Here is a 111742-nt window from a genome sequence, read left to right as displayed (position 1 = left end):
GCGCCGACACCGGGGTGGGGCCCTCCATCGCGTCCGGCAGCCACGCCTGGAGCGGGAACTGGCCGGACTTGCCGGTCGCGCCGAGCAGCAGCAGCAGGCCGAGCACCAGCACGGTCGAACCGGCCAGCGCGCCGACGCCGTTGAACACCTCGTCGTACTGGGTGGTGCCCAGGGTGGCGAACATGATGAAGATGCCGATGGCCAGGCCGGCGTCGCCGACCCGGTTCATCAGGAAGGCCTTCTTGCCGGCGGTGGCGGCGCTCGGCCGCTCGTACCAGAAGGAGATCAGCAGGTACGACGCCAGACCGACGCCCTCCCAGCCGAAGTACAGCATCACGTAGTTGTTGCCGAGCACCAGCAGCAGCATGGCCGCGACGAACAGGTTGAAGTACGCGAAGAACCGGCGGCGGCCGGCGTCGTGCGCCATGTACTCCACGGCGTACAGGTGGATCAGGAAGCCCACGCCGGTGATCAGCAGCACGAAGACGGCGGCCAGCGGGTCGAACAGCAGGCCGAAGTCGACCCGCAGATCACCGACGGCGATGAAGTCCCAGAGGCTCAGCTCGACCGACTTGTTCTCCAGGCCACGCAGCTGGAAGAAGGAGGCCAGGCCGAGCACGAACGCGGCACCGATGGCGGCGACGCCCAACCAGTGCCCCCAGCGGTCGGCCCGCCGGCCGAGCAGCAGCAGGATGGCCGCGCTGACCAGCGGGATCGCCACGAGCAGCCAGACGCTGCTGAGCAAGCCCGTGGCACCGGCGTACTGCACAGTCTCTTCCACTTGCTTGCCCCTTAGTACTTGAGCAGGTTGGCGTCGTCGACGCTCGCGGAGCGTCGAGTCCGGAAGATCGACATGATGATCGCGAGACCGACCACGACCTCAGCCGCCGCCACCACCATCACGAAGAACGCCATGATCTGACCGTTGAGGTCACCGTTGATCCGGCTGAAGGTGACCAGCGTCAGGTTGGCCGCGTTGAGCATCAGCTCCACGCACATGAACAGCACGAGCGCGTTGCGCCGTACGAGCACCCCGGCGGCGCCGATGGTGAACAGCACCGCGGCGAGTACGAGGTAGTAGTTCGGCTCGACCGAGAAGAACCCGTCCATTACTTGTCCGTCCCCTTCAGCGTGGTCTCCTCGGCGGTCAGCTCACGCTGCGGAAGGATCGCCGGGGTGCTGCGGTCGGTCAGGCGGCCGTCGGGCAGCCGGGCCGGGGTGGCCACCGAGGAGGAGGTCGCGAAGACTCCGGGGCCCGGCTTGGGACCGGGATAGCTGCCCGGAGCGAAGCGCGCCCGCATGGTGGCCGGCTGGTCCATCTTGTCCTGCTTACGCCGCTCGACGTGCGCCAGCACCATGGCACCGACCGCTGCGGTGATCAGCAGCGCCGAGGTCAGCTCGAACGCGAAGACGTACTTGGTGAACAGCAGCCGGGCGATGCCTTGCACGTTCCCCTCCGCGTTGGCCTGCTCCAGGCCGACCGCGGTGGTCTTGTCCAGCGCCTGGTAGAGGCCGCTGCCGATCAGGCCGGCGAAGCCCAGCCCGAGCACGATCGCAGCGACCCGCTGGCCGCGCAGCGTCTCGATCAGTGAGTCCGAGGAGTCCCGCCCGACCAGCATCAGCACGAACAGGAAGAGCATCATGATCGCGCCGGTGTAGACGATGATCTGCACCATGCCGATGAACGGACCGGCCTGGAGCACGTAGAACACGCCCAGACAGAGCATGGTCAGCACCAGCCAGAGCGCCGAGTGCACGGCGTTGCGCGCCGCCACCATGCCGATCGCCCCGATCAGCGCCAGCGGGGCGAGGATCCAGAAGGTGACCGCCTCGCCGCCGGGCACCGAACCCGCCGCGGCGAGCACCGTCTCCGTTGTCATGCTCCGTCTCCCTTGCCCGCGCCGGCTCGCTGGGCCGCCTGCTCGGCGCCCGGGAACGTGACGCCGGGGTGCTCCTCGACCTGGTAGCGGCCGGGGCCCATCGGGGACGTCTCGGCCCCGGCGGAGGTGCCCGGGTTGTCCAACGCGCCCACGTAGTAGTCCTTCTCGCTGTCGCCCAGACGCATCGGGTGCGGCGGCTGCTCCATGCCTTCGAGCAGCGGTGCGAGCAGCTGCTCCTTGGTGAAGATCAGATCCTGCCGGTTGTCCCGGGCCAGCTCGTACTCGTTGCTCATGGTGAGCGAACGGGTCGGGCAGGCCTCGATGCACAACCCGCAGAAGATGCACCGGGCGTAGTTGATCTGGTAGACGCTGGCGTACCGCTCGCCCGGCGAGAAACGCTGCTCGTCGGTGTTGTCGCCACCCTCGACGAAGATCGCGTCCGCCGGGCAGGCCCAGGCGCACAGCTCACAGCCGATGCACTTCTCCAGCCCGTCCGGGTGCCGGTTGAGGATGTGCCGCCCGTGGTAGCGCGGCGCCGACACCGGCGGCTTGAACGGGTAGTCGGTGGTGACGACCTTCCTGAACATGTGCGAGAAGGTGACCCCGAAGCCCTTGAACGTTCCGGTGATCGTGCCCACGTCACACCTCCCTGGAGTCCGAGCCGGTGGCGATGTTGGCCGGCTCCCGCTCGGCGACCACGCGCGTGATACGCGGGCTCGGTGGTACCTGAAGATCCATCGGTGGCAGCGGGAAGCTCCCGTACGGGCGGCTGTCCACCTGTTCCTGCGTCGTCGGCTTCGGCTGCGGTCGGCGGCTGGGCCAGAACAGCGTGGCGATCAGCAGGATGCCGGCCGGGATGCCGACCGCGATCATCTTGCCGCGCGCGTCCCAGTCCTCGATGGAACGCAGGCCCGACAGGACCAGGATCCAGACCAGGTTGATCGGCAGCAGCACCTTCCAGCCGAAGCGCATGAACTGGTCGTACCGCAGCCGAGGCAGCGTGCCGCGCAGCCACACGAAGACGAAGACCAGCGCGATCACCTTGCCGAAGAACCAGAGCATCGGCCACCAACCGGAGTTGGCGCCCTCCCAGATGGTGATCGGCCACGGCGCACGCCAACCGCCGAGGAACAGCGTGGTGGTGACCGCGGACATGGTCACCATCGCGACGTACTCGCTGAGCATGAAGAGCGCGAACTTCAGCGAGCTGTATTCCGTCATGAAGCCGGCGACCAGCTCCGACTCGGCCTCGGGCAGGTCGAACGGCGCCCGGTTGGTCTCACCCACGGTGGCGATGAAGAAGATGATGAAGCTGGGCAGCAGCAGGATCGCGTACCAGCCCGGCGCCGGGATCTGCTGGCCGAAGATGGACAGCTGGGTGCCGTGGCCCTGGGCGGCGACGATCCCACTGGTGCTCATCGTGCCGGCGGTCATGAACACCGCCACGATGGAGAGCCCCATGGCGACCTCGTAGGAGATCATCTGGGCGCTCGACCGCAGGCCGCCGAGGAGCGGGTACGTCGAGCCGGAGGCCCACCCGCCCAGCACGATGCCGTAGACGCCCATCGAGGAGCAGGCCAGCAGCAACAGCACCGCCACCGGCACGTCGGTGACCTGCAGCGGCGTGTGGTGGCCGAAGATGCTCACCATCGGGCCGAACGGCACCACCGCCAGCGCGGTGACCGCGCAGATCACCGAGATGGTCGGGGCGAAGAAGTAGACGACCTTGTCGGCCGCCTTCGGCAGGATGTCCTCCTTGAAGGCCATCTTCAAACCGTCGGCGAGGGTCTGCAGCAGGCCGAACGGGCCGACCTGGTTGGGGCCGGGCCGCACCTGCATGTAGCCCACCACGCGCCGCTCGAACCAGACGCCGAGCAGGGTGGCCACCAGACCGAAGGCGAACGCAAAGACGATCTTGATGAGAACCAGCCACCACGGATCCCGACCGAAGTCGGCCAGCGTCGGGTCCTGGGCCAGGTAAGACGGGCTCACTGGTTACCCCCAGCGTTGAGGAGCGGACCCGGGAGACCGGCCTCGTCCGCCGCCACCCGCCCGGCCGGGACGGCCGCGCTCGGTGCGGGGACGGAGATCCGGACGACCGCGCCGGACGTCGCCCCAAGGCTGCGTCGAACGGTCGAACCCGGTGAGTTGGTCGGCAGCCAGACCACGTCGTCCGGCATCTCGGTGAGCTCCGCCGGCAGGGTCAGCGCCCCCCGGTCCGTGCCCACCGTGACCGGGTCGCCATCGGCGACCCCGAGCGCCTCGGCGGTGCCCTTGCCCAGCCGGACCACCGGCGGGCGGGCGGTGCCGGCGAGGTGCTCGTCGCCGTCGATCAGGGTGCCCAGGTCGACAAGCTGGTGCCAGGTGGCCAGCACGGCCTCCCCGGCGCCCGGGCGCGGCGCCGTACCCGGCGCCACCGACGGCGGCGCCGGCCGCTGGGTGCGGGTCGCCGGCAGCGTGCCCAGCTCGCGGCGCACGCTCGGCACGTCCGCGGTGCCGAGCCGCACGTCGAGCAGCGCGGCCAGCGCGTCGAGCACCCGACCGTCGGTCATCGCCGCGGTCTGCAGCACCGCCTCGAACGGACGAAGCCGACCCTCCCAGTCCAGGAAGCTGCCGGCCTTCTCGACCACCGGGGCGATCGGGAGCACCACGTTGGCCCGCCGGGTCACCGCGCTGCCGCGCAGTTCCAGGCTGACCAGGAACGGCACCGCGTCCAGGGCGGTCTCGGCGAGCCGCGGGTCGGCCAGGTCGGCCGGGTCGACCCCGCCGACCACCAGCGCGCCGAGCTGCCCGTTCGCCGCAGCCGCCAGGATCTGATCGGTGTCCCGACCGGCCTGGCTCGGGATCACCCCGGCCGGGATGTCCCACGCCTCGCCCAGCTCGGCGCGGGCGGCCGGCTCGGTGACCAGCCGTCCACCGGGGAGCAGGTTGGGCAGGCAGCCCGCGTCGACCGCGCCGCGGTCACCCGCGCGCCGCGGCACCCAGACCAGCTTCGCGCCGGTACGCCGAGCCACGTCCGCCGCGGCGGAGAGCCCGCCCGGCACAGTGGCCAGCCGCTCGCCGACGATCAGGATCGCGCCCGGCGCGCTCAGCGCCTCGGCGACCGTGGCGTGCTCGGCGAGCACGCTCGCCTCCTCGCCCGGCACCACCCGGGCCAGCTTGGCACCGAGCTTCTCCAGGCCGCGGGTGGCGAACGGCGCCAGCGCGTACACCGTCAGGGTCTTCTTCAGGTACGCCTTGCGCAGCCGCAGGAAGAGGATCGGGCACTCCTCCTCCGGTTCCAGGCCGACCAGCACCACCGCCGGCGCGTTCTCCACGTCGGTGTAGGTGACGTCGGTGACCCCGGCGACCGAGCTGGCCAGGAAGTCGGACTCCTCGCGGGAGACCGGTCGGGCCCGGAAGTCGATGTCGTTGGTGTTCAGCGCGACCCGGGCGAACTTCGCGTACGCGTAGGCGTCCTCGACGGTCAGCCGACCACCGGTGAGCACCGCCGTGCCCTGCCCGCTCTCGCGGGCCGCGTGCAGCCCCTCGGCGGCCACGGTGAGCGCCTCACTCCAGGAGGCCTCGCGCAGCTCGCCGGTGCGCTCGTCGCGGACCAGCGGGGTGGTCAGCCGGTCGGTGGCCCGGGCGTACTGGAAGCCCCACCGGCCCTTGTCGCAGTTCCACTCCTCGTTCACCGCCGGCTCGTCGCCCGCCAGCCGGCGCAGCACCTTGCCGCGCCGCCAGTCGGTGCGCTGCCCGCAGCCCGCCGAGCAGTGCTCGCAGACGCTCGGGCTGGAGACCAGGTCGAACGGCCGGGCACGGAACCGGTACTGGGCACCGGTCAGCGCGCCCACCGGGCAGATCTGCACGGTGTTGCCGGAGAAGTAGGAGTTGAACGGCACGTCACCCGCGTCGCCCTCCGCGCCGTACGCGTCGTCCCGGTAGATGTTGATCTCCTCGGTGGACGACCGGCCCATCAGGTCGATGAACTTGTCGCCGGCGATCTCCTCGGAGAACCGGGTGCAGCGCTGGCAGAGCACGCAACGCTCGCGGTCCAGCAGCACCTGGCTGCTGATCGCCATCGGCTTCTCGTACTCCCGCTTGTGCTCGTGGAAGCGCGAGTCGGTGCGGCCGGTGGACATCGCCTGGTTCTGCAGGGGGCACTCGCCGCCCTTGTCACACATCGGGCAGTCCAGGGGGTGGTTGAGGAGCAGCAGCTCCATCACCCCCTCCTGCGCCTTCTTGGCCACCGGGGAGGTGAGCTGGGTGCGGACCACCATGCCGTCGGCGACGGCCTGTGTGCAGGAGGCGACCGGCTTGCGCTGCCCCTCCACCTCGACCAGGCACTGCCGACACGCGCCGGCCGGTGCCAGCAGCGGGTGGTCGCAGAACCGGGGGATCTCGGTGCCCATCTGCTCGGCAACCCGGATCAGCAGTGTCCCCTTGGGGGCGGTGACCTCGACGCCGTCGATGGTGAGGGTGACCGTGTCGGTCTGCTTGGCTACGTCCGTCATCAGTGAGCTCCAACCAGCTGCTTGTCGGAGAGCTTCGGCGCGGTACGTCCCTCGATGTAGTCGAGGTAGTCCTGCTTGAAGTACTTCAGTGACGAGGTCACCGGGCTGGTCGCGCCGTCACCCAGGCCGCAGAACGAGCGGCCGAGGATGTTGTCGCAGGTGTCCAGCAGGGTGTCCAGGTCCTCGTGGGTGCCCTGGCCGGCGAGGATCCGCCGGTAGACCCGGACCATCCAGTAGTTGCCCTCCCGGCACGGGGTGCACTTGCCGCACGACTCGTGGTGGTAGAACTCCAGCCACCGGTAGGTCGCGTAGACCGGGCAGTCCTGGTCGGAGAAGATCTGGGTGGCCGTGGTGCCGAGGATCGACCCGGCTGCCGCCACCCCCTCGAAGTCCAGCGGCACGTCCAGATGCTCGGCGGCGAGCAGCGGGGTGGACGAACCGCCCGGGGTCCAGAACCTCAGGTTGTGCCCGGGCTGCATCCCGCCGGCCAGCTCCAGCAGCTCGCGCAGCGTGACGCCCATCGAGCACTCGTACTGGCCGGGGTTGGCGATCCGGCCGGAGAGCGAGTAGATCATCGGCCCGGACGACTTCTCGGTGCCCATGGTCTTCCACCAGTCGGCCCCGCCGAGCACGATCGGCGGCACGCTGGCGATGGTGCCGACGTTGTTCACCACCGTCGGGCTGGCGTACAGGCCGTGGGTGGCCGGGAACGGCGGGCGCAGCCGGGGCTGGCCCCGGAACCCCTCCAGCGAGTCCAGCAGCGCCGTCTCCTCGCCGCAGATGTACGCCCCGGCGCCCGAGTGCACCACCAGCTCCAGGTCGTAGCCGCTGCCCAGGATGTTGCGGCCGAGGTAGCCCTTGTCGTACGCCTCCTGGACCGCGTTGCGCAGCCGGCGCGCGGCGTGCACCGCCTCGCCCCGGATGTAGATGTAGGCGCGGTTGGCCCGGATCGCGTACGAAGCGATGATCACGCCCTCGACCAGGGAGTGCGGGTCGTGGGTCATCAGCGGCAGGTCCTTGCAGGTGCCCGGCTCGCCCTCGTCGGCGTTGACCACCAGGTAGTGCGGCTTGCCGTCGCCCTGCGGGATGAAGCCCCACTTGAGACCGGTGGGGAAGCCCGCGCCGCCCCGGCCACGCAGCCCGGAGTCCTTGATGAGCTGGATCAGGTCGTCCGGGTGGGCCTTGAGCGCCTTGCGCAGCGCAGCGTAGCCGTCCAGCTGCTCGTACGTGCCGATCCGCCAGGCGTCCGGCGACAGCCAGCGCTTGGTCAGCACCGGCGTCAGCTTGGCCAGCGTCTCCGGGCGGGGAGTGGTCACTTCTGGGCCCCCGTTTCGCTCGCGACGGTGGAGGTCGCGCCATCGGCGCTCGCCGACGCTTCGTTGAGGTTGCGCTCCTGCGCGCCGGTGGAGTCACCGGCGGGCTTGCCGTCACCGGCCGGCGCGTTGGTCGCCACACCGGCGGCCTCCGCCTCCTGCGCGTCGCGCGGGGTCGGCGGGGAGATCTCCGCCGGCTGGCCGGCGCCGGCGTTGCCGGGCGTACCCGTCGGAGCGGACGCCCCGTCGCCACCCTTCACCGGGCTGACCTGCGGGGCGGGCGCCTCAACGGGCGTCGCGGCGGCCTCGGCGGCCTTCGCCTTGGCGGCCGCCTTGTCCGCCTCCGCCTTGCTGCGGATCGGGGTGTTCGGGTCGAAGCCCGGCACCGAGACGCCGTGCTGCTGCGCCAGCCGCAACCCGCGCAGGGTGGGCTCGCCCGGCCCGCCGTCGGCGACCGCGCCGTCCCGCTCGTCGGCGAAACCGGCGAGCTGGACCGCCATCTCCTTGAGCGTGCAGAGCCGGGCGCCGCGGGTCGGCATCGGCCGGCCGCCGGCGCGCAGCTCATCGACCACGCCGACCGCGGTGGACGAGTCCACGCCGTCGAAGAAGTCGTAGTTGACGGTCATCACCGGGCCGTAGTCGCAGGCCGCCAGGCACTCGGCGTGCTCCAGGGTGATCTTCCCGTCGGCGGTGGTCTCGTCGTGCCCGACACCGAGGTGCTCGGCGAGGGTGTCGTAGACCTCCTGGCCGCCGAGCACGTTGCACATCGTGTTGGTGCAGACGCTGACCAGGAAGTCGCCGGTCGGCTTGCGCTTGTACATGGTGTAGAAGGTGGCTACCGCGCCGACCTGGGCCTTGTTCAGCCCGAGCACCTCGGCGCAGAACGCGACACCGGCCGGAGAGACGTACCCCTCCTCCGACTGGACCAGGTGCAGCAGCGGCAGCAGCGCCGAGCGGGACCGGTCCGCCGGGTAGCGGGCGATGATCTCGCGCGCCCGCTCGCGCGTCGTGTCAGTGAAAGTCATCGGTCACAACCACCCATCACGGGGTCCAGCGAGGCGCCGCCGGCGATCACGTCGGCGATCAGGCCGCCCTCGGCCATCGCCGGGAGAGCCTGGAGGTTGACGAAGCTCGGTTCCCGGTAGTGCACCCGGTACGGCCGGGTGCCACCGTCGGAGACCGCGTGCACGCCCAACTCGCCGCGGGGCGACTCGATGCCGACGTACACCTGGCCCGGCGGGACCCGGAAGCCCTCGGTGACCAGCTTGAAGTGGTGGATCAGCGACTCCATCGACTGACCCATGATCTTCGCGACGTGCTCCAGCGAGTTGCCCATGCCGTCGACGCCGATGGCCAACTGCGCCGGCCAGGCGATCTTGCGGTCGGCGACCATCACCGGGCCCGGCCGGAGCCGGTCCAGCGCCTGCTCGACCAGCTTCATCGACTCCCGGATCTCGGCGAGCCGGACCAGGTAGCGGCCCCACACGTCGCCGTCGGGGTGGGTCGGCACGTCGAACTCGTACGTCTCGTAACCGCAGTACGGCATGGTCTTACGCAGGTCCCAGGCCAACCCGGCGGAACGCAGCACAGGCCCGGTGATGCCGAGCGCCACGCAGCCGGTCACGTCCAGCACCGCGACGTTCTGCGTCCGCTCGGTCCAGATCGGCTGGCCGGAGAGGAGGTCCTCGTACTCCTTGAGCTTCTTCGGCATCATCTTCAGGAACTCGCGGATCTTGACGATCGCCTCGTCCGGCACGTCCTGCGCCACGCCGCCCGGACGGACGTACGCGTGGTTCATCCGCAGGCCGGTGATGGTCTCGAAGATGTCGAGGATGTACTCCCGCTCGCGGAAGCCGTAGAGCATGATCGAGATCGCGCCCAGCTCCATGCCGGTCGTCGCCAGCCAGACCAGGTGCGACGAGATCCGGTTGAGCTCCATCATCAGCACGCGGATGGTGGTGGCGCGCTCGGTGATGTCGTCGGTGATGCCGAGCAGCTTCTCGACCGCCAGCGCGTAACCCGTCTCGTTGAAGATCGGCGCGAGGTAGTCCATCCGGGTCACGAACGTCGAGCCCTGGACCCAGTTGCGGTATTCGAGGTTCTTCTCGATGCCGGTGTGCAGGTAGCCGACGACCGAGCGGGCCTCGCGGACCGTCTCGCCCTCCAGCTCCAGGATCAGCCGCAGCACCCCGTGCGTGGACGGGTGCTGCGGACCCATGTTGACGATGATCCGCTCGTCGTTGATCGGGTCGGTGCTCGAGACGACCGAGTCCCAGTCCCCACCGGTGACGGTGAAGACCCTGCCCTCGGTGGTCTCGCGTTCGGTCGCGTAGTTCGACGTGGTCACTGGTAGGACCTCCTCCGGTCCGGCGGCGGGATCTCAGCGCCCTTGTACTCGACCGCCACGCCACCGAGCGGGTAGTCCTTGCGCTGCGGGTGGCCCTCCCAGTCGTCCGGCATGAGGATGCGGGTCAGGTTGGGGTGGCCGTCGAAGACGATGCCGAACATGTCGTACGCCTCCCGCTCCTGCCAGTCGGCGGTCGGGTAGATCGCCGTCACGCTGGGCAGGTGCGGGCTCTCCACGGAGACGGCGGCCTCCAGGCGGACCCGACGCCGGTAGGTCATCGAGGTGAGCAGGTAGACCACGTGCAGCCGGCGCTCGTCGGCGCCGAGGTAGTCCACGCCGGACACCGAGGAGCACAGCTCGAAGCGCAGCGCCAGATCGTCCCGCATCACCTGGCAGACCTCGGCGATGCGCTCCGGGCGTACGTGCAGGGTCAGCTCACCCCGGTCGACCACGACCTTCTCGATCGCGTCGCCGAAGGCCGGGTAGGCCTCCTCCAGCGCGTCGCGGACCTCGTCGAAATAGCCACCGTACGGCCGGGCGGCCTCCTCGATCGGCTCGCGCTGGCGGACCAGGCCGCCGTAGCCGGACACGTCGCCGGTGCCCTGGTTGCCGAACATCCCGCGGCCCGCCGGGCTGGCTGGCGGGTATTCGGCGGGGGCGGTGCTGCTGGCACCGGCCGGGGTGACCGGTACCGGCACGCCGCCGTCGTTGGGCTTGTCGGTGGGTGACGTCATTTGGGGCCTACCTGCGGGTGGAGGTGGTTCTGCGCGTTCATCCAGTTCTCGATTCGCAGCTGCTCCTCGCGCCCCTCGCGGACCGCCCGGGTCCACTCGGCACGCCGGGCCTTGTCGTTGCGGTACGAGGACGGCATGGAGCCGTAGGGCACGACCGGGACGTCGCCACGCTCCTGGCGGGCCGCCAGCATCTTGCGGCCGTTCGGGCCCAGCGGCTCGTACATGATCTTCTCGCGGAGCTTGAGGATCGCGTCGATCAGCATCTCCGGCCGGGGCGGGCAGCCGGGCAGGTACATGTCGACCGGTACGACGTGGTCGACGCCCTGCACGATCGCGTAGTTGTTGAACATGCCGCCGCTGCTGGCGCAGACGCCCATGGAGAGCACCCAGCGGGGCTCGGCCATCTGGTCGTAGATCTGGCGCAGCACCGGCGCCATCTTCTGACTCACCCGGCCGGCCACGATCATCAGGTCGGCCTGCCGGGGCGAGGCCCGGAAGACCTCCATACCCCAGCGGCCCATGTCGTAGTGCGGACCACCGGCGGCCATCATCTCGATGGCGCAGCAGGCCAGGCCGAAGGTGGCGCCCCACACGGACGACTTCCGGGACCAGTTGACCAGCTTCTCCACCGAGGTGAGCAGGACGCCGGCGGGAAGCTTCTCCTCGATGCCCATCTGACGTTCCTTCCTCAGTCCCAGTCCAGGCCGCCGCGCCGCCACACATAGGCGTACGCGACGAAGACCGCGACGATGAACAGGACCATCTCCACGAAGCCGAAGATCGGCAGAGCGTCGAACGAGACCGCCCAGGGGTAGAGGAAGATGATCTCGATGTCGAAGACGATGAAGAGCATCGCCGTCAGGTAGAACTTGATCGGGAACCGCCCGCCGCCGACCGGCTGGGGGCTGGGCTCGATGCCGCACTCGTAAGCCTCGAGTTTGGCCTTGTTGTAACGACGGGGACCGGCAAAGCGGGCGGCGCCAACGGAGAACAGCGAAAACGCCGCGGCGAGGGCAAACAGCCCGATGATCGGTGCGTAAGGCGAGAGCGTCATCGTTTTCTCCTGCTCGTCCTTCCCTGCCCTCGGTGCTTGACGAAAATCACACTATTCACGTCCCTCGCGGTGGCTGCCGGCGGGGGTCGATCTCTGTCCGGTCCGGGGCTGTGACCAGCACCGACACGGTCCATCTAGGCCGCTGGCGCTACCTTCGTCATCGCGTTGATGACCCGGTCCATCGCGTCCCCGCCACGCGGGTCGGTCAGGTTGGCCAGCAGCTTGAGTACGAAGCGCATCAGCGTCGGATGCGGCATTCCGTGCTTGGTGGCGATCCGCATGATTTCCGGACGACCGATCAGCTTCACGAAGATGCCGCCCAGCCGGTAGTAGCCACCGAGCCGCGCCTTCAGCTCGTTCGGGTACGCCATCAGCGCCCGCTCCCGCTCCGGGCCGGCGGGCCGCGCGAGGGCCTGCAACGCGACCTCCGCGGCCAGCTCGCCGGACTCCATGGCGTAGGCGATGCCCTCCCCGTTGAACGGGTTGACCATGCCGCCGGAGTCGCCGACCAGCAGCACGCCACGGGTGTAGTGCGGCACCCGGTTGAAGCCCATCGGCAGCGCGGCGCCGAGGATCGGGCCGTCGGCGTTGGCCTCGTCGGTCATTCCCCAGTCGACGGGCGTGTTCGCCAGCCAGTCGGTGAGCAGCCGGCGGTAGTTGGTCTTGCCGAACGCGGAGGACGAGTTGAGCACGCCGAGGCCGACGTTGACCCGCCCGTCACCGAGCCCGAAGATCCAGCCGTACCCGGGCAGCAGGTTGTCGCCGCTGTCCTTGCTGCGCAGCTCCAGCCAGGACTCCAGGTAGTTGTCGTCGTGCTTGACCGGGGAGCGGTAGTAGCGCCGGACGGCCACGCCGATCGGCCGGTCCTCCCGCTTGGCCAGCCCGAGAGCGAGCGGGAACCGGCCGGAGACCCCGTCCGCCGCCACGACCAGCGGCGCGTGGAAGGTGGCGGGCTCCTTGCCCGGGCCCACCTCGGCCTCGACGCCGGTCACCCGGCCGTCGCCGTCGAGCACCGGGCCGAGCACGTTGACGTTGGTCCGCAGCTTGGCGCCGGCGGCCACCGCCCGCTGGGCGAGCAGGTCGTCGAAGTCGAGTCTGGTGCGTACCAGCCCGTAGTTGGGGAAGCTGGCCAGCTCCGGCCAGTCCAGTTCCAGGCGCACCCCGCCGCCGATCACCCGCAAGCCCCGGTTGTGCAGCCAGCCGGCCTCGGGCGAGGTGTCCACGCCCATCCGGACGAGCTGGCGCACCGCGCGCGGGGTCAGCCCATCGCCGCAGACCTTCTCCCGGGGGAACTCGGTCTTCTCCAGCAGCAGCACCCGTACGCCGTGCCGCGCCAAGTGGTAAGCCGTCGCCGATCCACCGGGACCGGCGCCCACGACGATGACGTCGGCATCGTGTTCCACCGCGGTCATCCGCGCCTCCTCCCGCACGCTCGTGAAATGCTTCACAAGCCAGACGGGACGAGTGTATGACCGGCGTCATACCTGCCCAGGATCAGGGGTACCTAACTCGCAGATGTGACAGTCAACGACCGTCCACAGCAGGCAGGTGTCAGGCCGGACTGGGCGCGTCCAGGCCCGCGTCGACCCGGATGGTCTCCGGCAGGTGCTCGCGTAGCGCGCCGCCGGCCGCCCGGTCCAGCGCGGCCAACACCTCGGCGACGACCTGCCGGACGTCCGCCGGATCAGCGCCAGCCAGCGCGCGCAACTGCGCGATGAGTTCGGCCGCGTCGTCGTCGGTGGCGGCCACCGGGTCCGCCGGCTCTGCTCGGGTCATGCGGACGAGCGTACGACGCAAAGTGGACTAAAGACTGATATTCACGAAACCGGAATATCGTCGGTGTCGGTGTCGGTCGACGGCGCGGGCCGGACTACTCGCGGATGCCCCGGTGCAGGGCGACCACGCCGCCGGTCAGGTTGCGCCACGCCACCCGTCCCCAGCCCGCCGCCGCGACCCGCCCGGCCAGCGCGGCCTGGTCCGGCCAGGCCCGGATCGACTCGGCGAGGTAGACGTACGCCTCGGGGTTGCTGGACACCGTGCGGGCCACCACCGGCAGCGACCGCATCAGGTACGACAGGTAGACCGTCCGGAAGGCGGGGTTGACCGGGGTGCTGAACTCGCAGACCACCAGCCGCCCACCGGGCCGGGTCACCCGGGCCAACTCACGCAGGGCCGCGTCGGTGTCGTTGACGTTGCGCAGCGCGAAGGAGATGGTCACCGCGTCGAAGCTGGCGTCGGCGAACGGCAGCCGCAGCGCGTCTCCCGCCAGCAACGGCACCTCGGGCCGGGCCCGCTTGCCGGCATGCAGCATGCCGAGGGACAGGTCCGCACCGACCGCGTACGCCCCGGACTGCGCCAACTCCCGGGTCGAGACACCGGTGCCGGCGCCCACGTCCAGCACCCGCTCGCCCGGTCGCAGCCCGAGCGCCGCCCGGGTGGACCGACGCCAGGAGCGGTCCTGGCCGAAGGAGAGCACCGTGTTGGTCAGGTCGTATCGCTCGGCTACGCCGTCGAACATCGCGGCGACCTCGTGCGGCTGCTTGTCCAGGCTGGCGCGCTGGCCCTGCGGGGTACGGCTCACCCCTCCACTCTGCCAGCCGTCCGCCGCCCGACGGTCGCTGGGTGGCGCGGCAGGGATCCCGGCACACGAAAAGGGCGGGGTGGTCACCCACCCCGCCCGCACGTCGTGCCAGCGTCAGTCGGTCGACTTCTCGTCACCCGGGGCGACCAGGACGACCTTGCGCCGGCGGGAGAGCACCAGCAGCGCCCCGCCCGCGAGCAGGATCATGCCGCCGATGCCGCCGATCAGGCCGACCTGCACACCGGTCACCGGCAGCCCGCCGTCGTCGTCGCCACCACCGCCACCGCCACCCGCGCCCGGCGACGTGGTCGCGCCCGGGGTCGTCGTGCCGCCCGGGGTCGGCGTCGCCGTCACCGTGGGCGTGGAGGTCGCGGTGAGAGTCGGTGTCGGGGTCGGGGTAGGCTGCGCGGTCAGGTCGACGAACACGTCGAACTGCGCGATGTTGTCCCCGTGGTCAGTTTCGGTGAACGCCCGGCGCTGCGCGCTGGTCGCCACCTGCGGCTGCTCCTCAGGGCTGCCCTGAGCGGCGTCCAGGCCGGCGGCGAAGAGGAACCCGGGCCGGAGCACCGGCTCGGTCACGTCCGCGCCGATCCGCACCCGCACCCGCACATCGGCGGTGTAGAACTGACCCGGCTTCAGCACCACGCCGGAGTCCTCGCAGTACGCGTTCGCCAGACCGTTCAGCGGCTGCTCCACGCAACCCTCCGGCAGCTCAGCGAAGGTGACGCCCGCCGGCAGCGTGAAGCCGTACGCCAGGCCGGTGGCCTTGCGGCTCCCGTCGTTGTAGACCGCCCAGTCCAGCGGGGCGGTCTCGCCAGGCCGGACCGACGTGCGACCGGCCTCGCCCGTCTCGTCACCGTCCACCACCACGTCGGCGTAGACGTCCTGCACCCAGGTGGTCAGGTCGTAGCCGGGCTTGGCCACGGTGATCTCATGCTCGACGGTGTTGTCGTCGGTGAAGGGATCGGCGGTGGCCGAGCTGACGGTGACCACCAGCGTGCCGGCCGCGCCGCGACCACCCGTCGAGAACAGCGGGATGCCGAAGTCCTCGGTGGTGCCGGCAGCCAGGTCGCCGAGGAGGCAGCTGAAGGTGGTGCCGGCGACCTCGCAGCCGTCCCAGGCGAGCACACCGACCTTGCGGTCCTTCAGGCCCTTGGTCTCAACGGTGACCCGGACGTCCTTGGCGTCGACCGTGCTCCTGGTGTTGTCCACCTGAAACTTGAACGGCTTGGCCTTGGCTTCCTTGACGCCCTTCGCCAACTCGTAGCTGAGCGGCACCAGGGCCAGGTCGGCCTGGTCGGCGGCCTGGGCCGGGGCGGCCACGGTGGCCAGGCCACCGGCCGCGAGCAGGGCCACGACGCCCGCGCGGGCCAGGGCCGAGCGGTGGAACGGTGTCATCGGTCCCCCGGGGATAGGGAAGAAAGAATGGTTGCGGAACGAGCGGACGTTATCGAAGGTCGATCTTCCGCGCCAGCCGGCGGGGCCGCTTTCATCCGTCCGGTCGGGAGGGAGCAGACGGTACGGGCGGAATGGTCACCCATCCCGCCCGTACCGCTGTGCGTTATGTGAACGGCCCGCACGGGCCGATGGAGGACTGTCTCGCGCCGTCGCTCGACCCGCACCATCAGACCACCCGCCACCAGCACGGTCGTGCCGATTCCACTGATCCGCCCATCGACGGTGCCGGCGGTCGCCGGTGTGGATCGTGCACGGTGACGAAGGGTATGAGGCGGCACGCTAGCCGCGCACGATCAACTCCACCACCCCTGACCGGCAGCTTGGCCGCCGCAGCGACCGGGACCACCCGGACCGCCGAGGCGGCCGGGCGGGAGCATGAGCCACGCTCAGCCGAACGGCCGGGCCTCGACCAGGATCAGTTGACCTCGACCAGCGGCAGGGAACGGCCGGCGCCGCCGCCGGGCAGCGCGATCGAGGAGAAGTGCGAGACCACCCGGTCGTCGGTCGGGTCGTCGGCCGGCGTGTGGTGCACGGCGAGCCGGTTGTAGAGGGTGTCCCGCTGCGCGGGAATCCGGTCCGCCGAGCGGATCATCCCGATCAGCTCGTGCAGGTTGGAGCGGTGCCGCGCTCCGGCCGAGGAGATGACGTTCTCCTCCAGCATGATCGAGCCGAGGTCGTCGACGCCCATGTGCAGCGCGAGCTGCCCGACGTCCTTGCCGGTGGTCAGCCAGGACGCCTGCAGGTGCGGCACGGTCTCGAAGAAGAGCCGGGCCACCGCGACCAACCGCAGGTATTCCAGCGTGGTCGCCTGGGTGCGGCCCTTGAGGTGGTTGTTCTCCGGCTGGTACGTCCATGGAATGAAGGACCGGAACCCGCGGGTGCGGTCCTGCACGTCGCGGATCATGCGCAGGTGCTCGATCCGCTCCGCGTGCGTCTCGCCGGTGCCCATCATCATCGTGGCGGTCGACTCGATGCCCTGCCGGTGGGCCAGCTCCATGACCTCCAGCCAGCGCTCACCCGACTCCTTGAGCGGCGCGATGGCCTTGCGGGGCCGCTCGGGCAGCATCTCCGCGCCGGCGCCGGCGATCGAGTCGAGGCCGGCGGCCTTGATCCGGGCGATGGCCTCGTCCAGGCTCACCCCGGAGACCTTGGCCATGTGCAGGATCTCGCTCGGCCCGATGGAGTGGATGACCAGCTGCGGGTACGCCTGCTTGACCGAGGCGAACAGCTCCTCGTAGTACTCGACGCCGTAGTCCGGGTGGTGCCCGCCCTGGAGCATCACCTGGGTCGCGCCCAGCTCGACCGCCTCACCGCAGCGGCGCAGGATCTCCTCGGTCGGGTGCGTCCACCCCTCAGCGTGCTTCGGCGCACGGTAGAACGCGCAGAACTTGCACGCCGTCACGCAGACGTTCGTGTAGTTGATGTTGCGGTCGATCAGGTACGTGACGACGTTGTCCGGGTAGCGCCGCCGGCGCACCGCGTCCGCCGCCTCGCCCAGCGGGTGGAAGGGCGCCTCGGTGTAGAGCAGCAGCGCCTCCTCGGGCGTGATCCGCCCGCCGTCCGCGCCACGCTGCAAGATGTCGTCGATCTCCCGGCTCACCGTCACACCCCGAGCCTACGTCGCCCGTTCACGGGCCGACACGCCCCTCCAGCTCCGGTGACGAGCGCCCCAGCGCCGGCCTGCGCAGCAGCGGGTCGTTGAATGCCCCGGCCGCGGCCCGGACGTTGGGGTCGATCTCCACGCGGAACAGGCGGGACAGCATCCTCACGCGTCGTAGTCGACCGTGAGCCTGTCGGTGGTCGGGCTGGACTGGCAGGTCAGGACGTAGCCGGCGGCCAGCTCGTCGGGCTCCAGGGCGTAGTTGCGGGCCATCGTGACCGCGCCGTCGACGACCTTCGCCTTGCAGGTCGAGCAGACACCGCCCTTGCAGGCGTACGGCAGCTCGCCGCGCACCTTCAGCGCGGCGTCCAGCACCCGCTCCTCGCGGCCCATCGTGAAACTCGACGACCGGCCGTCCAGCACGATCGTGACCTCGGCCCCGGCGCCCGCCTGGTCCGTGGGGCGGCGCACCGGCTCCGGTGGCGCGTCGACGTGGAACAGCTCGGTGTGCACCGACGACTCCGGCAGCCCGAGCTCGGCCAGCACGGCCCGGACGTCGACCACCATGCCGTACGGCCCGCAGAGGAACCACTCCTCGATGGCGTAGCCCGGCACGATCGTGCCCAGCAACCGGCCCAACCGCTCGGTGTCGATCCGCCCGGAGAGCAGCGGTGACTCGCCCTGCTCCCGGGAGAGCACGTGCACCAGGTGCAGCCGGGTGGGATACCGGTCCTTCAGGTCCGCCAACTCCTCGGCGAACATCACCGTGTTCGCCGTGCGGTTGCCGTACACCAGGGTGAAGGTGCTGGCCGGCTCGACGGCCAGGGCGGTCGCGACCAGCGCGAGCACCGGGGTGATGCCGGAGCCGGCGACGACCGCGCCGTAGTGCCGCACACGGTCCGGTGCGAAGGCCGTGGTGAAGGTGCCCAGCGGCGGCAGCACCTCGACGGTGTCGCCATGGCGCAGCGCGCCGCAGGCGAACGCCGAGAAGGCGCCTCCGGGGACCTCCCGCACCCCGATCCGCAGCCGGCCGTGCCGGGCCAGGTCGTCCGGTGTGGAGCAGATGGAGTACGAGCGGCGCACGTCCGTGCCGTCCTCGGTCACCCGTCGCACGGTGAGGTGCTGACCCGCGCGGAACGCGAAGGTCTCCCGCAACTCCTCTGGTACGGCGAAGGTGACCGCCACGGCGTCGTCGGTGAGCCGGTCGACGGCGGCGACGGGCAGCGGGTGGAAGACCGGCCGGCGGCGGACCGGCCGGGTGATGGTGACTGTCACAGCGCCTTCAGGTGGTCGAAGGGTTCGGAGCAGGAGCGGCAGCGCCACAGCGCCTTGCACGCGGTGGAGCCGAACCGGCTGACCTGCTCGGTCTCTGGTGAGCCGCAGTGCGGGCAGCGGACCGCGAGGGTCAGCGGCACCACGCCGGCGGCGGGCACCGGGGCCGGCGGGGCGATCCCGGCGGCGGCGAGCTTCGCCCGCCCGCTGTCGGAGATCCAGTCGGTGCTCCACGATGGGCTGTAGACCGTGCGGACCTCGGCGTCCGGGTGACCGGCGAGCGCCAACGCGCGGCGGATGTCGGCCCGGATCACGTCCATCGCCGGACAGCCGGTGTACGTCGGGGTGATGGTGACGACGACCCGCCCGCTGCCCGGATCCTTCTCGACCGCGCGCAGGATGCCCAGCTCGTCGATGGTGATCACCCGAATCTCCGGGTCCACCACGCTCGCCGCGGCCGACCTCGCGTCGCTCACCACTTAGCTCCGGGGTGTGCCCGGTGCAGCACCTGCATCTCGGCGAGCAGGTACGACAGGTGCTCGGTGTGCACGCCCGTCCGCCCGCCGGCCGGCGCCCAGCGGCCCTCGGGCCGGGTGAGCGTCGCCTCGGCCAGCACCGGGCCGACGGTGTCGTCGAACGCCGACCGCAAGGTGGCCGGGTCGACCGGCGTCTCCGGATCAGCGGCGAACAGCTCGTGGGTGTACGGCCAGACCTGGTCGACGGCCGCCTGCATCCGACGGTGCGACTCCTCGGTGCCGTCGCCGAGCCGCTTCACCCACAACGCGCCGTGGTCCAGGTGGTACGCCGACTCCTTGCGCGCCTTGGCGCCGATCGCGGCCAGCCGCTCGTCCCGGCACCCGGCCAGCGCGGTGTACAGCGGTAGCTGGTACGCCGCCAGGAAGAACAGCTTCGCCATGGTCACCGCGAAGTCGCCGTTCGGTAGCTCGACCAGGAGCGCGTTGCGGAACTCGCGGTCGTCGCGCGGGTACGCCAGCGCGTCCTCGTCCCGGCCGGCGCCCTCCAGCTCGCCCGCGTACGACAGCAGCAGGCGGGCTGCGCCGAGCTGGTCGAGGGCGATGTTCGCCAGCGCGATGTCCTCTTCCATCTCCGGCGCGCGAGTGGTCCATTCGGCCAGCCGTTGCGCGGCGATCAACGCGTCGTCGCCGAGGGCGAGGGTGAAGTCGACGGGGCCGTTCACGCCGCCACCTCGCTTCGCTCGGCGGCGCAACGCGCCGCGCCGCTGAGCTGACTGGTTCGCTCGCTCCGCCCGCTCACAGGTGGGCCACCCCGTCCGGCACCTCGTAGAAGGTGGGGTGGCGGTAGACCTTGTCGGCGGCGGGGTCGAAGAAGGCGTCCTTCTCGTCCGGGCTGGACGCGGTGATGGCGCTGGCCGGCACCACCCAGATCGACACGCCCTCCTGCCGCCGGGTGTAGAGATCCCGGGCGTTGCGCAGGGCCAGCTCGGCGTCGGGGGCGTGCAGGCTGCCGACGTGGGTGTGCGACAGCCCGCGCCGGGCCCGCACGAAGACCTCCCACAACGGGGTGTTCTCGGTACTCACGCCGCCACCTTCTCCCTCTGTCCAGCCCGCTTGGCGGCGTACGCCGCGGCGGCCTCGCGCACCCAGGCGCCCTCGGCGTGCGCGGCCCGCCGGCGCGTCATCCGCTCCCGGTTGCACGGCCCGTCGCCGGAGATCACCCGCATCAACTCGTCGTAGTCCGGCTGCGTGTAGTCGTACGCCTGCCGCTCCTCGTTCCAGCGCAGGTCCGCGTCGGGGATGCGGAGCCGCAGGACCTCCGCCTGCTGGACGCACATGTCCACGAAGCGCTGGCGCAGATCGTCGTTGGAGAAGCGCTTGATCTTCCAGGCCATCGACTGCGTGGAGTGCGTGGAGTTGCCGTCCGGCGGACCGAACATGGCCAGCGACGGGTACCACCAGCGGTCCACCGCGTCCTGGGCCATCGCCTGCTGGGCCGGGGTGCCGTGCGACAGGGTGTGCAGGATCTCGTAGCCCTGGCGCTGGTGGAACGACTCCTCCTTGCAGACCCGGATCATCGCCCGCGCGTACGGGCCGTAGGAGCAGCGGCACAGGGGCACCTGGTTGACGATCGCCGCGCCGTCCACGAGCCAGCCGATCGCGCCCATGTCAGCCCAGGTCAGCGTGGGGTAATTGAAGATCGAGCTGTACTTCTGCCGCCCGTCGAGCAGCAGCCGGACCAGCTCGTCCCGGCTGATGCCGAGGGTCTCGGCGGCGGCGTAGAGGTAGAGGCCGTGGCCCGCCTCGTCCTGCACCTTGGCCAGCAGGATCGCCTTGCGCTTGAGCGAGGGCGCCCGGCTGATCCAGTTCCCCTCCGGCTGCATGCCGATGATCTCGGAGTGGCCGTGCTGGGCGATCTGCCGGATCAACGTCTTGCGGTACGCGTCCGGCATCCAGTCCCGCGGCTCGATCTTCTGCTCCGCGTCGACCACCGCGGTGAAGTACGCCGCCAGGTCCTCGTCCGGCGCGGGGCCGCCGCGCCGCTGCCGCGCGGCTGCGGCGCGTAGCTCCGCCTCGGCCGCCTCGACCTCGCCGAGCAGGCCGCCGCCGGTTGCGTCGTCCGGGGCGGAGAAGTCATTGCCATACATGAGGACAAGTGTTACAGCTTGCGCCCCGATGCACCAGGGGGTGTAACAGGAAACCCGAGTCACGTTCGGTCACTCCTGGGCGCTTCCTTCTTTACCCAGGGCGACCGCGTCGGCTATGACTTGGCTCACTCGGCAAAGGTGAATCCGCCTAGAAGCCTCATACCGGCGCGACATCCCACCTTTATCGCGCTTTGCCAGGTGTCGGGCTCTGGCGGTCGGCCGGTCCGGACGTAGACTTCTGCCGGTCACACGATCGGCTGCCCAGAATCGCCGTCTCCACAGAGGCCACCTCCCCCGGCCTCGGCGATCGCACCGGTCGCCCCGGACAACAAGCCGGTCTCCCCCGGCCCTGACATCTGGAGCTCACCCAACTCATGCGATCCCGCGTGATCATGGTGTTCGCCGTCGTGGCGGTCCTGCTCGGTGGCGTCCTGCTGGTCCCCGCCGCGTACGCCCGGCTCGCCGGCGACGGCAGCGGTGGAGGCGGAGGCGGCGCCGGGAGCGTCGCCGCGCCCGCACCGACCCCACCGCCACCACCCACACTCGCCGCTGGCCCGGTGTCGGTGGCCTTCAAGGGCGAGTTCTTCTCGTGGGCGTTGCTGGACCGGCAGACCGGCAAGATCTCCGGATCGTCGAACATGACCGCGACCAGCTCCACCGAATCGATGATCAAGGCCTGGATCGTCTCCGACTATCTGCGGCAGCTCAAGGACAAGGAGCCGACCGCGTCGCTGAAGGAGGCGGCCCGGCTCGCGATCATCGACAGCAACGACACCGCGGCCAACAAGGTCCATGCCGCTGCGGGCGGCTCGTACAAGGCGTCGAAGAGCAGCAAACCCGACGCGGTGATCCAGCGTGCGATCACGATCTGCGGGCTGACCGACACCAAGCGCGGCAACGTCGAGCCCTACACCGGCTACTGGAGCTTCACCCGGATGTCCCCGCGCGACGCGGTCCGGCTCGGCGACTGCATCGCCGACGGCAAGGCCGCCGGCCCGAAGTGGACCAAGTGGGTGCTGGATCAGATGAGCAAGGTCCGGGGCACCACCGCGAAAAAGGACCAGAAGAGCGAGTACGGCGGTGGCCGCTGGGGCATCATCAACGGCCTGCCAAAGTCGATCACCGCCCAGGGTCCGGTCAGCATCAAGAACGGCTGGACGCCGATCAACTACGACGGCAACTGGCACGTCAACTGCCTCGCGGTCAACGGCAAGTGGAGCCTCGCGGTGATGCTGCGCTACCCGATCAAGAGCGGGCTGGACTACGGCGCGCAGGTCTGCGCCAGCGTGGCCACCCAGCTCGTCACCCCGCAGCCCGGCGCCGCGCTCAAGGTGCCGCAGCAGCCGGTCGGGAAGCTCTGATGGCCGGCAACCGTCGGGCCGAGCGTCGCGGCGGTCGCGAGGCGTCCCCGCTGCGGATGATCGCGATCGCGGTCGTCCTGATCGGGCTGGTCCTGGTGTCGCTGCGGCTGCTGCCCGGGTCGCCCTTCGAGTCGGCTGCCGCCGTCCGGTGGGGCGACGCCGGAACGACCAGCGACCGGTCCACCGGCGGGGCCACCAACCGCAGCGCCCGTCAGCCGGCCATGCCGCCGAGCGCCAGTCCCAGCCCGTCCCTGGAGCCGCTGCCGTTCCAGGCCAAGGACCTCAAGCTCGACATCGAGGGCTGGTACTCCTGGAGCGTGCTCGACCGTCGGACCGGAAAGATCATCGGCTCCAAGAACATGGACGAGACCAGCACCACCGCTTCGATGATCAAGTCGTGGATCGTCGCCGACTACCTGCGCCGCACGGCCGACGCCGGCGACACCCCGAGCGACGCGAAGCTCGCCGACGCGACACGGATCATCCGGGACAGCGACAACACCCGCGCCGAGCAGTTCTACAACTCGGTCGGCCGCGCCGCCTCGATCCGGCGGCTGCTCACCATGTGCAAGCTAACCGACAGCAGCGTCGCCCCCGATGGCGGCTGGAGCCGCACGGCGCTCTCCCCTCGGGACACCGCCCGGCTGGGCAACTGCATCGCCGACGGCACCGCCGCCGGACCGAAGTGGACCAAGTGGCTGCTCAACGAGATGCGGCTGGTGCGCGGCGCCGGTGACTTCGGCATCCGCAAGGCGTTCCCAGCGGCGGAGCGGAAGCAGATCGCCATCAAGAACGGGTGGATCGACCGGACCAGGGAGCAGGAGATGCACATCAACTGCCTGGCCATCGGCGACACCTGGACGATGGGCGTGATGGTCAAGTACCCGATCGGCATGGGCTACGACTACGGCATGAAGAACTGCGAGAAGATCACCGAGGCCCTGCTCCGCCCCGGCGTCTGACCCACGCTCCACGGCCGCGCCTGGCGGGCCAGGCCGCTCGGCGCGAAACCGGGGGCTCAGCCCGCTCGGCGCGGATCCGGCGGCTCAGCCCGCGAAGAACTCCGGGCCGCCTTCCGGCAGCGCCGGGACCTCGCCGAGCGCGGCAGCCCGCCGGGCGAACTCCCGCAGACCGGCGACCTGCCGGTCACCCAGCGAGAAGTCCAGGGTCCGGAAGTACGTGGCCAGCGTCGCGGCGTCGAACGTCTCCCAGCGGGCCGCCGCTTCCGCAACCTGGTCCAGCTCGGCCAGGCAGAGGTCACGCGAGCGCAGGAACGCCTCGTGCACCTCCTTGACCAGCCCCGGGTGAGCGGCGGCGAAGTCGCGTCGGACCGCCCAGACCGCGAAGACCATCGGCAGGCCGCTCCACTCCCGCCAAGCCTGCCCGAGGTCGGTCACCGTGAGCCCCCGGCTCGGCGCCTCGTAGAGCGCCCGCAGCGCCACGTCACCGATCAGCACCCCGGCATCGGCCTCCAGCAGCATCTGGGTCAGGTCCGGCGGGCAGCGGAAGTAGTCGGGCCGGACGTTGTACCGCTCGGCGAGCAGCAGCTGGGCCAGCAGCACCCCGGTCCGTGAGGTGGAGCCGAGCGCCACCCGGGCGCCGTCCAGCTCACCGAGGGGGCGGGTGGAGACCATGTTGACCGAGAGCACCGGCCCGTCGCTGCCCACCGCCAGGCCCGGCAGGAGCAGCAGCTCGTCCGCGTGCCGCAGGTACTCCACCAGCGAGATCGGGCCGATGTCCAGGTCACCGGCGACCAGGGCGGCGTTCAACTGGTCCGGCGTTTCCTTGTGCAGATCCACGTCGAGCAGGGCACCGGAGCGCATCAGACCCCAGTAGATCGGAAGGCAGTTCAGGAACTGGATGTGCCCGACCCGGGGACGTGCGATGCGCTCAGCCATGATCCGACCGTATCCCTGGTCGGCGGCTCCGGCTCGGCGGGTCCGCCCGGAGTGGCCAACCCCGCATCCGGCCCGGTCCACCGCTGGTGCCGCGGTCCGCCCGGGTCGTTCGGCGACGGCCGGCGTACCACCCGCGCGACGACCGGCACGAAGGCCAGCACCACCAGCAGTCCGGCCCCGCCGGCCGCGGCGATCAGTGGCCGGGGCGGGACGACCGTGAGCAGCGCGCCGCCGACCAGAAAGCCGGTCATCGAGCCTCCCTGCACCGCCGCGCCGTAACTGGCGTACGCCCGGGCCCGCATCGCCTCCGGCACCCGCCGAGCGGTGAGCAGGTTGGCGAAGACGTTCTCGCCCCCGTTGGCCGCGCCCCCCACCAGCCAGAGCGGCACCAGCAGGCTCGCCGCCGGCACCACTGCGGCGAGCAGCACCATCAGGCTGCACCCGGCCAGCGTGAGCAGCACCCCACGGACCAGGGCGCCGTCGTCGTCCAGCCGGCGGGCGAGCCGGGCGGCGAGCCAGCCACCGGGCAGCATCCCCGCCATCCAGGCGGCGCTGACCAGGCCGTACGTGGTCGGCGACCCGTTCAGGGTCTCCCGGATGAAGAAAACCTCGATCACGTTGATGCCGCCGATCGCCGCGATCACCACTGCGGTGCTCACCACCATGACGAGCATCAGCGGGTCCCGGCGCAGCCGCCAGGCGGGGGCCGTACCGCGTGGGTTGGCCGGGGTGACCACCGCGGTGGTCCGCCGACCACCGCGCCGCGTCCGCAGCAGCAGACCGGCGACCACCAGTGCCAGGTAGGTCGCGGCGTCGAGCAGCAGCGGTACGCGGGTGCCGAACTGCCCCACCAGCAGCCCGGCCAGCACCGGGCCGCCGAGCGCACCGAGGGAGACGGCGGTCTGACTGATCGCGCCCGCCCGTGGCAGGTCACCCGGGCGGACCATCGCCGGCAGCAGCGCCGCCAGGCACGGCTGGGTCACCGCCAGCCCGCAGGCGAGCAGTGCGACGAGCCCCACCACCAGAACCGGTTGGTCGACGAGGGCGAGCAGTGCACAGATCGCGGCCTGGGCCAGCCCGACGGTCACCAGCAGGGTGCGGCTGTCCACCCGGTCGGCGAGCCGGCCGGCGAGTGGGGCGAGCACCACCAGGGGCAGGGTGGCGGCGAGCAGCAGCCCTGACACGGCGAGCCCGCCGGCGCCGGCGCCCTGCAGCGCCAGCGCGAGCGCGGTGGCGGCGAGGAAGTCACCGCAGATCGTGGTGCCGCGCGCGGTGGCGGCGAGCCACACGTCCGACCAGCGCGACTCGTCAGATGTGAAGGACATACTTCGAAAATAATCCTTCACATCTGGTCGACGCAACCCCGCTACGCCAGCGGCACCACCCGGTACTGCACGGAGACGGCGCGGGCCCCCGGCGGCGGGTCGGCCCGGCCCCGTCGAAGGCGGTACGGCCTGAACAGCGCCACGACCGCCTCGTTCAGCTCGGCCAACTCCTCGGCGGTGAGCAGCAGGAGCGTGTCGTTGAACAGCGCCGTGTCGTACCACTCGGCGGGCTCGTCCCCGGCGCGCCGCAGCCAGTCCCGGGTCCGCTCCATGGCCCGGACCGCGTGCGCCTCCACCAGCGCCTGTTCGGCGGCGCGCGCCTCGGGCCCGGCCTCGCGGCCCGCGTCGACCATCCAACTCGGACTGGGCGTGCGCCACACCCGCTCCCGGGCGTCCCCCCGGCTCGGCGCCTGCTCCACCAGGCCGAACTTCGCCAGCGCCCGCAGGTGGTAACTGGTCGCGCTCGGTGACAGCCCGGCGATCTCGGCGCACTCGGTGGCGGTCCCACCACCCTCACGGCTGCTCAGATACTCCATGATCGCGATCCGGGCCGGGTGGGCCAGCGCCCGCATCACCTGCGGGTCACTGATCATCATCCAACGCGGCTCGGGGCGGGCCTCGGTCATACCCCCATGATCCCGGCCGCAGGCGCCAGCCGCCATCACCCCCGCAGGCCGCGCAGAGCGCGCCCGCGTCGTCGGCGTTCTGCCGCCTCCAGAGCGCGGGTCAGAGCGGCGCAGCGGCATTGCGCCAGATCAGGGAAAGTGTCGTACACCTGTTCCATTTTCGCTTCATGTTGAGGGCGTTGGCGCAGGCGGGCGGAGCCGTCGACGACTGCGCCGAGGCCGCCCCGTGGACGCTCTCCGACGCCGAGTTGCTCGCGTCGCTCGACGCGACGCACACGGTCGCGCAGCGGCTGGCCACCGTCCAGCTCGGGCTGGTGCGCGAGCTGGACGCCCGCGGCCTTGCGGTCGCCCAGGGCGCCTCGTCCACCGCAGTCTGGCTTCGGGAGCGGCTCCGACTCTCCGGTCGATCCGCCCGCCAGCTGGTCCAGCTCGCCGCCACCGTCGACGCCGCGCCGTCCGCGGTGCGCGACGCCCTGCTCACCGGTGCCATCACCGTCGAGCAGGGCCGGGTGGTGGCGGAGACGATCGGGGACCTTCCGGTCGAGGCGGGGCCGGAGGTAACCGACAAGGCCACCCAGCTGCTCATCGCGTGGGCCGACCGGTTCGACCCGGCCATCCTGAGCCGTCTCGGGGCCCGTGTCCTCAGCCACGTCGCGCCGGACCTGGCCGACCAGGCAGAGCTGGCAGCGCTCGAGAGGGCCGCCGAGCGGGCCGAGGCCGGCCGGCACGTCACCCTCTCCGAGCAACAGGACGGGCAGGTACGCCTGAGCGGCAGCCTCGACACCGAGACCGCGAGCCTGCTGCGCGAGGCGATCGATCCGCTGTGCGCCCCGGCAGGCGCGCACGACGACCGCAGCCCCGGTCAACGCCGGGCGGACGCGCTCGGCGAGATCTGCCGGTTGGCGCTGCGCACCTGGAGACCGGGGCGTGCCTCACGCCAGCGTCGGTCCGTCGCCTCGCCTGCGACGCCTCCGTGCTGCCCGCCGTGTTGGGCGGCAACAGCCAGGTCCTGGACGTCGGGCGTCAGCGGCGGCTCTTCACCGGGCCCCTGCGCCGCGCACTGATACTGCGGGATGGCGGCTGCGCCTTTCCCGGCTGCGACCGACCACCCCGATGGTGCGACGGCCACCACGTCCAACACTGGGCCGACGGCGGCGCGACGGCGCTGGGCAACGCCGTCCTGCTCTGCGGCTACCATCACCGCCTCCTCCATCAGGGCGACTGGACGGTCCGCATCGCGGCGGACGGCCAGCCGGACTTCCTCCCGCCCCGCTGGCTCGACCCGCTCCGCACCCCGCGCCGCAACCTCTACCACCGGCGCTGCTGACACGAAAGGCAATGCCTTCGCGCCAGAGGGCTCCGGCAGTACGCCGCGCCGGGCCACATCGCCGCGCCTCCGCATCGCTGCGCCCCCAAGCGGCGCGCCCGCAGCGGCGCGCCCGCAGCGCCGCACTTCCCCCACGCCGCGTCGCGGCGCCCCGACCGGCGCGCCCCAGCGCCGCGCCTCCCCCAACGCCGCATCGCCGCGCCCCAGCGGCGCGCTCCCAGCGCCGTACCTCCCCAACGCCGCGTCGCCGCGCCCCCAACACCGCGTCGCCGCGACCTCAGCGACGCCGCCGCGGCGCCACGCCGTCTCTATCGGGTGGTCGCGTCGGTAATTCGGTAGAAGCGTCGGGCGCGGAAGCGTAGGGTTGCAGGCCGCTTGACGGCCGAGGTGAGCTGCACCGGAACGGACGTCCCCGCGCCGGGCGGCCGGCCATCCGCCCCCGGACACGCGAGCGCGCAGCAGATGTGAACGATGGGACATCAGCATGCCCGCACTCGACCTCGACACCCACCTCGACACGGATCTCGCCGCCGAGCGCGCGCACCTCGCCACCTCGCGGGAGGCGCTACGGCGGATGCGGGAGCGGGCCGAGGCCCTCTTCGCCACCGGGGACCAGGTGGCCGGCGACGCCTACGCGGCAGAGACGCTCGGCCGCACGTTGTCCCGTCGGGTGGCCGAACTGGCCGACGATCCGACAACGCCGCTCTTCTTCGGCCGCCTCGACTTCTCCGGAACCACGGACAGCGGGACCGGCGACGACGCCTCGGGCACGGGCACCAGCGCCGGGTCGGGCACGACCAGGGCCACCGGCACAACCGGTGCGGACACCACCGGCGCGGCAGGCACGAGCCGCGCGGACACCGCCGGCCGCACAGGCACAACCGGCGCCGACACCACCGCCGGGGAGGCCAGCAGCGGCAGCGGCGATCATGACGGGCGGCGGTACCACGTGGGGCGGCGGCATGTCAGCGACGAGCTGGGCCAGCCGTTGGTGCTGGACTGGCGGGCGCCGGTCTCCCGGTCGTTCTACCGGGCCAGCGCGCGGGATCCGCAGGGGGTGGCGGTCCGGCGCCGGTTCGGGTTCAGCAACGGAGTGCTGACCAGCTTCGAGGACGAGCGACTGGACCGGGGCGAGGAGCTGGGCACGACCAGCCGGATCCTCACCGCCGAGATCGAGCGGCCGCGCGTCGGGCCGATGCGGGACATTGTCGCCACCATCCAGCCGGAGCAGGACGAGCTGGTCCGGGCCGATCTGGCCGACTCGATCTGCGTGCAGGGCGCGCCGGGCACCGGGAAGACGGCGGTTGGCCTGCACCGGGCCGCGTACCTGCTCTACGTGCACCGGGAGCGGTTGCGACGCGCGGGTGTGCTGATCGTCGGACCGAACCGGGCGTTCCTGTCGTACATCGCGGCGGTGCTGCCGGCACTCGGCGAGGTTGAGGTCGAGCAGGCCACCATGGAGGAGTTGATCTCGCGGGTGCCGGTCCGGGCGGTCGAGTCGCCGGCGGTCGCCGCGCTCAAGCACGACGTTCGGATGGCCAGCGTGCTGCATCGCGCGGTGCAGGCACAGATCGGCACGCCGACCGACTCGATCACCGTGTCGGACGGCTCGTTCCGGTGGCGGATCGGGCTGGAGCCGCTGCACCGGATCGTCGAGGAGACCCGCCGGGAGGGGCTGCCGTACGGCACCGGCCGGGAGCGGGTCCGGGCGCGGGTGGTGAGCCTGCTGCAACGGCAGGCCGAGGCGCGGCGGGCGGAGTCGCCCAGCGACGCCTGGCTGCGCCGGATGGGTCGATGCCGACCGGTGACCGATCTCCTGGACGCGGTCTGGCCGGCGCTCACCCCCGAGGGCCTCGTACACGGCCTGCTGGCCGACCCGGCGCGGCTCGCCACCGCGGCGGACGGGCTGCTCAGCGACACCGAGCAGGCGCTGCTGACCTGGGCGAAGCCGGCCCGTACGGCGAAGGCGACCCGCTGGACCGCGGCCGACGCGGTGCTGATCGATGAGGCGACCGGGTTGCTGGAACGGCCCTCCGGGTTCGGGCACGTGGTGGTGGACGAGGCGCAGGACCTCTCGCCGATGCAGTGCCGGGCCATCGCCCGGCGCAGCGAGCACGGCTCGGTCACGCTGCTCGGCGACCTCGCGCAGGGCACCTCGCCGTGGTCGGCGACGAACTGGCGGGAGTCGCTGGCCCACCTGGGCAAGCCGGACGCGGTGGTGGTCCCGCTGACGGTCGGCTTCCGGGTGCCCGCCGCGGTGGTCGCGTTCGCCAACCGGCTGCTGCCGGCGCTCGCGGTGGACGTACCCCCGGCCGAGTCGCTGCGCCGCGACGGCGGCCTGGACGTGCGTACGGTGACCGACCTGACCGCCGCGACGGTGGCCGAGGTGCGCGCGGCGCTCGCGCACGACGGCTCGGTCGGTGTGATCGCCGCGGACGACGCGGTCGACGGGCTGCGCGCGGCGCTGGCCGCCGCCGGCGTCCCGACCGCCACAGCCGACGACGTGGCCGACGCGGAGCGGGTCACCGTGGTGCCCGCGACGCTGGTCAAGGGCCTGGAGTACGACCACGTGGTGGTGGTCGAGCCGGCCGCGATCGTCGCGGCCGAGGCGCGCGGGCTGCACCGGCTGTACGTGGTGCTGACCCGGGCGGTGTCCCGGCTCGCGGTGTTGCACCGCGAGCCGCTGCCCGCGCCGCTGCTGACCTGGTCAGCGACCGGAGAGGGCTGAGGCGATCTCGCGCAGCGGCTTGCCGGGCTCGGCGATCGGCACCGTGAAGGCCAACCACGAGCCGTCGGTGAACTCCACCCGGAGCCGCTTCGGGTTGAGCCGGTGCCAACCCACCCGGGCGTCGACCACCGCGGCCCGGGGCGCCGACCAGACGACCCGGGTGTCGGCCACCGCCTGCTCGTCGTCGGCCCGGCTCGACCAGAGCTTCACCGGCCCGGACGCGCACACGAGCAACCGCCGGTCGGTGACGGCGAGGACCGTGTCGTGGAGCATGACCGCCGGGGGCACCGGTCGCCGCGAGTGTTGCAGCGTCGAGGCGAACGAGCCGGGGACGCCCCGGCCGGCCACCCCGTGGGTGATGCGGTCGACGATCCGGTCCCCCGCCGGGAAGGACACCAGCGGCGAGATCAGGTTGAGCAGCACCGAGGAGACCCCGCCGCCGGCGCGGGAGGGCTCCGGCTGCTCCGTGGTCGGCGGGTCGGCCGGCAGGACACCGTGGGCGACCTCCGTCTTCGCGACGGCGAGCACCTGTTCGCCCGGCTCGACCAGCTGGGTCAGCCGTTCCTGGTAGCTGATGTCCGCCATCGGCTCAGTATCGGTCCGGGCGGTCGCCGGCCGGCCGTCCGGCGCCGGGCGCGTCGCCGATCACCTCGCCCACCAGGTCGCGGACCCGGGCGGCGGCCGCCTGCTGGGCCCGGCTGGCGGCGGCGGTGAACTCCTCGGCGAGGGTGTACGAGTCGAGGCGCATCGCCCGCGCGTCGATCTCCGACGAGACGATCGTGCCGTCCGCGGCGGCGGTGACCCGGACCAGACCGGAGTCGCTCACCCCCTCGGCGTTGCTCTGCTCGATCTCGGTCATCTTGCTGGCCAACTCGCGCTGCCAGCCGTCCAGGTTGCGGGCCAGCGCCTCGATGCGGTCCAAACCGGGAAAGGTCATGTCGGTCCCTCTCAGGTCAGGATGGAGTCGAAGATATTTTGCACGCCCTTGGTGTACGGGCCCAGATCCTCGCGGTACGTGCCGTCCACCAGGTAGTTGCGGTCCTTGGTGCCGTCCGAGATGTCGTGCAGCCCGACTCCGGTGTCCAGCAGGGCGCCGCCGATGCCGGGGATGTTCACCGGGGACGTGTGGTTGATCAGGAACTTGCCCGGGAAGAGCGTCTTGAACTTCTCGATCTGGAACGCCCTGGCCTCGGCCGACCAGCCGGACTTGTTCCACGCCCGGTACGCCTTTTTCGCCTTGCGGATCTCCAGCACCGCCCGGCGGTACTTCATCAGCAGCTCGGCGACCTTCTGCATCTTGGTGGCCAACTTCGTCAGGATCTCGGCGAACCGCGCCACGATCTTGACCATCCGGCCGACGGTGGTGGCGAGCCGGGCCAGCACCCGGACGACCGTCGCCGCGAGCGAGATGCCGGCGCTGAGCGCCGCCGCCACCGCCGCGATGATCACCTCGGTGAGGAACCAGAGCAGGAACTCCAGGATCAGCTCGACCAGCAGGTTGAACGCGTCGACCGCCGCGTTGGCCGCGTCGACCAGCACCTCCTTGGTGCCGTCCAGCCCTTGGGCCAGTTCCTCGATCGCCTCCTCCACCGAGGCCATCGAGGCGTGGAAACTCTCGGCTGCGTCGCCCGTCCAGGCACCGCGGAGCCGGGCCCGGTCCTGGACCTGCTCGCCGGCGATCTCGCGGACCGCCGCACCGGTGGTCAGGCAGAGTTGGGCGGCGTTCATCAGGTCGTCCGGCTCGCCGGCAACGAGTTCGAGGAGTTGCTCGAAGGGCCAGAGCACCGCGTTGGACAGTGGCTTGAACGGGTCGGGGGTGCCCGACACGATCTGCTCGAAGTAGGTCTTGTTGCGCTGCAACGCCTCGGTGCTCACGCGGACACCTGCCCGGTCGGGCCGCCGGCGCCAGCGCCGGGGGACAACGGGCCGGGCGCGATGACGTCGGGAGCGGCCGGCCGGCCGGGCACGAACATGTCGGTGCCGGTGTAGGCGTCGGCGGTGTCGCGGAGACCTTCGGCGATGTCCGCCATCACCTCGGCGCCGTCGGCCAGCCCCTGAAGGCACGCCTCGAACTGCTCGGCGTACGTCGCCGCGAGACCGAACGACGCCGGCATCACCCCGAAGGCGTGCCGCGGGACGTGCCCGTCGCCGAATGAGCGGTGCAGCTCGCGAAAGCGGGCCGCCCGGTCGGTGGAGGACGCGGCGAACGCGGTCAAGGCCTCCGGCTGGACCTCCAGCTCGCTACTCGGGCTCGACACGGACCCTCCCCTGTGTCCTGTGCGACGGGTCAGCCGCACAGTTCTCCACCATAGGCACTCCGCGCGGGCGCCGGTGCCCCGGGCGACAGCAGCGAGAACCGGCCCATTGACTTTGCAGCGTAAAGTACTTTGCGTGGAACCCGACGACGACCTGCCACCCCCCGCCGCCGCGGCGGCGCTCCAACTGATCCGCGAGCAGCGGGGGGCGACCGCACGCCGACTCGAACCGGACGCCCGGCTCCTCTACTGGCCGTGGGGCGTCGCCTGGCTGGTCGGCTTCGGGCTGCTCTTCCTGCGCTTCTCCCCCGACGGTCGGATGCTGGTCCGGATGCCCGACTGGCTGCCCGTGACCGTGCTCTTCCTCCTGTTGGTGGTCGCCGCGCTGATCCAGGCGGTGGTTGGCGCACGGGCGTACGGGCAGGTGACCGGGGACTCGTCCCGGCGCGGGCTCTGGTACGGCTGCTCCTGGGCCCTGGGTTCGTTGAGCGTGTACGCGGCGGTCGGCCGGGTCGTCGACCACCTGCCGCACGACCTGGGGGCCCTGCTCTGGTCGGCGACCGCCGTCGCGCTGACCGGTGCGCTGCACATGGCCGGCGGGGCCATCTGGCTGGACCGGAACCTGTTCCGGCTGGGTGTCTGGATCAGCCTGATCAACGTCATCGGCACGTTCGCGGGCCCGGGCTGGCACGCGCTGGTGATCGCGGTGGCCGGCGGTGGCGGAATCCTGGTCGCCGGGACGGTCGGGCGGCTGCGACAGCGGCACCGCCAGTGACCGAGCTGGATCCGGTGATCCACGCGCAGGCCCGGCTGCGTGTGGTCGCGAGCCTCTCCGCACTCGGTGACGGCGACCGGATCGCCTTCCCCCGGTTGCAGGAGCTGCTCGCGATGACCGCCGGCAACCTCTCCGTGCACCTGCGCAAGCTCGAGGACGCCGGCTACGTCGAGATCAGCAAGACCCATCGCGGACGCACCCCGGCCACCCTGATCCGGCTCAGCCGGCGGGGCCGGCTGGCGTTCGAGGAGTACACCGAGACCATCCGCACCCTGCTCGACCCCACCTTGTCGAAGGAGCAGTCATGATCCTCGCCCGCGCCGACCAGGCCAGCCGCCGGTACGGCGACGTCCTCGCCCTCGACCGCGTCGACCTCGACGTCCGGGCCGGTGAGCTGGTCGGCCTGCTCGGCCCGAACGGCGCCGGCAAGAGCACCCTGATGAACCTGCTGGTCGGTCTGCGCCGACCCAGCTCCGGGCGGGTCGAGCTGTTCGGCGGCGACCCCCGCGACCCGGCGTCCCGGCGACAGATCGGGGTCACCCCGCAGGAGACCGGCCTACCCGGGACGCTGCGCGTCGGTGAGGTCGTCGACTTCGTCTCCGCGCACTACCCGGACCCGGTGCCCCGGGGAGAACTGCTCGACCGCTTCGGCCTGGGTGACCTCGCCCGACGACAGACCGGTGGCCTCTCCGGTGGGCAGCGCCGCCGGCTCGCGGTGGCGCTGGCGTTCGTCGGCCGGCCCCGACTGGTGCTGCTCGACGAGCCGACCACCGGCCTGGACGTGGCCGCCCGGCACACCCTGTGGGACGCGATCCGGGCGTTCCACACCGACGGCGGGACCGTCCTGTTGAGCAGCCACTACCTGGAGGAGGTGGAGGCGCTGGCCCGCCGGGTCGTGGTGATCGGGCAGGGCCGGGTGCTCGCCGACGACACCGTGGACGCGGTGCGCGGCATCGTCGGCGTACGCCGGGTCAGCCTGGTCGCCGACGACCTGCCCGAGCTGCCCGGCGTGGTCCGCACCGAACGGATCGACGGCCGGCTGCACCTGCTCACCACCGACGCCGACCAGTTGGTCCGGGCGCTGGTCACCGCTGGGACCGCCTTCGCCGACCTGGAGGTCCGGCCCACCTCGCTGGAGGAGGCGTTCCTGGCCATCACCAACGGGAGCGAGCCCGCCACCGGGACAGAGCCCACCGGCGGCAAGCCCGCGCAGCCCGCCACCGCCGCCGCCGGCAGCCGACCGACCACCGCCTGAGGAGGCGAATCACCGTGCAGCTCGCCCTGGTTCACGCCCGCTACCAGCTCCTGGAGATCATCCGAATCCCGGTGGCGGTCTTCGGCAGCGCCTTCTTCCCGGCCGCCGCGATGATCTTCTTCGTGGTGCCGTTCGCCGGCGACGACCCGGTCGGTGCCACCTTCGCCACCGCGTCGATGGTCACCTTCTCGGTGATGAGCGCCAACATCTTCCAGTACGGCGTCGGTGTCGCCGAGGACCGCGACCAGCCGTGGAATCCGTACACCCGGACCCTGCCGGCCGGGCCGGCACCCCGGTTCGCCGGCCGGGTGCTGGCCGGCCTGGCGCTGACGTACCTCTCGCTGATCCCGGTCGCGGTGATCGGCGCGACGCTAACCGCGGCCCAGATCACCCCGGCGGCGTTCCTGCTGGCCGTCGTCACCGTGGCCGTCATCTCGGTCCCGTTCACGCTGATGGGGCTCGCCATCGGCTACTCGCTGCCGAGCAAGGCGGCGATCGTGGTGGCGCAGGTCGTCTTCCTGCCGCTCGCGTTCGGCGGCGGACTGCTCTCCGCACCGGGGGAAGCACCCGGGTTCATCGAGACGATCGCGCCGTTCCTGCCCACCCGGGGGGCCGCCGAGCTGATGTGGGCCGCGGTGGGCGACTACCAGATCGAGCCGCTGTCAGTGATCATGCTCGGCGTCTGGGTGGTGCTGCTCGCCACGCTCGCGGGCTGGGCGTACCGGCGGGACGAGGGTCGCCGGTTCAGCTGACGATTCGTCCGTTTCCGCCCCGGGCCGCGGCCGGACGGTGCCAGGATTCCGGCAGGGGGCCGTCGTGGCCGCCGGGCCGAGAGGGGTCTTGACGTGAGCACCGTCCCGCCGGGTACGCCCTGCTGGGCCGACCTGGCCACCCCGGACCTGACCGACGCGCGGCGCTTCTATCCCGAGCTGTTCGGGTGGACCGGCCGGGTGACACCGGAGCCGGAGGCGGGCGGGTACACCATCTTCCAGCTCGACGGGCGGTCGGTGGCCGGAGCCGGGCCGCCGGCGATCCCGGACCAGGTGCCGATCTGGTCGACGTACCTCGCCACGGACGACGCGGAACTGGTCGCCGGTCGGGTCGAACGCGCGGGTGGACAGGTCGTGGTGCCGCCGTTCGAGGTCTTCGACCGGGGCCGGATGGCGGTCTTCGCCGACCCGGCGGGCGCCACGTTCAGCGTCTGGCAACCGCTGGCGATGCCCGGCGCCGAGGTGTTCAACGTGCCGGGCGCGATGAGCTGGACGGAGCTGGTCACCCCGGACCCGGAGGGCGCGAAGGTCTTCTACGAGCTGGTGTTCGGCTGGCAGCCGGACGACCAACCCGTCGGCGGGATGACGTACACCGGGTGGCGGCTCGGTACGCAGATCGTCGCCGGGATGATGCCGCCGTTCGCCGACGACTTCCCGGCCGACCTGCCGGCGTACTGGACGGTGTACTTCGCGGTGGCCGACGCGGACGCCGCCGCGGCCCGCGCCGCCGAGCTCGGTGGGACCATCCTGGTGCCGCCCCGGGACAACCCGGCGGGCCGGTTCGCCGCCCTGCGCGACCCCCAGGGGGCCCTCTTCTCCGTCATCGACCTCGGCCCGGACGGGGACTGACCGTCCGGGCTCAGCGGGGGCGGACGGGGACGACGAGCGGCCCGTGCGCGCCGGGCACGACCCGGACGCTGGCCCGGTAGTGGGTGGCGAGCAGGTGTTCGGTCAGCACCTCGTGCGGGCTCCCGACGGCCACCACCCGCCCGTCGGCGATCAGCACCATCCGGTCGGCGTACTCGCCGGCCAGGGAGAGGTCGTGCATGGTGGCGAGCACGGTCAGGCCGTGCTCGCGGCGCAACTGGTCGACCAGCTCCAGCACCTCCTGCTGGTGGCCGATGTCCAGCGCGCTGGTCGGCTCGTCGAGCAGCAGCAGCGTCGCGCCCTGGGCCAGCGCCCGGGCGAGGAAGACCCGCTGCCGTTCACCACCGGAGAGGGTGGCCAGCTCCCGGCGTTGGAAGCCGGTGAGGTCCAACCGGTCGAGCACGTCGTGCACGGCGGCCACGTCCGCGGCGGACTCCCGGCCCAGTGGCGGGATGTAGGGGGTACGCCCGAGCAGCACGTAGTCCAGCACCGACATCCCGGGCGGCACCACCGGGGACTGGGCCACCGTGGCCACCACCCGGGCCCGGTCGCGGCGGCGCAGCGCGGCGCTCGGCGTACCGAACAGGGAGATCGCCCCCGGCGCGGGCAGCAACCCGCCGACGGCGCGCAGCAAGGTCGACTTGCCGGCGCCGTTCGGGCCGATCACGGTGACCCACTCGCCGGCGGCGACGGTGAGGTCGACGCCGGTGAGGATCGGTGTGCCGCCCAGGCTGACGTGCAGCCCCCGCACCTCGACCGCCGGCGCGCGGGCCGCGTCGTCCGGGCCGGCGGCGGGTTCGGGGATCACGTGAGCACCCGGCGGGCGGTACGCAGCACGAGCACGAAGAACGGGCCGCCGAGCAGGGCGGTGACCACCCCGATCGGAATCTCGGCCGGAGCGGCGGCGGTGCGGGCCACCACGTCCGTCAGCGCCAGGAACGCGGCGCCGAACAGCAACGACAGCGGCAGGATCACGCGGTAGCTCGCCCCGGCGAGCAACCGGACGGTGTGCGGCACGATGATGCCGACGAAGCCGATCAGGCCGGTCGCGGAGACCGCCGCGGCGGTGCCCAGCGAGGCGGCCGCGATCAGCAGGTAGCGGGAACGCTGCGGGTGCAGACCGAGGCTCCTCGCCTCGTCGTCGCCGACCGCGAGGACGTCCAGCTCGCGGCGGTGCAGCAGCACCACCACGGTGGTCAGCACGGCGTACGGCAACACCAGCAGCACATCGTGCCAGCCGGCGGTGGCCAGCCGGCCGAGCAGCCAGGAGTAGACCGGCTGGATGCTGTCGGAGTGCCGTTGCAGCAGGTACGTCTGCCCGGCGGAGAGGAACGCGGAGACCGCCACCCCGGCCAGGATCAGCATCGCCGGTGACCGGCTCCGCCCACCGGCGCCGCCGAGAAGGTAGGTCATCGTCACGGCGAGCAGCGAGCCGGCGAACGCGGCCAGCGGGATGGTCAGCGGCAGGCCGGTGATCGCGCCCTGCCGGCCGACGCCGCCGAGGGCGATCACCGCGGTGACCGCGAGCCCCGAGCCGGCTGCCACGCCGAGCAGGTACGGGTCGGCCAGCGGGTTGCGGAACACCCCCTGGTAGCAGCCGCCGGCCAGGGCGAGCAGGCCGCCGACGAGCAGGCCCAGCACCACCCGGGGAAGCCGCAGCTCGGTGACGATGGCGATCTCCCGCTCGGTCAGCCCGCTCTCCAGGTGCACCCCGGGTATCAGGTTGAGCAGCTCGGCGGCGACGCTGCCCGGCGGCAGGCTGATCGGGCCGAGCGACACCCCGGCGACCAGCGCGAGGAGCACCGCGACCACGCCGGCGGCCAGCCAGCGCTTGCGCAGCCCGGCGGGCCGCGACGCGGGTGGCGTCGCGGCCGGCCGGGTGGGTGGCGCCGGGGTGGCCACCAGCGGCTCCCCGGTCACCGAGCCTTCTTCCGTTCGTGACCGCGAGGCTCGCAACCCCGGTTCACTCCTCGCGCTCACCGACGGACGACGGTCACGCGGGCACCTTGGCGACCGCGTCGATGATGACCCGGAGCAGGTCCACGACCCGCGGGCCCCAGCGCGAGGCGATGTCGTCATCCAGCGCGACCACCTGGTTGTTCTTCACCGCGCTCAGCCCGGCCCAGCCGCTGCGCGCCCGGACCGAGTCGGCGTTCTGCTGGCAGCACTTGGAGTCGGCCAGGAAGACGAAGTCCGGGTTGGCCTTGACGATGAACTCCTGGGACAGCTGCGGGTAACCGCCGCTCTTGCCGTCCGCGTCGGCCGGATCCGCGATGTTGGCCAGACCGACCTGGCTGTAGAGCGAGCCCATGAAGGTCTTGCTGGTCACGCTGTACAGCTCCGGGCCCAGCTCGTGGTAGTAGGTGAGCTTCTCGGCGCGCTGCGGCAGGTCCTTGACCAGCTTGGCGATGTCGTCCTTCATCCGGCCGGCGACGTCGGTCGCCTGGTCGGCGTGGCCGGTCAGCGTGCCCAGCTCGGCGATCTGCCGGTACGAGTCGTCCAGGGTGACCGCCGCGGGGGTGAGGTAGACCGGGATCTTCAGCTTGCCGAGCTGGTCGACGATCTTGTTGGTGTCGTTCGCGAGCACCACCAGGTCGGGGCCCTTACCGGCGATCGCCTCGGCGTTGGGCTGGAAGCCGGACAGGTCGCTCTTGGGCGCGTCGGCCGGATAGTTGGACTGGTCGTCGACCGCGCTCACCTGCGGGCCGGCGCCGATGGCGAAGAGCATCTCGGTGGCGGTGGGCGAGAGCGAGAGGATCTTCTCGGGGCGCTTGTCGAGCGTGAGCGAGCCGACCGTCACCGGGTAGCTGGCGGCCGCGGAGCTGCCGCTCGCGGTCGGCTCGTCGGCGGTCTTCTCCGCGCACGCGCCCAGGGCGAGTGCGGCGACCGCGAGGGTCGCGGCGAAGAGCCGGGGGGTACGTCTGAACATGGGACCTCCTGTCGGTCGAGGAGTGTGGTGCTTCGCCGACAGGGACTTTCGTACGCCCGCCCACGAGGCGCCCTTCCTCGAGAGCGCGTGTCGCGACCGATCCGCAGGCGACCTGGCTCGTCCCCGCCGTCAGGACGGGGCATCACAGTTGCGGGACAGCGCCGGTTTCGCACCGGCTTCGCTGCGGAGTGGTCGCTAAGACGGTAGCGCACCGCCTGGACGTGCCGGATCGATCAAGGGCCAATCGCCGCGTGTCGATCACCTTGGCCCCGGGAAGGTGGGGCGAGATGACCGACCGACGGCGATATGTCGCGCATCGCGGGGGTCAGAAACGGGTGGTGGGGCCCCGCAGGGGCGGAACGGGGCCCCATCCGATCAGGAGGCGCTGATGGTGACGTTGTCCACAGCCGCCTCCACGAGGCTGGCGCCGGAGGCGTCCGCCACCTCGATGAGGATGCGCACCGACTGGCCGGCGTACGGGGTGAGGTTGAGGTTCGCCACCGCCCAGCTGCCGTTGCGGTTGCTCGCCGCGCCGGCCTGGGTGAGCAGCGCCGTGGTGCCACCGTTGTGCACCACGCTCACCCGCAGGTAGTCCGCCGACGAGGCGTTCGAGCCGTGCGCCAGGTACCAGGCCAGCGAGAGGGTCAGCGTGCCGGTCGACGGCAGCGTCACCGCCGGGGACCGGGCGCTGGTCACCCCGCCGTCGACGTCGTGGTCACCCGCCGCCGAACCGGCGAGCCGACCGGTGACCAGGTCGTTGGCGCCGGCGTACGGGGTGAGCTGCTTGGCCCCGGAGGAGGTGGTCGCCTGGGCGGCACCCCGTTCCCAGGCCCCGAGGGTCGCGGTGTCGGTGCCGGACGGGTTGATGGTCCAGCCGGTCGCGGTCTCGAAGGTGTCCGACCAGACCGTGGTGCCGCCACCACCGCCGCAGTACTGCGCCTGCTTGCCGATCGCCCGGTACGGGCAGTCGGCGTACTCGCTGAGCATCAGCACCGCCTCCCGGTTGCGGGAGGTCTGTGCGGGGATCACCTCGTCGGGCGGGTAGAAACCACCGCCGCCGGACGATCCTGGATACATCTCGAAGGTGTACGCCCAGATGCCGTGGGTGGCCCACATCCAGTCGATGCTGTCCCCGTCGGTGATGTAGAGGTCGCTGGACTGCTCCGGGGTGTAGTTGTTGGTGGCCGCCATCTGCTGGCCGATGGTGGCGAAGGTGTTGTACTGGTCGGCGCTCATCCCCGGCCCGGTGTTCGCGGTCGTGTAGCCGTACGGCCAGAGCACCAGCTGCGAGTAGGTGTGGAAGTCGATGTTGGCCTTGATCTGCTGCGTTCCGCCGACGACCCGGCTGTTGACGAAGTTGCGCAGTGCCTGCGTCTCGGGCGCGGAGAACGCCGACGGTCCACGGTAGGTCTCGGACGAGGTGGAGCCGGACGAGCCGCCGCAGCAACCCCAGTTGTAGGACCAGTTGCGGTTCAGGTCGGTGCCGACGTTGGAGGAGCCGCTGTTGGGCTGCCGGTTCTTGCGCCAGGACCGGTACGACCCGGTGGCGATGTCGTACTCGCTACCGTCCGGGTTGACCGTCGGCACGATCCAGATCTCCCGGCCGTTGACGATGTTGGTGATCCGGGAGTCGGAGCCGTAGCTGTCGGTGAAGAGGTTGAGCAGGTAGATCGCCATCTCGACGGTCAGGTGCTCGCGGGCGTGCTGCTGGGCGTTGAAGAGGAGTTCCGGCTCGCTCTCGTCGGTGCCCACGTTGTCGGAGATCTTCACGGCCATCAGGTCGCGGCCCTCGTACGACGAACCAATGCTGATCTTGCGGGCGATCGCCGGATGGTCGGCGACGACCTGGTTCACGACGGCGGTCAGTTCCGCGTAGTCGTGGTAGTTGGAGTCGGCGGGCGGGAAGGCCAGTGTGCCCATCTCTCCGGCGCCGCGCTCGGCGTTCGGCGGCGGGGCGAGCGGTTCGAGTCGGAAGCCGAGCTTGCCGATCTCGGCGGCCTCACCCGCGGTGGCCGAGACGTGCAGCACGCCGTGTTCGGAGTAGTCGATGGCGGCCCCGGTGCGGGCCACCGCATTGCGGTCGGCGACGGTCCGGGGGCCGAGCACCCGGTAGCCGGCGGCGGCCGGCTCGGCGGTCCGGTCCGGCGCCGGCCGCGCGAAGACCGGCCCGGTGGCGACGGTGACGATTCCCAGCCCGGTGACGACGGCGAGCACCAGGACGCGGCGGAGAGGGATGGGCGTGCGGAGGGCCATGGACTACCTCCTCGAAGGGCGGGAGAACCCGCTCGGTGGAGGACACTTCACCACCTGTCACATGGTCATATCAATATCCGTCGCTGCCTCTTGCATCCCAGGCGGATCATCGCGGCGGCAATGATTTTCCATCCGTCGACATCTGGCGAAACTTCCTTCCGGCGGCGACACTGACCAGCAACGATGTCCCTCTCGACACCGCGGAGCCCCCATGGCCAGATCCCGTTTACGCACGGCCGCCCTCGCCGGCGTCACCGCGCTCGCCCTGCTCACCACCGTCGCACCCGCGGCAGCCGCCGCACCACTCACCGGCGGCCGACCGCCCGCAACCGCCCACGACGAGCAGATCACCTTCCAGGACTGGTCCGGGCCCGCCGACTGGCACCGGGGCAGCCGGGCCGGCACCCGCGTGGTGCCCGGCGCCCGATCGGGCGTCACGCTGGCCCGCCCGGCCGGCACCACCGAGTACGCCGACCCGCACACCGGCGTCACCCGCAGCTGGGAGTACGGCACCTGGACCTCCCCGGTGACCCGGGTCGGCTTCGACGCCACCGAGCTGATCGCGTCCTGGAACGCCGAGACCCCCGCCGGCACCTGGATCCAGGTGGAGATGCAGGGCAGCTACACCAGCGGTGACCAGACCCCGTGGTACGTCATGGGCCGCTGGGCGTCCGGCGACAGTGACATCAGGAGGACCAGCGTCAACCGGCAGGGCGACCCCTGGTCGACGATCTGGACCGACACCTTCAGCATCGACGACGCCGCCGTCGGGGTGCTGCTGCGGTCGTACCAGCTGCGACTGACCCTCTACCGGGCGCCCGGGCAGACCGCCGCGCCGGTGGTCCGGATGCTCGGCACGATGAGCTCGACCGTGCCGGACCGCTTCACCGTCACGCCGAGCGCCGGGCACATCGCCTGGGGCCGCGAGCTGCCGGTGCCGCGCTACTCGCAGAACGTGCACTCCGGGCACTACCCCGAGTACGACGGCGGTGGTGAGGCGTGGTGCTCCCCCACCTCGACCGAGATGGTGGTCGAGTACTGGGGACGCCGGCCGTCCGCGGCCGACACCTCCTGGGTGGACCCGACCTACCCCGACCCGACGGTCAACCACGCCGCCCGGATGACCTACGACTACACGTACGACGGCGCGGGCAACTGGCCGTTCAACACCGCGTACGCGGCCAGCTTCCCCGGCCTGGAGGGGCGGGTGACCCGACTGCACTCACTGGACGAGCTGGAGCGTTTCATCGCCGCAGGCATTCCGGTGGTGACCAGTCAGTCCTTCCTCGCCAGCGAGCTGGACGGGGCGAACTACGGCACCTCCGGGCACCTGTTCGTGGTGGTCGGCTTCACCGCCGACGGCGACGTGATCGTCAACGACCCGGCCTCGTCCAGCAACGACGTGGTGCGCAACGTCTACAAGCGTGCCCAGTTCGAGCAGATCTGGCTGCGGACCAAGCGGGTCAACGCCACCGGCGGCGTCTCCGGCGGCTCGGGCGGCGTCGCATACCTCATCAAGCCGACGAGCAAGCCCTGGCCGAAGGTCTCGGGCTCCACCAACTGGTAGAGCGTGGTTGATCATGAAGTTATTGCCCGGCCGATCGGCGTGTCGGAGCAATAACTTCATGATCAACGCGGGGGCTGGTCGGTGGGGGGTTGGTCGGTGGAGGGGGGCTGGTCGTCGCCGGCCAGGGCGGAGCGGAGGCGTTCCTTCTCCGCTCGGCGGCGCTCGGTCGCGCCGGCCATCTCCTCGGCCATCTCCTCCCGCCAGCCGCGCAGCAGGAAGAAGGAGAGCGCGGCCGAGAAGGCCAGCGCCAGGATCAGCTTCAGGAACACGCTCATGTCGATCAGCCAGAGGCCCGCCAGCACGGCGACGAACAGCCCGATCCGACCCAGCGTGTACTTGACCGCCGCGCTCACCCGCACCACTCCGTTCTCCGTCACCCGCCGGTGCCGGCGGAAGGTCGATCCGCCCGGCGGGCGGTCGGGGTCAGCCGGTCCGGCGGGCCAGCCAGCGGACGCCCGGGAACCAGACCGCCGCGTACGCCACGGTGAACGCCGCCGCCGCCAACGTTCCGGACAGCAGCGGCGGCAACCCGGCGCCCAGACCGGCGATCAGCAGCCCCGCGAACACCCCGACGGCGGCGGCGACCAGTGCCGCCACCACCCGGGCCGCGCCGAACTCCCAGGCCCGGAAATCGTCCCAGAACAGCCACGCCGGCAGGATCACCGCCAGCCAACCGTTGGTGTGCCCGAAGTCGCCGGCGCCCATCGAGGCGAACGCCCAGTCGAACAGCACGAGCGCCAGCGCACCGATGACCAGGCCGGCCAGGCACACCCCGAGCAGATCGCCGAGGGTACGGACGCGTCCCTCGGCGTCCCGTCGGGGGAAGCCGCCCTGCCGCTCCGGTCCTCGTTGCTCAGTCATCGACTGCGAGGGTACGTGGCGGTTCAGGCCCACACCTGCTGCGGCTCGGCGCGCCGCTCGGCCAGCGACGGGGCCTTGTCGTACTCCCGGACCACGTTGTAGCGGGTGTCCCGCTCGACCGGCTGGAAGCCGGCGTCCCAGATCAGGTGCAGCAGGTCGTCGCGGTGCATGGTGTTCGGGGTGCCGTACGAGTCGGCGTCGTGGGTGATCTTGTATTCGACCACCGAGCCGTCCAGGTCGTCCACGCCGAAGTTCAGCGAGAGCTGGGCCACCGAGAGCCCGTGCATCACCCAGAAGTTCTTCACGTGCGGCACGTTGTCGAAGAGCAGCCGGGAGACGGCGAACGTCTTCAACGACTCGGCCGGCGAGGCCATCGTGGTGCGCGCCTGGATCTTGTTACGGATCTTGCCGTCCGCCGAGTCCACGAAGTCGTGCTGGTATCGCAGCGGGATGAAGACCGCGAAGCCGTTGGTCTCGTCCTGCAGCTCGCGCAGCCGCAGCACGTGGTCGACCCGGTGCCGGGGCTCCTCGATGTGGCCGTACAACATGGTCGCCGGGGTCTTCATGCCCTTGCTGTGCGCCAGGGCGTGGATGCGCGACCAGTCCTCCCAGTGGCAGGCGTGGTCGACGATGTGCTGGCGGACCTCCCAGTCGAAGATCTCCGCGCCACCACCGGTCAGCGACTCCAGGCCGGCGTCCATCAGCTCGTCGAGGATCTCGTCGGCGCTCAGGCCGCTGATCTTCTCGAACCACTGCACCTCGGTCGCCGTGAAGCACTTGAGCTTGACGTTGGGCAGCGCCGCCTTCAGCTCACGCAGCACCTTCGGGTAGTAACGCCAGGGCAGCGTCGGGTGCAGGCCGTTGACGATGTGCAGCTCGGTGAGCTGCTCGTCCTCCATCTCCTTGGCCTTGCGGACCGCCTCGTCGATGCGCATCGTGTACGCGTCCTTCTCGCCCGGCTTGCGCTGGAACGAGCAGTACGCACAGGACGCCGAACAGACGTTGGTCAGGTTGAGGTGCCGGTTGACGTTGAACATCACCCGGTCGCCGTTGAGCTCGGTGCGCTTGTGGTGCGCCAGCCGCCCCAGCCAGGCCAGGTCGTCGCTGTCGTAGAGGGCGACCCCGTCCTCACGGGTCAGCCGCTCACCGGCGTACACCTTCGCTTCGAGCTCACGCTTGAGTCCGGCGTCCATGGCACGTCCCTTCCACCTGCGGTCCCGGTCGAGCGTACGTCGGGACGCCGACCGGCCCGGCGGCACGGTCGGCGACAGCGACCGACTTCACCAGACTCTCAGCCTCCCGTAACCCGGCGATGCATCGACATCACTGCCCGCGTGCGGTAAGACAGGGTGGGGCGGAACACACACTGGTACCGTCCCGACGGCCGCGCCACCGAGCGCGGCGACGGGCAGCGGGACGGGGAGCGGAATGGTCGACAGCGGGCGCGGGCGACGGCAGCGACGACGGAGCCCGGTGATCTCGCCGGTGCTGCGTCCGAAGCTCTGGGCCGCCCTGCTCGGCGCGATCGCCGCCGCCGTGCTCGCCACCCCCGCGTACGCCGAGCCCGGGGTGCCCACCACGGTGCCGGACACCGGCTCGCGCCCGGCGGTGGTCGGCGCGCTCCAACTGCCCGGTGGCGCACCCGTCGCCGGTGTCCCGGTCCCGCCGGTGATGAACGTCGGCAACGGCCCGCTGGCCGCCCAGATCGCCGCCGGCGAGACCCAGGTCGGCGCCCTCGGCGAGGCACTGCTGCTGAGCCAGCAGAAACGCGCGGACGCGCAGGCCCAGCTCGAGGCGGCCGGCAAGGCGCTGGCGACCGCGCAGGACGATCTCCTCCGGGCGCAGCAGGCGGCCGACGTCGCCGCCTCGGACGCGTTCAAGGCGGCCGCCGCGCTACCGCCCGGCGACCTGGCCGACGACATCCAGGGGTTGAGCCGGCTCCAGCGGATCGCCCGTGGCGAGAAGGTCGAGCGCGGCACCACCGGGGTGGCCGGGGAGCTTTCCCGGGCCCGCAGCGGCGAGCAGTCCGCCTACCAGGCGCACACCACGGCCAAGACCCAGCTCGACGCCGCCGAGGCGGAGTTCGCCGTCGGGGAGAAGGCGCTGCGCGCGGCCGAGGCCAGCCTCCTCAAGCTGCGCCGCGACAACGCCGCGCAGCTCATCGAGATCGAGCGCCAGCAGGAGGCCGCCGAGCAGCAGCTCGGTGCCGGCTACCTCGTCGGCCAGAACGTCAGCGGGATGGCGGCGCACCCGCGGGCGCTGGCCGCGGTCCGGTACGCCCTCGCCCAGCTCGGCGACCCGTACGAGTGGTCGGAGGAGGGGCCCGACACGTTCGACTGCTCCGGTCTGATGTGGGCGGCGTACCGGTCGCCCGGCGCCGACTACTTCCAGCTGCCCCGGGTCTCCCGGGACCAGTACGCCGCCACCCGCTCGCGGACGGTGCCGCAGACCGCGCTGCTCCCCGGCGACCTGCTCTTCTTCGCCTCCGGCAGCAGCTGGACCACGATCCACCACGTCGCCATGTACATCGGCAACGGCAAGATGGTGCAGGCGCCCACCACCGGCGACGTCGTCAAGGTCTCGGTCGTCCGCTGGTCCCGGCTGTACGCCGCCACCCGGGTGATCGGCGCGGTGCCGGCCCCGACCGTGCCGGTCCCGACGCCCAGCGCGCCGACCAGCCCGACGCCGACGCCCACCACGAAGCCGACACCCACCACCAAGCCCACGCCGACCACCAAGCCCACGCCGACCACCAAGCCGACGCCGACCGGATCGGCCACCCCGACGCCCACCGGCACCCCGACCCCGACCCCGACCGGCAGCACCTCGCCGAGCACCTCGCCGAGCGAGACGCCGACGACGCCGCCACCGCCACCGACCAGTGCGCCGGCCACCTCGACCCCGGCCGGCTCGCCGTCGGCGAGCCGGAGCGGGGTGTCCAGCGACAGCCCGACCCCGAGCACGACGGGCAGCCCGAGCACCGGAAGCTGAGGCGCCACAATCGGCTCCGGCTGTCCGCTCGGGGCGATCTGTGGCACCGTGACATCCAGGCACATCCGGCCCGGTGTCACGGGTCCGGGTGCGAGCGTGGCACGGAGGGCGGAGATGGCCGAGCAGAGTGATCCGGCGGAGAAGGCCGCCCCCGTCGCGGTCGACCAGCCGGGACCGGGAACAACTGACCCGGCACCCAGCGCCGACACCGTCAGTGCCGCCGTCGAGACCCCCGCCGACGGTGACGTCGGTGCCGCCGACGATTCCGCCGGCACCGACGCTCCCGCCAGCTCCGCCGACGCGGACGGGGGGCAGCCGGCGCCCGATGAGGCTGACCCGGCCGCCGCTCCGGTACGCGCCCGCGCCAGTGTCGTCACCGCCGCCGCGGCGCCGGATGACCTCCCGGCCAGCGCGCCGGTGAGCGCGACCACCTACCGGGCGACCGGATCGGCCAACCCGACCGGCGGGTCTCTGCCCGGGCAGCGGGACGGCTCGAGCGCCCCGGCCCGGGCCAGCGCCACGGTGTCCGCCAACAGCCGCGTCACGGCCGGCGCGGTGGGCACCCCGGATTCCCGGCCAAGCGCTCCCGCCGTCTACCGCTCCGCTCCGGTGAGCCCCGAGCCGCCCCAACCGGCGCAGCCTCCGGAGCCCGTCCAGCCGCCCACGCCTCCGACCCCGGAGCCGACCCCCGCACCACCGGGCCCGACCCCGCCGCCCGAGCCCGAGCCAGCGCCGAGCCCTGGGCCGTACCCGCCCGGTCCGGTGCCGACCCCGCCACCGGGGCCCCGGCCCACGCCGCCACTGCCGCCCATCCCGGGCCCACCCACACCGCCGCCGGCTCCGGTGCCGCCGGTTCCGGGCCCACCCGCACCACCCGTTCCGGGCCCACCGGCACCGCCACCCGGCCCGCCGGTGCCCGGGCCACCCCCGCAGCCCGGCCCGATGCCGGCACCGCCCTTCCCGCCGCCGCCCGCGACGCCCGGCGGGCCGCCGGCCGTGCGAGCCACCGCGTCGGTCTCCGCGCCGCCGGCCAGCCCCACCGGGTGGGCCACCGCGTCGCCCGCCGATCCCGCCGGGCGCGGCTCCACGGCGGTCTACGGCTCGTCGTCCGGCCCGGGCGTGCGGGCCTCCGCGTCGCCGGCCGGTTGGTCGGCCTCAGCGGTTGCCGCGCAGCCCACCCAGGGCGGCGGTGGATGGACCGGGGCGCCGGTCTCGGCCCCGCCGGTGGTGCCCGCGCCGGCGCTGCCCAGTTGGCCGCCGTCCACCGCGGGCGGTGTCCCGTCGGGCGGAAACGACACCGGCGGCTCCCGGGGGTCCAACCCGGCGGGCGTGCCGGCTGGGCGGGGCGCGGCGGCCGCTCGCAGCGGGCGGTACGACGGCGGCTCCGATCTGGCCGGCACCGTCTACGGCGGCGGGGAGCAGCCCGGCTACACCACGATCGCGCTGCCGGCCAGCGCCGTGGAGAATTCCGGCTCCCTGACCGGGCACATCCTGGCTCAGGGCTGGGCCGACACCCCGGCCGAACGGTCTTCCAGCACCGCCCGGGTGGTGATCGTCCTGGCCGCCGCACTGGGGCTGCTGGTGGCGATCAGCGTGCTGGTGGTCCTGCTCGCCAACGACGCCCTGGACGGCCTGGTGGGCAACGTGCTCAACGGCTGAGCCGACGATCGGGTCGATGGTGAGTCCGCCCACTACGGTCGGGCAACCGGCTGGCGGCTCCGCCGGACCGCCGTACACTGGTCGAGATCACTGACCCGGCGCGCGTGATGCGCGCCCATGGGCGATCTTGCGGGCGATCCGGCGGCACAGCCGCGGCAGGCCATCGCGAAGATGCGCCCCGCTCGAAAGGCATTTGTTGACCACCTCTGCTGACCCCAGCATCGTTCCGTCCGTTTTCGATTCCGCCCCGGCGGCGGTCGACGCCGCCCTGGAGACGCCCGACGCCGCCCCGACGGAGGTCGCCGAGCCCGTCGACTTCGCCGCGCTCGGCCTGCCCGAGCCGCTGGTCCGCGCACTGGCGCGGCAGGGCATCACCACCCCGTTCGAGATCCAGCGGGCCACCGTTCCGGACGCGCTCGCCGGCCGGGACGTGCTCGGCCGCGGGCAGACCGGGTCGGGCAAGACGCTCGCGTTCGGCCTGCCCCTGCTGGCCCGGGTCGCCGCCGGCCAGCCGGCCCGGCCGATGCGGCCGCGCGCCCTGGTCCTGGTCCCGACCCGGGAGTTGGCCATGCAGGTCAACGACGCCCTGCTGCCGCTGGGCAAGGCGATCAACGTGTTCCTGAAGACCGCCGTCGGCGGAGTGCCGTACGACCGTCAGATCGACGCGCTGCGGCGCGGCGTGGAGATCATCGTGGCGACCCCGGGCCGGCTCGGCGACCTGATCGAGCGGGGCATCTGCCAGCTCGACGACGTCGAGGTGACGGTGCTCGACGAGGCCGACCAGATGGCCGACATGGGCTTCCTGCCCGAGGTGACCGAACTGCTGGCGAAGACGCCCGCGAACGGTCAGCGGCTGCTCTTCTCGGCCACCCTGGACGGCGACGTCGACGCGCTGGTCAAGCGGTTCATGACCGATCCGGTGACGCATTCCACCGCGCCGTCCACCGCCTCGGTGTCCACCATGGACCACCACATGCTGCTGATCCCGCCGCACGAGAAGTTCCCGGTGACGGCCTCGATCGCCGCCCGGGACGGCCGGACCATGGTCTTCGCCCGGACCCAGCTCGGCGTCGACCGACTGGTCGAGCAGCTCGCCGCTGTCGGCGTACGGGCCGGTGGCCTGCACGGCGGCAAGACCCAGCGGATGCGCACCAAGACGCTGGCCGAGTTCCGCGAGGGCCGGATGAACGTGCTGGTCGCCACCGACGTGGCGGCTCGGGGCATCCACGTCGACGGGGTCACCCTGGTGCTGCACGTCGACCCGCCGAAGGACCCCAAGGACTACCTGCACCGCGCCGGGCGCACCGCCCGTGCCGGCGAGTCGGGCGCGGTCGCCACGCTGGTGCTGCCCAAGCAGCGCCGTACCACCCTGGCGATGCTCGAGAAGGCTGGCGTCGCGCCGGCCGAGAGCCGGGTCCGCCTCGGGGACCCGGCGCTTGCCGAGCTGATCGGCGCCCGTGAGCCCAGCGGCGTCCCGGTCCGCGTGGAGGCGGAGCCCCGGGGCTACGGTGACCGCTCCGGCGGCCCCCGCCGGTTCGGTGACCGGCCGGGCGGCGACCGCCGCTACGGCGACCGTCCCCAGGGTGAGCGCCGCTACGGCGACCGCCCGACCGGCGAGCGCCGCTTCGGCGACCGCCCGCAGGGTGAGCGGCGCTACGGCGACCGTCCGCAAGGCGACCGGCAGTACGGCGACCGCCCGACCGGTGAGCGGCGCTACAGCGACCGCCCCCAGGGCGACCGGCAGTACGGCGACCGGCCGACCGGTGAGCGGCGCTTCGGCGACCGCCCCCAGGGCGACCGGCAGTACGGCGACCGCCCGACCGGCGAGCGCCGGTACGCCGATCGGGATGCCCGGGGTTACGGCGACCGGCCGCAGGGTGAGCGCCGTTTCGGCGACCGCCCGCAGTTCGGCGACCGGGACGGCCGGGGCGACCGCCCGACCGGCGAGCGGCGCTACGGCGACCGCCCGCAGGGCGAGCGGCGCTACGGGGACCGGGACGAGCGCGCCTCCGGCGACCGCCGTTTCGGCGACCGGCAGCAGGGCGAGCGGCCCGCCGACGAGCGCCGGTTCGGGGACCGACCGGCCGGGGAGCGGCGCTTCGCGGACCGGGACGCTCGGGGTGGTTTCCGCCCGGAGAGCCGCGGTCAGGGCGACCGGCAGCGCGACGACCGGCAGCGCGATGACCGGCGTGGCTTCGGCGGGCGCCCGCCGGCCCGTACCCACTGATCCACTGATTCACTGAACGCCGCCGCGGAGCCCACGCTCCGCGGCGGCGTTCGCGCATGCCCTGCCGATGTCGGCTCGGTCGCGTAACGTCCGGCTCATGCCGACCATGCCGAAGTCGATCTTCTGGTCCCGGACGGACACCGCCGGCAGTGAGCAGGTCGTGCTCGACGACGGGCACGGGTTGGCGGCCCGGGGCACCCTGCTCGCCGTGGACCCGATCCCCTGGACCGTCCGCTACCAGCTGACCACCGCACCTGACTGGAGCACCAGCCGGGTCGAGGTCGAGGCGGAGGGGTCGGGCTGGCTGCGCAGAGTCACGCTGGAACGGGCCGCGGACCGGTGGCGGGTGACGACCGCCGAGCAGGGCAACCTGGACGCGGCACTCGTCGCGGCCGGTCATCCCCCGGCCGGTCTGCCGGGCACCGACGACCCGGATCGGCTGGCCGACGCGCTCGACGTGGACCTGAGCGGGTCCCCGCTGTTCAACACCCTCCCGGTCCATCGGCTCGGGCTGGCCGCTCAGCCGGCCGACCTGCCGCACCGGATCACCGCGGCGTGGGTGCTGCTGCCCGGTCTGGAGGTGGTGGCGGCCGAGCAGATCTACACCGGGCTCGGGCCGGGCCGGGTGCGGTTCGCCAGCGGCACCTTCACCGCCGACATCGATCTGGACGCCGACGGGTACGTGGTGCGCTACCCCGGGCTCGCCGAACGGATCGACCCGCGCTGAGTGCGCCGGGCTCAGGCGGGCCGGGTTCAGGCGAGCTGGGCTCAGGCGGGCCAGGCGCCACTGGTCAGGAAGCGGTCGATGGTGGCCGCGTGCGGTGCGAGGTCGTGGCCCTTCGCGGCCACCCAGTCGTCGGAGTAGTAGGTGTCGGCGTACCGGTCGCCGGCGTCACAGATCAGGGTGACCACGGAGCCGGTCCGGCCCTCGGCGAGCATCCCGGCGATGAGGCCGAACGCCCCCCACAGGTTGGTGCCGGTGGAGCCACCCACCCGGCGACCGAGCACCGCCGAGCCGGCCCGCATGGCGGCCAGCGACGCCGCGTCCGGCACCTGGACCATCCGGTCCACCACCGCGGGCAGGAAGGACGCCTCCACGGTGGGACGGCCGATCCCCTCGATCCGGGATCCCTTCCCGGTACGCACGGACCAGTCGGCGGCCAGCCAGGCCGGATAGAACGCGGAGTTCTCCGGGTCCACCACGCAGAGCTTGGTGGCCAGCCGGCGGTACCGGACGTACCGGCCGATTGTCGCGCTGGTGCCCCCGGTGCCGGCGCCCACCACGACCCAGGCCGGGATCGGGTGCCGCTCCAGTCTCAGCTGTGCGTAGATCGACTCGGCGATGTTGTTGTTGCCCCGCCAGTCGGTGGCCCGCTCGGCGTAGGTGAACTGGTCCATGAAGTGACCGCCGGAATCCTCGGCCAGCCAGCGGGCCTCGACCACCACGCTCGCCGGGTCGTCCACCAGGTGGCAACGGCCGCCCTGGAACTCGATCTGCGCGATCTTCTCCGGCGAGGTGGAGGCGGGCATCACCGCGATGAACGGCAGCCCGAGCATCCGGGCGAAGTACGCCTCGGAGACCGCCGTGGAGCCGGACGACGCCTCGACGATCGTGGTGCGCGGCCCGATCCAGCCGTTGCAGAGCCCGTAGAGAAAGAGCGAGCGGGCCAGCCGGTGCTTCAGTGAGCCGGTCGGGTGCACCGACTCGTCCTTGAGGTAGAGGTCGATCCCCCACTCCCGCGGCAGCGGGAACGGCAGCAGGTGAGTGTCGGCCGAGCGGTTCGCGTCCGCCTCGACGGCGGCGATCGCCTCGGTCACCCAGGTCCGGCTGGCCTCGTCGCACCGGTCGAGATGAGTCACGTCGGCAAAGTAGCAAGCGGTCCTGAGGAGGTCAGCGCCGGTCCGCCGACGTGACCCGGCGGAGCTGACGGCGCTGGCCGGCCCGGCCGACCGCCCGGACCAGCGGGGTCAGCCCGATGGCCAGTCGAGGCAGGGCGTCCAGCAGCCGGACCTGCGCTCCCCGCCAACGGGGCAGGCTGACCACCGGGCGCGGCCGGCGGGCCAGTCGGGCCGCCCGGGCGGCCACCCGCTGCGGGGTCAGCATGGAACCGGTGAACGACGCCAGCGCACCGGGGTCGTCCAGCCGGTCGTGCAGCATCGGGGTCCAGATGCCGTCCGGGCAGAGGCAGGAGACGTGTACCTGCCGATATCCGGCCATCCGCAGGTCGGACAGGGTGCCGAGGCTGAACGCCAGCAGCGCGTGCTTACTGGCCGCGTACACCGTCTCGCCGGGCGCGGCGACCAGCCCGGCCAGCGAGACGACGTTCAGCACGTGGCCGTGCCCCTGCCCGCGCATCACCCCGAGCGCGGCGAGGGTGCCGTTCATCGCGCCGAGCGCGTTCACGTCGAGCACCCGACGGCGGGTCCGTCCGTCGTGCTCCCAGGCGGGGCCGGTGACCAGGATGCCGGCGTTGTTGACCCAGAGGCCGAGGCCACCCCGGCTGGCTGCCGTCGCGGCGATCTCGGCGCAGGCTGCCTCGTCCCGGACATCCAGCGCGGCGGACCAGCCGCCGAGCGGCGCGGCCGCGACGGCGACCGCAGCCGGGTCGACGTCGGTGAGCAGCACCGACCAACCGTCGGCGTGCAGCGCGGCGGCAATGGCGCGGCCCAGGCCGCCGGCGGCCCCGGTCACCACGGCCGCTCCACGTCCCAGCGGGGTCATCGGCGCACGCTACCGCCGTCCGCCGGTACGGCACCAGGGCCGACCGGCCCTCGGCCGCGGCGGGTACGGCGCCGATCGGCCCTCGGCAGCGGCCGGTACGGCGCGGGGGCGGTCTCCTTTGCTCTGCTTCAGCGGACGCACCACAGAACGGCCCGCACTGGTGCGTGGGTGTAAGCAGAGCAAAGGACGCACATGAGGAGTGGTCGCCGATCCCCCTGGCGCTCGGGTGCGAGGCCGGGCCCCACCGCCGCGGTGTCAGGCGGCCGGTGGGCCGACCGACTGGGGGCGGTTCTCCCATTTGGTGGAGAGTGCGATCGCGGTACGGGTGGAGGCGACCCCGGGCGTCCGGTTCAGCCGCACGATCAGCTGCTCCAGCTCGGCGATCGTGCCGACCCGCGCCTTGAGCAGGAAGGACTCCACCCCCGCCATGAAGTAGCAGGACTCGATCTCGGGCAGCACCCGGAGCGACTCGAGCATGTCGTCGCTGTCCGCGCCGGAGTCCTCGACGATGCCGATCAGGGCGGTGACACCCAGCCCGATCGCCTCCGGCTCCACGTCCGCGCGGTAGCCGCGGATCACGCCGCTGTTCTCCAGCTTGCCGACCCGCTCGTGCACGGCCGGGGCAGAGAGGCCAACCTGCCGGGCGAGCTCGGCGTACGAGAGGCGGGCGTTTCCACGCAGCAGGTCGACGAGGCTCAGGTCGATGGCGTCCACGGAGAGTGACCTTATCCCGTTGGGCGTAACGCGACGCCTTCGGCATCCGTTGCACACAGCAGTGAGTAACTGTTCACAAACAGACGGTCAGGGCAGGGGTTGCACCAGTACCATTTACTAACTTCCCACTCAGTGCATTTTTCGCGTTTGGCGGACAGGCCAGGTCCCTGGTGCTGTAATTACCATACGTCCCTCATGACGGCTCTGGGCTCGCACCAGCCGGGGGCAGTGTGTTCAGCCAGGGGCTTCGTCGACGCGAGGAGGGGGCTGTGGACACTGGAGATCGCCTGCTGACACCGGGTGAGGTCGCCGCGCTGTTTCGGGTGGACCCGAAGACTGTGACGAGATGGGCGGCGGCCGGCCGGATAGGAAGCATCCGGACTCCAGGCGGGCATCGCCGGTTTCGGGAATCCGAGGTGCGAGCCCTGCTTGAGGGGGAGGGCATGCTGGACGAGGTGGACGAGGTCGGAAAGCCACGCAACGTGGGCCCGGCCGCCTCTACCGGGCCGGGTCCGGCCAACGCCGGCATGTACTGAACTGGTGCGGACAACGCTACGCGGACCGGGCAGCAGTCCGGTCCGCGTCCCGCTACGGTCACCCGTCGTACGCGTGACCGGGCGGGGTTGAGCAGACAGGCTCAGCTTCGGGCCGCCCCGAGCTGGCCGGACCACCGTCGGAACAGGGTGTGCGGGACGCCGAGCGCGTCCAGCACTTTGCCGGCCACGAAGTCGACCAACTGCTGCGCGCTGGCCGCCGCACCCGCGCCGTAGAAGCCGGGGCTGGCCGGCAGCACCACCGCGCCGGCGTCGTGCAACGCGATCAGGTGCTCAAGGTGACTGCGGGTCACCGGCGTCTCCCGAGGTGCCACCACCACCGGCCGGCGCTCCTTGAGGTTGACCTCGGCGGCACGCTGCAACAGGTCCTTGGAGAGCCCGATGGCGATCCCCGCGCACGCCGCCGTGCTGGCCGGCACCACCGCCATTCCGCGTACCCGGTAGGAACCGCTGCTCGGACCGGCCGCCAGGTCTCCCGCCGGCCAGTGCCGCACGTCCGCGCCGGTCACGTCCCGGCCGAGCCAGGCGGCGAGGTCCTCGGCCCAGTGCGCGTCGCGGAACGGCCGGCCGGTCTCGTCGAGCAGCGTGAGCCGCGCCGCCCGGGAGACGATCAGGTCCACCGGTTCGCCCGCGTCGAGCAGCCCGCCGAGCACGGCCGCCGCGTACGGCGTACCGGAGGCCCCGGAGACACCGACCACCCATGGTTCCCGCATGCCCCCAGCCTGCCTGGTGGGGTTCGTGCGCTGGTGGGCACCCCCGGGATCGGCCTCCGGGTGGCTCGCCCGAGATGTCCGGGCGGGCGCCTGCGTGTCCCGCGGACCTGGCATGCTGCCGGTGGCCATTCGCACCGGCAGCAGATCGCACAGGAGGCATCGGTGACGACCGGCGAGGTCCTCTGGACGCTGCGCGCCGAATGTCCGATCCCGGCCCGGCTCTCGCCGCACGCCGACCGGGTGCACGAGTGGCTGCTCCGCCTGTTGCCCGAGCTGGGCCTGCCGCTGGACGACGCCGCGCTGCGCCGGCTGAGCCGGGGAGCCTTCGCCCGGTACGCCGGCCGGCTCTACCCGGACGCCACCGAGGCCGACCTGCGGAGCCTGACCGCGCTGTTCACCTGGTTCTTCCTGGTCGACGACGCCTGCGACGGGCCGGGCCGGCTCGCTCCGGAGCAGATCCGCGCGCTGCGCAACGGCACCTTGGCGCTGCTGCACGACGGTCCCCGGGCACGACACGCCGGGTTGACCGGTCCGCTGCGGCGGCTGCTGGTGCTGGCCTGGCGGGAGCCGCGCCGCCGGATGCCGGCCCGGTGGCGGCTGCGCTTCGCCGACGCGGTGGCCCAGCACCTCGACGGGACCCGGCGGGAGGCGGCCAACAAGGAGGCGGGTCGCCGACCCGGCGTCATCGAGTACGTCGAGCTGCGGCGGGCCACGTCGGCGGCGGACGTGTCGTACCCGCTGGTGGAGTTCGTCACCGGCCGGCCGCTGCCCGACCCGGTCTACCACCACCCGCTGCTGCGCCGGGTCGCCCGCACCGGCAACGACCTGCTCTCCTGGTACAACGACCTCGCATCGCTGGACCGGGACCGGGCCACCGCGGGCGGGCACAACCTGGTGCTTGCCATGCAGGACGAGCAGGGCCTGTCGCCGGCGGAGGCGGTGGACCGGGTGGCCGAGCGCTGGCGGGAGTCGATGCGGCGCTTCGTCGCGCTGCGTGCCACGGTGCCGTCGTTCGGCCCGGCGCTGGACGAGGCGGTCACCGACCACCTCGACGGGGTCGCGTACGCGGTGCGCGGCACCATCGACTGGACGCTGGAGAGCGCCCGCTACCCCACCAGCGCCTAGGGCCGAAGGTCGAGCCGGATCACCAGGTCGAGCAGGGCGAAGGCGAACAGCGCGATGCCGACGAAGCCGTTCGCGGTGAAGAACGCCCGGTTGACCTTGCTCAGGTCGGTCGGGGTGACCACCAGGTGCTGGTAGGCGAACGCGACCGCGGTGAGCGCCAGGCCGACCCACCAGAGCCAGCCGAACCCGACCACCGCCCCGAACCAGACGAAGAGCCCGAACGTCACCACGTGCGCCACGGTGGAGGCGTGCAGCGCGAAGCGCCGGCCGTACCGGGCGGGCACGCTGTGCACCCCGATCCGCCGGTCCACCGCGTCGTCCTGGCAGGCGTAGATCAGGTCGAAGCCACCGATCCACAGCCCGACCGCCGCGCCGAGCAGCCAGGCCGGCCAGGAGCCGTCCAGGGTGCCGGTGACGGCCAGCCAGGCGCCGACCGGGCCGACCGCCTGGGCGACCGCGAGGATCGCGTGCGGCCAGTTGGTGAACCGCTTGCCGTACGGGTAGACCACCAGCGGCACCACGGCGAGCGGCGCCAGCACCAGGCAGAGCGGGTTGAGCAGAGCGGCGGCGGAGAGGAAGACCACCAGCGCGACGACCGCGCCGGTCCAGGCCGTGCGCACGCTCACCGCGCCGGTGACCAGCTCCCGCGCGGCGGTACGCGGGTTCCGCGCGTCGATCCGCCGGTCGAGGATCCGGTTGGCGGCCATCGCGAACGTCCGCGCCCCGACCATCGCCACGGTGATCAGCAGCAGGTCCACCCAGCGCACCCGGCCGCCGTTGACCTGCATCGCGGTCAGCGCCGACAGGTACGCGAACGGCAGCGCGAAGACCGAGTGTTCGATGGCGACGAGTTTGAGGAACGACTTGATTCGGCCCGGCCGTTCGGCCGGCGCGTCGAGGACCGCCATCAGATGCCGTACTCCTTCCAGCGCTTGTCGACCAGGGCGGTGACCTCCGGCGACATGCTCATCTCCTCCGGCCAACCGCGGGTGTAACCCTCGGTGGGGAGCTTGCGGGTCGCGTCAACGCCCACCTTGCCGCCCCAGAACTGCTGGTACGACGAGTGGTCGAGGTGATCGACCGGGCCCTCGGTGAGCAGCAGGTCGCGCGCGTAGTCGACGTTGCCGAAGGCGCGGAAGGCGACCTCGTTGTAGTCGTGCACGTCGCAGTCCTCGTCGACGATCACGATCAGCTTGGTCAGCGACATCAGGTGCGCGCCCCAGATCGCGTTCATCACCTTCTGCGCGTGCTTCGGGTAGCGCTTGCGGATCGACACGATCGCGCAGTTGTGGAAGACGCCGGCGGCCGGCAGGTCGTAGTCCACGATGTCCGGGATCAGCAGCTTGAGCAGCGGCTGGAAGATCCGCTCGGTGGCCTTGCCGAGGCCGTGGTCCTCCTGCGGCGGCTTGGAGGTGACGATCGAGTGGTAGACCGGCTTGCGCTGCATGGTCATCGCCTCGATGTGCAGCACCGGGAACGGCTCGACCGGCGTGTAGAAGCCGGTGTGGTCGCCGAACGGGCCCTCGGGCAGCCGCTCGCCCGGCTCCAGGTAGCCCTCCAGCACGATCTGCGCGTGGGCCGGCACCTGCAGCGGCACGGTGAGGCAGTCGACCATCTCCACCCGCTCGCCGCGCAGGAACCCGGCGAACAGGTACTCGTCGATGTCGCCGGGCAGCGGCGCGCTGGCCGCGTACGAGACGACCGGGTCGCAGCCGATCGCGACCGCGACCGGCAGGCGCTGCCCGAGCCGCTCGGCGACCGCGTGGTGGGCGGTGGAGTCCTTGTGGATCTGCCAGTGCATGCCCAGGGTGTTGCGGCCGTGCTGCTGGAGCCGGTACAGCCCGAGGTTGCGCTTGCCGGTCTCCGGGTGCTTGGTGTGGGTGAGGCCGTAGTTGTGGAAGATCCCGCCGTCGCCGGGCCACACCTGGAGCCCGGGCAGCCGGTTCAGGTCGACGTCCTCACCCCGGTAGACGACCTCCTGGCAGGGCGCGGTCTTCACCTTGCGCGGCGGCACCGACTTGAGCTGCATGACCTTGCCCAGGCCCTCGCGGATGCCGGACCAGCCCACCGGCAGCTCCGGCTTGATCAGCGCGCCGATCCGGGCCCCGATCTCGTCCAGCGAGTCGACGCCGAGCGCCATGGCCATCCGCTTCTCGGTGCCGAACAGGTTGATCGCCACCGGCATCTCGCCCCGGGTGGGGCGCTCGAACAGCAGCGCCGGTCCGCCGGCCCGGACCGTGCGGGTGACCACCTCGCTGATCTCCAGGGTCGGGTCGACCGGGACGTCGACCCGGCGCAGTTCGCCCGCGCGCTCCAGGGCCGCGAGGAAGTCCTTGAGGTCGGTGTACGGGAAGCCACGAGCCGCCATGCCCGCCAGTCTCCCGCACCGCGTCCCGCGCGGACGAAGCCGGGTGCTGTGACGCTCGCAATGGCCCGGGACCGGTCCCGACGCGCGCCTAGATCCACTCGACTTCCGGGAAGTCGGGGTGTCCCGCAGCGTTCGACAGACCGACTTCCCAGACGTCGTGTTGATCAACGGGCGCGGACGGCGGGTGGCGGCTCAGGCGGCGGGCGTCCAGGCATGGGCGGCCAACGGCGGGTCGAGCGGCGCGCGGGTGAGCCGGTTGGCGAAGGCGGAGATGGTGTACGCACCGACGCCGAGCACCACGTCCAACGCGTGCCGTGGTTGGTAGCCGGCGGAGAGGAAGTCGTCCAACTCGTCGTCGGGCACCGCGCCCCGGTGGTCGAGCACGGCCAGCGTGAATCGGCGCAGTGCCTCCAGCCGTGGCTCGGCCAGCGCCGTGCGGGCGCGCAGCGCGGTGATCAGCTCGGTGCTCGCGCCGAGCTGGGTGAGCTTGCCGGTGTGCAGGGAGACGCAGACGTGGCACTCGTGGGTGGTCGAGACGGTCAGGATGACCACCTCCCGCTCCAAGGGTGTGAGGGCGGTCTGTTCGAAGCCCGCGCTCGCGGTGAAGAAGCCGGCGAGCAGTTGTGGCGACCCGGCCATCAGCCCCACCGGGGTCGGCAGCCAGCCGAGGCGGCGGCGTACTCCCTCGACGGTCGGGCGGGCGGCGGCGGGCGCGGTGTCGACGGTGTGGGCGGGGAAGACGGACATGGTTACCTGCTCTCGCAGCGTGGGTGTCGGCGACGCGTCCGGTAGGATGGTCAACGTGGTTGACGAAATAGTAAACGAGGTTGTCGAAGATGGCAACGGCTGATCCGGGACGGCCGGGCTTCCTGCTGCCCCTGCTGCTGTTGGCCGGCTTCCGTACGCTCATCGACGACCTGCACGCCGAGTTGGCCCGCGAGGGGCATCCGGAGCTGCGACCACTGCATGGGTTCGTGCTCCAGGCCGTCGGCCCCGACGGCACCACCGCCAGCGAGCTGGGGCAGCGGCTGGGCGTCTCGAAGCAGGCGGCCGGCAAGACGGTGGACCGGCTGGTCGCCCTCGGCTACCTGGAGCGGGCCGACGACCCGCGGGACGCCCGGCGCAAGCTGGTCCGGATGACCGAGCGCGGGCACGACGGGTTACGACGCTCGGCGGTCATCTTCGACCAGCTCCGGCAGCGATGGGCGGACACGCTCGGCCCGGAGCGGGTCACCGCCATTGAGGACGACCTGCGCAGCGTCACCCCCGCGAACTGGTTCCGCCTCGACGTGCCCGGCTGGTTCGGCGCCTGACCGCGGGAAATGTCACCGGCTCTGGCGCCCCGACCCCGCGGGGGCGGAGCCTGAGGGCATGTCGGACGCGTACATCGTCGGGGACCCGGACGGACTCTCACCCCTGTTGGCCGAGCTGCGCGACGCGGTCGCCCGGGAGCTGCACGCGCAGCTCGCGCTGCGCGCGGAACGCATCGAACTGGCCGACGTGCCGGAGGTGGCCTACCAGGTCACCCTGCGAATCGACGAGCTGCTCAGTCGAGGCCGCCGTACGAGTGCAGGCCGGTGAAGAAGATGTTCACGCCGAACAGGTTCATCAGCATGGTGAGGAAGCCGAGCACCGCCAGCCAGGTGGCCACGTTGCGCTTGACGCTGGGCGTGGCCCGGGCGTGCAGGTAGCCCGCGTACACCACCCAGGAGATGAACGCCCAGGTCTCCTTCGGGTCCCAGCCCCACGGCCGTCCCCAGGCCGCCTCGGCCCAGACCGCCCCGGCGATCACCGCGAAGGTGAAGATCGGGAAGGCGAAGGCATGCAGCGCGAAGGTCAGCCGCTCCAGGCTGACCGCACCCGGCAGACGCTTGGCCAGGGTGTACGGGAAGCTCCGCTTGCCCTGCTCGTACCCGGCGCGCATCAGGTAGCCGACCGCCGGCACCACGCCGAGCAGGAAGATGCCCGACGAGAAGACGATCGTCGAGACGTGGATGACGAACCAGTACGAGTTGAGCGCCGGCACCAGCGGCACGATCGGCACGTACAGCACCAGCTCGGCGGTGGCCACCAGCAGCACCATCACCAGGGTGAGGAACAGCCCGAGCTTGCGCAGCGACGGGCGCTTCCAGAGCACCACCAGCCAGGCCGCGACCCCGATGAACGTCACCGTGAGCACGAACTCGTACATGTTGCCCCAGGGCATCCGGTCGGCCGCGAGGCCCCGCGTGACCAGCGCCGCCAGGTGCAGCGCGGCCGCGAGCCCGGTGGCCCCGACCGCGATCAGTCCGGCGATCCGGGCACGCCGCGCCGAGCGGTCCACCACGGCCGACGGCGGGACCGGCGCGGGCGACGCGGGTACGCCGCCGCCCCCGACGCCGGCGCCCACCAGCTCGCGGGCGGGAGCCGCGGCGACCCGGGCGCGAGTGTTGCCGAGTGCGTACTCCACGGCATGGCAGATCATCGCGACCAGGTACGCCAGGATCGCGAAGGTCACCAGATTGTCGGAGAGTGCGGACATCACTCGGTCCCTTCTCGCACGCCGGCCCGGTCACTGGAGTCAGCACCCGTGCCCGGTCGCTCATCACCGCGGACCGCGGCGACGAGCTGGGCGAACTCGTCGGCGAACCCTGGATAGTCGGTGCGCGGCAACCCGCCGACCTCCATCAAACTACTACCGCCCGTCGGAGATCCTTCCGCGGGGTCGGCCGGCATCACCCGGAAGAACACCCGGCGGCGCCGCCCGAACAGCGACCCCATCAGCCCCACCAGCAGGAAACCGCAGCTGATCAGCAGCATCGTCGAGCCGGGGTCGTGCCGCACGGAGAGGGTCACGTACCGCTCGGTGCCCAGGAACTCGACCTTGCTGCCGTCGTCCAACGTCCAGGTCTCGCCCTTGCGGAGCAGCTTGGTGCCGACCTCCTTGACCTTGCCGGTCCGCACCTGCCGCTGGTCGAGCTGGTAGATCGAGCCGGGGATGCCGGCGTCCAGGCCGAGGTTGCCCCGGTAGGCGACCAGGTTGAGCGCCGGGTTGCGCTCGGTCGGGTACTCCGAGCGGGCGAACGGTGCCTGCTGCGGGGCCGTGGGCAGGTAGATGCCGGTGAACGCCATCTGCTCGTCCGGCGCGCGCTGCCCGGTCCGCGGGTCGACGTTCGCGTCCGGGAAGGCCGCCAGCCCCTCGCCGGTCAGGCCCATGTCGCCGGTGGTCAGGAACGGCTCGTCGCTGACCTGGGAGCGGCCGAACCGGTCGGTGTAGCGGATGACCGGGGCGTACCCGTGGCCCAGCAGGTAGACGTTCGCGTCGTTCAACCGCAGTGGTGAGTTCACCGAGAAGTCCGCGCTGCGGGTCGGCTCGTCGGGGCCGTCGACGGTCACCCGGGCGTTGAAGAACTCCGGCTGGCCGGAGGCCAGGAACCGGGCCTGGAAGTCGTCCAGCCGCAGGCAGAAGCGGGGCAGGTCCTCGCTGTCGACCCGAGGGCCGAGCTTCGTCTCGGCGTACTGCTGCCGGGTGTTGCAGAAGGCGTTGTCCGTGCCCGCCACCAGCAGCCGGTTGCCGCTCCAGCCGTACCACGAGCCGAGCGCGACGCCGATCAGCACGGCGATCAGCGAGGTGTGGAACAGCAGGTTGCCGGTCTCCTTGAGATAGCCCTTCTCGGCGGAGACCTCGTCGCCGCGCACCTCCACCCGCCACCGCCGCTTGCGCAGCACCTCGGCGATGGCCGCCGCGCCACCCGCCGGGGCGGGCAGCAGCGCGTGCTGCGGCAACCGCTTCATCCGCTTCGGCACGGCCGGCGGCCGGGACCGCAGCGCCCGGACGTGGTCGCGCAGGCGGGGCGTGATGCAGCCGATCAGCGAGGTGAACAGCAGCAGGTAGATCGCGGAGAACCAGACCGAGCCGAAGACCTCGAACGCGCCGATCCGGTCCAGCCGGGGGGCCAGATCCGGGTGGTCGGTAAAGTACTGGTTGACCTTCTCCGGGCTGATCCCGCGCTGCGGCAGCACCGAGCCGGGGATGGCGGCGACCGCGAGCAGGAAGAGCAGGATCAGCGCCGTACGCATGCTGGTCAACTGCCGCCACGAGTTGCGCAGCAGCGCCAGCAGCCGGTTGGGGCGGCGCCGGGGCGCCGGGGCCGCGGTCTCCGGCCGGTCGTCCACGACCGTCATCAGATGCTCACCTCGCCCACCCCGACGGTGGTCTGCAACCAGATCACGAAGCTCTGCCATCCGCCGGTGACCAGCGCCAGGCCGATCAGGATGAGCAGGGCGCCGCCGACCCGGGTGACCCAGCGGCTGTTGCGCCGGACGGCGCGGAAGACCCCGAGCAGGCGCTGGAAACCCAGCCCGAAGACGACGAACGGTATCCCCAGCCCGAGGCAGTACGCCACGGCGAGCACCACGGCGCGGTCGCTCTGCCCGCTCGCGGTGGCCATGCCCATCACCGCGCCGAGCGTGGGGCCGGTGCAGGGCACCCAGCTGAGCGCGAAGACCGCGCCGAAGACCGGTGCGCCGAGCAGCCCTGCGGACGGCAGCCGGGAGATCCGGAACTCCCGTTGCAGGGCCGGGATCATCCCGAGGTAGCCCAGCCCGAGCACGATGATCAGCACGCCGATCACGATCTCCAGCTGGCGCTCGTAGTCGAAGAAGACCCGACCGATGCTCGCGAACAGGATCGCGGTGGCCACGAAGACGACGGTGAAGCCGGCGATGAAGAGCAGCGTTCCCGCGAGCACCCGGCCCTTGACGGCACCGGCCCTTGCGATCCGCTCCCTTACCGCGACACCCCCGCCGTCGCCGTCGCGTGCCTCCGCAGCGTTAAGAGGGGGCCCTTCCTCTACCGCAGGCGTTAATAAGGTGCCCTTCCTTGCACTGCCTTCGAGGTCGGAGCCGGCGAGGCCGGTGACGTACGAGAGGTAGCCGGGGACCAGCGGGAGCACGCATGGGGAGAGGAAGCTGACCAGGCCGGCGAGCGCCGCGGCGCCGATGGCGAGCAGCAGCGGCCCGCTCAGGGCCAACTCCCGGAAGGTCTCGCCCATCAGTTCGGCGCCGGTTTCTCGGCCGCGATCCGTTCGACGATCGGTTGCAGGCCCTCCTGCTTGACCGCCGCCCGGATCACCGTGGCGATCCGGCCCTCCCGGTCCAGCACCACCGTCGCCGGGATGCTGTTCGGCGGAATGTCCAGGGCGAGCGCCAGCTTGCTCGGCGGGTCGAACAGGCTCGGATAGGTGACCCGGCCCTCCTCGAACGCCTTGGCCTTGTCCCGCTGGTCCTGCACGTTGATGCCGAGGAAGTTCACCCCGGAGCCCTTGGTGGCCTGGTAGGTCGCTTCCAGGTCGTCCGCCTCCGCGCGGCACGGCGCGCACCAGGAACCCCAGAAGTTGACCACCACGACCTGGCCGCGGGCCTCGCTGACGTCGTAGCTGCCGCCGGTGAGCAGTTCACCGGCGAGCGTCGGAGGTGCCGAACGCTGGTCCGGAGCGCACTCGATGACCCCGTCGGAGGTGGTCGTGCAGGTCTTCTCACGGCCCTGCGACGTGCAGCCGACCAGCGCCACCGCGGCGACGGTGGCGAGCAGGCCGGCGGTCCACCTCCGGGCGTTCATCAGGCGCCCTTGGCCGTCCGGGCGGTCGCGGAGAGGGCGATCAGGTGCGCTGCCGGCTCGCTGTAGCCGATGCCCACCACCTTCGCGCCGTCGAAGTGGAACGACGTGAGGCTGGCCAGCCCGCACTGCCGCCTGCGCGGGTCGTGCCAGAGCCGCTTGCGCTCGACGTACCGGCGCAGCGTCCAGATCGGGAGCTGGTGCGAGACCAGCACCGCCTCGCGTCCCTCGGCGGCGACCCGGGCGGCGTGCACGGCGGCGAACATCCGCTCCGCGATGACCCGGTACGCCTCGCCCCAGGACGGGGTCACCGGGTCGCGCAGCACCCACCAGTTGCGCGGGTCGCGGAACGACCCGTCGCCCGGCGACACCTTCTTGCCCTCGAACCAGTTGGCGCTCTCGATCAGCCGCTCGTCCACCCCGACCGGCAGCCCGAACTGGGCGGCGATCGGCTCGGCGGTCTGCTGTGCGCGCTCCAGCGGGCTGGCCACCACGTGCACGATCTCCCGCTCGGCCAGCCCCTGCGCGGCGGCCTTGGCCATCTGCACACCCAGCTCGGAGAGGCGGAAACCGGGCAGCCGGCCGTAGAGGATCTGGTCGGGGTTGTGCACCTCGCCGTGCCGAAGCACGTGGACCACCGTCTTGCTCACTGCTGCGCCCCCCTCGTTCGCGACTGCGGGGCTCGCAAAACCGGCTCACTCCTCGCGCTCACCGCTACCCTCCGTGACCCGCCGCTGCCGCCGCGTTGGCCGCCGTCGGCAGCGCGGCGGCGATCTGCTCCAGAGCGGCGTCGTCGATCGCCGCCGACACGAACCACGACTCGAACGCGCTTGGCGGCAGGTAGACGCCGGCGGCGAGCATCGCGTGGAAGAACGCCTTGAACGCCGGCACCTGCTGCGTGCGGGCGCTGTCGTAGTCGACCACGTCGGCGTCGGTGAAGAAGATGGAGAACATGCTGCCCGCGTACGACAGTCGGTGCGGGACCCCGGCGGCGGCCAGCGCGTCGGCGGCCAGCTTGCCCACGACGGCGGCGGTCTGGTCGAGGCGGCGGTACAGCTCGTCGTCGGCCAGCCGCAGGGTGGCCAGGCCGGCGGCGCAGGCCAGCGGGTTACCGGAGAGCGTGCCGGCCTGGTAGACCGGGCCGGCCGGGGCGAGCCGCGCCATGATCTCGGCGCGCCCGCCGAACGCGGCGGCGGGCAGCCCGCCACCCATGACCTTGCCGTACGTCCACAGGTCGGCGTCGGACGGGTCGAGGCCGTGCCAGCCGGCGCGGGACACCCGGAACCCGGTCATCACCTCGTCCACCACGAGCAGCGCGCCGTGCGCGTGCGCGATCCGGGCGAGCTGCTGGTTGAAGCCGTCGCGGGGGGCGACCACACCCATGTTGCCGGCGGCGGCCTCGGTGATCACCGCGGCGATGTGCGGACCCTCGGCGGCGAAGGCCTCCTCGACCGCCCTGATGTCGTTGTACGGCAGCACGATCGTCTCGCTGGCCGCCGCGCCGGTGACGCCGGGCGAGTCGGGCAGGCCCAGGGTGGCCACGCCGGAGCCGGCGGACGCGAGCAGCGCGTCGACGTGCCCGTGGTAGCAGCCGGCGAACTTAACGATCTTGGAGCGGCCGGTGAAGCCGCGGGCCAGCCGGATCGCCGACATGGTCGCCTCGGTGCCGGAGTTGACCAGGCGTACCTGCTCCACCGGCGTCCGGTCGACGATCTCGGCGGCCAGTTCCACCTCAGCCGGGGTGGGGGTGCCGAAGCTGGTGCCCAGAGCGGCGGCGGCCTGCACGGCGTCCACCACCTCCGGGTGCGCGTGCCCGAGGATCAGCGGACCCCAGGAGCAGACCAGGTCCACGTAGCGGCGGCCGTCGGCGTCGTGCAGCCAGGGACCCTCGCCTCGAACCATGAAGCGGGGGGTGCCGCCGACCGCCTGGAAGGCGCGCACAGGGGAGTTCACCCCGCCTGGCACGATGGCGCGGGCGCGGTGGAACAGGGCCTCGGAGGCCGGAGCGTCGGCCGGGTAGCGGCCGGATCCGGCGGAGAAGGTGTCGGTCACGATGCCGCCATTGTGTCAGCGGCGGACGGCCAATCAGCAGCCACCCCGGGCTGGGGTTACCGGGCTCACCCGCCTCCGGCCCCCGGCCGCGGCGCCGACACGGGACGGCGGTGGCTGTCGGCCTCGACAGGCCGGGTCGTCCGGATCGCGCTAGGCTGACCGGGTGGATCGCGCCGAACTGTCCATCACGCTCCACCGGACGGGCGACGAAGCCGTGCTGCGCCTGGCCGGTGAGATCGACATGCTCACGGCCGCGCAGCTCTCCACCGTGGTCAACGAGGTGCTGGCCGACCCGCCCCCGCGGATCGTGCTCGACCTGGGTGGCGTCACCTTCTGCGACTCGCAGGGCCTGGGCACCCTGGTCGTGCTCAGCCGCAAGGCCAGCCATGCCCAGAGCCTGCTGATGCTGACCCACGTGGGCGACTTCCTGATCCGCGTCCTGGACATCACCGGCCTCCGCAGCGCCCTGATGATCCGCAACGACCAGCCCGCGGGCTGACCCCTCCCCCTCCCCGCCGGCCCGCGCCTCCCCTGTTGATCATGAAGTTATTGCCACTTCCTGTCCCATTTGTCGGCAATAACCTCATGATCAACGCCTTGGATCGGGCCGGTCAGGGGGTGGGGACGTCCCGGGTTTGGAAGGTTTTCAGGGCTGCCGCGGTCAGGGCGGCTGTCACGGCGGCCAGGGCGACCAGCGGGGTGACGGTCCAGTCGGGGCCGAGGACCTGTGGGGTGTGGGTGAACGGGGAGAGGTCCAGCGCCCATTGGTCCAGCTCCAGCACCGCACCGAGCTGACCGAGCAGCAGGCAGCCGGCGAGCACCGCCCAGGCGCCCGTGGAGAACCGGGGCAGCCAGCCGACCAGCAACGCCGCCAGCCCGGCCAGCACCCAGGCCGCCGGCACCTGGGCCAGGCCGGCACCGAGCAGCCGGGGCAGCTCGCCCCCGACGTCGCCCACGCTGAGGCCGTATGCCAGCCCGGTGGCGAGCCCGGTCACGGAGAGCACCACCGCCGGGCCGAGCAGGGCGAAGAGCAGGTGCGCCGCCAGCCAGCGGGTCCGGCTCACCGCCGTGGCGAGCAGCGGTTCAGCCCGCCCGGCGGTCTCCTCCGCCCGCGCCCGCAGCGCGGCCTGGATGCCGTACCCGGCGGCGGCCAGCGCGGTCAGGCTCAACGTCCCACCGAGGTACGCCTCCGCGAGCGCGGAGGTGCCACCCAACCGTGCCAGGATCTCGGCGACCTGCTGATTGCCCTGCACCGCGTCGCCGGCGGCATCCGCCGCGCCGCCGAGCACCAGGCCGAGCAGCCCGAACCCGACGGTCCAGCCGAGCAACTGGCCCCGATGCAGCCGCCAGGCCAGGCCGAACGGGCCCGCCAGCCGCGGCCCCGCGGTCGCCGGGCCGAGCTGGGGCGGGAACACCCCGGCGCCGAGGTCGCGGCGCACCGAGACGGGGTACGCGACGAGCGCGACCACCGCACTGAACAGCACCGGCAGCAGCAGCACCCACCAGCGCTCGTCGGCGAAGGCCCGAACCCGGGCCGACCAGCCCAGCGGGGAGAGCCAGCTCAGCCACTCCGCGCTCCCGCCGGTGCCGCCGGAACCCCCCGCGTCGCCGGCCAGCCGCAGCACGAAGGCCAGCCCGAGCGCGGCCAGGCCGATCCCGCGCGCCCCGGTCGCGCTCTCGGTGAGCTGCGCGGCCAGCCCGCCGAGCGTGGCGAAGACGATGCCGGTGAGCGCCAGCCCGGCGCCGAAGAGCAGCGAGCCGGCACCGGGCAGGCCTGCGGCGACCAGGCTGCCGGCGGTGAGCAGGCCGAGAAGCAGGTTCGCGGCGTACGTCACCAGCAGCGCGGCGGTCAGCCCGGCGTACCGGCCCAGCACCGTGGCGCCGAGCAGCTCGCGCCGGCCGGCCTCCTCTTCCGTCCGGGTGTGCCGGACCACGGTGAGCACGCTGACCAGTGCGGCGATCAACGCCAGCAGGCCGGCCCGCTGGACGGTGAGCGCGCCGACGCTGTCGCCGTACACCGGGCCGAGCAGGGCGACGATCGACGGGTTGCTCGCCGTACCGGCCAGGTACGTGGCCCGCTCGGCGGCGGTCGGGTACAGCTCGGCGTACGTGCCGGCGTAGCTGGCCGGCAGCACGGCCAGCAGCAGGATCCAGATCGGCAGCACGACCCGGTCCCGGCGCAGGATCAGTCGCACCAGGTGCCTCGTGCCGGTGAACGCGCTCATGAGCGCACCGCCGGCTCGGCCTGGTAGTGCCGCAGGAACAGTTCCTCCAGCGTCGGCGGCTGGCTGACCAGGCTGCGTACGCCGATCTCGGTGAGTCGGCGCAGGGCGGCGTCCAGCGCGCCGTTCTCCACGTCGAAGCGCACCCGGGGCCCGTCCACGCGCAGGTCGTGCACGCCGGCCAGCTTCCCCAGCCCGTCGACCGGGCCGGTCAGCTCGGCTTCGATCGAGGTTCGTCGCAGGTGGCGCAGGTCGGTCAGGGTGCCCGTCTCGACGTCCCGACCGTTGCGGATGATCGTCACCCGGTCGCAGAGCGCCTCCACCTCGGCCAGGATGTGGCTGGAGAGCAGCACGGTGCGGCCGTCGGCCTTCGCCCGGTGGACCCAGTGCTGGAAGACCTCCTCCATCAGCGGGTCCAGGCCGGAGGTCGGCTCGTCCAGGATGAGCAGTTCGGCGTCCGAGGCGAGGGCGGCCACCAGGCCGACCTTCTGCCTGTTGCCCTTGGAGTACGCCCGGCCCTTCTTGCGCGGGTCCAGCTCGAACGAGTCGAGCAGCTCGGCCCGGCGGGCCGGGTCGAGACCGCCGCGCATCCGGCCGAGCAGGTCGATGACCTCCCCGCCGGAGAGGTTGGGCCAGAGCGTCACGTCGCCCGGCACGTACGCCAGCCGGCGGTGCAGGGCCACCGCGTCGCGCCACGGGTCACCACCGAGCAGTCGGACGGCCCCCGCGTCCGCCCGCAGCAGGCCGAGCAGCGCTCGGATGGTGGTCGATTTGCCGGCGCCGTTCGGGCCGAGGAAGCCGTGCACCTCGCCGGCGCGGACGGTCAGGTCGAGACCGTCGAGCGCCCGGGTCCGGCCGAAGGTCTTGACCAGGCCGGACACCTCAATGGGAGTTTCCATGTATCGGAAGCTACACTCGTTTCACAAAGTTGTGAAGACTGTGAGATCCGGGGCACCATCGGGGCCACACGAGCAGGCAGGAGAGATCGTCATGGCAGCCACCGACGGCCACGACCCGGTGCACCTATTCGTCGAGCGGATGGCGTTGACCTTCGCCGAGGTCGGTTCTCCGCGGATGGCCGCCCGGGTGCTGTTCACCGTGATGAGCTCGGACGACCCGTTGACCGCCGCCGAGATCGGCGAGCGGCTCGGAGTGAGCGCGGCGGCGGTCAGCGGTGCGGTCCGCTACCTCACCCAGTTCAGCATGCTGGTCCGCGAACCGGTCCCGAGGTCCCGCCGGGATCGCTACCGGATGCCGGACAACCCCTGGTACGAGGCGACCATCACCAAGACCGGGATCTACAAGGCGTTCATCGACGTCGCCGAGTCCGGGGTGGCCGCCCTCGGGCCAGACACGCCGGCCGGCGAACGAGTGGCCGAGATGCGCGACTTCTTCCTCTTCGTGCAAGAGGAAATCGACTCGCTGGGCGAGCGCTGGCGGGCCCGGCGCGCCGCCACCGGCCACATCCGGCCCGGCGAGGCCTGAGCGTCCCGGTCAGGAGGTGTTGCCCCAGCGGGCCTGCTCGAGCAGCCGCACCGCACGGTCCCGGCTCTCCGGCTCGTCGGAGCGGAGCAGCGTGGTCGCCTCGTCGACCGCGTCGGTGAGCCGCCGCCACTGCGTGTCGCGCTCCCGCACCAGGTCCGACTGGGCGGCCAACTGCCGGGTCTTCACCCACAGCTCGACGAAGACCGACACCTTGGCCCGCAGCACCCACGGATCGAACGGCTTGGTCAGGTAGTCCACCGCGCCCACCTGGTACCCGCGCAGGGCGAGCTGCGCGTCCCGGTCAGCGGCGGTGAGGAAGATGATCGGCACGTGCCGGGTCCGCTCCCGGCGCTTGATGTGGCTGGCCGTCTCGAAGCCGTCCATGTCCGGCATCTGCGCGTCCAGCAGGATCACCGCGAAGTCGTCCACCAACAGCTGCTTGAGCGCCGCCTCGCCGCTCTCCACCGCCACCGACTGAACCGGCAGGCCCTGGAGGATCGCCTCCAGGGCCATCAGATTTTCCCGCCGGTCGTCCACGAGCAGCGCCTTGGCCATCTGGGTCACGAAGTCTCCTCGGTCCGGCTGCCGCTGATCCAGGACGACATCAACTCGATCAGATCGTCCAGGTCTACCGGCTTGGTGATGTAGTCGCTGCCCCCGGCCGCGAGCGCCGACTCACGGTCGCCCGGCATCGCCTTCGCGGTAAGGAAGACGACCGGAAGGTCGGCGAACCGGTGGTTACGCCGGATCTGGCGGGTGGTCTCGTACCCGTCCTGGTCCGGCATCATGGCGTCCATCAGCACGATGTCCACCTCCGGATGCTCGGCCAGCAGGCGGACGCCGTCCGCCCCGTTGTCCGAGTACAGCACGGTCATCCCGTGCAGCTCCAACGCGCTGGTCAGGGCGAAGACGTTGCGCACGTCGTCGTCCACGATCAGCACGGTCGCGCCGTCCAGCTGTCGGGTGGCCGGCGCCTCCGGCCGCTGCGGCAGCAGCTCCAGCGGCGGCATCAGCAGCGACGACGGCAGGCCGGCACGCTGCGGGGACGGTGGCGCAGGCGCGACCACCGCATCCGGGGCCAGCACGTGCGGCACGAACAGGGTGAAGGTCGACCCCTGCCCCGGCGCCGACGCCACCGTGATCGTGCCGCCGATCAGCCGAGCCAGATCACGGCTGATCGACAGGCCCAGGCCGGTGCCACCGTAACGGCGGCTGGTGGTGCCGTCCGCCTGCTGGAACGCCTCGAAGATGATCGACAGCTTGTCGTCGGAGATGCCGATCCCGGTGTCGATCACGGTGAACGCGATCACCTGCTGGGCGTTGGTCAACGCCGGAACGTCGAACACCACGTTCTCCGCCGCCGGGCCGATCCGCAACGTCACCGCGCCGTTGTCGGTGAACTTCACCGCATTGGAGAGCAGATTGCGCAGGATCTGCTGCAACCGCTGCGCGTCGGTGACCAGCGCCGGCGGCAGATCCTTGCTCACCCGCACCTGGAAGTCCAGGCCCTTCTCCTCGGCCTCCGGTGCGAACGCCTGCTCCACGTAGCCGCGAATCTCCGCGAACCGGATCTCGGTCGGCTCGACGTCCATCCGCCCTGCCTCGATCTTGGACAGGTCCAGGATGTCGTCGATCAGCCTGAGCAGGTCCGAGCCGGCGCTGTGGATGGTCCGGGCGAACTCGATCTGCTTCGGGTTGAGGTTCTGCTCCGAGTTCTCCGCCAGCAGCCGGGCCAGCAGCAGCAACGAGTTCAGCGGCGTCCGCAGCTCGTGGCTCATGTTGGCCAGGAACTCCGACTTGTACGCCGAGGCCCGGGTGAGCTGCTGCGCCTTCTCCTCCAGGCCGAGCCGGGCCAGCTCGATCTCCCGGTTCTTCGTCTCGATGTTGCCCTTCTGCTCGAAGAGCAGCGTGGCCTTCTCCTCCAGCTCGGCGTTGGTGCGCTGCAACTCCGCGGACTGCTCCTGGAGCTCGTGCGCCAGCCGCTGCGACTGGGCCAGCAGCTCCTCCGTACGCCGGTTGGCCTGGATGGTGTTGACCGCGATGCCGATGGTCAGCACCAGCCGCTCCAGGAACGACAGGTGCAGCTCGGAGAAGGCCGCCACGCTGGCGAACTCGATCACCCCGAGCAGCTCCCCCTCGAACAGCACGGGGAGCACCACCAGATCGGACGGGGGTGTCTCGGCCAGCCCCGAGCGCAGGGTGAGCCGGCTGTTCGGGGAGGCGCTGACCCGGATCGTCCGGCGGGAGAGCGCGGTCTGCCCGACCAGCCCCTCGCCCGGCCCGAAGGTGACGTCGTGCCCCCGCGCCACGTACCCGTAGGAGGAGGTCAACCGCAGCCGCATGCTGCCGTCGGTGTCGTCGGCCAGGAAGAAGGCGCCGAGCTGGGCGTCGACCAGCGGGGTCACCTCGGTCATGATCATGCGGCAGACCTCGCCCAGGTCCCGCTGGCCCTGCAACAGACCGCCGATGCGGGCCAGGTTCGAGTCCAGCCAGCCCTGCTCGGCGTTCTTCTTGGTCGTCTCCCGAAGGGTGACGATCATCTGGTTGATGTTGTCCTTCAGCTCGGCGACCTCGCCCTGCGCCTTGACCGCGATCCGCTGGGTCAGGTCGCCGCGGGTCACCGACGTGGACACCTGCGCGATGGCCCGCAGCTGGGTGGTCAGCGTCGAGGCGAGCTGGTTGACGTTCTCGGTGAGGTCCCGCCAGGTGCCGGAGACACCCTTCACCTGCGCCTGACCGCCCAGCTTGCCCTCGATGCCGACCTCACGGGCCACCCGGGTCACCTCGTCGGCGAACGACGAGAGCTGGTCCACCATCGTGTTGACCGTGGACTTCAGCTCCAGGATCTCGCCCTGCGCGTCCACCGTGATCTTCTGGCTCAGGTCGCCCTTGGCCACGGCAGTGGTCACCGAGGCGATGTTGCGGACCTGGCTGGTCAGGTTCGACGCCATCGAGTTGACGTTGTCGGTCAGGTCCCGCCAGGTGCCGGAGACACCCTTCACCTGCGCCTGACCGCCCAGCTTGCCCTCGGTGCCCACCTCACGGGCCACCCGGGTCACCTCGTCGGCGAACGACGACAACTGGTCCACCATCGTGTTGACCGTGGACTTCAACTCCAGGATCTCGCCCCGAGCGTCCACCGTGATCTTCTGTGACAGGTCACCCTTCGCCACCGCCGTCGAGACCTGGGCGATGTTGCGCACCTGGGCCGTCAGGTTCGACGCCATCGAGTTGACGTTGTCGGTCAGGTCCCGCCAGGTGCCGGCGACCCCGCGTACCTGCGCCTGGCCGCCCAGCTTGCCCTCGGTGCCCACCTCGCGGGCCACCCGGGTCACCTCGTCGGCGAACGACGACAGCTGGTCCACCATCGTGTTGACCGTGGACTTCAACTCCAGGATCTCGCCCCGAGCGTCCACCGTGATCTTCTGGCTCAGGTCGCCCTTCGCGACGGCCGTGGTCACCGAGGCGATGTTGCGGACCTGGCTGGTCAGGTTCGACGCCATCGAGTTCACGTTGTCCGTCAAGTCCCGCCACGTACCGCTGACGCCCTTGACCTGCGCCTGGCCGCCCAGGTTGCCCTCGGTGCCCACCTCGCGGGCCACCCGGGTCACCTCGTCGGCGAACGACGACAACTGGTCCACCATCGTGTTGACCGTGTTCTTCAGCTCCAGGATCTCGCCCTGGGCGTCCACCGTGATCTTCTGCGACAGGTCACCCTTGGCGACCGCCGTGGAGACCTGAGAGATGTTGCGGACCTGGCTGGTCAGGTTGCCGGCCAGCTGGTTGACGTTCTCGGTGAGGTCCCGCCAGGTGCCGGAGACCCCGCGTACCTGGGCCTGACCGCCCAGCTTGCCCTCGATGCCCACCTCGCGGGCCACCCGGGTCACCTCGTCGGCGAACGACGACAGCTGGTCCACCATCGTGTTGACGGTGTCCTTCAGTTCCAGGATCTCGCCCTGCGCCGCCACGGTGATCTTCTGCGACAGGTCGCCCCGCGCCACCGCCGTGGAGACCTGGGCGATGTTGCGGACCTGCGCGGTCAGGTTCGACGCCATCGAGTTGACGCTGTCGGTGAGGTCCTTCCAGGTGCCGGCCACGTTCGGCACCTCGGCCTGGCCGCCCAGCTTGCCCTCGGTGCCCACCTCGCGGGCCACCCGGGTCACCTGCTCGGCGAAGAGCCGCAGCGTGTCGGTGAGGTAGTTCATCGTGGCGGCCAGCTCGGCGACCTCACCGCGCGCGCCGACCGTGATCTTCTGCGACAGGTCGCCCTTGGCCACCGCCGTCGCCACCTGCGAGATCGACCGCACCTGGCCGGTCAGGTTCGACGCCATGGTGTTGACCGAGTCGGTGAGGTCCTTCCAGGTGCCGGCGACGCCCCGGACGTCGGCCTGACCGCCCAGCTTGCCCTCGGTGCCCACCTCACGGGCGACCCGGGTCACCTCGTTCGAGAACGACGACAACTGGTCGACCATCGTGTTGACCGTGCGCCCGATGCGCAGGTACTCACCGCGCAGCGGCCGGCCGTCGATCTCCAGCGCCATGTGCTGCGACAGGTCGCCGTCCGCGACCGCCACGATGACCCGGGCGATCTCCGTGGTCGGCCGGCCCAGGTCGTCGATCAGCGAGTTGATCGCCCGCTGCCCCTCCGCCCAGGACCCGTCCAGCCCCTCGTCGTCCAGACGCTCGGTGAGCCGGCCGTCCCGGCCGACGATCCGGCTGATCCGCCGCAGGTCCAGGTACTGGCGCTCCTGGAGCGAGACCACCTCGTTGAAGGCGTCCGCCACCTCGCCGCCCTTACCGGCGCGGCGGGGAAGCCGGACCTTCAGGTCGCCGCGACGGACCCGCCGCAGCGCCTCGGTCAACTCACCGAGGAGCGCCTCGTGGTCGGCTGCGGACGGATCCGCCACCGACTGCTTCGCCGTGGTCATCATTCCTCGCTCAACTCGGGGGCGCCGGTCCGTGCGGACACGCCGCCACCCATATTGTGCCCGCGCGCGCCGCAGTGCCAGGGTTCGCGACCCGCCGATCAGCTCCTGCTAACCCTCGAATCCGCTCGATGCCGTCGATTCGGAACGGCCGGTCGCGGACCTCGCCCCGGTGCCGAACCCCGCCGCACCGCACCGATCGCGCCTAACCGGTCGACGTTAAGAAGGGGCCCCTGCTCTACCGCAGGCGTTAACAGGGGGCCCTTCCTTCGTGCGAGTTGGCGGCAATGGCCGATCGGGTTGGCACCCGGTAGGGGGACGGTGGAGGATACGGGGGTGTCAGCCGAGGCGGGGCCCGCGACTGCCGGGGCCCGGAGCGGGGCGGTCCGGCGTGTCCGCCTGCCCGCTGACCGGCGCACGCCGGCTGCCGCTCGGGCGGTGGTCCGCTCGGCGCTGGCCGAGGCGCACCTGGACGAGCTGGCCAACGAGGCGCTGCTGCTCACCACGGAGTTGACCACCAACGCCGTCGAGCACGCCCGTACCGAACTGGACATCGAGGTCGTGGCGGACGAGGTCGGGCTGTCCGTGACCGTCTCCGACTTCGCGCCCGGGTCGGGCGATGAGCTGACCGTGGGCACCCGCAACGACGCCACCGAGATCAACGAGGTCTCCGAGCGGGGCCGGGGGCTCCTGCTGGTCGACCACTTCGCCAGCCGCTGGGGCACCACGTACCTGCCCACCGGCAAGGGCGTCTGGTTCCGGCTGGACCGCCCCGGCGTCGACCCGCCGGCCGAGGGCACCGCGGGTGGCGAGTCGATGCCGGGCAGCGCCGGCCCGGGGGCCGCTATCGACAGCTCCGCGCCGAGCGCCAGCGCGATGAGCGAACTCATGCAGACCGCCCCCGACGTGTACGCGGACGATCCGCTGCCCGACTTCGCCACCAACCTGCTCAGCCGGGTGGCCGAAATGGTCGGCGCGGCCGGCGGCATGATCCGCCTGGACCGGGGCGACGGCCAGGGCCGCCAGGTGCTGGCCCGCTTCGGCCGACAGCCCCGCGCCGACACGGAGTTGCTCCGGGTGCCGCTGTCGGTGCACCGCCCGTACGCGGGCGAGCTGGAGCTGGACGCCGCACCGTCGGCGTACGCCCAGCCGCTGGCGGTGCTGACCGCCGAGCGGCTGTCGCTGCACCTTGAGAACGACCGGCTGCGCCGGGCCGACGTCCGCCGGCAGACATGGCTGACGTTCCTGGCCGAGGCGAGCGAGTTGTTGGCCCAGTCGCTGGACGTCGAGCTGACCATGGCGCTGATTCCGCAGCTGGTGGTGCCGCGGCTCGGCCAGTGGTGTGCGGTGCACACCACCGACGAGTGGGGCCGGCTGCGGCTGGCGGCGGCCAGCCACGCGGACGAGTCGGTGCTGCCGCAGCTGCACAAGGTGCTGGCCGAGACGGGTCCGGACTCGATCCAGGCCCGCCTGCGCGAGGCGTCCCGCAGCGCGGGGCAGATCCCGCTCGGCGGGCCGATGGAGGGTTTCGCGGTCCCGTTGATCGCACGTGGGCAGCGGCTCGGCACCCTGACGGTGGGGCGGCACCAGCGGCACCGGCACGACCCGGACGAGGTGTCGGTGCTGGAGGACGTGGCCCGGCGCTCCGCTCTGGCCATCGAGAACGCGCGGATCCACGCCGAACGCCGCCGGGTGGCGCAGACGCTCCAGCAGTCGCTTCTGCCGCCGGTGCTGCCCGTGGTTGACGGGATCGGCTTCGCCGCCGAGTACGTCCCGACCGGCTACGACGCCGAGGTGGGCGGCGACTTCTACGACGTGGTGCCGATGCTCGACGGCCGCTGGCTGGTGGTGATCGGGGACGTCTCGGGCAAGGGCGTCCAGGCGGCTGCGGTGACCGGGCTGGTCCGGGATGTGATCCGGGTGCTGGTCGGCGACGGCAAGCCGTTGCCGGAGGCGCTGGCGCGACTCAACGAGACGTTGGTCGAGCGGGGCGGCGGCCGGTACTGCACGTTGGCCCTGGCGGCGGTCGGGCCGGGCGACGGCGACGGGCTGGACGTCTCGCTGCACCTGGCCGGGCACGACCGGCCGGTGCTGCTGGCCGCGGGTGGCGGCGCCGGTTTCGTGGGCGCCGGGGGCACCGCGCTGGGCCTGCTCGACACGATCACCTCGCCGACGGCGGAGATCACGCTCGCCCCGGGCGACGCCCTGGTCTTCTACACCGACGGGGTCACCGAGCGGCGGCGCGGCCGGGAGTTGTTCGGCACCGACCGGCTGCGGGACGCGGCCGCGCCACTGGCCGGATACTCGGCCGACGTGGTGGCCGCCCGGCTGCGCGCCGCCGCGATCAACTTCTCGGTCGAGCCGCCTCGGGACGACATCGCGATCCTGGTGCTCCGCAACGACGCGGTCTGAGACCGCACCCGGTCATCCCGCCGCCGCTCGACACGCACCGGCGGTGGCTGGACCCACGGCCGACCACAGCGGGCGCGCTCGTGTCACAGGCCGCCGGGGAGGCGGCCGGGGGCGAGCCGGTGTTCCGGGTCGAGATGCTCCTTGGCGGCCCGCAGCCGGGCCAGGCCGGCCAGCTCGCCCCAGAGGTCGACGGCCTGCCGCACCGGCGCGGGGGCGGACACCACCACGCAGCGACCCTGCCGGGCCAGCAGCACGCCCCGGACGGCGGCCAGGATGGACGCCACCCGGTCGGGGGCGAGCGCGCCGGGCAGCGCCGCGTGCACCACACCCAGCCCGGCGGAGCCTCGCACCGGCACCGGGGCGCCGGCCGCGTCGCGCAGCGCATAGACAGCGGCGTGCAGGTCGCTGATCGGCACCTCCAGGCGCAGCGCCGTGTCGCCGGGCGCGAACGGGTACCGGCGCCACCAGGGCGGCGCGGAGTGCGCGACGGTCGCCTCCCCGTGCAGCAGGCCGACCAGGCGCTCGGCGCGCTCCGTGACATCGGCCCGGCCACCCTCGAGCAGCACCACCAGGTTGCCCGCCCGGGACGGGGCACCGGATCGGCCGGACATCGACGGGTGGCGCTCCCGGGCGGTCGTCGCCGGATGCCCGGGCGGGTACGGCGTGCGCGGCCTGGGCGCCCCGGCCGGCAGGTCCAGCTCGATGGCCGCCGGCTCCAGCCGGGCGGCGAGGATCGTCCGGACCAGGTCGTGCACCTCCAGGGGCGTCCACACGGGCCGGGACACCCAGAGCCGGCTGGCTGGCACGGGCTGCACCCGCAGGCTCGCCGAGACCAGCACGCCGAGCGCTCCCTGCGAGCCGCAGAGCAGCCGGGCCAGGTCGAGCCCGGGTGCGCCACCGCCGGCGCTGACCAGCTCGCCGTCGGCTCCCAGGTAGCGGACGCCGAGGAGTTGGTCGCAGGGGCTGCCGTGGCGGTGCCGCAGCGGGCCGGCCTCACCGGCGGCGAGCACCCCGCCGAGCGTCGCCCCGGGTGACGGGGCGTCCATCGCCAACCGTTGCCCGGTGCGCTCCAGAGTGGCCTGCACCGCCCGCAGCGGGGTGCCGGCACCGACCTCGGCGACCGGCGCGCCGACCGGCTCGTGACCGATGCCGGCCAGCCGGCCGGTGTCGAGCATGATGTCGACCTGCGCGGGTGTCGCACCCCAGTCGATCTTCGTGCCGGCGCCCCGTGGCACCACCGCCAGGTTGTGCGTGGCGGCCAGCCGCAGCACCTCGGCCGCGGCGTGCGGGCCGCCGGGCACCGCCACCCAACGCGCCGGCCGACCGGCCACCTCGTCGGCCGGACCGGCGAGCCGGGCGAACGGCGGACCGCAGATCGCCGCCAACCGTCGGGTGATCTCGAGGGCTCCGGACCGGCCGAGGGAACTCGCTGCTGCAGCCATGTCGGTCATCGTACATGTGTTCGAATGCCGTGGTGGCGACTATCGGGATGCCGCTGGTCCGGCGCGCGGAGCGGGCCGGCCGGTAACGTGGCCGCCGTGACCACCGAGACTGCCCCGCCCACGGCGAAGCGGGTGCCCGCCGAGCGCACCCACCACGGCGACACCGTCGTCGACGAGTACGCCTGGCTCGCCGCCAAGGACGACCCGGAGACGCTCGCCTACCTGACCGCCGAGAACGCGTACACCGAGGAGCGCACGGCGCACCTGGCCGAGCTGCGCGCGGACCTGTACGAGGAGATCCGGCAGCGCACCCGGGAGACCGACCTGACCGTGCCGACCCGCAAGGGCGGGCACTGGTACTACACCCGGACGGTGGAGGGGCAGCAGTACGGGGTGCACTGCCGGCGCGCGGTCCGGGACTCCGAGACCGACCCACCGGTCAGTGCGGACGGCGCGCCGCTGGACGGTGAGGAGGTGCTGCTCGACGGCAACCTGCTGGCCGAGGGGCACGACTTCTTCTCGCTGGGCGCCTTCGACGTCAGCCCGGACGGGCGCTGGCTGGCCTACTCCACCGACTTCTCCGGCGACGAGCGGTTCACGCTGCGGGTGAAGGACCTGACCACCGGCGAACTGCTCCCGGACGAGATCCCCGGCACCTTCTACGGCACGGCCTGGTCGACGGACGCCTCCGTGCTGTTCTACGTGACGGTGGACGACGCCTGGCGGCCGAACCGGGTCTGGCGGCACACCCTCGGCTCGGCTGCCGCCGACGACGTGGTGGTCCACCAGGAGGACGACGAGCGGTTCTGGGTGGGCGTGGAGCTGACCCGGTCGGAGAAGTTCATCCTGATCGACATCCACAGCAAAGTCACCAGCGAGGTGCTGGTGATCCCGGCGGCCAACCCGACCGGCGCGCCGGCCGTGATCGCGCCGCGGCGGCAGGGCGTCGAGTACACGGTGGAGCACCACGGCCACCGCTTCCTGATCATGCACAACGACGGCGCGGAGGACTTCGCGTTGGCGTTCACCTCGGCGGACGTTCCCGGCGACTGGGTGCCGCTGATCGAACACCGCCCCGGCACCCGGCTGGAGGCCGTGGACGCCTTCGCGAACCACCTGGTGGTGTCACTGCGTACCGACGGTGTCACCGGGCTGCGGGTGCTACCGGTCGGCAGCGGCGACGAGTACGACATCGACTTCCCCGAGCCGCTGTACAGCGTCGGGCTGGACGCCAACCCGGAGTACCGCACCGGGCAGGTCCGGCTGCGCTACTCCTCGCTGGTCACCCCGGACTCGGTGTACGACTACGACCTGGTCACCCGGCAGATGGTGCTGCGCAGGCAGAAGCCGGTGCTGCCCGGGCCGGACGGGCGGCCGTACGACCCGGCCGAGTACGAGCAGCACCGCGACTGGGCGCTGGCCGACGACGGCACCCGGGTGCCGATCTCGCTGGTCTGCCGGGTCGGCACGCCCCGGGACGGCTCGGCCCCCTGCGAGCTGTACGGCTACGGCTCGTACGAGGCCAGCATGGACCCGTGGTTCTCGGTGGCCCGACTGTCGCTGCTGGACCGGGGTGTGGTCTTCGCGGTGGCGCACACCCGGGGTGGTGGCGAGCTGGGCCGGCGCTGGTACGACCAGGGCAAGCTGCTGGCCAAGAAGAACACCTTCACCGACTTCGTCGCCTGCGCCCGACACCTGGTCAAGGCCGGCTGGACGGCCAGCGACCGGCTGGTCGCCCGGGGCGCCTCGGCCGGGGGCCTGTTGATGGGCGCGGTGGCCAACCTCGCCCCGGACGCGTTCACCGGGATCGTCGCGCAGGTGCCGTTCGTGGACGCCCTCACCTCGATCCTCGACCCGTCGCTGCCGCTGACCGTCACCGAGTGGGAGGAGTGGGGCAACCCCCTCGACGACCCCGAGGTGTACGCGTACATGAAGTCCTACACGCCGTACGAGAACGTGGCGCCGGTGGACTACCCGGCGATCCTCGCGGTGACCAGCCTCAACGACACGCGGGTGCTCTACTCGGAGCCGGCGAAGTGGATCGCCCGGTTGCGGGCGGTCGCCCCGGGCGGCGACTACCTGCTCAAGACCGAGATGGGCGCGGGGCACGGCGGCCCGAGCGGCCGCTACGACGCCTGGCGCGAGGAGGCGTTCATCAACGCCTGGATCCTGGACCGCCTCGGCCGCGCCGGACGGTGATCGGGGGGCGGCCATGACCGACGAGGACGAGGCGGGGACCGCTGCGCCGCCGGGTGCGGCCCGGCGCGCATCCGCCTGGATGATCCTCGCGGTGGTGGCCGCCGCCCTGCTCGTCTGCTGCTGCTCCGCTGCCGTCGGCCTGCTGATCTCCTGGTCCGCGGGCCTCTTCCACGCCCCGACCTGACCGGCGGACCAGGAGATCAGCAGGCCGGTCAGGTCCGGGGACCGGCAGTGCCGGCCGGTCAGCGGCGACCGGCGCCGACCAGCGCCGCGGCCTCGCCGGTACGCACCATCCGCTGCCAGCGCAGCCTGTTGCCGATCAGCGCGGTGACCACCGACTGCACCACCACCAGGTACATCAGCTGCCGGTAGACCAACTGTTGGAACGGCAGCGCCCACAGTGGCCCGTACCGCTCCCGGTCCAGGTGCAGCGCGTAGCCGGCGGTGGCCGCCTGGAGCAACAGCAGCCCGGCCCAGGCCAGGGCGAGGGTCGACCAGGGCAGGAAGAGCAGGCCGTAGACGGCGAACACGTCGACCGCCGGCGCGGTCAGCGGCAGCACGATCTGGAAGACCATGAGGTACGGCAGCCCGCGCTGCCCGAGCTTGCCGCCGGCACCCGACTCGCGCAGCGCGTGCCGGTGCTTCCACATCGCCTGCATCGTGCCGTAGCACCAGCGGTAGCGCTGTCGCCACAGCTGGCGCAGCGACGAGGGGGCCTCGGTCCAGGCGATGGCCGACTCCTCATAGATCACCCGCCACCCGGCCCTGAGCACCTGCATGGTCAGGTCGGTGTCCTCGGCCAGCGTGTCCGCCGGCACCCCGCCTACCCGCAGCAGCACCTCCCGGCGGAACGCACCGATCGCGCCGGGGATGGTCGGCATGCACTCCAGCACGTCGTACATCCGCCGGTCGAGGTTGAAGCCGATCACGTACTCGAGGTGCTGCCACCGGCCGAGCAGCCGGCGCCGGTTGGCGACCTTGGTGTTGCCGCTGATCGCGCCGACCGACGGGTCGGCGAAGCCCTGCACCAGCCGGTGCACGGTGTCCGGCTGAAACACGGTGTCGCCGTCCACCAGCACCAGCAGGTTCGCCCGGGCGGCCCGGATGCCGGTGTTCAGCGCCGCCGGCTTGCCGGCGTTGGCCTGCTTAATCACGCGTACCCCGCGCAGCCGCATCCGCTCGACGATGTCGGCGGTGCCGTCGTCCGATCCGTCGTCCACCACGATCACCTCCAGCGCCGGGTACCCGCTGGCGACCAGGGAACGGACCGTGGCGGCGATGTTCGCCGCCTCGTTGTACGCGGGAACGATCACCGACACCGGGGCGCGTACCTCTGCCCGGCCCGGCCGCTGCCGGCGGACCCGGCGCACGTGCCGTTGGGCGCAGAAGACCTGCACCGCCAGACGCGCCACGCCGAGCACCAGGGCGACGGCGAGCAGCAGGTTCATCGCACCAGCCGACCAGCGGGCACCGGTCTGGGTCCAGCGCAGTGCGGCGCCACTCAACCGCGTGCCACCGCCTGCCGGAACCATCGACGGCGAGGCGTCGATGCCGGTGGAGACGGTGGTGAACCGGTAGCCCTGGCCGGTCAGGGTGGGCAGCAGTCGGTCCAGCGCAGCCACCGTCTGCGCCCGGTCGCCGCCCCCGTCGTGCATCAGCACCACGGCGCCCTGCCCCCGCTTCGGAGTGGCCGCCTGCACGATCTCGTCGATACCTGGGCGTTGCCAATCCCTGGTGTCCCGGTCGGCGAGCACCGCGACGTGCCCGGTCCCAGCGGCGGCGCGCAGCGCGGCGTACTCGGGCCCGGTCAGCGCGGTCGGCACCGAGGAGAACGGTGGCCGGAGCAGGGTGGTCTCCTGGCCGGTCGCCGCGGCGATCGCCTTACGGGTCAGTGACAGCTCCAGGTCACGCCGCCACGCCGGCACGGCGGCGAGGTTGGCGTGGGTGAAGGTGTGCGACCCGATCTCGTGGCCCTCGGCGAGGATCCGCCGAACCAGCTCCGGATGCTCGTTGACGCGGGCCCCGACCACGAAGAAGGTCGCGTGTGCGCCGTGCCGGCGCAGCACGTCGAGCACCTGCGGGGTCCAGCGCGGGTCCGGCCCGTCGTCGAAGGTCAGCGCGATTGTCCGGTCCGGCAGGGCTCGGCTGACTGGCTCCGCCCGATCCAGCCGCAATACCGGGCCGCCCGAGCCGACCCGGGCCGGTACGCCGGCCGTGACGGAACCATCGGCGGCGGGGGCACCGGAGCCACCGGCGATACCGGTCACCACGCCGTTGACGGTGAGCGCCGCGAGCAGCAGAAGCAGTCCGAGCAGAAGAAGTAGCCAGTGTGCCCGCGGATCGCGCCGGGCCACGTGTCGCGCCATCGTCACTGCGGCTTACCGGGCGGCCTGCTCGGCCTCGCGGTGTTGCGATGCTCGTCGCCCCGGCCCGGCTGGTCGGTGGCGGATGGGGGCACGCTGGCCGTGGCCGGCGGGCCGGAGCGCCGGGGGCCGGCGGTCGGGGTGGGGCTGGGCAGAGAGGCCGATGTGCCGGTCACCGGAGAGGGCGACGGCGGATCGGCGACCTGCGGCTGGTTGATCCCGTCCACGCCGGCCTCCACCGGTAGCGGTGCACGAGGGTCGTCGGACCAGCCGGGCAGCGGCACCGAGGTGTCCAGGAAGAGCCCGGCGGCGATAAGCCCGAGGCTGGTGAGCAGGCCGAGAGCCATCGCGGCCCCGGCGATGACGGTCAGGCGGCGACGCCGGCCGGTCCCATCGACGAACACCGGCGGAGCGCCGCCCGGTTGATTGTGCATCTGCCGAACTCCCACCCTTACCGCGCCGCGAACCGTCCGGTCCGGCGCCGGAAACCCGATGGTCCGGGTCTCTGGTGCAGACAGCGGCACCGCTACCTGGGGCGTTACATCCGCTCAGGTCGTACGCAGCTCCTCCACGGCGGTGCTGGCGCGCAGGAAGAGCAGCCCGACACCGACCGTCACCAGCACTGCAGCCAAGGCGCCACCGCCCAGCCAGGCCAACTGTTCGAGCGGTACCTCCGGAATCCGCTCGGCCCGGCGGTCTCCACGACCCGGACGTACTGCTGGCGGGTCGCCGGATCGTCGCAGAGAGCCGCGGTGGCGTCGCAGATCTCCGCCGACGACATGCCCGTCGTCGCCTTCGGGAAGAGCCCGCGGCCGAGCAGCGTGCCCACGCCGAGGGCGAGCACGATCGCCGGCACGGCGGGAGCCAGCGCCTGCCAGGCGACGGAGCGGCTCAGGGTGGCCCGCGGTACGCCGGTGGCGACCAGGGCGGCGTACGCCCGGCGGCGGGACACGACCCCCTCCACCAGCGCGACGATCAGCCCTCCGGCGGCGATCAGCACGGCCAGCGCGACCGCCGAGTCGACCAGATCCATCGTGGACAGATAGAACGAGTCGGCGCCCGTGTCGACACCGTCGCGCAGGCTCTGCTCCCGGTCGAGTGCGTCCTGCGCCACGAAGTAGGCGCGCGGCGCGGCCGCGCCGGACCCGACGAGCGTTTCCTTTTCGGATTCACCGCGCGAGCAGCACGCGATCCAGAGATCTGACTACCGCGTCTGCCACGTCGCGTTGAAAGCGACGTGCCCGTTGTCGCATTTGGCAAAAGACGACCAGGTGCCAACGCCCATCCAGGCGCCGTAACGGTCGTAGTCCGGGGCCCACGGCTTGTCACAACGCGTCTTTGCCCTGAACTCTCCGGTGCCGCCGCTGCAGTATGCGCCGGAGCCGTAACCGACGGCGGTCGCCGAACAGCCGGTCGGTGCGGCCTGGGCCGACCCTGACACGCCGACGAGAACGGATGCCGTAGCGGCAACCGCAAGCAAGAAAGCCCGCTTCTTCATCGCGCCTTACCCCCGTAATTGAGACCCTCGTATCAAGCAGTCATGGGAATTTATCCCATCGATAATTGTCAGTCAACACAGCTGATTGCGGACCAACGTCGACAAATACCTTGAGATGCGCTCCGGCCCGGCGCCCGGGAACACCGTGCGGCCAGGACATCCTCAAGACCGCCGGAGAATGCTCACGAGATGGAGGGCCAGGTGGGGGTGCGGCCGGTGTGGGCCAGGAGGTGGTGCAGGTTCTTGGGGTCCTGGGTGGTGGGGGTCGGGGTGGGGTCGGCGAAGACGCCCATCTTGCGGGCGGTCGGGCCCAACTGCTCGACCAGGCCGTGCAGCTCGGCCACCGCCTCGGGGGCCGGCTCGTACGCGAGGCCGGTGGCGACGGCGAGGTCCCAGCCGTGCACGGTCAGGTCCAGCAGCGCCATGCCACCGACGACGGTCTGCGGCATGCCCATGCCGGGCGACAAGCCCTCCAGGGTGGACGGGTCCGACCAGGCGGCGATCAGCCGGCCGGTCTCCGTCTCGAACCGGTCCCGCCAGCCGTCGGCCAGGTGGTCGGGCTTCTCGGACCACTCCACCGGCCGCTTCACCGCCAGTTCCTGGAAGTTCACCACCACCTCGAACAGATGGTTGAGCAGGTCCCGGACCAGGTAGTCGCGGCACGGCGTGGGCAGGTCGAGCTGATCGTCGGCGATGCCGCGCACAACGTCGACGGTTCGCGGCGCGGCAGCCGCCAGCAGATCGCTAGTGTGAGTGGCCATAGGGCCAGCGTATGAGGGTGGTCTTGAAAAAATGCGACAGCGACCGCGTGGCGACAGCCGGGGCATCCTGGACCCGGGCCGGTTGCTGCGCGAGGTTCACTTCCGGCGGCGCCTGCCGGCGGAGTCGCTACGCCCGTGGGTCGAGCACTACTGGCTGATCGACTGGGCGTTGAGCGCACCGTTCGAGCAGCGGGTCGTCCCGCACCCGGCGGTCAACGTGGTGTTCCGGCGCGACGGCGACGGGCCGGAGGCCGGTGAGGTGGCCGGGGTGGGCCGCAACCTGTTCCGAATCACCCTCACCGGCACCGGCCGGGTCTGCGGGGTCCAGTTCCGGCCCGGTGGCTTCCACCCGTTCTGGCGACGGCCGGTCGCCGAGCTGACCGGCCGCCGGCTGCCGCTGCCCGCCGGCCGGCTCGCCCCGCCCGACGACCCGGTGTGCGCGGGCACCGACGATGAGCGCTGCCGCGCGCTGGACGCCCTGCTCACCGCCTGGGCGCCCGAGCCGGACCCGGCGGTCGAGGAGGCCGTCCGGCTGGCCGAGGCGATCCGGACCGACCGGACGGTGCTGCGGGTCGACCACTTCGCCGCGCGCCACGACCTCCCGGTCCGCCGGCTGCAACGGCTGTTCACGGAATACGTGGGGGTCGGCCCGAAGTGGGTGATCCGCCGTTACCGCCTCCAGGAGGCCGTCGAGCAGGCCGCCGGAGGCCCGCTGAACTGGGCGGGCCTCGCCGCCGACCTCGGCTACAGCGACCAGGCGCACCTGGTCCGTGACTTCACGGCCGTCGCTGGGGTGTCACCGGCCGCGTACGCCCGATCGGTCCACTGAGTGCTCGGCGGGCCGGGCTGCCGCCGGTTCAGTGCCGGCGCAGCACGATCACGGCCACGTCGTCCTGGATCTCCGGTGGGGCCAGCTCCACCAGCAGCCGGGTGCAGAACCGCTCCAGGTCGGCGTCCACCGTCCTGGACGACGCGGCGAGCGCGGCCAGCCCCTCGTCGATGGTGGCGTCCCGACGCTCGATCAGCCCGTCGGTGTAGAACACCAGCGTGGCTCCGGCCGGCACCACGAACTCCAGGTCGGCCGGACGGGGGGCGCGGACGCCGAGCAGCGGCGCCGAGTGCTGCACGAACTCGACCTTGCCGTCCAGGCTGAGCACCGGCGGCAGGTGACCGGCGCTGGCCAGCCGGACCCGCCCGGTCGGCGGGTGCAGCAGCAGCACGCAGAGGGTGGCCAGCTCGTTCGGCAGCAGGGTCCGCATCAGCTCGTTGACCCGGTGCAGGATCTCGCCGGGCTGGTGCCCCTCGACCGCGTACGCCCGCACCGCGTGCCGCAGCTCGGCCATAACGGTCGCCGCGTGCAGCGAGTGGCCGGCCACGTCGCCGATCGCCAGCAGCAGGTGGCCGTCGAGCATCACCAGCTCGTAGAAGTCACCGCCCACCTCGGTCTGGGCACTGGCCGGCTCGTAGCGCACCGCCAGGTCCAGCCCGGCCACGTCGGGAAGCCGGCGTGGCAGCAGGCTGCGCTGCAGGGTCACCGCGATCCGGTGCTCCTCGTCGAACGAGCGCTGCGCCTCCACGGCCGCCGCCACGGCCTGCGCGAGTTGCACGAGCACCGGGGTCCGGGCGGTCTGGGTGGCGGTCGGGACCACCACGTACAGCGGGGCGCGGTCCTCCCGCAGCCGGGCGGCGGCCACGGTCACCGAGTCGTCCGCCGGCCAGTCGAGCAGCCCCCAACGCGCCGGCGCCTCCACCCGGACGGTGGAGCCGGTGGGCACTCCGGCGTCGTCGACGACCCACGGCACCACGGTGGCCTCGGCGCCGGGCCCCGTGCAGATCCCGGCGAGACAGTCGCCGTCGAACGTCTCGGCGATCACCGCCGCCGGGCTCTTGAAGATCTGCGCGGCGCCCGCTGCGGCGGCCTCCAGCAGCCGGGTGAAGGTCGGCGCGGCGTGCACCGCCACCGTCGTGTCGGCCAGCCCGAGCAGCCGCTCGGCGAGCAGCTCGGCGCGCTGCCGGGCCCGGTAGTAGCGCAGCACCGCCCGGGTGGTGGCGATCAGCTCCTCCGGCTCGATCGGCTCGGTCAGGTAGGCGTCCGCGCCCCGGGTCAGCCCCTGGGCGCGGTCGGCGACGTCCACGGCGTGCGCGGACACATGGATCACCGGCATCGCCGGGTGCGCCGCCTTGATCCGTTCGCAGACCTCGTAGCCACTCACGTCGGGCAGCCGGACGTCGAGCACCACCAGGTCGATCCGGTCCACCTCGACCCGCGCCAGCGCCTCGGCGCCGTTCTCCGCCTCCAGCACGGTGAACCCGGCCCGGGTCAGCCAGCTGACCAGCAGGTAACGCTTTGTCCGACTGTCATCGACCACCAGAACGGTCGCCGGCCCGCCGTCCACCGTCACACTCCGCCCACGGGCAGGGAAACTGTGAACGTGCTGCCCCGGCCCGGCTCGCTGGTTAACTCCAGCGTCCCGCCGAGCAGTGTCACCAGCCGCCGGGCGTACGGCAGGCCGAGGCCGGTGCCGCCGACCCGGGTCGCACCCGGCACCTGGTAGAACTCCTCGAAGATCCGATCGTGCAGCTCGGGGGCGATGCCCGGGCCGGTGTCGCTGACCGTGAAGTTCCACCGGTCGTCCCGCTGCTCGGCCCGCAGTCGCACCTCACCGTGCTCGGTGAACTTCAACCCGTTGTGCAGCAGGTTGCGCAGCACCTGGCCGAGCAGCACCTCGTCGGTACGCAGCACGGCCGGGGCGGGCGGCTCCTCGACCACCAGCTCCACCTCCGGCCGGGTGGCCAGCGCGCGCAGCGTGCCCCGCAGCTGGCCGAAGACCGGGCGCAGGTCCACCTCGGCCCAGTCCGGCTCGATCCGGCCGGACTCCGCCTTGGCCAGGTCGAGCAGCTCGTTGACCAGCGTGAGCAGGTCCGCCGCCGAGGAGCGGATCAGGTCGACCTGGCGAGCCTGCTCGGCGGTGAGCGGGTCGGAGAAGGAGTCGGTGAGCAGCCGCCCCAACCCGATGATCGCGGTGACCGGAGCGCGCAGCTCGTGGCTCACATTGGCCAGGAACCGGCTCTTGGACTCGCTCGCCGCGCGCAGCTGGGCCGACTTCTCGTCCAGCTCGGCGTAGAGGGCGACCACGCCCCGGTTGGTCTCCTCCAGCTCCTCGGTCAGCTGGTTGTAGAGCGCCAGCACGCCCCGGTTGGTCTCGGCCAGCTCCTCGTTCAGCACTGCCAGTTCGTCGCGTTGGCTGCGTACCTCGTCGAGCGCCGCGATGAGCTGCCCGTTCTGCACGGTCAGCTCGTCCAGCGCGCTGGCCGGCGCGGTACGGCCGAGTTCAGCGCGGAACTCGGCGAGCCGCTCCGGGGTTGGCGTCGGCGCGTTGGCCGGGACTCGTCGGGACATCCTCACGACCGTAGCCCCCTGGACGCTCGACACGCTCAGCGTGTCGACCAGCCGGGACACCGCGCCGGACTGCGGCTCGTACCGGCCGTCCGGCAGTGGGGCCGCCGGAGCCAGGTCGGCGCGGAGGTGGAACCGGCCGTCGACACCCGCGTCGACGTGGAAGGAGACGTCCGCTCCCCCGACCGCGTGGAGCAGGTCCCGGGCCACCTCGCTGAGCGCGGTGGCGATCCGGATCTGGTCCTGGTGTTCCAGGCCGACCACCGCGGCCACCTCACGGCCCCGCTGGCGGATCACGAAGATGTCCTGCTCGACCCGCAGCGCCATCTGCAGCAGCGGCTGCGCGGTCGGCTCCCCGGTCATGCCCAGGACCTCGCGACCAGCACGCAGGCGTCGTCGCGCCGTACGCCGGCGTCGCGCAGCAGGGTCGCCGCCATCACCAGCGGGGACCGCTCGGCCAGGCCCGGGTAGTCGGTCAACCGCCAGCGGTCGACCACTCCGTCGCTGTGCATCACCAGTCGGGCGCCCGGGCCGAACGGGTAGTCGTACCCCCGGATCGTCGGCCGCTGGTGCCCGGCGATGCCGGGCAGCGACACCAGCCCCCGGCGCTGACCGTCGCCCTCGACCACCACGCCGGTGATGTTGCCCAGCCCGGCGTAGTGCAGCAACCCGGCCTCCGGCGCCAGCTCGGCGACCGCCAGCGCCGCACCGCGGGTGTACGACATGGACCGGTGCAGATGGCTGACGACCGTTGCCGGCGGGCCGGCCGGCGCGTCGCGGAACGCGGCCAGCGCCGCCTCGGTGGCGGCGGCGGCCAGCGGGCCGTGCCCCAGGCCGTCGCTGACCAGCACCTGGTGCCGGCCGTCGGCGACCCGGACGGCGTACCCGTCACCGCAGACCGTCTCGCCGGTCAGCGGACGGGTGAGGGCACCAGCCCAGGACGGCTGGGCCGGCTCGGCGGGCCAGACCTGCACGGCGAGGACGGTGCCCCGGCCGGGCAGCGAGTATCCGTCGAACCAGCTCGCCTGCCGGACGATGGCCCCGAGTCCGATGCCGAGCGTGCCGGCGGTGGAGTGCCCGTCCTGGGAGGAGACGCTCAGGTCGGCCATGCCGGGCCCGGAGTCGATGGCCACCAGCTCCACGCCGGCCTGCCCGGCGCGGCGTACCGGCCGGAGCAGCAGGACACCGTCCTCGGCGTGCTTGACCAGGTTGCTGGTCAGCTCCGCGGCGACGATGGCCAGGTCGGCGATGCGCGGCTGGCCCAGCTCCACCTGCTCGCCGAGGCGCTCGGCGGCACGCCGGACGGAGCTGGCCGTGCTGCCGGCCTCCACCCGGAACCAGACGCCGCTGTCGGTGACCGGGTCCCCGTTCACCGCGACCACTTGGTGACCGAGATGCGGGTGCCGGTCTCCGCCGACGTCTCGATCTGGAACTCGTCGACGAGTCGCCGGGCGCCGCTGAGACCGAGACCGAGCCCGCCGCCCGTGGTGTAGCCGTCGGTGAAGGCCAGGTCGAGGTCGGGGATGCCGGGCCCGGAGTCGACGAAGACGATCCGGACCCCGCGGCGCCGTCCGTTGTCCACGGTCGTCACCTCCACCGTGCCGCCGCCGCCGTACACCAGGGTGTTGCGGGCCAGCTCGCTCGCCGCGGTGACCACCTTGGTCTGGTCGACCAGGGAGAGCTTGACGGCCACCGCCACGGCGCGGACCAGCTGCCGGACGCGCACCACGTCCTCGTCACTCCGGATCGCCTGCGCCTGCGGGTGACCCAGGTCGAGGCCCGCGGTCACGGCGTGGCCGTCTCGGCGTCCGGATCGTCGTCGAGCTGGTAGTCGAGCTCATCGGCGCGGGCCGCCGCGACCAGCTCCATGCCGCGCTCGACGTTCAGCGCGGTACGGATGCCGTTCAGCGACAGCCCGAGTTCGACCAGGGTGATGGCGACCGCGGGGCGCATCCCGACCACCACCGTCTCCGCGTTGAGCACCTTGGAGATCGACGCGATGGTGGAGAGCATCCGCCCGACGAAGGAGTCGACGATGTCCAGCGCGGTGATGTCGATGATCACGCCGTGGCAGCCGGTGGCGACGATCCGCTCGGCGAGGTCCTCCTGGAGCTGGACCGCGGTCTGGTCGGACATGTCGAGCTGGATGGAGACGAGCAGGATGTCACCGATCTTGAGGATCGGCACGCGCTCCATCAGGCGTCCCGGCGCGGCTGGCGGCGGGCGGTCTCCACCCCGTTGAGTCGCAGCACGTGGCGCAGCGCGTTGGCGAGGCTCGCCTTGGTGGCGATGTCACCGAACTCGATCCCGAGCGCGACGATGGTCTGCGCGATCTGCGGACGGATGCCGGAGATGATGCAGTCGGCGCCCATCAGACGAGCGGCCACCACGGTCTTCAGGATGTGCTGGGCGACCTGGGTGTCAACCGCCGGGACGCCGGTGATGTCGATGATCGCGTACGGGGAGCCGGTGTCGACCAGGGTCTGCAGCAGCCGCTCCATGACCACCTGGGCCCGGGCCGAGTCCAGGGTGCCGACCAGCGGGACGGCGACCACGCCCTCCCAGAGCTTGACCACCGGCGTGGAGAGCTCGAGCAGCTGCTCGGCCTGGTCGGCGATCAGGCTCTCCCGGGTGCGGACGAAGCTCTCGAAGGTGAACAGCCCCAGCTCGTCGACCAGACCGGAGAAGGCGACGTAGTCGCGCAGCGCGTTGTCGCCGCCGGCCTCCTCCACGAGCCCGACCAGCACCTCCTTGAGCGCGAAGACGCTGATCGCGGTCTCGGTGGCGGAGAAGCCCTGCCGGGCCCGGCCACGGGACAGGTCGGAGAGCGCGGCGCGCAGCTCGGCGGCGTTGTCGGCGGACAGGTCGATCGCGCCGTGCTCGCCGGCGGCGACGAGGGCGCTGTGCAGATCCTGGACCTGCCGGCGCAGCTCAGCCTGACTCAACCGGCCGCGCAGCGAACGGGCGACGATCTCGGTCCACCGCTGCGTGACCCGCTCGGCGTGTCCGCCGAGCAGCGCGGCGAGCCGACCACTTTCCTCGGCGCTCAACGCCATTGCGAAACCCCCCTCGACCTGGACCGGGCGGACTCTATCACCGGGGGCTGCTGCACTACTTGCCCCGCAGCAATGGAATGACGATGGTCACCGGATCCCGGCTCCCGTTCTGCGTGTGACCCCCATCGTGGGATACCGTTCCCCCGATAACAGGAGGTCTGGCGAATGTCCTTGACGGTGCACACGGAACAGCGCGGCGACGTGGTCGTCGTGTCGGTCGCGGGCGAGTTGGACATGGCGACCGCACCCCAGTTGCAGGACCAGATCACCGACCTGCTCGACAAGGGCCGCAACCGGCTGGTGTTCGATCTGGCGGAGGTCTCGTTCTGCGACTCGACCGGTCTGTCGGTCTTCGTCCGCGCCAAGAACAGCTGCGACGAGGCCGGCGGCGTGGTGCGGCTGGCCGCCCCGCAGCGGGGGGTGCTGCGCATCCTCGAGGTGAGCGGTCTGGTCGAGGTGCTGCAGACCTACCCGACGGTGGATCAGGCCGTCGCCGGCGACCCGACGCCGGCCTCCTCCTGACCGCTGCCGCTCCTCACTCGTCCTCGACGTAGCGGGGACGGGCGATCGCCATGCCCGCCGCCGTCTGCACGGCGAGCGCGACCAGCAGGAACCCGATCGGCGCGGTCCAGGCGCCGGTGACCTCGTAGAGGATGCCGACCAGCAGCGGGCCGAGGGCGGCGATCACGTACCCGGTGCTCTGCGCGAACGCGGACAGCGCGACGGTCCCCTCGGCGGTCCGTGCGCGCAGGCCGATGGTGGTCAGGATCATCGGGAAGGCGCCCTGGCCGATCGCCAGCAGGATCACCCAGAGCACGGCAGCGCCGTGCGGGGCCAGCGCCAGCCCGAGGTAGGCCAGCGCCGACGCGGTGGTCAGCCCGAGCACCAGCGGGCGCAGCGTCGCCAGGCGGCCGGCCACGGTGGGCATCAGCAGCGCGATCGGCACGCCGAGCGCGGTCACCCCGGCGAGCAGCAGCCCCGCCGACTCGGGCTGGTAGCCGGCGTCCCGGAACAGCTGGGCGAGCCAGCCCATGATCGCGTACCCGCTGAGCGACTGGGCGCCGAAGTAGAGGGCCATCGCCCAGCCCAGGCGCGTCCGCGCCGGCCGGACCCGCGCCGCCGGGGCGACGGCCGCCGTCGGGGTCGCCCGCCGCGCGGACGCCCGGGTCCGCAGCGCCAGCGGCACCCACGGGAGTACGGCCACCGCGGCCATCGCGGCCCAGATGCCGAGCCCGGCCCGCCAGGACCCGAAGGCGTGCGCGATCGGCACCGCGGAGGCGGCGGCCACCGTCGTGCCCGCGGTCAGTGCCATCGTGTACGCCCCGGTGACCAGGCCGGTGCGGTGCGGGAAGTGCTGCTTGACCAGCATCGGCAGCAGGATGTTCGCGACCGCGATGCCGGCCAGCGCCAACGCGCTGGTGAGCAGGAAGACCCAGGTCGAGTCGGTGGTGACCCGGAGCACCTGACCGGCGACGAGGGCGAGCATGGCGACCACCAGGATCCGGGCCGGCGCCACCCGGCGGACCAGCCACGGGGTGAGCGCGCCGAGGCCGGCGAACGCGATGGTCGGCAGGGTGGTGACCAGGCCGGCGGTGGTTCCGGAGAGCCCCAGCCCGTCGCGGACCTCGTCGAGCAGGGCGCCGAGGCTGGTCACCGCGGCGCGCAGGTTGAGCGCGACCAGCAGCATCCCGACCAGCACGAGCGCGCCGCCGGTCGCCGGGTGGGTCCGGCGGCCCGCGCCGGGGTCGCTCGCCAGGGCGGGATCGACGGGGGCGGGCGGCGCCGGAGCGGCGGTCGGTGGCGGGGTCATGACCTCTAACCTACAATCATGGGATGAATTCGGGACCGGTGATGTAACCAGTGCCACCGTCGGTCGATTCCTCCTCCGCGCCGCCCGTGCCGCCCCGCGGCCATCGGGTCCGGCAGACCACTGAGCAGCTCCGGGCCCGGATCCTGGGCGGCGAGTGGCCGGTCGGCGGGCGCATCCCCACCGAGCCACAGCTGGTCGCCGCGCTGGGCGTCGGGCGCAACACGGTCCGCGAGGCGGTCCGCGCCCTGGTGCACGCCGGGGTGCTGGAGTGCCGGCAGGGCTCCGGCACGTACGTGGTGTCCACCGACGAGCTGGCGCCGGTCGTGGCCCGCCGGCTCGGCGACGACCGGATGACCGAGGTGATCGAGGTACGGCGCGCCTTCGAGGTGGAGGCCGCCCGGCTCGCCGCGCTGCGGCGTACCCCGGAGGACATGGCGGCGCTCGACGGCGCGCTCGCCGAGCGCGAGGCGGCCTGGCGCGGCGGCCGGGTGGACGTGTTCGTCGAGGCGGACGCGGCGCTGCACACCGCGGTGGTCGCCGCCGCGCACAACGTCATGCTCGCCGAGCTGTACGCCTCGGTCGGCACCGCCCTGCGCAGCACGGTCGCCCAGGCGATGGGGGACGCGCTCACCCCCGAGCGCTACGTCGACCACACCCGGCTGGTCGAGGCGATCCGGGCCGGCGACCCGGGGCGGGCAGCGATCGAAGCCGGCGCTTTTCTGGAGCCCGCCGGAGGGGCATAGGTTGTGCCGGACGGAAAACCGGACACCTCGGGAGTACGGATGCTCAAGGGCTTCAAAGACTTCATCATGCGCGGCAACGTCATCGACCTGGCGGTCGGTGTCGTCATCGGCGCCGCGTTCACGGGCGTGGTCACCGCTCTCACGAACTCGTTCCTCAAGCCGATCATCAAGCTGGTCGGCGGCGGGGAAGACCAGTTCGCTGGCCAGTGGGAGATCAGCAAGGGCAACTTCATGGACTGGGCGGGGTTCATCAACGCCCTGATTACCTTCCTGCTCACCGCGGCGGTGCTCTACTTCTTCGTGGTGTTCCCGATGAACAAGCTCGCCGAGCGGCGGCAGCGGGGCGAGGAGCCGCCACCGGCGGCGCCGAGCGAGGAGATCAAGCTGCTCACCGAGATCCGGGACGCGCTGCTCTCCGCCGGTCACGCCACCCCTGGCCAGCAGCGCGGTGCGCTCGACGACGTGCTGGGCCGCCGCACGGAGCCGCCGGCGCCGCGCTGACCGACGGATGCACATCGGCCCCTGTGGGATTCCCGCAGGGGCCGCACCTTCTCGTACGTGTGTTCGATAGAGTCCGCCCATGGAGCAGCGGAAGCACTGGTGGAACGGGAAATGGGGGCGGCTGGCCCGGCGGGACGTCTTCCTCCGGGTGGACGCCGACCGGTGGCACGTCGAGCAGCGGGCCGGCGGCGCCGAGGGCATCTCCCGGTTCTACGAGTACGGCAGTGCGGACGAGGCCGAGGAGACGGTCCGGGCGCTGCTCGACGGCCCGGACACCTGGCGCGAGCTGTCCCCGCGCCCGCCGGGCGGCTGGACCCTCCCCAACAGCTGAACGGGCGGGAGCGGCCGGCTGACTGAGCGTCGGGCGGGGCGGCGACGGCGTTTAGCGGCGTACCGCCCCGGGAACCGCGATGGGATGGATCAGCAGGACGAGCAGCAGGCGACCATCTCGCGGATCACCACCGGGATGCCGGTGATCGACCCCGCCGGCGCCGAGGTCGGCACGGTGGATCTCGTCCAGCGGGGCGACCCGTACGCGGTGACCGTCCAGACACCGGCCACCGACCCGGGCAGCAGCCTGGACGAGCTGATCGAGGCCACCGCGGTCGAGGAGCCCGACGTGCCGGCCGATCTGGCGGCACGGCTGCTGCACAGCGGCTACCTGAAGGTCTCCACCGAGTTGGTGGACGCCGGCGCGGTGTACGTCCCGGCCGACCGGATCGCCGCCGTCTCGGACGGCCGGGTGCGCCTCGCGGTCGGCGTGGCCGACCTGCCCGCCGAGGAGTGAGTCCCCGCCTGATCCCCTGCGCGGCGGAAGAGCAGCAGCATCAGGCAGCCGGCGACCAGACCCCAGAACGCGCCGCCCACACCGAGCAGCGTCACCCCGGAGGCGGTCACCACGAAGGTGACCACGGCGGCCTCCCGGGTCGCCGGGTCGGTCACCGCCGAGGCGAGCGCGGTGGCCAGCGCGCCCAGCAGCGCCAGCCCGGCGACCGCCTCGATGAGGATCGGCGGGGCGACCGCGACCAGCGCGGTGGCGACGCCGGCACCCAGCCCGAGCACGGCCAGGCCGACGCCGGCGGTTACCGAGGCGACCCACCGGCGCTCCGGGTCCGGGTGCGCGTCGGGGCCGGCGGCCAACGCGGCGGTGATGGCCGCGAGGTTCACCGCGTGCCCGCCGGCCGGGACGGCCAGCAGGCTGGCCAGACCGGTGGCCCGCAGCGCGGCGCCGAACGGTGGGCGGTAGCCGTAGCCGACCAGCACCGCCATGCCGGGCACGTTCTGCGCCGCCATGGTGACCAGGAACAGCGGGAGGGCGAGCCCGACCAGCGCGGACGCGTTCCAGGCCGGCGCGGTCAGGGCGACCGACGGGGTCAGTGCGGCACCGGTCAGGCCCGCCGGCGGCGCGGTCAGCGCGATCGCCGCCACCGCCACCAGCAGCGCGCCGGGTACCGCCCAGCGGCGGGCGTACCGGTGCAGCAGCAGCCAGCCGACCACCACCGGGCCGGCCACCGTGGGCAGCTCGACCAGCGCGCGGACCGGCGCGGTGCACAGCGGCAGCAGCACCCCGGCGAGCATCGCGCCGGCCACCGGCTTCGGGATGGCCGCCACCGCCCGACCGAGTGGCGGGAACAGTCCGGCCGCCACGATCAGCAGGCCGGAGACGAGGAAGGCGCCCACCGCGACCGGCCACCCGCCCGGCGGTGACCCGGTCGCCACCAGCAGTGCCGCGCCCGGCGTCGACCAGGCGACGCTCATCGGCATCCGGTACCGCCAGCCGAGCCAGGCGGCGGCCAGCCCGGACGCCACGCAGAGGGCGAGCAGGCCGGAGGCCGCCTGCGCGTCCGACGCGCCGGCTGCCCGGAGGCCGGCCAGCACGACGGTGAACGAGCTGGCGAAGCCGACCAGGGCGGTCACCACCCCGGCCAGCAGCGGTTGCACCCGTCCGGCCATCCCAACCTCCCACTGTTCCGTTTACGGAACGACAGCGTGTAGCACGATAGCCGGGTGCCGCACCGACCACCAGCCCGCCGTCCGGGCCTCGACGTGGATCCCGCCGTCGTCGGCCGCCGGGTCCGCGCCCTGCGCGAGGAGCGGGGGATCTCGCTGTCCACACTCGCCCGACTCGCCGGCGTCGGGAAGGCCACCCTCTCCGGCCTGGAGCACGGCACCCGCAACCCGACCCTGGAGACGCTCTGGGCGGTCACCGCGCAGCTCGGCGTACCGCTGACCGCAGTGCTGGCCGAGCCGGCCGCCGCGCCCACCACCGTGCACGGCACCGCGGTCAGCGCCACCCTGCTGGAGGTGTTCACCGACGCCGACGCGACCTACGAGCTGTACCGGATGCGGGTCGCGCCCGGGCCGGGGCAGCTCTCCCCCGCCCACCAGCCGGGGGTCACCGAGCACATCACCGTCTTCGCCGGAGTGTTGCGCGCCGGCCCGGCCGACGCGCCGCTGACCGCACCGGCCGGCGGTCACATCCGCTGGGTCTCCGACGTGCCGCACAGCTATACGGCGGTGGGTGACGAGGAGGTCGCGGCCAGCCTGCTGCTGCGCTATCCACGCCGCTGAGCCACGGCCCGGTGGGCCCGAACGTGCACATCGGCAGCATTTCTCGACCCTTCGCAGTAGTGCGTAGAGACGAAGACGGGGTGTTCTTGGCAAGCTTGACCCCATGACGCTGATCCTCCGCTCGGTCATCCTCAACGACATCGGCCTGATCCGGACCAACAACGAGGACTCCGCCCTCGCCGGTGACCGCCTGATCGCAGTCGCCGACGGCATGGGCGGGCTGCCCGCGGGCGAGGTGGCGAGCGAGATCGTGATCCGGATCCTGGACGAGCTGGCCCCACCCACCGACTCCGACGGGGCCGCCGACGCCCTGCGCGCCGTCGTCAGCACCGCCAACCAGCGCATCCACGCCGCCATCACGGTCGACCCGACCCGCGAGGGGATGGGCACCACGCTCACCGCGGCGCTGCTGGCCGGCGAGACGCTGGTGCTGGCCCAGGTCGGCGACTCCCGCTGCTACCTGCTGCGCGACGGGGAGCTGACCCAGCTCACCCGGGACGACACCTTCGTCCAGTCGCTGGTCGACCAGGGCTCGCTCTCCCCCGAGCAGGCCCGGCACCACCCTCAGCGGTCCCTGGTGACCCGGGCCGTGCAGGGCGCCGACACCCCACCGGCGATCGGCGTGCTGACCGTGGTCCCCGGCGACCGGCTGCTGCTGTGCAGCGACGGGCTCTCCGACTACGTCGAGGACGAAGCCATCGGCGCGACGCTGGGCATGTACACCGACCGCCAGCAGTGCGGCGAGCAACTGGTGAAGCTCGCCCACCACGCCGGCGCACCGGACAACGTCACCGTCGTCGTCTCCGACGTCGGCACCCGTTGACGGATTCACCCAATCCGGTTGCGGCCGATGTCGGAGCCGGTTGGGATGGGTCGATGACCATCCGCCGGGTGACCGACGACGACCGTCTCACCACCAGCTTCCCGCTGGCCGCATACGCCTTCGAGTCGTCGCCGCTCGGCGCCGCCCGGATTCAGGAGTTCCGCGACTACCTGCCCTACCACGAGGGCAACCGGACGCTGATCGCCGAGGAGAACGGCGACACGCTGGCCGCCGTCACGGCCATCCCGATGCGGCAGAACCTGCGCGGGATGGTGCTGCCGATGGCCGGCGTCGCCGGGGTGGCCACCCATCCACTGGCCCGCCGCCAGGGGCACGTCCGGACGCTGCTGCACCAACTCCTCGACGAGATGCGCGACGAGGGGCACGCGCTCAGTGCGCTCTACCCGTTCCGGCCCAGCTTCTACGCCCGGTTCGGCTACGTCGGGTTGCCCAAGCCGCGCAGGGCCACCTTCACCCCGGCGAACCTGGGGTCGCTGCTCCGCGCGGACCTGCCCGGCGAGGTGGGCTGGGAGCGCATCGCCGCCGGCTATCCGGCGTGGCGCGCCTTTACCGAGCGCTGCCTCCACGAGCGGCACGGGTTCTCGACCTTCCCGGACTACCGGGCCGTCGGGCTGCGCGACCGGGACGAGTACTGGCTGGTCACCGCCCGGGTGGCCGGCGAGGTCACCGGCGCGGTGACCTACCGGATCGACGAGCACGGCGGCACGCTGCACGGCAACGAACTGCTGGTCACCGACCCGCTCGCGCGGACGCTGCTGTTGCAGTTCTTCGCCCGGCACGTCGACCAGGTCGAGCGGATCACCGTCCAGGTCCCGCCGGACGAGTTGCCGGAGCTGTGGTTGACCGACCTGGACGTGCACGTCGAGGCGCGAACGGTCGTGCCGAGCTCGTCCGCCCCGATGGCCCGGGTGCTGTCGCTGGACGCGTTGCGAGGGCTGCCCGCCGGGCCCGGCCGGGTACGGATCGAGCTGACCGGGGACCGCTGGTTGGCCGGCACCCACCTGCTGGACGGCACGACCGGTGCGCTGGAGCTGGTCGCCGACACCGCCGGCAGCGCGCCGACCGCCACGCTCACGGCCGCCGGGCTCTCCGCCCTGGCGTACGGGGTGCTGGATCCGGCGGAGCTGCCGTTGCGGGGGTTGGGCGAGGTGCCGGCGGACGCCGCCGCGGAGCTGCGGAGCATCTTCCCGCGCGGAGTGCCGTACCTCTTCGCCGACTTCTGACCCCCCCAGCCTTAGCCACGGGTTAAACCCGCATGGCGAATTCGCTCCCGCGCCGTCGCGGCTCCTAGCATCACGGGGTGCGCATGACGTCGCTTGTCGCCCTGCTCGTCCTCGGTGTCGCCACCGCGACCCTGCCCGCCTGCGCGCCCGACGACCCGGCTCCGGCCGCCTCGCAGCCCAGCCCGTCGGCCGAGCCGGAGGCGCTGGCCACCGGCGAGCAGGGCGTCGCCCCGGCGGCCCGGGACGGCCTCGGTGGCCCGGGGGCCAGCCCGAGCCCGAAGCCGGCCGGCAAGGCGCTCGCGGCCGGCAACCCGAACGGCAACGCCACCGTGCCGGCCGAGGCACGGGCGGTGGACACCTCGAAGTCGACCCGGACCATCGGCTCCGGCACCCCGGCGAGCTGCACCTCCGCGGCGGTGGTGAAGGCCGTCGCCGCCGGCGGCATCATCACGTTCAACTGCGGGCCGGCCCCGGTGACGATCAAGATGGCCGCCACCGCGAAGGTCCGCAACGCCAACGGGCCGAAGGTGGTGCTGGACGGCGGCGGCAGGGTGACGCTGAGCGGCCAGGGGAAGCGCCGCATCCTCTACATGAACACCTGCGACGAGGCCCAGGGCTGGACCAAATCGCACTGCCAGAACCAGGACCATCCGCAGCTGACCGTGCAGAACCTGACCTTCGCCGACGGCAACTCGACCGGGGACAAGGTCGAGGGCGGCGGCGGTGGGGCGATCTTCGTACGCGGCGGGCGGCTCAAGGTGGTCAACTCGCGGTTCGTCCGCAACCGCTGCGACCGGACCGGCCCCGACCTGGGCGGCGCGGCCATCCGGGTGCTCAGCCAGTACGAGAACAAGCCGGTGTACGTGGTTGGCAGCACCTTCGGCGGCTCCGCCGGCCAGGGCGGCTCCTGCTCCAACGGGGGCGCGCTGAGCAGCATCGGCGTCTCCTGGGTGGTGCTGAACAGCGTGCTCAGCCACAACGAGGCGATCGGTAGCGGCGCCAACCCGGCCAAGTCCGGCACGCCCGGCGGCGGCAGCGGCGGCGCGATCTACTGCGACGGCAACGAGTTCACCGTGCGGATCGCCGGCACCATCATCGAGAACAACAAGGCCAACGAGGGCGGCGGCGCGATCTTCTTCGTCAGCAACAACCGCACCGGCACCATGACGATCGAGAAGTCCACCCTGCGCCGCAATCCGAGCGCCAAGTTCGAAACCCGCGGCTTCCCCGGCATCTTCTTCCTCGGCGCCCGCAACCCCACCGTGAGCGGCTCGAAACTGAGCTGACCTCAGTACGGGTTGCCCTGGCCGGCGGCGCGGGCGCGGAGCAGACCGCCCGGCCGGCCGGGCAGGTTCGACGCGCCGGACAGCGGCGGGCTGGTGGTGTGGTCACCGCCGGCCATCCCGGCAAAAAGTTCCTTGAGCGCGGTGAGCGAACTGATCTTGGGATGCCAGTCCAGCTCCGTCTCCGCCCGCTCGCTGGACATCAGCGGCGCGTTCAGGCCCAGCTCGACCCAGCCCGCGTCCACGGGTTGCAGCCGCGCCCGCCAGGTCAGCGCCGCCGCCACCCGCAGCACCGGCGCGGCGACGGGCACCGTCCAGCCATGGAAGTGCCGGGCCACCAGCTCCGGGGTGAGCACCGGGTCCGCGGCGACGTTGAAGGCGCCGCGCGCGTCACCCAGCACCGCCCTGGCGTACGCGTCAGCCACGTCGTCGGCGTGCACCGCCTGCATCCGCAGCCGGCGGTGGGTGGGCACCAGCGGGATCCGGCCGAAGCGCAGCAGCCGCACCGGCGCCAGCGGGCCGAGAAAATAGCGGGTGATCTCCGCGCCGGCGTCCCGCTGGAAGATCAGCCCGGGTCGCAGCCGAACCACCCGCAGCGTCGGGTGGTCCTGCTCGATCCCGTCCAGCAGCGCCTCCACCTCCGCCTTGTTCTCGCTGTACGACGAGCCGGGCACCCCGGTCGCCGGCCAGCGCTCACTCACCGGGTGGTCCTTCGGGCCGGGAGCGTACGTCCCGACCGAGGAGGCGTACACCAGCGCCGGCACGCCCACCCGGACCAGCGCGTCGAAGACCGCCCGGCTGCCGTCGACGTTGGTGCGGCGCAGCACCCGCTGGTCGTGACTGGGCTGGATCTGCCAGGCCAGATGCACCACCGCGTCCGCGCCGGCGAACACCTCAGCGAGCTGCCCGACCGCCCCGGGAGAGCCGATGTCGCAGGAGTGCCACTCCACCTGGTCGTACGGCTCGCCAGCCTCCGGGCCGGGCAGCCGCCGAGCCACCCCCACCAGCTCCACGCCCCGCTCCCGGCGCAGCCGCCGCAGCAGCGCCGTACCGACGTTGCCGCTCGCCCCCACCACCACGATCCGCATGTCCGACCCCGTACCCGCCCAGCCGCCCGCCAACCGCCCGGCCCGGCGCGGCGCGGCGCGGCGCGGTTTGATCGACTCGGGATCAAGGGCGGGGCGAGTCCCGGACCCAGCCGTGCTTCTCCTTTCCCCGCCGCCCGGCCGTCGCCGCGAGACAGCGAGGGCAGATCCAACCGATCGGGTCGGCCTCGGTGAGCACGTCGGTGCCCGAGTAGTCGAAGCGCACGTGCGGAAAGCGCCGCAGACGGGTCCGGCTGAGCGCCAACCCGCAGACGGTCTGGTTCTGGCCGGGCAGCCAGGCGTGCACTTCCCCGCCCGGCCCACGTACGCCGTCCGGCCCGACCTCCTCGCCGGACGCCGCCACCGCCGGGGTGCCGCTCAGTTTCATGCCCGGTCTGGTTCCCCACCCGCCCGCACCCATGCAACGTGCGGCAGGCAGGCATCGACCGACCGGCCGGAAGCCGAGAGTCGTCGGCGGGCACGGTCCGGTAACCTGAGCGCGCGGGCCGCTAGCTCAATGGCAGAGCTGTGGACTTTTAATCCATAGGTTCAGGGTTCGAGTCCCTGGCGGCCCACTCCTCCGCAGGTCAGCGGCCCTTTCGAGGGCCGCTGGAGCCGCGATCTTGGCTGGTACAGCGGCGAAGTACAGCAGTAGCGCCTTACCGGTCCAGCGCGCTGCCGAGCCGCTTGAGGGCGTCACGGGTGGCCGCCGAGGAGACCACCGTGTAGATCTCCATGGTGATGGCGAACTGCGCGTGCCGGAGGATCTGCATCGCCACCCGGGGGTGCACGTCCAGGTCGGCCAGGAGTGACGCGCAGGTCCGCCGGGCGTCCCGGACGGTGATCCGTCGGACCCCGGCCGCGTCGCAACGCCGGTCACAGAAGCGGTTCACGTTGCGCGGCTCGACCGGGCGGCCGTAGCGGGTGGTGAAGATGAGGTCCGACGGCTGCCAGGCCGAGCCGGCGGCGTCCCGGGAGGCGTTCTGGGCGGCACAGCGGCGGCCGAGCGCCACGGTGCAGACGTCCGGCAGCGGCAGGGTGGCGTCCGAGGCGGCCGTCTTAGTCTCCCTGTGCAGCAGTTCGGCACCGACCCGCTGGAGCTGCCGATCGATGGTCAACTCCCCCGCGTCGAGGTCGACATCAGCCCAGGTGAGCCCCAAAATCTCGCCCTTGGGCAGACCGAGCACCAGGACCAGGACGTACGCGGCGTAGAGCGGGTCGTCGTCGGCGCGGGCCGACTCCAGAAACCGCCGAGCCTCGTCGCTCGTCCATGCCTTCCGCTTCCGCTTCCGTACCGGGGGCAGCTTCACCAGGGAGGCGACGTTGCGGGTGATCAGCCCTTCGGTGATCGCCTGGGACAGCAGCGTCCGGAGCACGGTTCGCAGGTGCGTGACGCTGGTTGCCGAGGGCAGGTCCTGGCAGCAGCGGCCGAGGGCACAGCAGCGACGTTGGGCAGGCTTGCGCCGCTCGTCCTTGCCCTGGGCGCAGCACTGGCAGGTCCGCCCGACCTCGTTGATCCACGTCTGGACATCGCTGACCCGGAGCTTGTCGAGGCGCTTCCGGCCCAGCCCCGGCACGAGGTAGAGCCGGACCACCACCTCGTAGGTCACGTAGCTGCCCGGGGCGAGGTTCGGCTTGACGATCTCGCGCAGCCAGTAGCCGGCGTACTCCCCACCGTCGGGGAGCGGGTCGCCACAGGGCCGGCCTTGGCCTGCCCGTGCAACTTGATCCACTTGTCGTGGACCTCCTCGCGGGTCTTGCCGTAGACCCACTTCCGGCCCCGCCTGCCGTCCGGCTTCTCGACCCAGACGTACGCGGCGAAGCCGTTCCGGTACGGGAAGATCGAGCCTTCGCCGTTGGCACGAGCGCGTGCGGGCATCAGGCAGCCTCCCGGCGTTCGACCCGTTCGCGGATGTAGTCGTCGACCCATTCGGGGAGGATGCGGCGGTACTTGCCGTCCTTGATGGAGCGCGGCTCGCCGGTGGCGATCTTCATCTTGACCTTGGACAGACCGAAGCCGAGCAGGACGGCGACCTCGGCGGGCGAGTACCAGCGCGGGGTGAGGTCTCGGCTCATGCGGCGGCCCCGACGAGCCATGCAGCGTGGGCGACTTCTTCCCGGCCGACGCGTCGGCTCTCTCGTCGCTGTCTGGCGGCGGTGTTGGCAAGCAGGGCGTCACCGTCGCTAAGCCAGCCGGACCCGATGTAGGTGAGGGTGCCGCCGGTGATGGCATTGGTGGTGTCGTCGTCTCCGGTGCGGCGGTAGGTGGCTCGGGTACCTGGAAGCAGGCCGAAGGTGACGGAGTAGCGGCGGGCCTTGGTGACGAAGTGACCGCCAAGGCCGAGCATGTGTGCCCAGCGCCGCAGGCCGGCGTAGGCGTTGGATTCGGTGTCAAGGTGGGCTTGACGGTCTCCGGCCGTTGCGGCGCCGTTGGCGGCCTTACGGCGGCATGCTTTCGCCTGTCGCGATAGATTGTCCGCCTGTCGGCGCCACAATGGCCGGGTGTCGGTGCATGCGGACCGTATCTGAGATGGCGGTGCCGAGAAGGGCCGCGGTGGTGGCGCTTGCCACTGCCAACGGCGACAGTGGAAGCATCCCCGGTGCCTTGGCGGCCAGTATGAGCACTGCCGGTGCGATGGCGACCAGTAGAAGCATTGCAGAAATCAGCCGACCTGCGTGTACGCGGGCGAAGACGGCGCGTTCGAAGGCGGCACGCCCGAGCAGAAACAGCGCGGGCCCGCCGAGAATGACGACGACCCAGGCCGGTTCTGTATGTCCCGTTGGATGGATGATGGTGAGGTCCTGGCCCACAGCGGTGACCACGACTCCGGCCACCATGATTACGTGTGATTGTGATACCGCTCGGGCCAGCCGGACCGGCGCGCGGGCCTTTGCGGCAGCTGCGTCCATGAACTCACCGGCCCGGTAGATATAGATCCGCCACAACAGCACCGTGATCAGGAATGCCACCGCGAACGCCGCGTTGCGGTGGGCCTCGAAGTCGCCGGCGCCGTGTGCGACTCCCGCGATCAGGATCAACTCGCCGAGCGCGACGGTGAACAACTGCCGATAGCGTTCAGCCAGATGCTCGCTTGTGTTGACAACCAACGACGTGGTCATGCGGCCGAGCCCGGGTACGGGGAAACCGATCCTGGTGGCGGTGTATTCCAGGACTACCGCGGCCGCCCACAGCGCTAGGCGTCCTGTGCCTTGTGCGAATGCCCCCGTAATCCACGGCACGGCAGATATCCCGTACCAGATCAGCGTCAGACTGGCGTCGCGGCGATGCACCTCTTGACCGCCTATGGCGATGATCAAGAAAAGATTGCGGCCGATGTGGATTGCGATGTACGTGCCGGCGAAGAGTAGCCCTCGCTCGCCGAACGCGTCGGCCATGGCGGCGGCAAGCACCAGGCTGCCCACCATGGTGGCGAAGATCAGCAGTTCGATCGACGGCTTCATAGGATCGAACACGTCGCACATAGCCGCGGTAAGGCTCCAGATAGAGAATACCGCTAGCAGCAATACCATTGTTTGTACGGCGCCGATCCAGCTGAGGTGCTCTCCCAGTTCGCGCGACAGCCGGGTAAGCGTGAACACAAACGCCAGGTCGAAGAAGAGTTCCAGGAACGTCGCACGTTGCGACGTCCCTTCAGTGCGTAGCACCTTGGCCCGCGCCGTCGTCATCGGACTGTACTCCTATAGATTTATTTCAGTCTAACGTTGACGCGTGCCACATCCCATGCTCGGTTATGCGGATAACCCATCCCTCTACCGCTGGCCACCATCCCTGACGAGGCATGCATGGCGCCGTGTTCACTTCCCGCCGATTGATGCTTTCCAGCGCTCGACGCCGCATGCGCCGTGCCAAACGTCCGTTCTAGGTAGTAGCCTCTATTTTGAGGTATCTTAACTAGTAAAAGACTGACTCGGGACGTGATCCAACGACGGGCCGGAGTTACCGCCCGGTGGGCCGCCGACCCTTTTGCGCGGGCGGCCCGTGCTGGGAAGCTGTTCTCGGCGATGCTGCATGGGCAGGCCGTGGTCATCCGCCCAGACCCGCGTCCCGGATACCACCACCGAGGTCACCCAGGTCGACGCCCCACCGGACGTGGTGGACCTACCGGGGCGGTGGTTACTGGCGACGCCGCGCACGCGCAGACCGACACCGCCGACCTATGTCTGCCGCGGCGACGGCGGCTACGTGTTCACCGACAAGGGCAATCAGCCGTCGCTGTTCGCCGAACAGTTCCGACACGGACACCGAACGCCCTGCTTGTCATGCCTGCCACTACTGCCCGCCGATAGGCAACGACGGGTGCGCCTCCGGCGGGGCCTCGGGCACTCCGGGATGGCTGGGAGAGGGAGCCGGCAGGGTGCGTGGCGGCATGGCGGACAAGATCATCAGGTACAGATCCACTACAACTGAGAGCAATCAACGGCGACAAGCGTTAGCAAACATCGGCAGGTCACGCCCTGCTCACAGCGTCGATGGGTCTGATTGATGACGTTCTCTCGCTACGCCGGGTGTAAGGGGTTCAAATCCCCTCAGCTCCACCCCAGGTCAAAGGCCGTTTCCGCTAGTCGGAGACGGCCTTTTTCGATCTTGTACAGCAGCAAGGAACAGCAGCTCACAGGAACTGCTCGCCGAGCCGGGTGGGTGCCGTCTCGGATCGACTGCAACGACCTGTCCGACGGCTACGACAGGCTGCTCGACATCAAGCGCGAGTCGGACTTCATCATGGTGTCGTGGAACCACTTCCACCACCACAGCAAGTCGGCCCTGGTCGGCCACTCGGACAACTACCCGGCCGACCTCGGCAAGCTGCGGGTGACGTACCACCACAACTTCTTCGACGGCACCGACCAACGACACCCCCGGGTGCGTTTCGCCGACCTGGTGCACGTCCTGAACAACTACTACCGAAACGCCCTCTACGGGATCGCCTCCACGAGAACGCCGGCGTGCTGGTGGAGGGGAACTACTTCGAGAACGTGGCCCACCCGAGCTACGTCGGTTACGACAAGAGCGGCCCCGGCCGGCTGGTCGAGCGCAACAACAGGTACGTCAACTCGGCACTCCGCAGACTGCCGGCACCGTGGTCGAGCCGCGCACCTACTACCCGTACACGGTCGATGATCCCGGCACCGCCCCGGCGAGGGTCACGGCCGGTGTGGGCGTCGGCAGGATCGGTCTCTAGACCGCCGCCGACGCGGCCGACCGGGTCCGGGGCGACGACACCGTCGCCCCGGACCCAGTGACCGCCGGAGGGCGAGCGGGTTCAGACCGCCGCCAACCCCTCCACGTGGATCCGGTGTTCGGCCGGGCTGACCCCGCGTACCCGCTTGAACGCGGCGCTGAGCGCGAACGGACTGCCGTAGCCGACCCGGCGGGCCACCGCGCTGATGGTGGCGTCCGGCTCTCTCAGCAGATCGGCCGCCAGGGCGAGTCGCCAACCGGTGAGGTACGCCATCGGCGACTCACCGACAAGCTCGGTGAACCGGCGGGCCAGCGCGGCCCGGGACACCCCGGTACGGGCGGCGAGCGTCGCCACTGTCCAGGGGTGGGCCGGTTGGTCGTGCAGCAGTCGCAGCGCCAGGCCCACCACCGGATCGCCGTGTGCCCGGTACCAGGTCGCGGCCGCCGCCTCCGGACGGGAGAACCAGGCCCGTAGTACGGCGATGAGCAGCAGGTCCAGCAACCGGTCGAGGACCACCCCCCGGCCCGGCTCGTCCTTGTCCATCTCGTCGGCGAGCAACGGGACCAGCGGGCTGCTCCACGCCTCATCCGGCAGCACCAGCAGCGCCGGCAGCACCCGCAGCAGGCGCTGGCTCACCTCCCCGTGGAACTGGTAGGTGCCGCTGAGCAGCACGGCCGAGCCGTCCAGCCGCTCGCCCCAGGTGCGTACGCCCAGGTCCATCACGGCGCATAACTCTTCCCCGGCCGGAGTGGTGCTGCGCTCGCCGGGGTGAATCACCGCCTGCGGCGGAGTGCCCGGATCGTCGGCGATCGTGTACGGCTCCGGACCCCGGATGACCGCCACATCGCCGGGGCGAAGCCGGACGGGGGCGCCGGTGTCCGGCACCACCCACGCGTCACCACGGAGCACGGACACCAGGGTGAGTGGTGCGCGATCCTGGATCCGTACCGACCACGGCGGGTCGAACACCGATCGGAGCAGGAACGCGTCGCGCGCTCTCGGCCCGTCCAACAGCCCCGCCAGTGCGTCCACACGCCCCAAGCTAGAAGAACCCTGGTGAGACGCCCAGACATGGAGCCGAGCGTCTCACTCATTCCCGGTCAGGCCCCGCCCGGCTTGACTAGTGACATGAGAGAGAACGTGCACGAACAGCCCATCCTGGTCCTCGGCGGCACCGGCAAGACTGGTCGTCGCGTGGTGGACCGCCTCACCGCCCTCGGCCGTCCGGTACGGGTCGGTTCCCGCTCCGGCGAGCCACGGTTCGACTGGACCGACCAGAGCACCTGGGCCGGCGTGCTGGAAGGGGTCGGGTCGGTGTACCTGGTGTACTACCCGGACCTGGCCGCACCGGACGCCCCCGCCACAATCCGCGCGTTCGTCGAGCAGGCGGTGGCCGGCGGCGTCGAGCGGATTGTCCTGCTCTCCGGCCGGGGCGAGGAGGCGGCTCAGCTCTGCGAGCAGGTGGTACAGCGATCCGGCGCGAAGTGGACGATCCTGCGGGCGAGCTGGTTCAGCCAGAACTTTAGCGAGGATTTCCTGGTGGACTCGGTGCGCGGCGACGAGATCGTGCTCCCGGCCGGCGACGTCGGGGAGCCCTTCGTCGACGCCGACGACATCGCCGAGATCGCGGTCGCGGCGCTGACCGAGGCGGGCCACGTGGGTCAGCTCTACGAACTGACCGGGCCCCGGCTGCTCACCTTCGCCGAGGCGACCGCCGAGATCGCCAAGGCGGTCGGGCGACCGATCACCTACCAGTCGGTCTCCCCACAGGAGTACGCCGAGGTAATGGCGCGTTACCAGGTGCCCGCCGAGCTGGTGGCCGTCCTGACAGACCTGTTCGGCAAGGTCCTGGACGGGCGCAACGCCCACCTGACCGACGGTGTGCGACGCGCTCTGGGCCGCCGGCCCCGGGACTTCGCGGACTATGCGCGGGACGCCGCCGCCACCGGCGTCTGGGCGACCGAACAGCCGGATCGGGGCTGATCGTCATGAGTACGCTGGCAGCCTGGTCGGCGGCGGTGACCCTGGCGGTGACCGGTCTGATCGCAGGGGTCTACTACGCCTTCTCCGTGTCCGTGATGCCCGGGTTGAACGCGACCGACGCCGGCACCGCGATCCGGGCCATGACGAGCATCAACCAGAAGATCCAGAATCCGCTCTTCTTCGTCACCTTCTTCGGTCCCATCCTCGCGGCTACGATCACCGGCGTACTGCTGCTGATCCTCGGCCACCGTCCGGCGGCGCTGCTGTTCTTCCTGGCCGGGGCCGCGTACCTGGTGGGCGCGTTCATCCCGACGGTGACCCTCAACGTGCCGATGAACGATGCGCTCGACGCGACCGGTGTGCCGACCGACCCGGCGGAGGCGGCGCGGATCTGGGCGGACTACGCCTCTCGCTGGACCTGGTGGAACACCGTGCGCGCCGGGGCGAGCGTGGTAAGCCTGCTGCTTGCCGGATTCGGCGTCTACCTCTGGGGCAGCCAGCGGTGACCACGTCACCCCGGCGGCGCACGGATCGGGGCATGCCCAGCGGATCGGTCAACCGGGCCTGCGGCCTCGACCAGGATCCGCTGGGCGTGCGCGACGAAGGGCCCGTCGGTCTGGATCCGCTCGTGCAGGGCGGCGAGCTGGTCGCGGTACCGCTCGACGGTGAAGTCGGGCACGATCCAGACCACCTTCCGCAGGAAGTGAACCACGGCACCGATGTCGTGGAAGACGGGCCGGCATCGACCGGGCCGGCGGGCCACACCGGTCGGCCTCAGTGTCGGGTGTCGCGGCCGTGCAGCCAAGGCGCGATGACCACAGTGGGCAGGGCGAGAAAAATGGCGATTAGATGGGCGGCCCAAGCCCATGGAGCGAGGCTGGCCCCGTCCATCCCTGCGTGGTCGATGAGAAGCGCCCAACCGCACGGGATGAATAGCAATCCCATCGCGACGGCACCCACCCATAGCAAAGCCAGTGAACGACGGATAGTGGCTGTCATCAAAACGACCGTCACCGCGGCCGGTACGCCCAACAACGCGCTCGCCTGGCTCCAGTCGATACCCTGAGGGGCGGAGGTTCCAACACGAAGATCGGCGTCAGCTAAGGCCCAGCTCCAACCGGCCGCGATGTTGGCGAGGCTGAGAAACGAACCTGCCCACATGAACCAGACAGCTCTCACGGCGGCAGCATAGTCATCGCGTCACATGCCCTTCGGTGACCAACTGAGTGACGACCGGTGCGGACGCCAGCGGACAAGGGCGGACGATAGCGGACCGTTGCGGCAGGCCACGGGCCACGAAGCCGCAGCTCACGTGGAAGTGTTGGTTGCCTGGGGGTCAAGGGGTCGACAAGGACCAGGTCCAGGCCGTCACCAGGCCGTCGGAGGCCGATCGTCAGCGACCAACGACGACCACTGGTGACGACGTCTGCCCTGATTGCAAGGCGTGACCTGCCCGATCACCAGGCCGGCCGGGTCCTTCTTACCTGTAGTTGGTGAATTGAGGGGATGCTGCCGACAGCATCGCTGCGCAAGGGCCGAGGCCGAATAGGACGCGGACGCGATCGGGCATAAGGCAGTGCGTGCCCGCCCGAGGCTGGGCGGGGAACTCCCGGGGCGGTAGGCATGAGTAGCCCTGTGTCAAGCGGCGGAGGCGAGAAGGGCCTGCAGAGCTCGGTGGCGGGTGGGGTCGTAGGCGACGCCGTCTTGCCAGCAGCGCCAGATCACGTGCAGCCAAGCGCGGGCGAGGATTCGCGTGGCGTGGGGGTGGTCGTGGCCCCGAGCCCGGGCCCGCCGGTAGAGGTCGGCGGCCCAGGGGTTGGCGTGGTGGGAGTCGCCGGCGAAGTCGATGACCGCTCCACGGA

Annotated in this window: 110 protein-coding genes, 1 tRNA gene, 4 pseudogenes and 1 riboswitch (1 of these 116 cut by a window edge); of the genes and pseudogenes, 38 read left to right on the top strand and 77 right to left on the bottom strand. The window is 71.9% G+C overall.

Annotated elements, in window-relative coordinates; all coding sequences use genetic code 11:
• The 23 genes from nuoL to paaA form a co-directional block, all read right to left on the bottom strand.
• On the bottom strand, positions 1 to 781 hold the beginning of the coding sequence (nuoL, locus tag ACWD5O_RS18510; protein WP_450086007.1) for an NADH-quinone oxidoreductase subunit L. The gene continues 1145 nt to the left of window position 1, outside the view; 781 of the gene's 1926 nt are visible here — the first part of the coding sequence; the start codon lies at positions 779 to 781; its stop codon lies off the left edge, out of view.
• Positions 782 to 792: 11 nt separating this feature from the next.
• The gene (gene nuoK / locus ACWD5O_RS18505) at positions 793 to 1110 is read right to left on the bottom strand and encodes an NADH-quinone oxidoreductase subunit NuoK (protein WP_354967329.1); all 318 of its coding nucleotides are present in this window, start codon (positions 1108 to 1110) and stop codon (positions 793 to 795) included.
• The gene (locus tag ACWD5O_RS18500; RefSeq protein WP_450086006.1) at positions 1110 to 1880 is read right to left on the bottom strand and encodes an NADH-quinone oxidoreductase subunit J; all 771 of its coding nucleotides are present in this window, start codon (positions 1878 to 1880) and stop codon (positions 1110 to 1112) included. Before ACWD5O_RS18500 ends, nuoK begins: the two co-directional genes overlap by 1 nt.
• On the bottom strand, positions 1877 to 2518 hold the full coding sequence (gene nuoI / locus ACWD5O_RS18495) for an NADH-quinone oxidoreductase subunit NuoI (protein ID WP_121655456.1): 642 nt from the start codon (positions 2516 to 2518) through the stop codon (positions 1877 to 1879). The genes ACWD5O_RS18500 and nuoI overlap by 4 nt, the downstream gene beginning before the upstream one ends.
• A 1-nt stretch (position 2519) precedes the next feature.
• Entirely contained in the window at positions 2520 to 3872 is a 1353-nt protein-coding gene (gene nuoH, locus ACWD5O_RS18490; protein ID WP_354967327.1) for an NADH-quinone oxidoreductase subunit NuoH, read from the bottom strand.
• Positions 3869 to 6376 (bottom strand): NADH-quinone oxidoreductase subunit G, encoded by a 2508-nt coding sequence (locus tag ACWD5O_RS18485; protein WP_450086005.1) that lies wholly within the window; start codon positions 6374 to 6376, stop codon positions 3869 to 3871. Before ACWD5O_RS18485 ends, nuoH begins: the two co-directional genes overlap by 4 nt.
• Positions 6376 to 7692, bottom strand: a complete 1317-nt coding sequence (gene nuoF / locus ACWD5O_RS18480; protein WP_354967325.1) for an NADH-quinone oxidoreductase subunit NuoF — start codon at positions 7690 to 7692, stop codon at positions 6376 to 6378. The genes ACWD5O_RS18485 and nuoF overlap by 1 nt, the downstream gene beginning before the upstream one ends.
• The gene (gene nuoE / locus ACWD5O_RS18475) at positions 7689 to 8714 is read right to left on the bottom strand and encodes an NADH-quinone oxidoreductase subunit NuoE (RefSeq protein ID WP_450086004.1); all 1026 of its coding nucleotides are present in this window, start codon (positions 8712 to 8714) and stop codon (positions 7689 to 7691) included. Before nuoE ends, nuoF begins: the two co-directional genes overlap by 4 nt.
• Positions 8711 to 10036: an NADH-quinone oxidoreductase subunit D gene (locus tag ACWD5O_RS18470; protein WP_354967323.1), complete on the bottom strand. Its 1326-nt coding sequence runs from the start codon at positions 10034 to 10036 to the stop codon at positions 8711 to 8713. Before ACWD5O_RS18470 ends, nuoE begins: the two co-directional genes overlap by 4 nt.
• Positions 10033 to 10770 (bottom strand): NADH-quinone oxidoreductase subunit C, encoded by a 738-nt coding sequence (locus ACWD5O_RS18465; RefSeq protein WP_354967322.1) that lies wholly within the window; start codon positions 10768 to 10770, stop codon positions 10033 to 10035. The genes ACWD5O_RS18470 and ACWD5O_RS18465 overlap by 4 nt, the downstream gene beginning before the upstream one ends.
• Positions 10767 to 11444 (bottom strand): NuoB/complex I 20 kDa subunit family protein, encoded by a 678-nt coding sequence (locus tag ACWD5O_RS18460; protein WP_145785918.1) that lies wholly within the window; start codon positions 11442 to 11444, stop codon positions 10767 to 10769. Before ACWD5O_RS18460 ends, ACWD5O_RS18465 begins: the two co-directional genes overlap by 4 nt.
• A gap of 14 nt (positions 11445 to 11458) precedes the next feature.
• The gene (locus ACWD5O_RS18455; protein ID WP_074316036.1) at positions 11459 to 11824 is read right to left on the bottom strand and encodes an NADH-quinone oxidoreductase subunit A; all 366 of its coding nucleotides are present in this window, start codon (positions 11822 to 11824) and stop codon (positions 11459 to 11461) included.
• A gap of 134 nt (positions 11825 to 11958) precedes the next feature.
• Positions 11959 to 13236, bottom strand: a complete 1278-nt coding sequence (locus tag ACWD5O_RS18450; RefSeq protein ID WP_354967321.1) for a geranylgeranyl reductase family protein — start codon at positions 13234 to 13236, stop codon at positions 11959 to 11961.
• A 139-nt stretch (positions 13237 to 13375) separates the two neighbouring features.
• Positions 13376 to 13600 carry a hypothetical protein gene (locus ACWD5O_RS18445; protein WP_089018103.1) on the bottom strand — a complete coding sequence of 75 codons (225 nt, stop codon included), beginning with the start codon at positions 13598 to 13600 and terminating at the stop codon, positions 13376 to 13378.
• Between the two features lie 94 nt (positions 13601 to 13694).
• Positions 13695 to 14405, bottom strand: coding sequence for a demethylmenaquinone methyltransferase (locus ACWD5O_RS18440; RefSeq protein WP_354967320.1), 711 nt, complete (start codon positions 14403 to 14405; stop codon positions 13695 to 13697).
• A 114-nt stretch (positions 14406 to 14519) separates the two neighbouring features.
• The gene (locus ACWD5O_RS18435; protein ID WP_449936226.1) at positions 14520 to 15803 is read right to left on the bottom strand and encodes an LPXTG cell wall anchor domain-containing protein; all 1284 of its coding nucleotides are present in this window, start codon (positions 15801 to 15803) and stop codon (positions 14520 to 14522) included.
• A gap of 475 nt (positions 15804 to 16278) precedes the next feature.
• Positions 16279 to 17469, bottom strand: a complete 1191-nt coding sequence (gene mqnC / locus ACWD5O_RS18430; protein ID WP_354967318.1) for a cyclic dehypoxanthinyl futalosine synthase — start codon at positions 17467 to 17469, stop codon at positions 16279 to 16281.
• 22 nt (positions 17470 to 17491) lie between these two features.
• Complete coding sequence (locus ACWD5O_RS18425) at positions 17492 to 17632, bottom strand: hypothetical protein (protein ID WP_354967317.1); 141 nt, start codon at positions 17630 to 17632, stop codon at positions 17492 to 17494.
• Positions 17629 to 18738, bottom strand: a complete 1110-nt coding sequence (gene paaE / locus ACWD5O_RS18420; RefSeq protein ID WP_354967316.1) for a 1,2-phenylacetyl-CoA epoxidase subunit PaaE — start codon at positions 18736 to 18738, stop codon at positions 17629 to 17631. Before paaE ends, ACWD5O_RS18425 begins: the two co-directional genes overlap by 4 nt.
• Positions 18735 to 19211: a 1,2-phenylacetyl-CoA epoxidase subunit PaaD gene (gene paaD, locus ACWD5O_RS18415; RefSeq protein WP_354967315.1), complete on the bottom strand. Its 477-nt coding sequence runs from the start codon at positions 19209 to 19211 to the stop codon at positions 18735 to 18737. Before paaD ends, paaE begins: the two co-directional genes overlap by 4 nt.
• Complete coding sequence (gene paaC, locus ACWD5O_RS18410) at positions 19208 to 19933, bottom strand: 1,2-phenylacetyl-CoA epoxidase subunit PaaC (protein ID WP_450086003.1); 726 nt, start codon at positions 19931 to 19933, stop codon at positions 19208 to 19210. Before paaC ends, paaD begins: the two co-directional genes overlap by 4 nt.
• A gap of 73 nt (positions 19934 to 20006) precedes the next feature.
• Positions 20007 to 20294 (bottom strand): 1,2-phenylacetyl-CoA epoxidase subunit PaaB, encoded by a 288-nt coding sequence (paaB, locus tag ACWD5O_RS18405; RefSeq protein WP_354967313.1) that lies wholly within the window; start codon positions 20292 to 20294, stop codon positions 20007 to 20009.
• Positions 20291 to 21358 (bottom strand): 1,2-phenylacetyl-CoA epoxidase subunit PaaA, encoded by a 1068-nt coding sequence (gene paaA / locus ACWD5O_RS18400; RefSeq protein WP_450086002.1) that lies wholly within the window; start codon positions 21356 to 21358, stop codon positions 20291 to 20293. Before paaA ends, paaB begins: the two co-directional genes overlap by 4 nt.
• A gap of 374 nt (positions 21359 to 21732) precedes the next feature.
• On the opposite strand from paaA, the gene ACWD5O_RS18395 reads away from it, so the two are divergent.
• Both ACWD5O_RS18395 and ACWD5O_RS18390 read left to right on the top strand, forming a co-directional pair.
• On the top strand, positions 21733 to 22719 hold the full coding sequence (locus ACWD5O_RS18395; RefSeq protein WP_354967311.1) for a serine hydrolase: 987 nt from the start codon (positions 21733 to 21735) through the stop codon (positions 22717 to 22719).
• Positions 22719 to 23681: a serine hydrolase gene (locus tag ACWD5O_RS18390; protein WP_354967310.1), complete on the top strand. Its 963-nt coding sequence runs from the start codon at positions 22719 to 22721 to the stop codon at positions 23679 to 23681. Before ACWD5O_RS18395 ends, ACWD5O_RS18390 begins: the two co-directional genes overlap by 1 nt.
• Positions 23682 to 23765: 84 nt before the next feature.
• Here the strand turns inward: ACWD5O_RS18390 and ACWD5O_RS18385 are convergent, their stop codons facing one another.
• The 3 genes from ACWD5O_RS18385 to ACWD5O_RS18375 are packed head-to-tail and all read right to left on the bottom strand — an operon-like array spanning position 23766 to position 26568.
• Positions 23766 to 24617, bottom strand: coding sequence for a menaquinone biosynthetic enzyme MqnA/MqnD family protein (locus tag ACWD5O_RS18385; RefSeq protein ID WP_354967309.1), 852 nt, complete (start codon positions 24615 to 24617; stop codon positions 23766 to 23768).
• Complete coding sequence (locus ACWD5O_RS18380) at positions 24569 to 25942, bottom strand: MFS transporter (protein ID WP_450086001.1); 1374 nt, start codon at positions 25940 to 25942, stop codon at positions 24569 to 24571. Before ACWD5O_RS18380 ends, ACWD5O_RS18385 begins: the two co-directional genes overlap by 49 nt.
• A 41-nt stretch (positions 25943 to 25983) precedes the next feature.
• The gene (locus ACWD5O_RS18375) at positions 25984 to 26568 is read right to left on the bottom strand and encodes an ArsR/SmtB family transcription factor (RefSeq protein ID WP_354967307.1); all 585 of its coding nucleotides are present in this window, start codon (positions 26566 to 26568) and stop codon (positions 25984 to 25986) included.
• A gap of 167 nt (positions 26569 to 26735) precedes the next feature.
• On the opposite strand from ACWD5O_RS18375, the gene ACWD5O_RS18370 reads away from it, so the two are divergent.
• From ACWD5O_RS18370 to ACWD5O_RS18360, 3 genes are all read left to right on the top strand, one after another.
• Complete coding sequence (locus tag ACWD5O_RS18370; protein WP_354967306.1) at positions 26736 to 27632, top strand: DUF222 domain-containing protein; 897 nt, start codon at positions 26736 to 26738, stop codon at positions 27630 to 27632.
• A complete protein-coding gene (locus ACWD5O_RS18365) occupies positions 27554 to 27895 on the top strand; it encodes an HNH endonuclease signature motif containing protein (RefSeq protein WP_354967305.1) in 342 nt (113 codons plus the stop codon). The genes ACWD5O_RS18370 and ACWD5O_RS18365 overlap by 79 nt, the downstream gene beginning before the upstream one ends.
• Positions 27896 to 28379: 484 nt before the next feature.
• Positions 28380 to 30623, top strand: coding sequence for a HelD family protein (locus tag ACWD5O_RS18360; RefSeq protein ID WP_450086000.1), 2244 nt, complete (start codon positions 28380 to 28382; stop codon positions 30621 to 30623).
• On the opposite strand, the gene ACWD5O_RS18355 is transcribed toward ACWD5O_RS18360, so the two are convergent.
• From ACWD5O_RS18355 to ACWD5O_RS18340, 4 genes are read right to left on the bottom strand one after another with little or no spacing between them, the layout of a single operon-like run.
• Entirely contained in the window at positions 30603 to 31208 is a 606-nt protein-coding gene (locus ACWD5O_RS18355) for a hypothetical protein (protein ID WP_450085999.1), read from the bottom strand. The genes ACWD5O_RS18360 and ACWD5O_RS18355 overlap by 21 nt on opposite strands.
• 4 nt (positions 31209 to 31212) lie before the next feature.
• Positions 31213 to 31560, bottom strand: a complete 348-nt coding sequence (locus tag ACWD5O_RS18350) for a YbaB/EbfC family nucleoid-associated protein (RefSeq protein WP_354967302.1) — start codon at positions 31558 to 31560, stop codon at positions 31213 to 31215.
• A gap of 11 nt (positions 31561 to 31571) precedes the next feature.
• The gene (locus ACWD5O_RS18345) at positions 31572 to 32498 is read right to left on the bottom strand and encodes a WXG100 family type VII secretion target (RefSeq protein ID WP_354967301.1); all 927 of its coding nucleotides are present in this window, start codon (positions 32496 to 32498) and stop codon (positions 31572 to 31574) included.
• On the bottom strand, positions 32495 to 32881 hold the full coding sequence (locus ACWD5O_RS18340; RefSeq protein ID WP_450085998.1) for a type VII secretion target: 387 nt from the start codon (positions 32879 to 32881) through the stop codon (positions 32495 to 32497). Before ACWD5O_RS18340 ends, ACWD5O_RS18345 begins: the two co-directional genes overlap by 4 nt.
• A 133-nt stretch (positions 32882 to 33014) precedes the next feature.
• Here ACWD5O_RS18340 and ACWD5O_RS18335 point away from each other — a divergent pair, with 133 nt between their 5' ends.
• From ACWD5O_RS18335 to ACWD5O_RS18315, 5 genes are all read left to right on the top strand, one after another.
• Positions 33015 to 33653 (top strand): transporter, encoded by a 639-nt coding sequence (locus ACWD5O_RS18335; RefSeq protein ID WP_354967299.1) that lies wholly within the window; start codon positions 33015 to 33017, stop codon positions 33651 to 33653.
• Complete coding sequence (locus ACWD5O_RS18330; protein WP_354967298.1) at positions 33650 to 33961, top strand: transcriptional regulator; 312 nt, start codon at positions 33650 to 33652, stop codon at positions 33959 to 33961. The genes ACWD5O_RS18335 and ACWD5O_RS18330 overlap by 4 nt, the downstream gene beginning before the upstream one ends.
• Positions 33958 to 34908: an ABC transporter ATP-binding protein gene (locus tag ACWD5O_RS18325; RefSeq protein ID WP_354967297.1), complete on the top strand. Its 951-nt coding sequence runs from the start codon at positions 33958 to 33960 to the stop codon at positions 34906 to 34908. Before ACWD5O_RS18330 ends, ACWD5O_RS18325 begins: the two co-directional genes overlap by 4 nt.
• 14 nt (positions 34909 to 34922) lie before the next feature.
• Positions 34923 to 35660: an ABC transporter permease gene (locus ACWD5O_RS18320; protein ID WP_354967296.1), complete on the top strand. Its 738-nt coding sequence runs from the start codon at positions 34923 to 34925 to the stop codon at positions 35658 to 35660.
• 93 nt (positions 35661 to 35753) lie between these two features.
• Positions 35754 to 36527 (top strand): VOC family protein, encoded by a 774-nt coding sequence (locus ACWD5O_RS18315; protein WP_354967295.1) that lies wholly within the window; start codon positions 35754 to 35756, stop codon positions 36525 to 36527.
• A 10-nt stretch (positions 36528 to 36537) separates the two neighbouring features.
• On the opposite strand, the gene ACWD5O_RS18310 is transcribed toward ACWD5O_RS18315, so the two are convergent.
• The 4 genes from ACWD5O_RS18310 to ACWD5O_RS18295 form a co-directional block, all read right to left on the bottom strand.
• A complete protein-coding gene (locus ACWD5O_RS18310; protein WP_449936080.1) occupies positions 36538 to 37353 on the bottom strand; it encodes an ABC transporter ATP-binding protein in 816 nt (271 codons plus the stop codon).
• On the bottom strand, positions 37350 to 38447 hold the full coding sequence (locus tag ACWD5O_RS18305) for a FecCD family ABC transporter permease (RefSeq protein ID WP_354967366.1): 1098 nt from the start codon (positions 38445 to 38447) through the stop codon (positions 37350 to 37352). Before ACWD5O_RS18305 ends, ACWD5O_RS18310 begins: the two co-directional genes overlap by 4 nt.
• 91 nt (positions 38448 to 38538) lie before the next feature.
• On the bottom strand, positions 38539 to 39474 hold the full coding sequence (locus ACWD5O_RS18300) for an ABC transporter substrate-binding protein (protein ID WP_354967294.1): 936 nt from the start codon (positions 39472 to 39474) through the stop codon (positions 38539 to 38541).
• 111 nt (positions 39475 to 39585) lie between these two features.
• A riboswitch (cobalamin riboswitch) is annotated at positions 39586 to 39651 on the bottom strand.
• Positions 39652 to 39849: 198 nt separating this feature from the next.
• Positions 39850 to 41727, bottom strand: coding sequence for a M14 family zinc carboxypeptidase (locus ACWD5O_RS18295; protein ID WP_354967293.1), 1878 nt, complete (start codon positions 41725 to 41727; stop codon positions 39850 to 39852).
• A 211-nt stretch (positions 41728 to 41938) separates the two neighbouring features.
• Here ACWD5O_RS18295 and ACWD5O_RS18290 point away from each other — a divergent pair, with 211 nt between their 5' ends.
• Entirely contained in the window at positions 41939 to 43294 is a 1356-nt protein-coding gene (locus ACWD5O_RS18290; RefSeq protein WP_354967292.1) for a C39 family peptidase, read from the top strand.
• Between the two features lie 62 nt (positions 43295 to 43356).
• On the opposite strand, the gene ACWD5O_RS18285 is transcribed toward ACWD5O_RS18290, so the two are convergent.
• The 3 genes from ACWD5O_RS18285 to mqnE all read right to left on the bottom strand — a co-directional run bounded on the left by ACWD5O_RS18285 (position 43357) and on the right by mqnE (position 45348).
• Positions 43357 to 43647 (bottom strand): DUF4229 domain-containing protein, encoded by a 291-nt coding sequence (locus ACWD5O_RS18285; protein WP_354967365.1) that lies wholly within the window; start codon positions 43645 to 43647, stop codon positions 43357 to 43359.
• A gap of 70 nt (positions 43648 to 43717) precedes the next feature.
• Complete coding sequence (locus ACWD5O_RS18280) at positions 43718 to 44155, bottom strand: hypothetical protein (protein ID WP_354967291.1); 438 nt, start codon at positions 44153 to 44155, stop codon at positions 43718 to 43720.
• 23 nt (positions 44156 to 44178) lie between these two features.
• On the bottom strand, positions 44179 to 45348 hold the full coding sequence (gene mqnE, locus ACWD5O_RS18275; protein ID WP_354967290.1) for an aminofutalosine synthase MqnE: 1170 nt from the start codon (positions 45346 to 45348) through the stop codon (positions 44179 to 44181).
• 235 nt (positions 45349 to 45583) lie between these two features.
• On the opposite strand from mqnE, the gene ACWD5O_RS18270 reads away from it, so the two are divergent.
• The 4 genes from ACWD5O_RS18270 (at position 45584) to ACWD5O_RS18255 (ending at position 51759) form a co-directional block, all read left to right on the top strand.
• The gene (locus ACWD5O_RS18270; protein ID WP_450085997.1) at positions 45584 to 47146 is read left to right on the top strand and encodes an NlpC/P60 family protein; all 1563 of its coding nucleotides are present in this window, start codon (positions 45584 to 45586) and stop codon (positions 47144 to 47146) included.
• Between the two features lie 114 nt (positions 47147 to 47260).
• Entirely contained in the window at positions 47261 to 48805 is a 1545-nt protein-coding gene (locus tag ACWD5O_RS18265; protein WP_354967288.1) for a hypothetical protein, read from the top strand.
• A 196-nt stretch (positions 48806 to 49001) separates the two neighbouring features.
• Positions 49002 to 51032 carry a DEAD/DEAH box helicase gene (locus ACWD5O_RS18260; RefSeq protein ID WP_387328483.1) on the top strand — a complete coding sequence of 677 codons (2031 nt, stop codon included), beginning with the start codon at positions 49002 to 49004 and terminating at the stop codon, positions 51030 to 51032.
• 106 nt (positions 51033 to 51138) lie between these two features.
• Positions 51139 to 51759: a putative glycolipid-binding domain-containing protein gene (locus tag ACWD5O_RS18255; protein WP_354967363.1), complete on the top strand. Its 621-nt coding sequence runs from the start codon at positions 51139 to 51141 to the stop codon at positions 51757 to 51759.
• 41 nt (positions 51760 to 51800) lie between these two features.
• Here ACWD5O_RS18255 and ACWD5O_RS18250 read toward each other — a convergent pair whose 3' ends face one another.
• The 3 genes from ACWD5O_RS18250 to ACWD5O_RS18240 all read right to left on the bottom strand — a co-directional run bounded on the left by ACWD5O_RS18250 (position 51801) and on the right by ACWD5O_RS18240 (position 54468).
• Positions 51801 to 52892 carry an L-cysteine desulfhydrase Cds1 gene (locus ACWD5O_RS18250; protein WP_354967287.1) on the bottom strand — a complete coding sequence of 364 codons (1092 nt, stop codon included), beginning with the start codon at positions 52890 to 52892 and terminating at the stop codon, positions 51801 to 51803.
• Between the two features lie 31 nt (positions 52893 to 52923).
• Positions 52924 to 53754 (bottom strand): SDR family NAD(P)-dependent oxidoreductase, encoded by an 831-nt coding sequence (locus ACWD5O_RS18245; protein WP_354967286.1) that lies wholly within the window; start codon positions 53752 to 53754, stop codon positions 52924 to 52926.
• A gap of 255 nt (positions 53755 to 54009) precedes the next feature.
• A complete protein-coding gene (locus ACWD5O_RS18240; protein ID WP_354967285.1) occupies positions 54010 to 54468 on the bottom strand; it encodes an Lrp/AsnC family transcriptional regulator in 459 nt (152 codons plus the stop codon).
• A gap of 269 nt (positions 54469 to 54737) precedes the next feature.
• On the opposite strand from ACWD5O_RS18240, the gene ACWD5O_RS18235 reads away from it, so the two are divergent.
• A complete protein-coding gene (locus ACWD5O_RS18235) occupies positions 54738 to 55004 on the top strand; it encodes a BldC family transcriptional regulator (RefSeq protein WP_007454516.1) in 267 nt (88 codons plus the stop codon).
• A gap of 101 nt (positions 55005 to 55105) precedes the next feature.
• Here ACWD5O_RS18235 and ACWD5O_RS18230 read toward each other — a convergent pair whose 3' ends face one another.
• Positions 55106 to 55735, bottom strand: a complete 630-nt coding sequence (locus ACWD5O_RS18230) for a UbiX family flavin prenyltransferase (RefSeq protein ID WP_449936089.1) — start codon at positions 55733 to 55735, stop codon at positions 55106 to 55108.
• Positions 55736 to 55897: 162 nt separating this feature from the next.
• On the opposite strand from ACWD5O_RS18230, the gene ACWD5O_RS18225 reads away from it, so the two are divergent.
• The gene (locus ACWD5O_RS18225; RefSeq protein WP_354967283.1) at positions 55898 to 56860 is read left to right on the top strand and encodes a terpene synthase family protein; all 963 of its coding nucleotides are present in this window, start codon (positions 55898 to 55900) and stop codon (positions 56858 to 56860) included.
• Here ACWD5O_RS18225 and mqnP read toward each other — a convergent pair.
• The 3 genes from mqnP to ACWD5O_RS18210 form a co-directional block, all read right to left on the bottom strand.
• Positions 56857 to 57768, bottom strand: a complete 912-nt coding sequence (mqnP, locus tag ACWD5O_RS18220) for a menaquinone biosynthesis prenyltransferase MqnP (protein WP_354967282.1) — start codon at positions 57766 to 57768, stop codon at positions 56857 to 56859. The genes ACWD5O_RS18225 and mqnP overlap by 4 nt on opposite strands.
• The gene (locus ACWD5O_RS18215) at positions 57768 to 59228 is read right to left on the bottom strand and encodes a menaquinone biosynthesis decarboxylase (protein WP_449936093.1); all 1461 of its coding nucleotides are present in this window, start codon (positions 59226 to 59228) and stop codon (positions 57768 to 57770) included. Before ACWD5O_RS18215 ends, mqnP begins: the two co-directional genes overlap by 1 nt.
• A gap of 192 nt (positions 59229 to 59420) precedes the next feature.
• Positions 59421 to 59975, bottom strand: coding sequence for a carboxymuconolactone decarboxylase family protein (locus ACWD5O_RS18210; RefSeq protein WP_450085996.1), 555 nt, complete (start codon positions 59973 to 59975; stop codon positions 59421 to 59423).
• Positions 59976 to 60064: 89 nt separating this feature from the next.
• On the opposite strand from ACWD5O_RS18210, the gene ACWD5O_RS18205 reads away from it, so the two are divergent.
• On the top strand, positions 60065 to 60541 hold the full coding sequence (locus ACWD5O_RS18205) for a MarR family winged helix-turn-helix transcriptional regulator (protein ID WP_354967279.1): 477 nt from the start codon (positions 60065 to 60067) through the stop codon (positions 60539 to 60541).
• Between the two features lie 58 nt (positions 60542 to 60599).
• Positions 60600 to 60809 (top strand): hypothetical protein, encoded by a 210-nt coding sequence (locus ACWD5O_RS18200; RefSeq protein ID WP_354967278.1) that lies wholly within the window; start codon positions 60600 to 60602, stop codon positions 60807 to 60809.
• Here the strand turns inward: ACWD5O_RS18200 and ccsB are convergent.
• The 6 genes from ccsB to hemL all read right to left on the bottom strand — a co-directional run bounded on the left by ccsB (position 60775) and on the right by hemL (position 66876).
• Positions 60775 to 61749 (bottom strand): c-type cytochrome biogenesis protein CcsB, encoded by a 975-nt coding sequence (gene ccsB / locus ACWD5O_RS18195; RefSeq protein WP_354967277.1) that lies wholly within the window; start codon positions 61747 to 61749, stop codon positions 60775 to 60777. The genes ACWD5O_RS18200 and ccsB overlap by 35 nt on opposite strands.
• Positions 61749 to 63392, bottom strand: a complete 1644-nt coding sequence (gene resB / locus ACWD5O_RS18190; protein ID WP_354967276.1) for a cytochrome c biogenesis protein ResB — start codon at positions 63390 to 63392, stop codon at positions 61749 to 61751. Before resB ends, ccsB begins: the two co-directional genes overlap by 1 nt.
• Positions 63392 to 64261 (bottom strand): cytochrome c biogenesis CcdA family protein, encoded by an 870-nt coding sequence (locus ACWD5O_RS18185; RefSeq protein ID WP_354967275.1) that lies wholly within the window; start codon positions 64259 to 64261, stop codon positions 63392 to 63394. The genes resB and ACWD5O_RS18185 overlap by 1 nt, the downstream gene beginning before the upstream one ends.
• Positions 64261 to 64827 carry a TlpA family protein disulfide reductase gene (locus ACWD5O_RS18180; protein ID WP_354967274.1) on the bottom strand — a complete coding sequence of 189 codons (567 nt, stop codon included), beginning with the start codon at positions 64825 to 64827 and terminating at the stop codon, positions 64261 to 64263. The genes ACWD5O_RS18185 and ACWD5O_RS18180 overlap by 1 nt, the downstream gene beginning before the upstream one ends.
• Positions 64827 to 65474, bottom strand: a complete 648-nt coding sequence (locus ACWD5O_RS18175; RefSeq protein WP_354967273.1) for a histidine phosphatase family protein — start codon at positions 65472 to 65474, stop codon at positions 64827 to 64829. The genes ACWD5O_RS18180 and ACWD5O_RS18175 overlap by 1 nt, the downstream gene beginning before the upstream one ends.
• A gap of 64 nt (positions 65475 to 65538) precedes the next feature.
• Complete coding sequence (gene hemL, locus ACWD5O_RS18170) at positions 65539 to 66876, bottom strand: glutamate-1-semialdehyde 2,1-aminomutase (RefSeq protein WP_354967272.1); 1338 nt, start codon at positions 66874 to 66876, stop codon at positions 65539 to 65541.
• A gap of 163 nt (positions 66877 to 67039) precedes the next feature.
• Between hemL and ACWD5O_RS18165 the strand changes: the two genes are divergently transcribed.
• Positions 67040 to 67375 carry an STAS domain-containing protein gene (locus ACWD5O_RS18165; protein ID WP_053652159.1) on the top strand — a complete coding sequence of 112 codons (336 nt, stop codon included), beginning with the start codon at positions 67040 to 67042 and terminating at the stop codon, positions 67373 to 67375.
• Positions 67376 to 67487: 112 nt separating this feature from the next.
• Here ACWD5O_RS18165 and ACWD5O_RS18160 read toward each other — a convergent pair whose 3' ends face one another.
• Both ACWD5O_RS18160 and ACWD5O_RS18155 read right to left on the bottom strand, forming a co-directional pair.
• Entirely contained in the window at positions 67488 to 69101 is a 1614-nt protein-coding gene (locus tag ACWD5O_RS18160; protein WP_354967271.1) for an ABC transporter permease, read from the bottom strand.
• On the bottom strand, positions 69098 to 69997 hold the full coding sequence (locus ACWD5O_RS18155; RefSeq protein WP_354967270.1) for an ABC transporter ATP-binding protein: 900 nt from the start codon (positions 69995 to 69997) through the stop codon (positions 69098 to 69100). The genes ACWD5O_RS18160 and ACWD5O_RS18155 overlap by 4 nt, the downstream gene beginning before the upstream one ends.
• Before the next feature lie 91 nt (positions 69998 to 70088).
• On the opposite strand from ACWD5O_RS18155, the gene ACWD5O_RS18150 reads away from it, so the two are divergent.
• A complete protein-coding gene (locus ACWD5O_RS18150; RefSeq protein ID WP_354967269.1) occupies positions 70089 to 70583 on the top strand; it encodes a GbsR/MarR family transcriptional regulator in 495 nt (164 codons plus the stop codon).
• Between the two features lie 9 nt (positions 70584 to 70592).
• On the opposite strand, the gene ACWD5O_RS18145 is transcribed toward ACWD5O_RS18150, so the two are convergent.
• Both ACWD5O_RS18145 and ACWD5O_RS18140 read right to left on the bottom strand, forming a co-directional pair.
• Complete coding sequence (locus tag ACWD5O_RS18145; protein WP_354967268.1) at positions 70593 to 71147, bottom strand: response regulator; 555 nt, start codon at positions 71145 to 71147, stop codon at positions 70593 to 70595.
• Complete coding sequence (locus ACWD5O_RS18140) at positions 71144 to 75511, bottom strand: HAMP domain-containing protein (RefSeq protein WP_354967267.1); 4368 nt, start codon at positions 75509 to 75511, stop codon at positions 71144 to 71146. The genes ACWD5O_RS18145 and ACWD5O_RS18140 overlap by 4 nt, the downstream gene beginning before the upstream one ends.
• Before the next feature lie 333 nt (positions 75512 to 75844).
• On the opposite strand from ACWD5O_RS18140, the gene ACWD5O_RS18135 reads away from it, so the two are divergent.
• Complete coding sequence (locus ACWD5O_RS18135; protein WP_387328501.1) at positions 75845 to 77920, top strand: SpoIIE family protein phosphatase; 2076 nt, start codon at positions 75845 to 75847, stop codon at positions 77918 to 77920.
• 83 nt (positions 77921 to 78003) lie between these two features.
• Here the strand turns inward: ACWD5O_RS18135 and ACWD5O_RS18130 are convergent, their stop codons facing one another.
• A complete protein-coding gene (locus tag ACWD5O_RS18130) occupies positions 78004 to 79362 on the bottom strand; it encodes an FAD-binding oxidoreductase (protein WP_354967265.1) in 1359 nt (452 codons plus the stop codon).
• Between the two features lie 96 nt (positions 79363 to 79458).
• Here ACWD5O_RS18130 and ACWD5O_RS18125 point away from each other — a divergent pair, with 96 nt between their 5' ends.
• Together ACWD5O_RS18125 and ACWD5O_RS18120 are read left to right on the top strand one after the other, a co-directional pair.
• A complete protein-coding gene (locus tag ACWD5O_RS18125; RefSeq protein WP_450085995.1) occupies positions 79459 to 81561 on the top strand; it encodes a S9 family peptidase in 2103 nt (700 codons plus the stop codon).
• Between the two features lie 13 nt (positions 81562 to 81574).
• Complete coding sequence (locus tag ACWD5O_RS18120) at positions 81575 to 81745, top strand: hypothetical protein (RefSeq protein ID WP_354967263.1); 171 nt, start codon at positions 81575 to 81577, stop codon at positions 81743 to 81745.
• A gap of 58 nt (positions 81746 to 81803) precedes the next feature.
• On the opposite strand, the gene ACWD5O_RS18115 is transcribed toward ACWD5O_RS18120, so the two are convergent.
• The 4 genes from ACWD5O_RS18115 to ACWD5O_RS18100 all read right to left on the bottom strand — a co-directional run bounded on the left by ACWD5O_RS18115 (position 81804) and on the right by ACWD5O_RS18100 (position 86183).
• Positions 81804 to 83927 carry a bifunctional polysaccharide deacetylase/glycosyltransferase family 2 protein gene (locus tag ACWD5O_RS18115; RefSeq protein ID WP_354967262.1) on the bottom strand — a complete coding sequence of 708 codons (2124 nt, stop codon included), beginning with the start codon at positions 83925 to 83927 and terminating at the stop codon, positions 81804 to 81806.
• Positions 83928 to 83929: 2 nt separating this feature from the next.
• Positions 83930 to 84358: a superantigen-like protein SSL4 gene (locus ACWD5O_RS18110; RefSeq protein ID WP_354967261.1), complete on the bottom strand. Its 429-nt coding sequence runs from the start codon at positions 84356 to 84358 to the stop codon at positions 83930 to 83932.
• A 179-nt stretch (positions 84359 to 84537) separates the two neighbouring features.
• The gene (locus ACWD5O_RS18105) at positions 84538 to 85038 is read right to left on the bottom strand and encodes an ABC transporter permease (RefSeq protein WP_450085994.1); all 501 of its coding nucleotides are present in this window, start codon (positions 85036 to 85038) and stop codon (positions 84538 to 84540) included.
• Between the two features lie 566 nt (positions 85039 to 85604).
• Complete coding sequence (locus tag ACWD5O_RS18100; protein ID WP_450085993.1) at positions 85605 to 86183, bottom strand: TIGR03086 family metal-binding protein; 579 nt, start codon at positions 86181 to 86183, stop codon at positions 85605 to 85607.
• Between the two features lie 31 nt (positions 86184 to 86214).
• Here ACWD5O_RS18100 and ACWD5O_RS18095 point away from each other — a divergent pair, with 31 nt between their 5' ends.
• Positions 86215 to 87012 carry an AraC family transcriptional regulator gene (locus ACWD5O_RS18095; protein ID WP_354967257.1) on the top strand — a complete coding sequence of 266 codons (798 nt, stop codon included), beginning with the start codon at positions 86215 to 86217 and terminating at the stop codon, positions 87010 to 87012.
• Positions 87013 to 87040: 28 nt separating this feature from the next.
• Here ACWD5O_RS18095 and ACWD5O_RS18090 read toward each other — a convergent pair whose 3' ends face one another.
• From ACWD5O_RS18090 to ACWD5O_RS18065, 6 genes are read right to left on the bottom strand one after another with little or no spacing between them, the layout of a single operon-like run.
• Complete coding sequence (locus ACWD5O_RS18090) at positions 87041 to 88579, bottom strand: SpoIIE family protein phosphatase (protein WP_354967256.1); 1539 nt, start codon at positions 88577 to 88579, stop codon at positions 87041 to 87043.
• Positions 88580 to 88581: 2 nt separating this feature from the next.
• Positions 88582 to 89943, bottom strand: coding sequence for a sensor histidine kinase (locus ACWD5O_RS18085; protein ID WP_354967255.1), 1362 nt, complete (start codon positions 89941 to 89943; stop codon positions 88582 to 88584).
• Entirely contained in the window at positions 89940 to 90953 is a 1014-nt protein-coding gene (locus ACWD5O_RS18080; RefSeq protein WP_354967254.1) for a SpoIIE family protein phosphatase, read from the bottom strand. The genes ACWD5O_RS18085 and ACWD5O_RS18080 overlap by 4 nt, the downstream gene beginning before the upstream one ends.
• The gene (locus ACWD5O_RS18075) at positions 90950 to 91369 is read right to left on the bottom strand and encodes an ATP-binding protein (RefSeq protein ID WP_354967253.1); all 420 of its coding nucleotides are present in this window, start codon (positions 91367 to 91369) and stop codon (positions 90950 to 90952) included. The genes ACWD5O_RS18080 and ACWD5O_RS18075 overlap by 4 nt, the downstream gene beginning before the upstream one ends.
• Complete coding sequence (locus ACWD5O_RS18070) at positions 91366 to 91776, bottom strand: STAS domain-containing protein (RefSeq protein ID WP_450085992.1); 411 nt, start codon at positions 91774 to 91776, stop codon at positions 91366 to 91368. The genes ACWD5O_RS18075 and ACWD5O_RS18070 overlap by 4 nt, the downstream gene beginning before the upstream one ends.
• On the bottom strand, positions 91776 to 92636 hold the full coding sequence (locus tag ACWD5O_RS18065) for an STAS domain-containing protein (protein ID WP_450085991.1): 861 nt from the start codon (positions 92634 to 92636) through the stop codon (positions 91776 to 91778). Before ACWD5O_RS18065 ends, ACWD5O_RS18070 begins: the two co-directional genes overlap by 1 nt.
• 165 nt (positions 92637 to 92801) lie before the next feature.
• Between ACWD5O_RS18065 and ACWD5O_RS18060 the strand changes: the two genes are divergently transcribed.
• Positions 92802 to 93158 carry an STAS domain-containing protein gene (locus tag ACWD5O_RS18060; RefSeq protein WP_354967250.1) on the top strand — a complete coding sequence of 119 codons (357 nt, stop codon included), beginning with the start codon at positions 92802 to 92804 and terminating at the stop codon, positions 93156 to 93158.
• 13 nt (positions 93159 to 93171) lie between these two features.
• On the opposite strand, the gene ACWD5O_RS18055 is transcribed toward ACWD5O_RS18060, so the two are convergent.
• A complete protein-coding gene (locus ACWD5O_RS18055; RefSeq protein ID WP_387328514.1) occupies positions 93172 to 94446 on the bottom strand; it encodes an MFS transporter in 1275 nt (424 codons plus the stop codon).
• 50 nt (positions 94447 to 94496) lie between these two features.
• Here ACWD5O_RS18055 and ACWD5O_RS18050 point away from each other — a divergent pair, with 50 nt between their 5' ends.
• The 4 genes from ACWD5O_RS18050 (at position 94497) to ACWD5O_RS18035 (ending at position 96477) form a co-directional block, all read left to right on the top strand.
• Positions 94497 to 95189, top strand: a complete 693-nt coding sequence (locus ACWD5O_RS18050) for a FadR/GntR family transcriptional regulator (protein WP_450085990.1) — start codon at positions 94497 to 94499, stop codon at positions 95187 to 95189.
• A 39-nt stretch (positions 95190 to 95228) separates the two neighbouring features.
• Positions 95229 to 95690, top strand: coding sequence for a large conductance mechanosensitive channel protein MscL (gene mscL, locus ACWD5O_RS18045; RefSeq protein ID WP_354967248.1), 462 nt, complete (start codon positions 95229 to 95231; stop codon positions 95688 to 95690).
• A 79-nt stretch (positions 95691 to 95769) separates the two neighbouring features.
• The gene (locus ACWD5O_RS18040; RefSeq protein WP_089018164.1) at positions 95770 to 96021 is read left to right on the top strand and encodes a hypothetical protein; all 252 of its coding nucleotides are present in this window, start codon (positions 95770 to 95772) and stop codon (positions 96019 to 96021) included.
• Between the two features lie 84 nt (positions 96022 to 96105).
• Entirely contained in the window at positions 96106 to 96477 is a 372-nt protein-coding gene (locus ACWD5O_RS18035; protein WP_354967247.1) for a hypothetical protein, read from the top strand.
• A 95-nt stretch (positions 96478 to 96572) separates the two neighbouring features.
• Here ACWD5O_RS18035 and ACWD5O_RS18030 read toward each other — a convergent pair.
• Positions 96573 to 97643 (bottom strand): annotated as a pseudogene (locus ACWD5O_RS18030) (benzoate/H(+) symporter BenE family transporter); the annotation flags it as partial.
• A gap of 54 nt (positions 97644 to 97697) precedes the next feature.
• On the opposite strand from ACWD5O_RS18030, the gene ACWD5O_RS18025 reads away from it, so the two are divergent.
• From ACWD5O_RS18025 to ACWD5O_RS18010, 4 genes are all read left to right on the top strand, one after another.
• The gene (locus ACWD5O_RS18025; protein ID WP_354967246.1) at positions 97698 to 98261 is read left to right on the top strand and encodes a helix-turn-helix domain-containing protein; all 564 of its coding nucleotides are present in this window, start codon (positions 97698 to 97700) and stop codon (positions 98259 to 98261) included.
• 103 nt (positions 98262 to 98364) lie between these two features.
• On the top strand, positions 98365 to 99084 hold the full coding sequence (locus tag ACWD5O_RS18020) for a PP2C family protein-serine/threonine phosphatase (RefSeq protein WP_354967245.1): 720 nt from the start codon (positions 98365 to 98367) through the stop codon (positions 99082 to 99084).
• Positions 99085 to 99152: 68 nt separating this feature from the next.
• Positions 99153 to 100328, top strand: coding sequence for a GNAT family N-acetyltransferase (locus ACWD5O_RS18015; protein WP_387328521.1), 1176 nt, complete (start codon positions 99153 to 99155; stop codon positions 100326 to 100328).
• A gap of 83 nt (positions 100329 to 100411) precedes the next feature.
• Complete coding sequence (locus tag ACWD5O_RS18010; RefSeq protein ID WP_450086015.1) at positions 100412 to 101614, top strand: hypothetical protein; 1203 nt, start codon at positions 100412 to 100414, stop codon at positions 101612 to 101614.
• Between the two features lie 2 nt (positions 101615 to 101616).
• Here the strand turns inward: ACWD5O_RS18010 and ACWD5O_RS18005 are convergent, their stop codons facing one another.
• Positions 101617 to 102699 carry an NAD-dependent epimerase/dehydratase family protein gene (locus ACWD5O_RS18005; protein WP_354967243.1) on the bottom strand — a complete coding sequence of 361 codons (1083 nt, stop codon included), beginning with the start codon at positions 102697 to 102699 and terminating at the stop codon, positions 101617 to 101619.
• 82 nt (positions 102700 to 102781) lie between these two features.
• Positions 102782 to 103084, bottom strand: coding sequence for a hypothetical protein (locus ACWD5O_RS18000; RefSeq protein ID WP_354967242.1), 303 nt, complete (start codon positions 103082 to 103084; stop codon positions 102782 to 102784).
• A gap of 115 nt (positions 103085 to 103199) precedes the next feature.
• Between ACWD5O_RS18000 and ACWD5O_RS17995 the strand changes: the two genes are divergently transcribed.
• A tRNA-Lys gene (locus tag ACWD5O_RS17995) sits at positions 103200 to 103271 on the top strand.
• A gap of 84 nt (positions 103272 to 103355) precedes the next feature.
• On the opposite strand, the pseudogene ACWD5O_RS17990 reads toward ACWD5O_RS17995, so the two are convergent.
• The 4 genes and pseudogenes from ACWD5O_RS17990 to ACWD5O_RS17975 form a co-directional block, all read right to left on the bottom strand.
• Positions 103356 to 104575 (bottom strand): annotated as a pseudogene (locus tag ACWD5O_RS17990) (tyrosine-type recombinase/integrase).
• Complete coding sequence (locus ACWD5O_RS17985) at positions 104575 to 104772, bottom strand: excisionase family DNA-binding protein (protein WP_354967241.1); 198 nt, start codon at positions 104770 to 104772, stop codon at positions 104575 to 104577. The pseudogene ACWD5O_RS17990 and the gene ACWD5O_RS17985 overlap by 1 nt, the downstream one beginning before the upstream one ends.
• Positions 104769 to 105140 (bottom strand): annotated as a pseudogene (locus tag ACWD5O_RS17980) (replication initiator); the annotation flags it as partial. The pseudogene ACWD5O_RS17980 and the gene ACWD5O_RS17985, both read right to left, overlap by 4 nt.
• Positions 105136 to 106383, bottom strand: a complete 1248-nt coding sequence (locus ACWD5O_RS17975) for a low temperature requirement protein A (protein WP_354967239.1) — start codon at positions 106381 to 106383, stop codon at positions 105136 to 105138. The gene ACWD5O_RS17975 and the pseudogene ACWD5O_RS17980, both read right to left, overlap by 5 nt.
• 973 nt (positions 106384 to 107356) lie before the next feature.
• Here ACWD5O_RS17975 and ACWD5O_RS17970 point away from each other — a divergent pair.
• Positions 107357 to 107836: a pectate lyase family protein gene (locus ACWD5O_RS17970; RefSeq protein ID WP_354967238.1), complete on the top strand. Its 480-nt coding sequence runs from the start codon at positions 107357 to 107359 to the stop codon at positions 107834 to 107836.
• A 142-nt stretch (positions 107837 to 107978) separates the two neighbouring features.
• On the opposite strand, the gene ACWD5O_RS17965 is transcribed toward ACWD5O_RS17970, so the two are convergent.
• The gene (locus ACWD5O_RS17965) at positions 107979 to 108929 is read right to left on the bottom strand and encodes an AraC family transcriptional regulator (RefSeq protein ID WP_450085989.1); all 951 of its coding nucleotides are present in this window, start codon (positions 108927 to 108929) and stop codon (positions 107979 to 107981) included.
• Between the two features lie 96 nt (positions 108930 to 109025).
• On the opposite strand from ACWD5O_RS17965, the gene ACWD5O_RS17960 reads away from it, so the two are divergent.
• Both ACWD5O_RS17960 and ACWD5O_RS17955 read left to right on the top strand, forming a co-directional pair.
• Positions 109026 to 109880: an NAD(P)H-binding protein gene (locus ACWD5O_RS17960; RefSeq protein ID WP_354967236.1), complete on the top strand. Its 855-nt coding sequence runs from the start codon at positions 109026 to 109028 to the stop codon at positions 109878 to 109880.
• Between the two features lie 5 nt (positions 109881 to 109885).
• Positions 109886 to 110386, top strand: a complete 501-nt coding sequence (locus ACWD5O_RS17955) for an anthrone oxygenase family protein (protein ID WP_354967235.1) — start codon at positions 109886 to 109888, stop codon at positions 110384 to 110386.
• A gap of 5 nt (positions 110387 to 110391) precedes the next feature.
• Here ACWD5O_RS17955 and ACWD5O_RS17950 read toward each other — a convergent pair whose 3' ends face one another.
• The 3 genes and pseudogenes from ACWD5O_RS17950 to ACWD5O_RS17940 all read right to left on the bottom strand — a co-directional run.
• Complete coding sequence (locus ACWD5O_RS17950) at positions 110392 to 110592, bottom strand: hypothetical protein (RefSeq protein ID WP_354967234.1); 201 nt, start codon at positions 110590 to 110592, stop codon at positions 110392 to 110394.
• A gap of 62 nt (positions 110593 to 110654) precedes the next feature.
• On the bottom strand, positions 110655 to 111059 hold the full coding sequence (locus ACWD5O_RS17945) for a hypothetical protein (RefSeq protein ID WP_354967233.1): 405 nt from the start codon (positions 111057 to 111059) through the stop codon (positions 110655 to 110657).
• Positions 111060 to 111518: 459 nt separating this feature from the next.
• Positions 111519 to 111742 (bottom strand): annotated as a pseudogene (locus ACWD5O_RS17940) (IS110 family transposase); the annotation flags it as partial.

This window comes from Micromonospora sp. NPDC005161 (assembly GCF_053599855.1).
This window is presented reverse-complemented; position numbering and strand designations above follow the sequence as displayed.

Coding starts and splice junctions, on each gene's coding strand:
- ACWD5O_RS18040 (WP_089018164.1), top strand. CDS start 95,770: ATGGAGCAGCGGAAGCACTGGTGGAACGGGAAATGGGGGCGGCTGGCC.
- ccsB (WP_354967277.1), bottom strand. CDS start 61,749: ATGTCCGCACTCTCCGACAATCTGGTGACCTTCGCGATCCTGGCGTAC.
- ACWD5O_RS18180 (WP_354967274.1), bottom strand. CDS start 64,827: ATGAACGCCCGGAGGTGGACCGCCGGCCTGCTCGCCACCGTCGCCGCG.
- ACWD5O_RS18070 (WP_450085992.1), bottom strand. CDS start 91,776: ATGGAGCGCGTGCCGATCCTCAAGATCGGTGACATCCTGCTCGTCTCC.
- resB (WP_354967276.1), bottom strand. CDS start 63,392: ATGACGGTCGTGGACGACCGGCCGGAGACCGCGGCCCCGGCGCCCCGG.
- ACWD5O_RS18435 (WP_449936226.1), bottom strand. CDS start 15,803: ATGACACCGTTCCACCGCTCGGCCCTGGCCCGCGCGGGCGTCGTGGCC.
- ACWD5O_RS18095 (WP_354967257.1), top strand. CDS start 86,215: ATGCGACAGCGACCGCGTGGCGACAGCCGGGGCATCCTGGACCCGGGC.
- ACWD5O_RS18375 (WP_354967307.1), bottom strand. CDS start 26,568: ATGACCGAGGCCCGCCCCGAGCCGCGTTGGATGATGATCAGTGACCCG.
- ACWD5O_RS18300 (WP_354967294.1), bottom strand. CDS start 39,474: ATGTTCAGACGTACCCCCCGGCTCTTCGCCGCGACCCTCGCGGTCGCC.
- ACWD5O_RS18150 (WP_354967269.1), top strand. CDS start 70,089: ATGGCAGCCACCGACGGCCACGACCCGGTGCACCTATTCGTCGAGCGG.
- ACWD5O_RS18255 (WP_354967363.1), top strand. CDS start 51,139: ATGCCGAAGTCGATCTTCTGGTCCCGGACGGACACCGCCGGCAGTGAG.
- ACWD5O_RS18290 (WP_354967292.1), top strand. CDS start 41,939: ATGGCCAGATCCCGTTTACGCACGGCCGCCCTCGCCGGCGTCACCGCG.
- paaA (WP_450086002.1), bottom strand. CDS start 21,358: ATGTATGGCAATGACTTCTCCGCCCCGGACGACGCAACCGGCGGCGGC.
- ACWD5O_RS17960 (WP_354967236.1), top strand. CDS start 109,026: ATGAGAGAGAACGTGCACGAACAGCCCATCCTGGTCCTCGGCGGCACC.
- ACWD5O_RS18060 (WP_354967250.1), top strand. CDS start 92,802: ATGTCCTTGACGGTGCACACGGAACAGCGCGGCGACGTGGTCGTCGTG.
- ACWD5O_RS18450 (WP_354967321.1), bottom strand. CDS start 13,236: ATGACCGCGGTGGAACACGATGCCGACGTCATCGTCGTGGGCGCCGGT.
- ACWD5O_RS18370 (WP_354967306.1), top strand. CDS start 26,736: ATGTTGAGGGCGTTGGCGCAGGCGGGCGGAGCCGTCGACGACTGCGCC.
- ACWD5O_RS18035 (WP_354967247.1), top strand. CDS start 96,106: ATGGATCAGCAGGACGAGCAGCAGGCGACCATCTCGCGGATCACCACC.
- mscL (WP_354967248.1), top strand. CDS start 95,229: ATGCTCAAGGGCTTCAAAGACTTCATCATGCGCGGCAACGTCATCGAC.
- ACWD5O_RS18200 (WP_354967278.1), top strand. CDS start 60,600: ATGTCGGACGCGTACATCGTCGGGGACCCGGACGGACTCTCACCCCTG.
- ACWD5O_RS18360 (WP_450086000.1), top strand. CDS start 28,380: ATGCCCGCACTCGACCTCGACACCCACCTCGACACGGATCTCGCCGCC.
- ACWD5O_RS18445 (WP_089018103.1), bottom strand. CDS start 13,600: ATGACCCGAGCAGAGCCGGCGGACCCGGTGGCCGCCACCGACGACGAC.
- ACWD5O_RS18100 (WP_450085993.1), bottom strand. CDS start 86,183: ATGGCCACTCACACTAGCGATCTGCTGGCGGCTGCCGCGCCGCGAACC.
- mqnP (WP_354967282.1), bottom strand. CDS start 57,768: ATGGCGGTCCTCGACGCGCCGGCCGAACGGCCGGGCCGAATCAAGTCG.
- ACWD5O_RS18055 (WP_387328514.1), bottom strand. CDS start 94,446: ATGACCCCGCCACCGACCGCCGCTCCGGCGCCGCCCGCCCCCGTCGAT.
- ACWD5O_RS18465 (WP_354967322.1), bottom strand. CDS start 10,770: ATGACGTCACCCACCGACAAGCCCAACGACGGCGGCGTGCCGGTACCG.
- ACWD5O_RS18325 (WP_354967297.1), top strand. CDS start 33,958: ATGATCCTCGCCCGCGCCGACCAGGCCAGCCGCCGGTACGGCGACGTC.
- ACWD5O_RS18215 (WP_449936093.1), bottom strand. CDS start 59,228: ATGGCGGCTCGTGGCTTCCCGTACACCGACCTCAAGGACTTCCTCGCG.
- ACWD5O_RS18385 (WP_354967309.1), bottom strand. CDS start 24,617: ATGGCTGAGCGCATCGCACGTCCCCGGGTCGGGCACATCCAGTTCCTG.
- ACWD5O_RS17985 (WP_354967241.1), bottom strand. CDS start 104,772: ATGAGCCGAGACCTCACCCCGCGCTGGTACTCGCCCGCCGAGGTCGCC.
- ACWD5O_RS18395 (WP_354967311.1), top strand. CDS start 21,733: ATGCGATCCCGCGTGATCATGGTGTTCGCCGTCGTGGCGGTCCTGCTC.
- ACWD5O_RS18380 (WP_450086001.1), bottom strand. CDS start 25,942: ATGTCCTTCACATCTGACGAGTCGCGCTGGTCGGACGTGTGGCTCGCC.
- nuoE (WP_450086004.1), bottom strand. CDS start 8,714: ATGACTTTCACTGACACGACGCGCGAGCGGGCGCGCGAGATCATCGCC.
- ACWD5O_RS18390 (WP_354967310.1), top strand. CDS start 22,719: ATGGCCGGCAACCGTCGGGCCGAGCGTCGCGGCGGTCGCGAGGCGTCC.
- ACWD5O_RS18010 (WP_450086015.1), top strand. CDS start 100,412: ATGACGTCGCTTGTCGCCCTGCTCGTCCTCGGTGTCGCCACCGCGACC.
- ACWD5O_RS18120 (WP_354967263.1), top strand. CDS start 81,575: ATGACCGACGAGGACGAGGCGGGGACCGCTGCGCCGCCGGGTGCGGCC.
- ACWD5O_RS18265 (WP_354967288.1), top strand. CDS start 47,261: ATGGCCGAGCAGAGTGATCCGGCGGAGAAGGCCGCCCCCGTCGCGGTC.
- ACWD5O_RS18485 (WP_450086005.1), bottom strand. CDS start 6,376: ATGACGGACGTAGCCAAGCAGACCGACACGGTCACCCTCACCATCGAC.
- mqnE (WP_354967290.1), bottom strand. CDS start 45,348: ATGGACGCCGGACTCAAGCGTGAGCTCGAAGCGAAGGTGTACGCCGGT.
- ACWD5O_RS18355 (WP_450085999.1), bottom strand. CDS start 31,208: ATGGCGGACATCAGCTACCAGGAACGGCTGACCCAGCTGGTCGAGCCG.
- ACWD5O_RS18205 (WP_354967279.1), top strand. CDS start 60,065: ATGGCAACGGCTGATCCGGGACGGCCGGGCTTCCTGCTGCCCCTGCTG.
- ACWD5O_RS18280 (WP_354967291.1), bottom strand. CDS start 44,155: ATGACTGAGCAACGAGGACCGGAGCGGCAGGGCGGCTTCCCCCGACGG.
- nuoK (WP_354967329.1), bottom strand. CDS start 1,110: ATGGACGGGTTCTTCTCGGTCGAGCCGAACTACTACCTCGTACTCGCC.
- ACWD5O_RS18140 (WP_354967267.1), bottom strand. CDS start 75,511: ATGACCACGGCGAAGCAGTCGGTGGCGGATCCGTCCGCAGCCGACCAC.
- ACWD5O_RS18245 (WP_354967286.1), bottom strand. CDS start 53,754: ATGACCCCGCTGGGACGTGGAGCGGCCGTGGTGACCGGGGCCGCCGGC.
- ACWD5O_RS18460 (WP_145785918.1), bottom strand. CDS start 11,444: ATGGGCATCGAGGAGAAGCTTCCCGCCGGCGTCCTGCTCACCTCGGTG.
- ACWD5O_RS18005 (WP_354967243.1), bottom strand. CDS start 102,699: ATGCGGATCGTGGTGGTGGGGGCGAGCGGCAACGTCGGTACGGCGCTG.
- ACWD5O_RS18115 (WP_354967262.1), bottom strand. CDS start 83,927: ATGGCGCGACACGTGGCCCGGCGCGATCCGCGGGCACACTGGCTACTT.
- ACWD5O_RS17955 (WP_354967235.1), top strand. CDS start 109,886: ATGAGTACGCTGGCAGCCTGGTCGGCGGCGGTGACCCTGGCGGTGACC.
- ACWD5O_RS18270 (WP_450085997.1), top strand. CDS start 45,584: ATGGTCGACAGCGGGCGCGGGCGACGGCAGCGACGACGGAGCCCGGTG.
- ACWD5O_RS17975 (WP_354967239.1), bottom strand. CDS start 106,383: ATGACGACGGCGCGGGCCAAGGTGCTACGCACTGAAGGGACGTCGCAA.
- ACWD5O_RS18350 (WP_354967302.1), bottom strand. CDS start 31,560: ATGACCTTTCCCGGTTTGGACCGCATCGAGGCGCTGGCCCGCAACCTG.
- ACWD5O_RS18230 (WP_449936089.1), bottom strand. CDS start 55,735: ATGCGGGAACCATGGGTGGTCGGTGTCTCCGGGGCCTCCGGTACGCCG.
- ACWD5O_RS18065 (WP_450085991.1), bottom strand. CDS start 92,636: ATGGCGTTGAGCGCCGAGGAAAGTGGTCGGCTCGCCGCGCTGCTCGGC.
- ACWD5O_RS18110 (WP_354967261.1), bottom strand. CDS start 84,358: ATGCACAATCAACCGGGCGGCGCTCCGCCGGTGTTCGTCGATGGGACC.
- ACWD5O_RS18185 (WP_354967275.1), bottom strand. CDS start 64,261: ATGGGCGAGACCTTCCGGGAGTTGGCCCTGAGCGGGCCGCTGCTGCTC.
- ACWD5O_RS18085 (WP_354967255.1), bottom strand. CDS start 89,943: ATGACCGGGGAGCCGACCGCGCAGCCGCTGCTGCAGATGGCGCTGCGG.
- ACWD5O_RS18295 (WP_354967293.1), bottom strand. CDS start 41,727: ATGGCCCTCCGCACGCCCATCCCTCTCCGCCGCGTCCTGGTGCTCGCC.
- ACWD5O_RS18000 (WP_354967242.1), bottom strand. CDS start 103,084: ATGAAACTGAGCGGCACCCCGGCGGTGGCGGCGTCCGGCGAGGAGGTC.
- ACWD5O_RS18210 (WP_450085996.1), bottom strand. CDS start 59,975: ATGTCCGTCTTCCCCGCCCACACCGTCGACACCGCGCCCGCCGCCGCC.
- ACWD5O_RS18020 (WP_354967245.1), top strand. CDS start 98,365: ATGACGCTGATCCTCCGCTCGGTCATCCTCAACGACATCGGCCTGATC.
- ACWD5O_RS18155 (WP_354967270.1), bottom strand. CDS start 69,997: ATGGAAACTCCCATTGAGGTGTCCGGCCTGGTCAAGACCTTCGGCCGG.
- ACWD5O_RS18130 (WP_354967265.1), bottom strand. CDS start 79,362: ATGGCTGCAGCAGCGAGTTCCCTCGGCCGGTCCGGAGCCCTCGAGATC.
- ACWD5O_RS18160 (WP_354967271.1), bottom strand. CDS start 69,101: ATGAGCGCGTTCACCGGCACGAGGCACCTGGTGCGACTGATCCTGCGC.
- ACWD5O_RS18455 (WP_074316036.1), bottom strand. CDS start 11,824: ATGACGCTCTCGCCTTACGCACCGATCATCGGGCTGTTTGCCCTCGCC.
- ACWD5O_RS18500 (WP_450086006.1), bottom strand. CDS start 1,880: ATGACAACGGAGACGGTGCTCGCCGCGGCGGGTTCGGTGCCCGGCGGC.